The organism is Onishia taeanensis (genome assembly GCF_900100755.1).
Lineage (GTDB): Bacteria > Pseudomonadota > Gammaproteobacteria > Pseudomonadales > Halomonadaceae > Onishia > Onishia taeanensis.
On the sequence record NZ_FNCI01000014.1, the window covers coordinates 1 to 101745 of the forward strand.

General features: G+C 64.5%; 89 protein-coding genes and 1 pseudogene. 54 read left to right on the forward strand and 36 right to left on the reverse strand.

The window, feature by feature from the left end:
* Positions 1-683: 683 nt before the first annotated feature.
* Complete coding sequence (locus BLR71_RS14285) at positions 684-3584, reverse strand: FAD-binding and (Fe-S)-binding domain-containing protein (protein WP_092527867.1); 2901 nt, start codon at positions 3582-3584, stop codon at positions 684-686.
* A complete protein-coding gene (gene lldD / locus BLR71_RS14290; RefSeq protein ID WP_092527871.1) occupies positions 3585-4739 on the reverse strand; it encodes an FMN-dependent L-lactate dehydrogenase LldD in 1155 nt (384 codons plus the stop codon).
* 439 nt (positions 4740-5178) lie between these two features.
* Here lldD and BLR71_RS14295 point away from each other — a divergent pair, with 439 nt between their 5' ends.
* Genes BLR71_RS14295 through BLR71_RS14305 form a run of 3 tightly spaced genes read left to right on the forward strand, consistent with a single transcriptional unit; the run spans position 5179 to position 9267 of the window.
* Positions 5179-5952 (forward strand): GntR family transcriptional regulator, encoded by a 774-nt coding sequence (locus BLR71_RS14295; protein ID WP_092527874.1) that lies wholly within the window; start codon positions 5179-5181, stop codon positions 5950-5952.
* A complete protein-coding gene (locus BLR71_RS14300; RefSeq protein ID WP_092527877.1) occupies positions 5949-7895 on the forward strand; it encodes a sensor histidine kinase in 1947 nt (648 codons plus the stop codon). The genes BLR71_RS14295 and BLR71_RS14300 overlap by 4 nt, the downstream gene beginning before the upstream one ends.
* Complete coding sequence (locus BLR71_RS14305) at positions 7888-9267, forward strand: sigma-54-dependent transcriptional regulator (protein WP_092527880.1); 1380 nt, start codon at positions 7888-7890, stop codon at positions 9265-9267. Before BLR71_RS14300 ends, BLR71_RS14305 begins: the two co-directional genes overlap by 8 nt.
* Before the next feature lie 58 nt (positions 9268-9325).
* Here BLR71_RS14305 and BLR71_RS14310 read toward each other — a convergent pair whose 3' ends face one another.
* The 3 genes from BLR71_RS14310 to BLR71_RS14320 form a co-directional block, all read right to left on the reverse strand.
* Complete coding sequence (locus BLR71_RS14310; RefSeq protein ID WP_092527883.1) at positions 9326-9997, reverse strand: metal-dependent hydrolase; 672 nt, start codon at positions 9995-9997, stop codon at positions 9326-9328.
* Between the two features lie 98 nt (positions 9998-10095).
* Positions 10096-10641, reverse strand: coding sequence for a gamma carbonic anhydrase family protein (locus BLR71_RS14315; protein ID WP_092527886.1), 546 nt, complete (start codon positions 10639-10641; stop codon positions 10096-10098).
* A 79-nt stretch (positions 10642-10720) separates the two neighbouring features.
* Positions 10721-12061 (reverse strand): sodium-dependent transporter, encoded by a 1341-nt coding sequence (locus BLR71_RS14320; RefSeq protein ID WP_092527889.1) that lies wholly within the window; start codon positions 12059-12061, stop codon positions 10721-10723.
* A 235-nt stretch (positions 12062-12296) separates the two neighbouring features.
* Between BLR71_RS14320 and prlC the strand changes: the two genes are divergently transcribed.
* Both prlC and BLR71_RS14330 read left to right on the forward strand, forming a co-directional pair.
* Positions 12297-14375 carry an oligopeptidase A gene (gene prlC, locus BLR71_RS14325; RefSeq protein WP_092527892.1) on the forward strand — a complete coding sequence of 693 codons (2079 nt, stop codon included), beginning with the start codon at positions 12297-12299 and terminating at the stop codon, positions 14373-14375.
* A gap of 185 nt (positions 14376-14560) precedes the next feature.
* Positions 14561-14803 (forward strand): YheV family putative zinc ribbon protein, encoded by a 243-nt coding sequence (locus BLR71_RS14330; protein ID WP_092527895.1) that lies wholly within the window; start codon positions 14561-14563, stop codon positions 14801-14803.
* Positions 14804-15005: 202 nt separating this feature from the next.
* Here the strand turns inward: BLR71_RS14330 and BLR71_RS14335 are convergent, their stop codons facing one another.
* Complete coding sequence (locus tag BLR71_RS14335; RefSeq protein ID WP_092527898.1) at positions 15006-16070, reverse strand: substrate-binding domain-containing protein; 1065 nt, start codon at positions 16068-16070, stop codon at positions 15006-15008.
* Between the two features lie 130 nt (positions 16071-16200).
* Here BLR71_RS14335 and BLR71_RS14340 point away from each other — a divergent pair, with 130 nt between their 5' ends.
* From BLR71_RS14340 to BLR71_RS14370, 7 genes are all read left to right on the forward strand, one after another.
* Positions 16201-16695: a formate dehydrogenase subunit gamma gene (locus tag BLR71_RS14340; protein WP_092527901.1), complete on the forward strand. Its 495-nt coding sequence runs from the start codon at positions 16201-16203 to the stop codon at positions 16693-16695.
* A complete protein-coding gene (locus tag BLR71_RS14345) occupies positions 16692-18248 on the forward strand; it encodes a formate dehydrogenase beta subunit (RefSeq protein WP_092527904.1) in 1557 nt (518 codons plus the stop codon). Before BLR71_RS14340 ends, BLR71_RS14345 begins: the two co-directional genes overlap by 4 nt.
* Positions 18245-21124, forward strand: coding sequence for a formate dehydrogenase subunit alpha (fdhF, locus tag BLR71_RS14350; protein ID WP_092527907.1), 2880 nt, complete (start codon positions 18245-18247; stop codon positions 21122-21124). Before BLR71_RS14345 ends, fdhF begins: the two co-directional genes overlap by 4 nt.
* On the forward strand, positions 21121-21963 hold the full coding sequence (gene fdhD / locus BLR71_RS14355) for a formate dehydrogenase accessory sulfurtransferase FdhD (protein ID WP_092527910.1): 843 nt from the start codon (positions 21121-21123) through the stop codon (positions 21961-21963). The genes fdhF and fdhD overlap by 4 nt, the downstream gene beginning before the upstream one ends.
* A 10-nt stretch (positions 21964-21973) precedes the next feature.
* Complete coding sequence (locus BLR71_RS14360; protein WP_092527913.1) at positions 21974-22216, forward strand: formate dehydrogenase subunit delta; 243 nt, start codon at positions 21974-21976, stop codon at positions 22214-22216.
* 235 nt (positions 22217-22451) lie between these two features.
* Entirely contained in the window at positions 22452-23471 is a 1020-nt protein-coding gene (locus BLR71_RS14365; RefSeq protein ID WP_092527935.1) for a TAXI family TRAP transporter solute-binding subunit, read from the forward strand.
* Between the two features lie 82 nt (positions 23472-23553).
* Positions 23554-25749 (forward strand): TRAP transporter permease, encoded by a 2196-nt coding sequence (locus tag BLR71_RS14370; protein ID WP_092527938.1) that lies wholly within the window; start codon positions 23554-23556, stop codon positions 25747-25749.
* A 174-nt stretch (positions 25750-25923) separates the two neighbouring features.
* On the opposite strand, the gene metF is transcribed toward BLR71_RS14370, so the two are convergent.
* Both metF and yddG read right to left on the reverse strand, forming a co-directional pair.
* The gene (gene metF, locus BLR71_RS14375) at positions 25924-26772 is read right to left on the reverse strand and encodes a methylenetetrahydrofolate reductase [NAD(P)H] (protein ID WP_092527941.1); all 849 of its coding nucleotides are present in this window, start codon (positions 26770-26772) and stop codon (positions 25924-25926) included.
* A gap of 239 nt (positions 26773-27011) precedes the next feature.
* Positions 27012-27923 carry an aromatic amino acid exporter YddG gene (gene yddG, locus BLR71_RS14380; protein WP_092527944.1) on the reverse strand — a complete coding sequence of 304 codons (912 nt, stop codon included), beginning with the start codon at positions 27921-27923 and terminating at the stop codon, positions 27012-27014.
* Between the two features lie 224 nt (positions 27924-28147).
* Here yddG and BLR71_RS14385 point away from each other — a divergent pair, with 224 nt between their 5' ends.
* Positions 28148-29089, forward strand: coding sequence for an AEC family transporter (locus BLR71_RS14385; RefSeq protein ID WP_092527947.1), 942 nt, complete (start codon positions 28148-28150; stop codon positions 29087-29089).
* Here the strand turns inward: BLR71_RS14385 and BLR71_RS14390 are convergent.
* From BLR71_RS14390 to metK, 6 genes are all read right to left on the reverse strand, one after another.
* Positions 29050-29808, reverse strand: coding sequence for a helix-turn-helix transcriptional regulator (locus BLR71_RS14390; protein WP_092527950.1), 759 nt, complete (start codon positions 29806-29808; stop codon positions 29050-29052). The two genes, BLR71_RS14385 and BLR71_RS14390, sit on opposite strands and share 40 nt — an antisense overlap.
* A gap of 121 nt (positions 29809-29929) precedes the next feature.
* Positions 29930-30748 (reverse strand): UDP-2,3-diacylglucosamine diphosphatase, encoded by an 819-nt coding sequence (locus BLR71_RS14395; protein ID WP_092527953.1) that lies wholly within the window; start codon positions 30746-30748, stop codon positions 29930-29932.
* Between the two features lie 144 nt (positions 30749-30892).
* The gene (locus BLR71_RS14400) at positions 30893-31555 is read right to left on the reverse strand and encodes a glutathione S-transferase family protein (RefSeq protein WP_092527956.1); all 663 of its coding nucleotides are present in this window, start codon (positions 31553-31555) and stop codon (positions 30893-30895) included.
* Between the two features lie 84 nt (positions 31556-31639).
* Entirely contained in the window at positions 31640-33049 is a 1410-nt protein-coding gene (ahcY, locus tag BLR71_RS14405) for an adenosylhomocysteinase (RefSeq protein ID WP_217629340.1), read from the reverse strand.
* A gap of 267 nt (positions 33050-33316) precedes the next feature.
* A complete protein-coding gene (locus BLR71_RS14410; RefSeq protein ID WP_092527959.1) occupies positions 33317-34564 on the reverse strand; it encodes a cation:proton antiporter in 1248 nt (415 codons plus the stop codon).
* A 157-nt stretch (positions 34565-34721) separates the two neighbouring features.
* The gene (gene metK / locus BLR71_RS14415) at positions 34722-35942 is read right to left on the reverse strand and encodes a methionine adenosyltransferase (RefSeq protein ID WP_092527962.1); all 1221 of its coding nucleotides are present in this window, start codon (positions 35940-35942) and stop codon (positions 34722-34724) included.
* A gap of 342 nt (positions 35943-36284) precedes the next feature.
* Between metK and tkt the strand changes: the two genes are divergently transcribed.
* The 3 genes from tkt to BLR71_RS14425 all read left to right on the forward strand — a co-directional run bounded on the left by tkt (position 36285) and on the right by BLR71_RS14425 (position 39642).
* Positions 36285-38288: a transketolase gene (gene tkt / locus BLR71_RS14420; RefSeq protein WP_092527966.1), complete on the forward strand. Its 2004-nt coding sequence runs from the start codon at positions 36285-36287 to the stop codon at positions 38286-38288.
* 245 nt (positions 38289-38533) lie between these two features.
* Positions 38534-38677 (forward strand): hypothetical protein, encoded by a 144-nt coding sequence (locus BLR71_RS17665; RefSeq protein ID WP_175491689.1) that lies wholly within the window; start codon positions 38534-38536, stop codon positions 38675-38677.
* Positions 38674-39642, forward strand: coding sequence for a sensor domain-containing diguanylate cyclase (locus tag BLR71_RS14425; protein WP_175491690.1), 969 nt, complete (start codon positions 38674-38676; stop codon positions 39640-39642). The genes BLR71_RS17665 and BLR71_RS14425 overlap by 4 nt, the downstream gene beginning before the upstream one ends.
* A gap of 67 nt (positions 39643-39709) precedes the next feature.
* Here BLR71_RS14425 and BLR71_RS14430 read toward each other — a convergent pair whose 3' ends face one another.
* Positions 39710-40762 carry a class I fructose-bisphosphate aldolase gene (locus BLR71_RS14430; protein ID WP_092527972.1) on the reverse strand — a complete coding sequence of 351 codons (1053 nt, stop codon included), beginning with the start codon at positions 40760-40762 and terminating at the stop codon, positions 39710-39712.
* Positions 40763-40988: 226 nt separating this feature from the next.
* Between BLR71_RS14430 and BLR71_RS14435 the strand changes: the two genes are divergently transcribed.
* The 6 genes from BLR71_RS14435 (at position 40989) to BLR71_RS14460 (ending at position 46127) form a co-directional block, all read left to right on the forward strand.
* Positions 40989-41366, forward strand: coding sequence for a CidA/LrgA family protein (locus BLR71_RS14435; RefSeq protein ID WP_175491693.1), 378 nt, complete (start codon positions 40989-40991; stop codon positions 41364-41366).
* A complete protein-coding gene (locus BLR71_RS14440) occupies positions 41363-42085 on the forward strand; it encodes an LrgB family protein (RefSeq protein ID WP_092527979.1) in 723 nt (240 codons plus the stop codon). The genes BLR71_RS14435 and BLR71_RS14440 overlap by 4 nt, the downstream gene beginning before the upstream one ends.
* Positions 42086-42253: 168 nt before the next feature.
* Positions 42254-43324, forward strand: a complete 1071-nt coding sequence (locus tag BLR71_RS14445; protein WP_092527982.1) for a type I glyceraldehyde-3-phosphate dehydrogenase — start codon at positions 42254-42256, stop codon at positions 43322-43324.
* An 86-nt stretch (positions 43325-43410) separates the two neighbouring features.
* Positions 43411-44583 carry a phosphoglycerate kinase gene (locus tag BLR71_RS14450; RefSeq protein ID WP_092527985.1) on the forward strand — a complete coding sequence of 391 codons (1173 nt, stop codon included), beginning with the start codon at positions 43411-43413 and terminating at the stop codon, positions 44581-44583.
* 105 nt (positions 44584-44688) lie between these two features.
* Positions 44689-45753: a class II fructose-bisphosphate aldolase gene (gene fba / locus BLR71_RS14455; protein ID WP_092527988.1), complete on the forward strand. Its 1065-nt coding sequence runs from the start codon at positions 44689-44691 to the stop codon at positions 45751-45753.
* A 65-nt stretch (positions 45754-45818) separates the two neighbouring features.
* Complete coding sequence (locus BLR71_RS14460; protein ID WP_092527991.1) at positions 45819-46127, forward strand: hypothetical protein; 309 nt, start codon at positions 45819-45821, stop codon at positions 46125-46127.
* Positions 46128-46140: 13 nt separating this feature from the next.
* On the opposite strand, the gene BLR71_RS14465 is transcribed toward BLR71_RS14460, so the two are convergent.
* Both BLR71_RS14465 and BLR71_RS14470 read right to left on the reverse strand, forming a co-directional pair.
* Positions 46141-46734: a histidine phosphatase family protein gene (locus BLR71_RS14465; RefSeq protein WP_245696489.1), complete on the reverse strand. Its 594-nt coding sequence runs from the start codon at positions 46732-46734 to the stop codon at positions 46141-46143.
* Positions 46735-46833: 99 nt separating this feature from the next.
* Positions 46834-47658 carry a helix-turn-helix transcriptional regulator gene (locus BLR71_RS14470; RefSeq protein ID WP_092527994.1) on the reverse strand — a complete coding sequence of 275 codons (825 nt, stop codon included), beginning with the start codon at positions 47656-47658 and terminating at the stop codon, positions 46834-46836.
* 189 nt (positions 47659-47847) lie between these two features.
* Here BLR71_RS14470 and BLR71_RS14475 point away from each other — a divergent pair, with 189 nt between their 5' ends.
* The 13 genes from BLR71_RS14475 (at position 47848) to BLR71_RS14535 (ending at position 62814) form a co-directional block, all read left to right on the forward strand.
* Positions 47848-49320: an alanine/glycine:cation symporter family protein gene (locus tag BLR71_RS14475; protein WP_092527997.1), complete on the forward strand. Its 1473-nt coding sequence runs from the start codon at positions 47848-47850 to the stop codon at positions 49318-49320.
* A gap of 167 nt (positions 49321-49487) precedes the next feature.
* Positions 49488-50888: an aspartate ammonia-lyase gene (locus BLR71_RS14480; RefSeq protein WP_092528000.1), complete on the forward strand. Its 1401-nt coding sequence runs from the start codon at positions 49488-49490 to the stop codon at positions 50886-50888.
* 2 nt (positions 50889-50890) lie between these two features.
* Positions 50891-51961, forward strand: coding sequence for an asparaginase domain-containing protein (locus BLR71_RS14485; RefSeq protein ID WP_092528003.1), 1071 nt, complete (start codon positions 50891-50893; stop codon positions 51959-51961).
* A 203-nt stretch (positions 51962-52164) separates the two neighbouring features.
* Entirely contained in the window at positions 52165-53214 is a 1050-nt protein-coding gene (locus BLR71_RS14490) for a LacI family DNA-binding transcriptional regulator (RefSeq protein ID WP_092528006.1), read from the forward strand.
* A gap of 115 nt (positions 53215-53329) precedes the next feature.
* The gene (locus BLR71_RS14495) at positions 53330-54142 is read left to right on the forward strand and encodes a sugar phosphate isomerase/epimerase family protein (protein ID WP_092528125.1); all 813 of its coding nucleotides are present in this window, start codon (positions 53330-53332) and stop codon (positions 54140-54142) included.
* Positions 54143-54214: 72 nt separating this feature from the next.
* Positions 54215-55240, forward strand: coding sequence for a sugar kinase (locus BLR71_RS14500; RefSeq protein ID WP_092528009.1), 1026 nt, complete (start codon positions 54215-54217; stop codon positions 55238-55240).
* An 84-nt stretch (positions 55241-55324) separates the two neighbouring features.
* Entirely contained in the window at positions 55325-56311 is a 987-nt protein-coding gene (locus tag BLR71_RS14505; protein WP_092528012.1) for a 2-hydroxyacid dehydrogenase, read from the forward strand.
* A gap of 196 nt (positions 56312-56507) precedes the next feature.
* Positions 56508-57737, forward strand: coding sequence for a GGDEF domain-containing protein (locus BLR71_RS14510; protein ID WP_175491691.1), 1230 nt, complete (start codon positions 56508-56510; stop codon positions 57735-57737).
* Between the two features lie 172 nt (positions 57738-57909).
* Entirely contained in the window at positions 57910-58998 is a 1089-nt protein-coding gene (locus tag BLR71_RS14515; protein ID WP_092528018.1) for a LacI family DNA-binding transcriptional regulator, read from the forward strand.
* 88 nt (positions 58999-59086) lie between these two features.
* Positions 59087-60097 carry a TRAP transporter substrate-binding protein gene (locus tag BLR71_RS14520; protein WP_092528021.1) on the forward strand — a complete coding sequence of 337 codons (1011 nt, stop codon included), beginning with the start codon at positions 59087-59089 and terminating at the stop codon, positions 60095-60097.
* A gap of 58 nt (positions 60098-60155) precedes the next feature.
* Entirely contained in the window at positions 60156-60767 is a 612-nt protein-coding gene (locus tag BLR71_RS14525; RefSeq protein ID WP_092528024.1) for a TRAP transporter small permease, read from the forward strand.
* Positions 60764-62071 (forward strand): TRAP transporter large permease, encoded by a 1308-nt coding sequence (locus tag BLR71_RS14530; RefSeq protein ID WP_092528026.1) that lies wholly within the window; start codon positions 60764-60766, stop codon positions 62069-62071. The genes BLR71_RS14525 and BLR71_RS14530 overlap by 4 nt, the downstream gene beginning before the upstream one ends.
* Before the next feature lie 65 nt (positions 62072-62136).
* The gene (locus BLR71_RS14535) at positions 62137-62814 is read left to right on the forward strand and encodes an HAD family hydrolase (protein ID WP_092528029.1); all 678 of its coding nucleotides are present in this window, start codon (positions 62137-62139) and stop codon (positions 62812-62814) included.
* Between the two features lie 81 nt (positions 62815-62895).
* On the opposite strand, the gene uxuA is transcribed toward BLR71_RS14535, so the two are convergent.
* From uxuA to BLR71_RS14575, 8 genes are all read right to left on the reverse strand, one after another.
* Positions 62896-64074, reverse strand: coding sequence for a mannonate dehydratase (gene uxuA / locus BLR71_RS14540; RefSeq protein WP_092528033.1), 1179 nt, complete (start codon positions 64072-64074; stop codon positions 62896-62898).
* Positions 64075-64090: 16 nt separating this feature from the next.
* Positions 64091-65563, reverse strand: a complete 1473-nt coding sequence (locus BLR71_RS14545; protein WP_092528036.1) for a mannitol dehydrogenase family protein — start codon at positions 65561-65563, stop codon at positions 64091-64093.
* A gap of 31 nt (positions 65564-65594) precedes the next feature.
* A complete protein-coding gene (locus BLR71_RS14550; RefSeq protein ID WP_092528039.1) occupies positions 65595-66875 on the reverse strand; it encodes a TRAP transporter large permease in 1281 nt (426 codons plus the stop codon).
* On the reverse strand, positions 66875-67447 hold the full coding sequence (locus tag BLR71_RS14555; protein WP_092528042.1) for a TRAP transporter small permease: 573 nt from the start codon (positions 67445-67447) through the stop codon (positions 66875-66877). The genes BLR71_RS14550 and BLR71_RS14555 overlap by 1 nt, the downstream gene beginning before the upstream one ends.
* Before the next feature lie 81 nt (positions 67448-67528).
* Positions 67529-68497 carry a TRAP transporter substrate-binding protein gene (locus BLR71_RS14560; protein WP_092528045.1) on the reverse strand — a complete coding sequence of 323 codons (969 nt, stop codon included), beginning with the start codon at positions 68495-68497 and terminating at the stop codon, positions 67529-67531.
* 57 nt (positions 68498-68554) lie between these two features.
* A complete protein-coding gene (locus BLR71_RS14565) occupies positions 68555-69577 on the reverse strand; it encodes a Zn-dependent oxidoreductase (protein ID WP_092528048.1) in 1023 nt (340 codons plus the stop codon).
* A 12-nt stretch (positions 69578-69589) separates the two neighbouring features.
* Positions 69590-70801 (reverse strand): D-mannonate dehydratase ManD, encoded by a 1212-nt coding sequence (gene manD, locus BLR71_RS14570; RefSeq protein ID WP_092528051.1) that lies wholly within the window; start codon positions 70799-70801, stop codon positions 69590-69592.
* Positions 70798-71535: a GntR family transcriptional regulator gene (locus BLR71_RS14575; RefSeq protein WP_092528054.1), complete on the reverse strand. Its 738-nt coding sequence runs from the start codon at positions 71533-71535 to the stop codon at positions 70798-70800. Before BLR71_RS14575 ends, manD begins: the two co-directional genes overlap by 4 nt.
* Positions 71536-71949: 414 nt before the next feature.
* Here BLR71_RS14575 and BLR71_RS14580 point away from each other — a divergent pair, with 414 nt between their 5' ends.
* Positions 71950-72633 (forward strand): HAD family hydrolase, encoded by a 684-nt coding sequence (locus tag BLR71_RS14580; RefSeq protein WP_092528057.1) that lies wholly within the window; start codon positions 71950-71952, stop codon positions 72631-72633.
* A gap of 213 nt (positions 72634-72846) precedes the next feature.
* Positions 72847-73221: a translation initiation factor Sui1 gene (locus BLR71_RS14585; RefSeq protein ID WP_092528128.1), complete on the forward strand. Its 375-nt coding sequence runs from the start codon at positions 72847-72849 to the stop codon at positions 73219-73221.
* A gap of 42 nt (positions 73222-73263) precedes the next feature.
* Here BLR71_RS14585 and BLR71_RS14590 read toward each other — a convergent pair whose 3' ends face one another.
* Entirely contained in the window at positions 73264-74148 is an 885-nt protein-coding gene (locus BLR71_RS14590) for an NAD-dependent protein deacetylase (protein ID WP_092528060.1), read from the reverse strand.
* 139 nt (positions 74149-74287) lie between these two features.
* On the opposite strand from BLR71_RS14590, the gene BLR71_RS14595 reads away from it, so the two are divergent.
* Positions 74288-75199, forward strand: a complete 912-nt coding sequence (locus tag BLR71_RS14595; RefSeq protein ID WP_092528063.1) for a nuclease-related domain-containing protein — start codon at positions 74288-74290, stop codon at positions 75197-75199.
* A gap of 63 nt (positions 75200-75262) precedes the next feature.
* Here the strand turns inward: BLR71_RS14595 and BLR71_RS14600 are convergent, their stop codons facing one another.
* Positions 75263-76066 (reverse strand): ribonuclease T2 family protein, encoded by an 804-nt coding sequence (locus BLR71_RS14600; RefSeq protein WP_245696490.1) that lies wholly within the window; start codon positions 76064-76066, stop codon positions 75263-75265.
* A gap of 347 nt (positions 76067-76413) precedes the next feature.
* Between BLR71_RS14600 and BLR71_RS14605 the strand changes: the two genes are divergently transcribed.
* Complete coding sequence (locus BLR71_RS14605) at positions 76414-77244, forward strand: ATP-grasp domain-containing protein (protein ID WP_092528066.1); 831 nt, start codon at positions 76414-76416, stop codon at positions 77242-77244.
* Positions 77245-77256: 12 nt separating this feature from the next.
* Here BLR71_RS14605 and BLR71_RS14610 read toward each other — a convergent pair whose 3' ends face one another.
* The 5 genes and pseudogenes from BLR71_RS14610 to BLR71_RS14630 all read right to left on the reverse strand — a co-directional run bounded on the left by BLR71_RS14610 (position 77257) and on the right by BLR71_RS14630 (position 82171).
* A complete protein-coding gene (locus BLR71_RS14610) occupies positions 77257-78594 on the reverse strand; it encodes a deoxyguanosinetriphosphate triphosphohydrolase (protein ID WP_092528069.1) in 1338 nt (445 codons plus the stop codon).
* 64 nt (positions 78595-78658) lie between these two features.
* Positions 78659-78718: pseudogene (locus BLR71_RS18090) on the reverse strand (hypothetical protein); the annotation flags it as partial.
* A 118-nt stretch (positions 78719-78836) separates the two neighbouring features.
* Complete coding sequence (gene glnG / locus BLR71_RS14620) at positions 78837-80246, reverse strand: nitrogen regulation protein NR(I) (protein WP_092528072.1); 1410 nt, start codon at positions 80244-80246, stop codon at positions 78837-78839.
* Between the two features lie 55 nt (positions 80247-80301).
* On the reverse strand, positions 80302-81363 hold the full coding sequence (glnL, locus tag BLR71_RS14625) for a nitrogen regulation protein NR(II) (protein ID WP_092528075.1): 1062 nt from the start codon (positions 81361-81363) through the stop codon (positions 80302-80304).
* A 286-nt stretch (positions 81364-81649) separates the two neighbouring features.
* Positions 81650-82171 carry a DUF4124 domain-containing protein gene (locus BLR71_RS14630; RefSeq protein WP_245696491.1) on the reverse strand — a complete coding sequence of 174 codons (522 nt, stop codon included), beginning with the start codon at positions 82169-82171 and terminating at the stop codon, positions 81650-81652.
* Between the two features lies 1 nt (position 82172).
* Between BLR71_RS14630 and BLR71_RS17955 the strand changes: the two genes are divergently transcribed.
* On the forward strand, positions 82173-82367 hold the full coding sequence (locus tag BLR71_RS17955; RefSeq protein WP_245696492.1) for a hypothetical protein: 195 nt from the start codon (positions 82173-82175) through the stop codon (positions 82365-82367).
* Between the two features lie 137 nt (positions 82368-82504).
* Here the strand turns inward: BLR71_RS17955 and glnA are convergent, their stop codons facing one another.
* Positions 82505-83914, reverse strand: a complete 1410-nt coding sequence (gene glnA / locus BLR71_RS14635) for a glutamate--ammonia ligase (protein ID WP_092528081.1) — start codon at positions 83912-83914, stop codon at positions 82505-82507.
* A gap of 637 nt (positions 83915-84551) precedes the next feature.
* Here glnA and BLR71_RS14640 point away from each other — a divergent pair.
* The 5 genes from BLR71_RS14640 to BLR71_RS14660 all read left to right on the forward strand — a co-directional run bounded on the left by BLR71_RS14640 (position 84552) and on the right by BLR71_RS14660 (position 90154).
* Entirely contained in the window at positions 84552-85091 is a 540-nt protein-coding gene (locus tag BLR71_RS14640) for a glycosyltransferase family protein (protein WP_092528084.1), read from the forward strand.
* Between the two features lie 332 nt (positions 85092-85423).
* Positions 85424-87253: a translational GTPase TypA gene (gene typA, locus BLR71_RS14645; RefSeq protein ID WP_092528087.1), complete on the forward strand. Its 1830-nt coding sequence runs from the start codon at positions 85424-85426 to the stop codon at positions 87251-87253.
* Between the two features lie 352 nt (positions 87254-87605).
* Positions 87606-87917, forward strand: a complete 312-nt coding sequence (locus BLR71_RS14650) for a hypothetical protein (RefSeq protein WP_092528090.1) — start codon at positions 87606-87608, stop codon at positions 87915-87917.
* A 103-nt stretch (positions 87918-88020) separates the two neighbouring features.
* On the forward strand, positions 88021-88752 hold the full coding sequence (locus BLR71_RS14655) for a dienelactone hydrolase family protein (RefSeq protein ID WP_092528093.1): 732 nt from the start codon (positions 88021-88023) through the stop codon (positions 88750-88752).
* Positions 88753-88897: 145 nt separating this feature from the next.
* Positions 88898-90154 (forward strand): dicarboxylate/amino acid:cation symporter, encoded by a 1257-nt coding sequence (locus BLR71_RS14660; RefSeq protein ID WP_092528095.1) that lies wholly within the window; start codon positions 88898-88900, stop codon positions 90152-90154.
* Between the two features lie 242 nt (positions 90155-90396).
* Here the strand turns inward: BLR71_RS14660 and BLR71_RS14665 are convergent, their stop codons facing one another.
* Positions 90397-90645, reverse strand: coding sequence for a hypothetical protein (locus BLR71_RS14665; RefSeq protein WP_092528098.1), 249 nt, complete (start codon positions 90643-90645; stop codon positions 90397-90399).
* 227 nt (positions 90646-90872) lie between these two features.
* Here BLR71_RS14665 and BLR71_RS14670 point away from each other — a divergent pair, with 227 nt between their 5' ends.
* From BLR71_RS14670 to BLR71_RS14705, 9 genes are all read left to right on the forward strand, one after another.
* Positions 90873-91796, forward strand: a complete 924-nt coding sequence (locus BLR71_RS14670) for a glycerophosphodiester phosphodiesterase (protein ID WP_092528101.1) — start codon at positions 90873-90875, stop codon at positions 91794-91796.
* 252 nt (positions 91797-92048) lie between these two features.
* The gene (locus tag BLR71_RS17670) at positions 92049-92189 is read left to right on the forward strand and encodes a hypothetical protein (protein ID WP_175491692.1); all 141 of its coding nucleotides are present in this window, start codon (positions 92049-92051) and stop codon (positions 92187-92189) included.
* The gene (locus tag BLR71_RS14675; RefSeq protein ID WP_092528104.1) at positions 92189-92917 is read left to right on the forward strand and encodes a metal ABC transporter ATP-binding protein; all 729 of its coding nucleotides are present in this window, start codon (positions 92189-92191) and stop codon (positions 92915-92917) included. The genes BLR71_RS17670 and BLR71_RS14675 overlap by 1 nt, the downstream gene beginning before the upstream one ends.
* Complete coding sequence (locus tag BLR71_RS14680) at positions 92910-93800, forward strand: metal ABC transporter permease (RefSeq protein ID WP_092528107.1); 891 nt, start codon at positions 92910-92912, stop codon at positions 93798-93800. Before BLR71_RS14675 ends, BLR71_RS14680 begins: the two co-directional genes overlap by 8 nt.
* Before the next feature lie 36 nt (positions 93801-93836).
* Positions 93837-94964 (forward strand): metal ABC transporter solute-binding protein, Zn/Mn family, encoded by a 1128-nt coding sequence (locus BLR71_RS14685; protein WP_092528110.1) that lies wholly within the window; start codon positions 93837-93839, stop codon positions 94962-94964.
* 104 nt (positions 94965-95068) lie between these two features.
* Entirely contained in the window at positions 95069-95737 is a 669-nt protein-coding gene (locus tag BLR71_RS14690) for an ABC transporter ATP-binding protein (RefSeq protein ID WP_092528113.1), read from the forward strand.
* Positions 95737-98292, forward strand: a complete 2556-nt coding sequence (locus tag BLR71_RS14695) for an FtsX-like permease family protein (RefSeq protein WP_245696494.1) — start codon at positions 95737-95739, stop codon at positions 98290-98292. Before BLR71_RS14690 ends, BLR71_RS14695 begins: the two co-directional genes overlap by 1 nt.
* On the forward strand, positions 98289-99602 hold the full coding sequence (locus BLR71_RS14700; protein ID WP_245696496.1) for a lipocalin-like domain-containing protein: 1314 nt from the start codon (positions 98289-98291) through the stop codon (positions 99600-99602). The genes BLR71_RS14695 and BLR71_RS14700 overlap by 4 nt, the downstream gene beginning before the upstream one ends.
* A 221-nt stretch (positions 99603-99823) precedes the next feature.
* Positions 99824-100186, forward strand: coding sequence for a DUF6482 family protein (locus tag BLR71_RS14705; RefSeq protein ID WP_092528116.1), 363 nt, complete (start codon positions 99824-99826; stop codon positions 100184-100186).
* A 179-nt stretch (positions 100187-100365) separates the two neighbouring features.
* Here BLR71_RS14705 and BLR71_RS14710 read toward each other — a convergent pair whose 3' ends face one another.
* Together BLR71_RS14710 and BLR71_RS14715 are read right to left on the reverse strand one after the other, a co-directional pair.
* The gene (locus tag BLR71_RS14710; RefSeq protein ID WP_245696498.1) at positions 100366-101334 is read right to left on the reverse strand and encodes an ABC transporter substrate-binding protein; all 969 of its coding nucleotides are present in this window, start codon (positions 101332-101334) and stop codon (positions 100366-100368) included.
* A gap of 126 nt (positions 101335-101460) precedes the next feature.
* On the reverse strand, positions 101461-101745 hold a 285-nt coding region (locus tag BLR71_RS14715), incomplete at its 5' end, for an IS3 family transposase (RefSeq protein WP_139172644.1).

Below are 101745 nucleotides of genomic sequence, written 5' to 3' on the forward strand. Positions count from 1 at the left end.
TGATCAAACTCTTCAGTTTAAAATCATACGGTCTTACCTTTCCGAAGAAAGAAGCAGACCAAACTTGGCTCAAGGTTCAAACGTCTCAAAAAATCAGCCGATATGGCTTCTTTTGACGAGTCGCTTGCCTTGAAGTATCGGTGACTGATCACCCCTTCATCGACAAGCGCCCACATGAATTATCTGATCGATTGTTAAAGAGCAGCTCCGAACTCTTAAAGAGTGGAGCATCTCGCATTTGCCTGGCCGTTCGGCCGGCGCCCTGCGAGGAAGGCGTATTCTACTGAATCGGCCGTGAATGTCAACCCTTGCTGTTATCGTTCGCTCTAGATGACCGAGTGAACCAGCGGCGAGTTGAGCGCCGATCGAGTGGAGGAGCATTTTACCGTTTCCGGCTGTTTTGTCAATGCTTATTGATCAAACCTGATCGAAAAACTTTAACGAAAACAAGTGCTTCCAACACCCTTCACCGCTTCCGACGTTTGCCCGTCGGCGGCAGCGGATGCGTACTTTACGGATTATCGGCGGGGCACGCAAGGGCTTTTTGATCCCCTCTCATGAAAAGTGACTAGCGCCCCATACACCGCCGACTCAGGCGCCGGTTCACACTCCTCGGACCGGCCGGCCCGAGGAGACGGGTGCGAGACAGGACGACCAATTCACAAAGGAAGGCGCCAGGAGTCTCAGGGCTTGGCGCGGCTGGCCCGATCGAGCAATGACAGAATGGAACGGTAGGGGATGCCGCCATGCTGACTGAGGCCGATCTCGCAGGTGCGCGAGTTGGAATAGCCGACACGGCATCCGGCCACCTGTTCCGCCAGCCCGCCGAGCGCCGACGCATTGAGTTCAGGCGTGGTAAAGCCCTTGTCGCCGGCGAAGCCGCAACAGGTGATCTCGGCAGGCACCACCACCTCGCGAGCACAGGCCTTGGCCAAGGCCACGAACTTATCGGCAAGCCCCATGCGTGTGCTGGAACAGGTCACGTGAACCGCTACCGATTCGTCGACCGGCGACAGCTCTAGACGCGGCAAGAGGTGGTCGTGAGCGAAGGCGACCGGCTCCTGCAGCGATAACCGAGCATCCAGAGTTTCCTGCATGCGCATGGTGCAGGGGCTGGTATCGCAGAGCACCGGGTAGCGACCGTTCTGGCTTGCCGCCAGCAGCTCGCGATTGAGCTCCCGCGCCTTGTGATCGGCTTCGGCGAACTGCCCCTTGGACTGGAAGGCCATACCGCAGCATAGGTGGCCGGAAATCGCCGGGATGATTACCCCGAATCCGGCCTTGTCGAGAAGTGCCAGCGTCAGCTCCATGTCCGAGCGAGACTCAGGGTCATGGTGGCCAACGCCAAACACGCGAGTCGCACAGGAAGGCAGGTAAACGACCTTGTCGCGACCGGCCTGCTGATGGCTTTCTTTATTCAGCTTCCTACTATTTCTGTTAGCACCCTCTGGGGAAAACGGCTTCAACACCCGCACTGGTGCCGCCTTGGGAGTCGTCGGCGACCATTGGGGCAGCCTACCGCCACTTCCCTGGTGCAGCGCTCGCCCCACCTTTTCGACACCGCTATCGCCCAGTACTGCATGGCCCAGTGTCGCCAGGTTGAGTGCGCCACGCGCCAGTCGCGTGGTGCCAGAGAAATGACGCCCCAAGCGATGCGCCATCGCCGCCTGACCGGTGTTACGCTCATGACGAAGCTCGCGGACCAGGTCGCCGGTGTTGATCCCCACCGGACACTGAGTGGCACAGAGGCCATCGGCGGCGCAGGTCTCGATGCCCTGATAGGCATAGTCCTGCCATAGCCGGTCAAGCCGCTCACGATCTAGCGTATTCGCGTCCTCTCCCGGCTGGTCATCTGTCAGAGCATCGAGACGGGCCAACTCGCGACGCACGACGATGCGCTGCCGCGGGGTCAGGGTCAGACCCTTGGACGGGCACACTGATTCGCAGAAGCCACACTCTATGCACTTATCAATCAGTGGATCGGCAGCGGGCAGCGGCTTCAGGTTCTCGAGATGCAGCGTCTTGTTGCGACTCAGGATCACATCGGGATTGAGCAGGTTGTCAGGATCGAATAGTGCTTTGAGCTGCCACATCAGCGCATAGGCGTCGGCCCCCCACTCGAGTTCCACATAGGGCGCCATGTTGCGTCCGGTGCCATGTTCGGCCTTCAGTGAGCCACCGTACTCGACGCCGACCAGCTGAGCCACGTCATCCATCAGCGCCTGGTAACGCTCGACCTCGCCGTCGCGCTCGAACCCTTGCGGGAAGACGAAGTGCAGATTGCCTTCCAGGGCATGCCCGAACAGGATGACTTCACGATAGCCGTGACGATGGAAGGTTTCCGTCAGCGCCAGCACTCCCTCATCAAGACGCTCGACGGGAAAGGCCACGTCTTCGATGACCACGGTAGTGCCGGCTTCGCGCACGGCGCCCACCGCCGGGAAGAGCCCCTTGCGGATCTTCCAGTAGAGGGCGTACTGATCTGGGTCGTGAGTAAAAGACAGCGGCTCCAGCGAGCGAATGCCCTCCAGGGCCTCATGCACTTGTGCCTCGCGATCCTCGAGCATGGCCGGGTCATCGCCGCACACGTCGATCAAGAGCGCCGCCGCCCCCTCGGGGAGCGACTTCAACACCCCGGGCATGCCCGGCTTATCCTGCACCGAGCGCAGGGCGGCCCGATCCATCAGCTCCACCGCCGATACTGGCGTCTGCTTGAGGGCAATAGTCGCTCGACAGGTCGTCGCCATGTCGGGGAAGAAGGCCAGCGCCGCCGCCTTCACCGGCTCATCGGGCACGGTGTCGTAGGTGATGCTGCTGATGAACCCCAGCGTACCCTCGGAGCCGATCATCAGGTGGGTGAGAATATCCAGGCCATCGCGAAAATCCACCAGGCTGTTGAGAGCATAGCCGGTGGTGTTCTTGAGCCGGTACTTGTGGCGAATGCGCTTGGCCAGCTCCACATCGGTGCGGGTAGTCACCGACAGCCGCTCAAGGCCGTCGAGCAGCGACGCATGGCTATGGCGAAACGCCGCCACGCTTGCCGGGTCGGCGGTGTCGAGCACCGCGCCGTCGGCCAGCACCAGGCGCATATCGCGCAGGGTGCGATAGCTGTTTTGCGCGGTACCACAGCACATGCCCGAGGCGTTGTTGGCGGCGATGCCCCCGATCATGCAGCTATTGATCGAGGCCGGGTCGGGGCCAATCTTGCGGCCATAAGGCGCCAGGAGCTGATTGGCGCGAGCGCCGATCACCCCCGGCTGCAGGCGAATCGCCCGCCCCTCGTCGAGAACCTGGTAATCACGCCAGCCCTGGTTGAGCTGGATCAGCACCGAGTCGGTCACGGCCTGACCCGATAGCGAGGTACCAGCGGCGCGGAAGGTCACCGGCAGGCGCCGCGCATGGCATTCGCGCAACACCGTCACCACTTCCTGCTCATCCCGCGGGCGTACGACCAGCTGCGGTATCAACCGATAGAAGCTGGCGTCGCTGCCGTAGGCCAGCAGGCGCAAGGGGTCATGAATCAGACACTCGGCAGGCAGGGTGTCGCTCAGCGCTTCGAGTAGTTCACAGTAGGGGGCTTTCATTTACTCAACGCCGTGGTTGATGCCCGATACCAGCGAGTCCGGGCCAAGATCAGCAATGCAGCGAGCGCCGGTAAGCGTCATCGCCACCCGCATTTCCTTTTCGAACAACTCAAGGAGGTTCGCCACGCCCGCCTCACCGGCAGCAGCCAGGGCATAAATGTAAGCACGACCCAGCAATACGGAGTCGGCCCCCAGTGCAATCATGCGCACGACATCGAGACCGCTACGAATCCCCGAGTCGGCCAGAATGGCGATATCCCCCTTGACCGCATCGGCAATGGCCGGCAGCGCACGAGCGGTAGACGGAACACCATCGAGCTGACGACCACCGTGGTTGGAAACGACGATACCGTCGGCGCCGAAACGCACCGCCTCACGGGCATCCTCGGGGTCGAGAATCCCCTTGATGATCATCGGGCCATCCCAAAACTCGCGAATCCATTCCAGATCCTTCCAGGAAATAGCGGGATCGAAATTCTGCCCAAGCCAGGCGATGTAATCCTCGAGCTCTGTCGGGTGGCCGCGATAATCCGACACATTGCCCAGGTCATGAGGGCGGCCATGAATACCGACATCCCAGGCCCAGAAGGGATGCATCGCTGCCTGAACCATTCGCCGCGCCGGCCCGAGCTTACCGCTCATACCCGAATGCGCATCGCGATAGCGCGCGCCGGGCACCGGCATATCGACCGTAAAGACCAGCGTCTTGACGCCAGCGGCCTTGGCGCGCTCCAGGGCATGCTTCATGAAGCCCCGATCCTTCAGCACATAAAGCTGAAACCAGATAGGGCGATCAATGGCCGACGCCACCTCGTCGATGGGACACACCGACACCGTCGACAGCGTAAAGGGAATGCCTTTTTGGGAGGCCGCCCGCGCCGCCTGAACTTCGCCTCGGCGGGCGTACATGCCGCCCAACCCCACGGGCGCCAGCGCAATTGGCATCGCCATGGACTCGCCAAACAACTCGGTTTCCAGCGACAGGCTGGACATGTCCTTGAGCACACGCTGGCGCAGGGCGATGCCGGCTAGATCCTCGACGTTATGCTGCAGCGTATGCTCGGTATAGGACCCGCCGTCCGCGTAGTGAAACAAAAAAGGGGGAATACGACGTTTGGCGGCTTGGCGGTAGTCCGTGGGAGCGGAAATAATCATGGCGAGCCCTTTGTATTGGATGCGCTATCTATCGGTGGATAGCGACTGGCATGCAAAGCGATGGGCGCAAACAAGCGCCCTACTAGGCGGCGCACGCCGTCCACATCCGGTTATGATTGGCCAGGTAGCGCTAGCGCAGCATAAAAGCCTCGTACACGAACGCTCCTACCCTTGCGCTCATGCCAAGCACCTGTCCTGCCGAAAAATTGGTAAAACCAATTTACAACTAGAGTGAAGCGAACTCTAGAAGCGCCTTACAGGCGGTGTCAAACCTTAGGCCCGTCATGCCGGTTATACTTTGGTCTTGGCGACCAAAGGCTTTTTTTAACTTATTGAAAAAAGGGCCATTACTGAGCGAAAGGCAAACTTGTCAGGGCCAAGAAAAATGCTCTAATATTGGTCTTACCAATTTTCACCTACCCTAGATGATGGTGCGCCCATGGCCTATCAGACCGTCCGCCAACCTCGCATCGCCGACGTGATCACCGAGCGCCTCGAGGCCATGATCATAGAAGGCAGCCTCAACCCTGGCCAGCGCCTGCCTCCAGAACGCGAACTGGCCGAACGCTTCGGCGTATCGCGGCCCTCGCTGCGCGAAGCGATCCAGAAGCTTGCCGCCCGCGGACTGCTGACCAGCCGCCAGGGCGGCGGCACCTTCGTCACGGAAGAGCTCAACAACCGCTACAAGGACCCACTGCTGGAGATGCTGTCTCGCCACGGCGAGTTCCATCTGGACCTGCTGGAATTCCGCGATGCCATGGAGGGCCTCTCGGCCTACTACGCCGCACTGCGCTCGACCCCCGCCGACAAGGAGCTGCTGGTCCGGCGCTTCGAGGAACTCAAGGCGAGCTTCGAGGGCCGCGACCCGGTGCGGGAGGCCAAGGCAGACGCCGCCTTCCACCTAGCGATTGCCGAATCAGCCCACAACGTGCTGATCCTGCATACCATTCGCGGCGTCTTCGACATGTTGGAGCAGAGCATCGTCGACAACCTGGCGCATCTGTTCGAGAAACCGGACTCGCGACCGCTGCTCATGGAGCAACACCGGGCCCTGCTCGATGCCATCCTCGAAGGCCGCGCCGAGGACGCCAGGCTGCGAGCCCATGAACACCTGGTGTTCGTCGAAGAGGGGCTGCTCGAAGTCGAGCGCGCCGAGACCCGCGCCCAACGCGCCTTACGCCGGGCCCAGGCCGTTCCCGAGCGCTCACCATGAGCCAGCGCCCACCCGCCCGCGCCACCTCGAGCGTCGCACACGCCACTCGCCTCTCGCGCCCCTGGCGCCTGACGCTGCTGGTCGCGATCGTCGCCGGCCTGGTGCTGGTGACCTGGCAAGCCGCCCGGCTGGCCCGGGAGCAGGCGCTATCGAGCCTTACCGACGAAGCCCATAACGAACTGCGCCTGTCCGCCGAGGGCCTGCGCGGCCATCTCTCGCGCCACGACTATCTTGCCGAGATGCTGGCCTCCCGCGAAGTGGTGCATCGTTTCCTTGCCACCCCCGACAAACTGGAGGCGATGCCGGTCAATCGCCTGCTGGACAAGGTGCGCGAAACCGCCGATGTCTCGGACATCTACCTGCTCAACCGCCAGGGCGATACCCTGGCCGCCAGCAACTGGCAGCGCCCCGACACCTTCATCGGCCAGAACTACCGCTTCCGCGACTACTATCAGGACGCCGTGGCCGGACGCCTGGGCCGCTTCCACGGCCTGGGTACCAGCTCGAAAGCGCGGGGCTATTATTTTTCGGCACCGGTCTGGCTGGCCAATCACGAGGCCCAGACCGCTGATGGCGTGGTGGTGGTCAAGCTGCTGCTGGACAGCGTGGAAGACGCCTGGGCATCGCAAAGCGCCGAGCTGATGGTCACCGATGAAGACGGCATCATCTTCATGGCCAGCCGTGAGGAGCTGCGCCTGCATGCCCTGCATCCCCTCTCACAGGCACAGCGCCAAGCGCTGCACGACTCGCGCCGCTACGCCGACGCCCCGCTGCCACCAGCAGGCCTCGAGATCCTCGAGCGGCGCCCGGACGGCGGCCAGATCGTGAGTTTCCGCCAAGGGCCGCTGGCCGGCACCCCTTATCTGCGGCTGCGCCGGAAGATGCCCGAGTTCGACTGGCAGATGCATATCCTCAAGCCGCTGACGCCGGTGCAAACCGCCCAGTGGCAGTCCGCCCTGCTGGCCGGCGGCCTCTACGGCATGATCGCCATGGCCGGTGGCTACGGCTGGCAGCGCCGTCGACTGCGTCGCGAACGCGAGCAGTTTGCCGAGCGTGAGCGGCGCACCCTGGCCAGGGCCCGTGATGAGCTGGAACGCAACGTCGAGCGCCGTACCCGGGATCTGGTCGACTCCAACCGCCGGCTCTCCGACGAGATCGAGGAGCGCCGCCGCGCCGAACAGAGCCTGCGTCAGACCCGCGACGAGTTGGTGCAGGCCGCCAAGCTGGCCGTACTCGGCCAACTGGCCGCCGGCATCAATCATGAGCTCAACCAGCCCTTGGCGGCGGTCCGTGCCTACGCCGAGAACGCCCGCCGCTTCCTCGAGCAGGGACGCGCCGAGACCGCCGATGCCAACCTGGCCCAGATCGTCGAGCTGACCGAACGCATGGCCGAGATCAGCGCCCAGCTCAAGCAATTCTCGCGGCCAAGCGGCGATACCCTGACCGCGGTCTCGGTGCCGGCCTGCTTCGGCTACGCGCTGCGTCTCTATCAGGCCCGCCTCAACGAGTCCGGCGTCGAGGTCGTCTATGCCTGGCCCGAGACGGAGGCCTGGGTACGAGCCGACCTGGTCCGCCTCGAGCAAGTGCTGGTCAACCTGATCGGCAATGCCCTGCAGGCCATGAGCGAAACCCCGTCGCCGCGTCTGACGCTTGCCATCGAACCGGCCCATGACAAGGTGCGCCTGAGCGTCGCCGACAACGGCCCGGGTATCGATGAAGCCAATCTAGCGCGGGTATTCGAGCCCTTCTTCACCACCAAGTCACCGGGCAGCGGGTTGGGCCTGGGGCTATCGATCTCATCGCGAATCATCGACGATCTGGGTGGTCGGCTGACGGCCGGCAACCAACCACAGGGCGGCGCCATCTTCACCGTCACCCTACCCGCCGACACGGCAACCCGACGCGACACTTCCCCCCTCCAGGAGCCTTCCTCTCATGCCTGATACGGCGACCCCGGTGCTGATCATCGACGACGAGGCGCACCTGCGCATCACCGCCGGCCAGACCCTCGAGCTCGCCGGCTATACGCCCAATGCCTTCGCCAGCGCCGAGGAGGCCCTCGACGCCCTGGCGCCAGACTTCCCCGGCGTGGTGGTCAGCGATATCCGCATGCCCGGCATGGACGGCATGGCGTTGTTGCGTGAGGTGCACAAGCGGGATCCTGATCTACCGGTGATCCTGGTCACCGGCCACGGCGATATTTCCACCGCCGTGGAAGCCATGCGCGAAGGGGCCTGGGACTTCCTCGAGAAGCCCTTCGCCGGCGAGCGCCTGGTGGAGATGGTCAGACGCGGCATCGAGAAGCGCCGCCTCAGCCTCGAGAATCGTCAGCTCAAGGCCGAACTGGAGGCCCAGCAGTCTGCCCCCGGGCCGCGGCTGGTCGGGCGCACCCAGGCCATGCAGCACCTGTCCTCCATGGTGCAACGCATCAGCCAGGTCGAAACCGACGTGCTGCTATTCGGCGAGACCGGCGCCGGCAAGGATCTGGTGGCCCGTTCGCTGCACGAGCGCAGCAACCGCGGCGGCCAGCCCTTCGTCGCCATCAACTGCGGCGCGATTCCCGAGAGCATCATCGAATCCGAACTCTTCGGCCACGAGAAGGGCGCCTTTACCGGCGCCATGGAACGGCGTATCGGCAAGTTCGAGCACGCCGACGGCGGCACCGTATTCCTCGACGAGATCGAGTCGATGCCGCTGGCGTTGCAGGTCAAACTCTTGCGGGTGCTGCAGGAAAGAATGGTCGAGCGCCTGGGTGCCAATGAGCCGGTCGCGCTGGACATCCGCGTGATCGCCGCCACCAAGGTCGACCTGAAGGCCGCCGCCGAGGACGGACGCTTCCGCGAGGATCTGTACTACCGGCTCAACGTGGTGACCCTGCCGATCCCCGCCTTGCGCGAGCGTCGCGAGGATATACCGCTGCTGTTCCAGCACTTCGCGGTGGTCGCCGCCAATCGCAGCGGCCTCGAGGCACCGCCGCTCGCCGCCGCCGATATCTCGGTGTTGCTCGCCCACGACTGGCCGGGCAACGTGCGCGAACTCAGGAACCTCGCCGAGCGCTTCGTGCTGCTGGGCGCCGCCTACGACTACCGGCTGGATGCGCTGCTGGAAGGGGCCGAAGCAGGCGCTAGCGACCTGGCGCTGCCCCAGCAGGTGGAGCTGTTCGAAAAGAGCCTGATCAGCCAGTCACTGGCCAGCCATCGCGGCCGCATCAATGACATCTGCGTGCACCTCGGCCTGCCCCGCAAGACGCTCTATGACAAGCTCAAGAAGTACGCCCTGAAACCAGAGGACTATCGCCAGGCCGCCGTCGACTAGTGCCCTGAGCATTCGGCGCTCAGCACAAGAACTTATCTCAAGAGTTTATCTGAAGAACTCAGCGCAAAAACCCAGCGCCGTGATGAAAGATGCCCAGCAGCACCGGCCAGGGCGGCAGCCAGGGCGAGAGGCAGGCGGCCAACAGCAGCATCAGCACCGAGTTGCCGGGCTCGCGCAAATCGCAGAGCTTGAGTGCCGTGCCGAAGGAGCGCTTCAGGCGCCCGCCCATCAGATCAACGCTGTAGAGCTCGTCGAGCAGCAGATGGATCACGCTTCCCAGCCACAGCGCCAGCCCCTGCAGCCAGGCGATCTCGGCATCCTGGGCAAACAGCCGATAGCTCAGCGCCGTGGCAATCAGCGCGCACAGGCCGCTGGCCAGCAGCGAATGCCAGATACCACGATGCACGGTGAAGCGCTTGAAGATCGCCCCGGCCAGGTAGCGCACCCCCACATAGAGTCCGCCGCAGGCCACTACCAACTGCCCAGGCGTGAGGCGCGTCTGCAGCATCAAGGCGCCGGCGATCACTGCAAAGACTGCGAAGAGGTTGAAGATCAGGCGGATCGCCTTGGAATGATCGGAGTCGATGTCCGGAAGGATGCCGCCGAAGGACACCAGGGCGGCCAGCGGCAGCGCATCGGCCGCGCTCCACCAGCCGGCCTGCCAGCCGCTGATGGCCGCCAAGCCGCCGCCGGCGGCGGCCACGCCGATGTGAGTTGCGAAATTGGCCATGCCGGGGACTCGAATACTGGATAGAAAACCAGATTATCGCGCGCCCTGGCATGAAAAAACAACGACTTGGATGAGCCTAACCTGGCCAGCGCCTACGCTTAGTCCACTGCTTGGCTCAGATACTGGTCCTTGAGCTTGACGTAGTTGCCGGCGCTGTAGGTAAAGAAGGCGCGCTCACTGTCCTTGAGCGGGCGCAACGCCTTGGCCGGGCTGCCGCCATAGACGTGGCCGCTTTCCAGGCGCTTACCCGGTGTTACCAGGGCGCCGGCGGCGATGATCACCTCGTCTTCGACCACGGCGCCGTCCATGACGGTGGCCCCCATGCCCACCAGCACACGATTGCCCAGCGTGCAGCCATGCAGGATCGCCTTATGGCCGATGGTCACGTCGTCGCCGACGGTCAACGGATAGCCGCCGGGATTGAAGTCACTGGCGTGGGTGATATGCAGCACGCTGCCATCCTGGATGCTGGTGCGGGCGCCAATGCGGATACGGTGCATATCGCCGCGCACCACGGCCATCGGCCACACCGAGCAGTCATCGCCTAGCTCCACGTCGCCCAGCACCACACAGGCAGGATCGATATAGACTCGCTCGCCGAGCCGCGGCGTGAAGCCCTGATGGGTTCGCAGACCGTCTTGCATGCGCCTCTCCTCCTTCGTCGTCTCTCGCTTGGCCGGCGGAGCAGGCCCGCCGGCGACGTATAACAGCGCTTTGTGAGTGTTAGATCAGCCCCGACGCCAGCACCACCACAACCAGCGGAATCGAGACATAACGCACCAGGAACTGCCAGACGCGAAACCCATTGGGTCCGGCATCCAGCGCCCGCAGGGCGGTGTCACGGGACATCACCCAGGCGGCGAAGATCGCGATCAGCAGACCGCCTACCGGCAGGAACAGATCGGTGGGTATCGTGGTGACCAGTTCGAAGAAGTTCATGCCGCCGATCCAATCGACGTCCTTCATGGTCGAGAAGGACAGCACCGACAGCAGGCCCAGCGCCCACACCGATACGCCGACGATGGCCGCAGCCTGACCACGCTTCAGCCCCAGGCCCTGCAGGCCGGCCACCATGGGCTCGGCGAGATTGATCGAGGACGTCCAGGTGGCCAGCAGCAACAGCAGGAAGAAGATCGCCAGCCAGACCGAACCGCCGGGCAGTTCGGCGAAGGCGATCGGCAGGGTCACGAACATCAGCCCTGGCCCCTCGGCCGGGTCCATGCCCTGAGAGAACACCACCGAGAAGATGGCGATGCCAGCCAGGAGCGCCACCAACACATCCAGTGACGCCACGGCAACCGCGGCCCGCGGCAGACTCTGGTGATCGGGCATATAGGCGCCGTAGGCCATCAGCGCACAGGCGCCCACCGCCAAGGTAAAGAAGGCGTGGCCCATGGCGTTGAGCACCACCTCGACGGTGATCGCAGCGGGGTTGGGTGTGAACAGCCAAGCCAGCGCCGGGCCAAAGCCATCGGTGGTGGCCGCATAGCCCGCCAGCACAATCAACAGCAGGTAGAGCATCGGCATCAGCAGGTTATTGAGCTTCTCCAGGCCGTTGGAGACCCCGCCGGCTACCACCGCCATGGTCAGCAACATGAACACCGTATGATTGAAGGTCATGCGCAGCGGGTCGGCGAGGAAGCTATCGAACATGCCGCCGACCTCGGGTGGCGTCAGGGCGACGAAGTCACCGTTGAGCGCCTCGATCAGGTATTCGATCGACCAGCCGGAGACCACCGAGTAGAAAGACAGGATCAGGAACACCGTCAGGGCGCCGAACAGGCCAAGCCAGCGCCAGTGCGGCGAGCGGCCAGCCGACATTGCCAGGTGCGCCAGCGACTGGCTGGGGCTGCGCCGGCCGGCGCGGCCGACCAGGATCTCGGCCATCATCACCGGCAGCCCCAGCAGCAGCACGAAGGCCACGTAGAGCAGCAAGAAAGCCGAGCCGCCGTTCTCGCCGGTCATATAGGGGAAGCGCCAGATATTGCCCAGGCCCACCGCCGCGCCGGTCACGGCGAGAATGAAGGCACGCCGGGTCGTCCAACGGTCCAGTGTCTCGTTCATCTGATCAATTCCTTAAGCTGCGCGCATCGCAAGGGGCAAAGAAGGCGCAAGACTAGCAGGCCCGTCACGGTGGGCCAATCGGGCCAGTCAATCCCGACACCGTGATGACGCCCCGCCGGCGCATTGAAACCCCTGGCGCCCGCCTCCATCTAAGGGAACAATCAAACCAATGACGCCGCGGCGTCACCCGGATTTCACCCGGGCGTTCCAGACGCCCTTGTTCACGAGGCTGCCCATGTCCCGCAACCCGCAGGCCCGCCACCCGCTGCTCGATTCCCATGTTCTGCCGCCCTTTGCCGAGATCGAGCCCGATCAGGTGGTGCCGGCTATCGAGGAACTGCTCGCCGACAACCGCGCCGCCATTGAGGCCCTGGTGGCCGATGCGGAGCGCGAGACGCCCACCTGGGAGAGCCTCGCCGCCCCGCTCGAGGCCCTCAACGACCGGCTTTCCCAGGCTTGGTCGCCGATCTCGCACCTGAACGGCACCATGAACTCGCCGGCCCTGCGCGAGGCCTATCAGGCTTGCCTTGGCATGCTGTCCGAATACAGCACCTGGCTTGGCCAGCACTCGGGCCTGTTCCGCGCCTTCCAAGCGCTCAAGCAGTCGCCGGCGTTCAGCCAACTGGATGAGTCGCAGCAGCGCAGCATCGACAACACCCTGCGCGACTTCCGCCTGGCCGGCGTCGACCTGCCCGAGGCGCAGAAGCGCCGCTATGGTGAGATTCAGGCGCGGCTTTCCGAGCTGGCCAACACCTTCTCGAACCAGCTGCTGGACGCCACTCAGGCCTGGCACAAGGACATTTCCGAGCAGGACGTCACCGAAGCTGACGCCCTGGCCGGCTTGCCCCAGAGCGCACTGGACACCCTCAAGGCCAACGCCGAGACCAAGGGTATCGAGGGCTATCGCATCACCCTGGACTTCCCGAGCTTCTTCCCGGTGATGACCTATGCCGATAACCGCGCCCTGCGCGAGGAAGTCTACACCGCCTTCGTCACCCGGGCGTCCGACGTGGGCCCCCATGCCGGCGAGTTCGACAACGCCCCGGTGATGGAAGAGACCCTGGCCCTGCGTCGCGAGCTGGCCGAGCTATTGGGCTTCGCAACCTATGCCGACTACTCGCTTGCCACCAAGATGGCCGATGGCCCCGGCCAGGTGATTGGCTTCCTCGAGGACCTGGCCACGCGCGCGGTGCCCCAGGCCCGCGAGGAGTATGCCGAACTCGAGGCCTTCGCCCGCGAATCGCTTGCCATGACCGAACTGGCGCCCTGGGACGTGGGCTATGCCAGCGAAAAGCTGCGCGAGGCGCGCTACGCGATCTCCGACGAGCAGCTGCGCCCCTACTTCCCGGCCCCCCAGGTGGTCGAGGGCCTGTTCAAGGTCGTCAAGCGGCTCTACGGCGTCCGCTTCGAGGAAGACGAATCGGCGCCGCGCTACCATCCGGACGTGCGCTACTTCCGTATCCTCGAAGACGATGCGCCCATCGCCGGTTTCTACCTGGACCTCTATGCCCGTGAAGGCAAGCGCGGCGGCGCCTGGATGGACGAGTGCCGGGTACGCCGGCAGACCGAACACGGCGTTCAGCTGCCGGTGGCCTACCTGACCTGCAACTTCACCCGCCCGGTAGGCGACAAGCCCGCATTGCTGACCCACGACGAGGTCACCACCCTGTTCCACGAGTTCGGCCACGGCCTGCACCATATGCTGACCCGCCAGACCGTTGCCGACATTTCCGGCATCAACGGCGTGGCCTGGGACGCGGTGGAGCTGCCCAGCCAGTTCATGGAGAACTTCTGCTGGGAGCGCGAGGGGCTCGACCTGATCGCCGGCCACGTGGATACCGGCGAGCCGCTGCCCGAGGCGCTGTTCGACAAGCTCATCGCCGCCAAGAACTTCCAGTCGGCGATGGGCATGATCCGTCAGATCGAATTCTCACTGTTCGACTTCCGCCTTCATCATGAGCTCGCCTCGCCCAGCGCTGGCGACATCCAGGCGCTGCTCGACGAGGTGCGCGACGCCATCGCGGTCGTGCCAAGGGCCTCCTTCAACCGCTTTCAGAACAGCTTCGGGCACATCTTCGCCGGCGGCTATGCGGCCGGCTACTACAGTTACAAGTGGGCCGAAGTGCTGTCCGCCGATGCCTGGAGTGCCTTCGAGGAAGCCGGTATCTTCGATCCGGCTACTGGCCGGCGCTTCCGCACCGAGATCCTCGAGCGCGGCGGTTCCCGGGATGCGGCGGTGCTGTTCGAAGCCTTCCGTGGCCGCGAGCCCAGCATCGAGCCGCTGCTGCGCCATAGCGGCATCCGGGCGGCCTAAGCGTCGAACGAATGCCTAGGCAGTGTCTGAAAAGTCGACGAGCGAAGGCCAGACAAGGCAAAAATCGGCGAGAGAGCGGAGTTTACGCGGTGTAAATGAGCATCTTGAGCCGATTTTTAACGCCGTATGGACGAGCACAGTACTTTTCAGGCATTGACTAACCCCATTACCAATCAGGAGACCTAATGCCCGTCACCAAACGCTTTATCGCCGGCGTCATCTGCCCCCGCTGCGCGGCCATGGACCGGGTGCGCAGCTGGGAACAGCACGGCATTCGCTACCGTGACTGCGTGAGCTGCGACTTCTTCGAACAGTTGCCCATCGAGGACGAGTCACTCCCCGAGATGGAGACACGGGTCAACCGGGTTCGCGAGGAGCAGCAGCAACAGGACGTGCAGACGGTCAAGATCCTCGACCCCAAGGGGTGAGCCCATGCCCCACTCCCTCCCCGGCCGGCGACCGCCGCGCCGGGTGTTAGTGCTCGGCCTTGCGGCAACCGCTGCGCTGCTGATCTGATGCCAGCGCAGCTATAAGCACCCACTGTAAAAACGCCCGTGACTGCCACCGCCCAGGAGCCGGCAGCCCGGTGACGTAAGGCGGTACGCCGAGCACCGGGCTTACGGCTACGAGCTAGGGGCCGTTGAATAGCACCTCGATCTTTTCCACCTCACCGCAACGGTCCGGCGAATAGCCTGGCAGCGCATCCACTGCCGCCTGAAAGGCCTCGCCGGCCAGCACCTCGCACAGCGACTTCAGCTTCGGCTCCGTCAGGCTGCGCCGATGGCCAACCAGCAGATAGTCCTCCAGCGCCAGCGGCAGAAAATCGAGCCCGAAGCGCCGGGCCGCCGCCTCCACGCCGAAACCGACCTCCGCCATGCCGGCGGCAACATAGGCCGCCACCGCCGAGTGGGTGTATTCCTCGAGCTCATAGCCGCGGATGCGCCGCGTCGCCAGCCCTTCTTCTTCCAGCAGGCCGTCAAGCAGTGCCCGGGTGCCCGAGCCCACCTGGCGATTGATAAAGCGCACCTGGCCCTTGGCCAGATCACTCAAGCCCTCGATGCCCAGTGGATTGCCCGGCGCCACCATCAGCCCCTGGCGTCGGGTGATGAAGCGGATGACCCGGTAGCTGCGCGGCTTGAGCAGGTCGCGATAGTCGCCGATCACCCGCTCGCCGACCTTTCCCCGGGGCAGATGGAAGCCGGCCAGATCGCAGGCGCCGCGATGCAGCGCCGAGAGCGCCTCGCGGGAACTGCAGTATTGAAGGTCCACGCGCAGCTCATCGAGATAGGTGGGCAGTAGCTCGACGGCATAGCCATGGGTGGCGTAGAGCCTCAGCACTGGCTTGACGCCTTCCAGGGTCTGCTGGATGGCCAGGTTGAGCTCAGAGCCCAGGCTCTCCAACTGAGGGCCGAGCCGAGCGATCACCCGCTGTTCGGCCCACAAAAGCTTCTCGCCCAGCGGCGAGAGCTGCGCGCCCTTGCCCCGTTCCAGGTCAACCAGCGCGATACCGAAGAACTCCCCCCACTTGTTGAGCAGATTCCAGGCGTGGCGATAGGAGACGCCGATGTCCTCGGCGGCCCGAGTCAGTTTGCCGTGCCGGTGCACCGCCTCGAGCAGGCCGAACAGCTTGGGATCGAGCTGGTTGCCGGTCTCGTCGCTGAAGTACCAGGCCGGCGTGATGCGGATACGCTTCATGTGAACAAAGTTTCATATTTTGCGATTGAGACACCAATGCTAGCTTCACAAACACTGTGACGCACGCACTCTCCATAATATGAACAAGAGTGCATAACTAGCCAGAACGATAACTAACCGGGGGGACTCGATGAGCGATTCCCGTGAGTGGACGCCCCAGGCGATCCAGGCCGAGATCGACGCCCTGAAGCACAAGCCCGGCGCCTTGCTGCCGATCCTGCACGCCATCCAGGACCGCTTCGGGTTTGTGCCCGAGGGCGCGGTGCCGATCATGGCCGAGTCGTTGGGCCAGACCCGCGCCGAGGTGCACGGCGTGATCAGCTTCTACCACCACTTCCGGACCTCGCCGCCGGGTCGCCACGTGCTGCAGGTCTGTCGGGCCGAGGCCTGCCAGTCGGTGGGCGCTCGCGCCCTGGAAGCCCATGCCAAGAAGCGTCTCGGCGTCGACTACCACCAGACCACCGCGGATCGCGATATCACCCTCGAGGCGGTCTACTGCCTGGGTAACTGCGCCTGCGGCCCCTCGATCCGCGTCGATGACGAGATCCGAGGCCGAATCACGCCGGAGGCCTTCGACGACCTGGTCGACGAACTACGCACCCAGCCCCTGGAGGTGATCGGATGAGCGTCCGCGTCTTCGTTCCCCGCGACACCACCGCCCTCTCCTTGGGCGCCGACGCCGTGGCCAGGCGCCTGGAGCGCGAGGCCCAGCAACGCGGCCTCGAGCTGACCCTGGTGCGCAACGGCTCCCGCGGCCTGGCCTGGCTCGAGCCGCTGGTCGAGGTCGAAACCCCGGCAGGCCGCGTCGCCTATGGCCCAGTGGCGCCCAGCGACGTACCGGCGCTGCTCGATACCGGTCTGCTCGAGGGCAGTGATAACCACCCGCTGGCGCAGGGCCTGACCGAAGCGATTCCGTATCTCGCCCGCCAGCAGCGCCTGACCTTCGCCCGCATCGGCGTCACCGACCCGCTGTCGATCGTCGATTATTTGGCCCACGACGGCTTCCGCGGCCTGGAAGCGGCCCTCACCCGCGAGCCCCAGGACATCGTCGAGGAAGTCAAAGCCTCCGGCCTGCGTGGTCGCGGCGGCGCCGCCTTCCCCACCGGCATCAAGTGGCAGACCGTGCTCGACACGCCCGCCGACCAGAAATATATCGTCTGCAACGCCGACGAGGGCGATTCCGGCACCTTCGCCGACCGCCTGGCGATGGAGTGCGATCCCTACATGCTGATCGAAGGCATGGCCATCGCCGGCCTCGCCGTCGGTGCCACCCAGGGCTACATCTACCTGCGCTCCGAGTATCCGCTTGCCAAGCAGGTCCTCGATGCCGCCATCGCCCGCGCCGAAGCCGCCGGCTATCTCGGCGACGATCTTCGCGGCAGCGGCCGCACCTTCCACCTGGAAGTACGCCTGGGCGCCGGGGCCTATATCTGCGGTGAAGAAACTTCGTTACTCGAAAGCCTCGAAGGCAAGCGCGGCCTGGTACGTTTCAAGCCGCCGCTGCCCGCCATCGAGGGGCTGTTTGGCCGCCCTACCGTGGTCAATAACGTGCTCTCACTGGCCGCCGTACCGTTCATTCTGGCCGAAGGCGCCGAGGCCTACGCCAATCACGGCATGGGCCGCTCGCGGGGCACCCTGGCACTGCAGTTGGCCGGCAACGTCAAGCGTGGCGGCCTGATCGAGCTGGCCTTCGGCACCACCCTGCGCACCCTGATGGAAGACTTCGGCGGCGGCACTGCCAGCGGTCGAGCGCTACGCGCCGTACAGGTCGGCGGCCCGCTGTGCGCCTACCTGCCGGAGAGCCAGTGGGACATGCCGCTGGACTACGAGACCTTCGCCGAGGTCGGCGCGGGCGTCGGCCACGGCGGCGTGGTGATGTTCGACGACAGCGTCGACATGGCCGAGCAGGCACGCTTCTCGATGGAGTTCTGCAAGGTCGAATCCTGCGGCAAGTGCACCCCCTGTCGTATCGGCTCGACCCGCGGCGTGGAGGTTATCGATCGTATTCGCGCCAACCAGAACCGCGATGCCAACCTCGCGCTGCTCGGCGAGCTCTGCGAGACCATGGAAGACGGTTCGCTGTGCGCCATGGGCGGAATGACGCCCTTCCCGGTGCAGAGCGCCCTGAAACACTTCCCCGACGACTTCCAGCGTGCGCCGGAAGGAGACCGCTCATGATTCAGCACTTCGATCCCAGCCAGCACGACAAGGCGTTTTCCAAGGACCTCGGCACCCCGCCGCCGGCCGCCGACGCGGCCCCGGTCAGCGTCGAGATCGACGGCGTGGCGATCACCGTGCCCGAGGGCACCTCGGTGCTGCGCGCCGCGGCGTTGGCCGACATCAACATTCCCAAGCTATGCGCCACCGACAGCCTGGAAGCCTTCGGCTCCTGCCGGCTGTGCGCCGTCCAGGTCGAGGGCAAGCGCGGCACGCCGGCGGCCTGCACCACCCCGGTCGCCGAGGGCATGAAGGTCACCACCCAGAATGAGCGCCTGGCCCGGCTGCGCCGCAACGTCATGGAGCTCTACATCTCCGACCACCCGCTGGACTGCCTGACCTGCCCCGCCAACGGCGACTGCGAGTTGCAGGACATGGCCGGCGCGGTGGGCCTGCGCGAAGTGCGCTACGGCTTTACGGGCGAGAACCACCTGGAGGCAGAGAAGGACCACTCCAACCCCTACTTCAGCTTCGATCCCAGCAAGTGCATCGTCTGCTCGCGCTGCGTGCGGGCCTGCGAGGAAGTACAGGGCACCTTCGCGCTGACCATCGACGGTCGCGGCTTCGATTCCAAGGTGGCGGCCGGTCAGGACGAGGCCTTCATGGGCTCCGAGTGCGTTTCTTGCGGCGCCTGTGTCCAGGCCTGCCCGACCTCGACCCTGATGGAGAAGAGCGTCATCGACTCGGGCCAGCCCGAGCACAGCGTGATCACTACCTGCGCCTACTGCGGCGTGGGCTGCTCCTTCGAGGCCCAGATGAAGGGCGATAAGCTGATACGTATGGTGCCCTACAAGGGCGGCGATGCGAACCACGGCCACTCTTGCGTCAAAGGCCGTTTCGCATTCGGCTACGCCACCCACAAGGATCGCATCACCACGCCGATGATCCGCGACGCCATCGACCAGCCCTGGCGTCCGGTCGACTGGGACGAGGCCATCACCTTCGCCGCCAAACGCCTCAGGGCCATCCAATCCGAGCACGGCCGCGAGAGCATCGGCGGCATCACCTCCTCGCGCTGCACCAACGAGGAAACCTACCTGGTGCAGAAGCTGATCCGCGCGGCCTTCGGCAACAACAACACCGACACCTGTGCGCGGGTCTGCCACTCGCCCACCGGCTATGGCCTCAAGACCACCCTGGGCGAGTCCGCCGGCACCCAGACCTTCGACTCGGTGATGCAGGCCGACACCATCATCGTGATCGGCGCCAACCCCACCGACGCCCACCCGGTGTTCGGCTCGCTGATGCGCAAGCGCCTGCGCCAGGGCGCCTCGCTGATCGTCGCCGACCCGCGGCGCATCGACCTGCTCAAGACCCCGCACCTCGAGGACGCCCAGCACCTGCCGCTGCGCCCCGGCACCAATGTGGCGCTAATCAACGCCCTGGCGCATGTCGTCATCGCGGAGGGGCTGGAAGACCAGGACTTTATCGCCAGCCGCTGCGACACCGAGGCGTATCGGGCCTGGCGCGACTTCATTGCGGAAGAGCGTCACTCCCCGGAGGCCTCCGAAGCGGTCACCGGCGTGGCCGCCGACGCCGTGCGTCGCGCCGCCCGCACCTACGCCACCGCCGGTAACGGCGCCATCTATTACGGCCTGGGCGTCACCGAACACAGCCAGGGCTCGACCATGGTGATGGGCATCGCCAACCTGGCGCTGGCCACCGGCAACATCGGCCGAGAAGGCGTGGGCGTGAACCCGCTGCGCGGCCAGAACAACGTCCAGGGCTCCTGCGATATGGGCTCCTTCCCCCATGAGCTGCCGGGCTACCAGCACGTCGCCGACGTCACCGCCCGTGGCCGCTTCGAGGCCGCCTGGGGTGTCGAGCTCGACGACGAGCCCGGACTGCGCATCCCCAACATGTTCGACGCCGCCATCGAGGGCAGTTTCAAGGCGCTCTATGTGCAGGGCGAGGACATCGCCCAGTCCGACCCCAACACCCAGCACGTGGAGGCGGCGCTATCGGCGCTGGACTGCCTGATCGTTCAGGACATCTTCCTCAACGAGACCGCCAAGTATGCCCACGTGCTGCTGCCGGGCTCGAGCTTCCTGGAGAAGGACGGCACCTTCACCAACGCCGAGCGTCGCATCAACCGGGTGCGCAAGGTGATGCCGCCGCTGGCCGGCAAGGCCGACTGGGAGGTCACCGTCGACCTGGCCCGCGCCCTGGGCTATCCGATGGAATACACCCATCCGTCCGAGATCATGGACGAGATCGCCACGCTCACGCCGAGCTTCGCCGGGGTCAGCTACCAAAAGCTCGACGAGCGCGGCAGCCTGCAGTGGCCCTGCAATGCCGAGCACCCCATCGGCACCCCGACCATGCACGAGGTCGACTTCCCGATCGGCCGTGGCCGCTTCGCGATCACCGAGTACGTGGCCACCGAGGAGCGCAGCAACCGCCGCTTCCCGCTGTTGCTGACCACCGGGCGGATCCTGTCGCAATACAACGTTGGCGCCCAGACCCGGCGCACCGACAACCAGGTGTGGCACGACGAGGACGTGCTCGAGGTGCATCCGTCCGACGCCGAGGTACGCGGCATCAAGGACGGCGACTGGCTGGGCATCACCAGCCGGGCGGGCCAGACGGTACTGCGCGCGCGGCTAAGCGAGCGCATGCAGCCCGGCGTGGTCTATACCACCTTCCACCACCCGGGCAGCGGCGCCAACGTGATCACCACCGACAGCTCCGACTGGGCCACCAACTGCCCCGAGTACAAGGTCACCGCAGTGCAGGTGGAGAAGGTCAGCCGGCCATCCGAATGGCAGCGCCGCTTCGATGAAGTCGACCGGGCGCAGCGCGAACACCTGGCCACGGCCCGGGAGGCGGCATCATGACGACTCGCCCGCAGACGGACGCGGCTCTGCCCCTGTCGCATCATCGCGTCGAGGAGCACCGCGGCGCCTCGGGCTGGTATCGGGACGACGCCGAGGACGCCCTGGCCCTCGAGGTGCCGGTGGCGCTGGTCTACAACGGCATCTCGCATGCGGTGATGATGGCAAGCCCCGCCGACCTCGTGGACTTCGCGCTGGGCTTCAGCCTCACTGAGGGCATCATCGCGCACCCCCACGAGTGCTACGACCTGGAGGTGCAGGAAGACACGCGGGGGCTGACGGTGCACCTGACCATCGCCAGCCAGCGTCAGGCGGAGCTCAAGGAGCGCCGCCGTAGCCTCGCCGGTCGCACCGGCTGCGGCCTGTGCGGCACCGAAGCACTGGATCAGGCGATTCGTCCGATTCCGAAGGTCCAGGCCCCGGCGCTGACCGATGCCGCCATCCAGCACGCCCTGGGGTCGCTGGCCGACCACCAGGCGTTGCAGGCGGCTACCGGCGCCAGCCACGGCGCCGCCTGGTGCGACGCCAGCGGCCGTATCCGCCTGGTGCGTGAGGACGTGGGCCGCCACAACGCCCTGGACAAGCTGATCGGCGCCCTGGCCCGCGATGGGGGGCCGAGCGAAGGCGGCTTCGCGCTGGTCTCGAGCCGGGCCAGCTACGAGATGGTGCACAAGAGCGCCAGCGCCGGCATCGGTGCCCTGGTGGCCGTCTCGGCGGCCACTTCGCTGGCGGTGGAGCAGGCCGAGCAGGCCGGGCTGATGCTGGTCGGTTTCGCCCGTCCCGGCCGGCACCTGGTCTATCATCGCCCGGCCGGCATGGCGCCGGTGCGGGCTCACGGTTAAGGAGTCGAGAATGTCACACGATCAAGGCCAGACGCTGGTCAATATGGTGAACCAGATCGCCGCCAATCTAAGCGGTGGGCGGGAAACCGCCGACACCGTGGAGGGTGTCTGCAGCCACCTGGAGAAATTCTGGGCCAGGGCCATGAAGCAGCGCATCGTCGCCTGCCTGGACGAGCCGGACTGCGGCCTGGAGCCGCTGGCTCGCCAGGCCGTGGCGCGCTTGGCCGAGCGCCGAGGCGCCCCGGCCGCCTGATGCCCTAAGGGGCAACCGGGGGCCAGCCCTGGAGTGTGCGACAATCCGCACACCTTGGCGCCGGGGTTCGTGTGGACTCCCGGACATTCGTCGCTCGAGCGTTATCGACCTTGGTCGAAAACGTTTTTCTCAATCAACTGATATAAAAGAGAACTTTAAATACATGGCATGCAGGTTGCCCTATGTAGGGCGCCAATACGATCACTCCCAAGGCAACAATAAAAGAGGACGTCGCATGTCAGCTACCAAGCACACTTCCAAAGCTGCTACCACGCTCACCACTCGCCGCCTGGCCCTGGCCTCCGGCGTGATGCTCGGCGGCCTGATGATGGCCACCGCCGCCCAGGCCGACCGCAGTGAATGGCCGGAAAGCTTCACCGTGGGCACCGCCAGTCAGGGCGGCACCTACTTCGTCTATGGCTCCGGCTGGGCCAACCTGATCGCCGATGAACTCGGCCTGTCTGGCGGCGGCGAAATCACCGGCGGCCCGACCCAGAACCTGGCGCTGGTCCACAGTGGCGATATCGCCTTCGGCCTGACCACCATGGGCCCGGCTGCGGACGCAGTAAACGGCAAGAGCCCGCTGGCACCTGGGCTGAAGATGGACAACGTCTGCGCCATGTTCCCGATGTACGAGACGCCGTTCTCCATCGCCGCGCTGTCGAGCTCCGGCATTACCTCCATCGACGAGATCCCGGACGGCGCCACCATCGGCTTCGGCCCGGCCGGCTCTACCTCGGACACCTACTTCCCGCAGATTCTCGAAGAGCTGGGCGTGAACTTCGAGCGCCGCAATGGCGGCTGGAATGACCTGGGCGGCCAGCTGCAGGATGGCCTGGTCGACGTCATCGCCTTCGCCGCCGGCATTCCGATTCCGGCCGTCAGCCAGCTCGAGGTGCAGACCGACGTCAACATCATCGAGTTCACCGAAGAAGAGCAGGCCAAGGCCGCTGAAGCCTTCCCGGTCGCGCCCTTCACCATCCCGGCCAGCACCTACTCCACGCTGGACGAAGATGCCAACGCGGTCTCCATGTGGAACTTCGCCATCGCCGGCTGCGACCTGCCGGAAGATCTGGTCTACGAAGCGACCAAGATCACCATGGAGAACAACGACAAGATGATGTCCGTGCACCGCAGCGCCGCGACCACCATCCCGGAAAACGTCGACAAGAACCAGGTATTGCCGTTCCATCCGGGCGCCGCGCGCTGGTACGAAGAAAACGGCTACGAGATCGACCCGTCGCTGATCAAGTGATCCGCTGACACGCACCATCCTCCCGGCTCTGGTTCCGTTGCCAGGGCCGGGACTCCTTCTTCCACTCAAGGGTGAACCTCCCATGAGCAAGTCATCACCTAAGGGCCCGGCATCCGAGGCGAACGCGTCCTCTGCCTCCTCGCCCGAGGCCCTCGCCCAAGGCGTCGACGAGGATGTCATCGAGGCCAACCGTCGCCTGTTCACCGGCTGGCAATGGTGGCTATTCGGTATCGCAGCCGTTCTCTACTCCACCTTTCACCTGGTCTCGCTGAACGTCTATCCGCTCGAGACTTGGTCGTTCCGCATCGTGCACATCTGCGGCGCCCTGGTGCTCGGCTATGGTCTTTACGCGGGCACTCGTTTCGCCGATGACAACATCCCAGCCAGCAGCCGTGGCCTCAGGCTCTTCGGTTACCTGCTGCTGCTGCCGGCCCTCTATGCGCTGCTCCAGGTCGTGCTGATGCAGCAAACCATGGCCGGCGGTGCTATGCGTATCGACCCCAGTGTCGAAGCCTGGCACTTCGGTCTGCCGCTGATTGCGGCCACCGGTATCGCCATCCTGCTATCCTGGGCCACCCGTCATGCCCGTAACGGCCTTAGCGCACCGGATCTGGTGCTGATGGTCTGCGCCCTGGCCAGCGCCGGCTATTTGCTGGTCATGTACAACTCGCCGCTGCGCATGTCGACCGGCACCCCCTTCGCCCCAATGGGCATTTCTTATGCGGCCATCGCCGGCTCGCTGCTGATTCTCGAGCTGACCCGCCGCGTCGCCGGCCTGGCGCTGGTCATCATTGCCGCGGTCTTCCTCACCTATGTGTTCGCTGGCCCCTATCTACCCGGCTTCCTTGGCTATCCTGGGCTCTCGGTAGGCCGCTTCTTCAGCCAGGTCTATACCGATGCCGGTATCCTTGGCCCGACCACGGCGGTGTCCTCGACTTACATTATTCTGTTCATCATCTTCGCCGCCTTCCTGCAGGCCTCTAAAGTCGGCGACTACTTCGTCAACTTCGCCTTCGCCTGCGCCGGGCGTGCCCGTGGCGGCCCGGCCAAGGTGGCGATCTTCGCCTCCGGCCTGATGGGCATGATCAACGGCACCAGCGCCGGTAACGTGGTATCCACCGGCTCGCTGACCATCCCGCTGATGAAGAAGGTCGGCTACCCCGCGCGCAGTGCCGGCGCCATTGAGGCCGCAGCCTCGACCGGTGGCCAGATCATGCCGCCGATCATGGGCGCCGGTGCCTTCATCATGGCCGAGATCACCGGTATCCCGTATACCGAGATCGCCATTGCCGCGATCATCCCCTCGATCCTGTACTTCGCCTCCGTCTACTTCATGGTCGACTTCGAGGCGGCCCAGAAGGGCATGCGCGGCATGCGCAAGGACGAGATTCCGCTGTTCTCGAAGCTCATCAAGCAGGTCTACCTGTTCGCCCCGATCATCATCCTGATCGTCGCGCTGTTCATGGGCTATTCGGTGATCCGCGCCGGTACCCTAGCGACCGCCTCGGCCGCCGTGGTGAGCTGGATTTCGCCTAACAAGATGGGCATCCGCGCCATTCTCAAGGCGATGGAACTGGCCAGCACCATGGCCATCCAGATCATCGCCGTCTGCGCCTGTGCCGGCATCATCGTCGGCGTGATTTCGCTGACCGGCGTTGGCGCGCGCTTCTCCTCGCTGCTGCTCGGCCTGGCCGGTGTCAGCCAGCTGCTGGCGCTGTTCTTCGCCATGTGTATCTCGATCCTGCTGGGCATGGGCATGCCGACCACGGCGGCCTACGCGGTGGCGGCATCGGTAGTGGCGCCTGGCCTGATCGATATCGGCATCCAGCCGCTGATCGCCCACTTCTTCGTGTTCTACTTCGCGGTGGTGTCGGCGATTACCCCGCCAGTGGCCCTGGCCTCCTACGCGGCCTCGGGTATCTCGGGCGCCAATGCCATGCAGACCTCGGTGACCTCGTTCAAGATCGGCCTGGCCGCCTACATCGTGCCCTTCATGTTCTTCTACAGCCCGGGCATCCTGATGGAAGGCTCCTGGATTCAGATCCTGCGGGTCGGCGTTACCGCGACGCTCGGTATCGTGCTGCTGGCGGCCTCGGTACAGGCATGGTTCTTCGGCCACATCAACGGCCTGATCCGTCTGGTGCTGTTGGCAGGTGCCATCTGCATGATCTACGGCGGCATGATCAGCGACCTGGCCGGTATCGCCATCGGCGGCGCCATCTTCCTGATGCAGCGCAGCAAGGGAGCCGGCGGCAACGGCGCCACGGCAAGTTCCTGAGCAAGCCCCTGATACCGCCCCGCTCCCCGTCAGGGTAGCGGGGCCGGTTCAGGCTTCTCTCTCTGCGCCCCACATCTTCGCTAGGCTCTACAACGTAACGGGGCCCCGCCAATGGCGGGGCCCCGTTACGTTGTGCCTCTGACCGCTAACCCTTCTCCCTGATCAACAAGTGATTCAGGCGCGAAGGTTGTCCAACACCTTCAGCGAGGCCTGGGCCTGGTTGAGGGTATAGAAGTGCAAGCCCGGTGCGCCGCCGTCGAGCAGCCGCTCGCACAGGCGGGTGACCACTTCTTCGCCGAAGGCCTGAATGCTCGCGCTGTCGTCGCCGTAGGCCTCGAGCTGCTTGCGGACCCAGCGCGGAATATCCGCCCCGCAGGCATCCGAGAAGCGCGCCAGCTTGGTGTAGTTGGTGATCGGCATGATGCCGGGGATGATCGGCACCTCGACACCCAGCTTGCGTGCCCGTTCGACGAAGTGGAAATAGGCGTCCGGGTTGAAGAAGTACTGGGTGATGGCGAGGTTGGCGCCGGCCTTGACCTTTCGCGCGAAGTTTTCAAGATCGCGCTCGAAGTTCTGCGCTTGGGGGTGGCTTTCCGGGTAGGCGGCGACGGCGATCTCGAAGTGATTGCCGGTCTCCTCACGGATGAATTCGACCAGCTCGTTGGCGTAGCGCAGCTCACCAATACCGCCTCCGCCCATGCCTGAAGGCAGGTCGCCGCGCAGCGCCACCAGGCTATTGATGTCATCCTCGCGGTACTGGGCCAGGAGTTCACGTATCGCGCCCTTGTCGCTGCCGATGCAGGACAGGTGCGGCGCCGTGTTGATGCCGGACTCGCGCACCGATTTGACGGTCTGGGTGGTGCGAGCCTGGGTCGAGCCGCCGGCGCCGTAGGTCACCGAGAAGAAGCGCGGGTCGCGGGCGGCCAGAGCATCGCGCACTCCCAGCAGTTTTTCCTTGCCCGCCTCGGTATTGGGCGGAAAGAACTCGAAACTGATGCCTAGCGGATGCTCGTGTGCGCTCATGGATTCAACCCTCGTCGGTCACCTGTACGGCGACTCTCGCTGTGTATTCTTGATAGTCTCGCCTCCATCCGCTGTCCCGCTTGGCTACGCAGGGCAACGGATGAGGGCAGAGCAGGCCGGCAAGGCCTAGTGAGATAGGCTCATTGTGACGCCCCCCTTGCGCCCCGACTAATGAAAGTTTCACCGCTCCTGTATCGATTTCATTCATATAAAAACCCGAGCAAGCATAACCGTCAGGTCTAACGCTTATGCGAGACACCCGGCGAGCCGCCACGCCGCAACGGCCGGCGCAGCCAGCCGCTGCCGATCAACATGCCAAGGGTGATCAGCCCGGCTGCCAGGGCCAGTGAGCCGGTCGGCTCGGCATAGCCGCAGGCGATCAGCACCAGGGTCGAGAGCAGCGGCGTAAAGTAGGACAGCAGCCCCAGCAGGCGCAGATCGCCATGTTTGACGCCCCGGTCCCAGGTGAAGAAGGCGCTGCCAACTGGGCCCAGGCCGAGCCCCAGCACGCCCAGCCACCCCAGCCCCTCGGGCCAGCGCGACGGTTCGAACAGCAGGTGGCCCAGTGCGGCCAGCACCGCGGTGACCAGGCAGAAACCGCCCACGGCCGCGGTCGGCACTTGGCGCACGGCCCGAGACAGCACCGAATAGCCGCTCCACAGGAAGGCACAGGCGACCGCCGCCCCGTAACCAAGCACCGAGCCCTCCCCGGAGACATCGCCGCCGATCAGCAGGGCCGCACCGGCGAAGCCAAGCAGGGCGCCGATCACATGCACGGCCTTCAAGCGCTCCCCGGGCAACAGCGCCACGAACAGCACGATCAGAAGCGGCCACAGGTAGCTGATCAGGCCAGCATTGGCCGCCGGGGCGTTCTGCTGGGCCACGAAGTAGAGGGCGTGATAGCCGAACAGCCCGCCAACCCCCAGCGCCCAAACCGTCGGCGGTAGTCGCATCGCCACGGTGAGCGACTCGCCGCGCAGGGTCAGCCAGACGGCAAAACAGACGAAGGCGACCGCGAAGGCCAAGGACGTGAGCAGAAATGGCGGAACCGGGCCGGCCAGTTGGGTCAGGGCCGCCAGCAGCGCCCAGTTGAGCACGGTCGTCGCCCCGATGGCGGTGGCGCGTGAGTCGGGGGGCGTGGCATCGGTCATGGTATGGCTCCTGAAGGCGAGTTGACGCAGGGTGACAATCAGCCCCCTAGCCTTACAGAAGCCCGCGCCGAGAACTTGTCGAATCCTGACCCTCGCCGGTCGAATCGTCCGCGGATGATGTTAATGACAGATAAGCCACATGAAAGGTAGGGCGTCAGACATTTAATATCCTGACAGGCGGACAGCTGGCAGGCATGATGTGATTTTTATATCAGGAGATACCGATGGCGGAGCTCGACCTTGGCGCCACCCTGATGGCGCCGCTGTGGATGCTGCTGGCCTTCGTTGGCCTGGGGGTGATCTGTGCCCGGCAGCTATCCCTCGACCCACGCCCGATTGCCAGCCTGCTGATCTACGTAATCGCCCCGGTCACGGTCTTTCGCGGCCTGGTATTGGGCGGCCCTACCCCGGCCTATCTGCTGCTGACGCTGGGGGTGTTCGTCATCGCCAGCCTGATGTGTCTGCTGGTCGGCCGACTCGCCCGCCCCTTCTTCGCCGCCGAGGAAGCCTCACTGCTGGCCTTCTCCGCCGGCACCGCCAACACCGGCTACTTCGGGCTACCGGTGGCCATGGTGCTGCTGTCACCCGAGGGCGTAACCCAGTACCTGTTTTGCCTACTGGGCATGAACCTCTATGAATTCACGCTGGGCTTCTATGTGAGCGCCCGAGGCCGCTTCTCGGTGCGAGAGAGCCTGCACAAGATCCTGCGCCTGCCACTGATTTATGCCTTTCTCATCGCCCTGGTGGTCAGCGGTCTGTCGCTGCCACTGCCGGACGCACTGATGGAAGGGGCCGAGGTCTTCCCGCCCACCTACACCCTGCTTGGCATGATGATCATCGGCATGACCCTTGGGCGAGTCCGCTTCAGCGAGCTTGATCCGCGCTTTATCGGTGCCTCGCTGGCGGTGCGTTTCGGGCTCTGGCCGCTGGTCAGCCTGGGGGCCGTCCTGGCCCTGCAGGCGACGATCGGCATCGATGATGAACTGGCGCTAGCGCTGCTGCTGGTCGGGGTCGTACCGCTGGCCGCCAACCTGGTGGTGGTAGCCATGGAGCTCGGTAGCCGGGCCGAGAAGGCCGCCGTGGCCGTACTGATCAGCACCCTGATCGCCCCGCTGGTGATGCCGTTCTATCTGGAAGGGTTGCTGGCGCTGGTGGCGCCAGGCTGAGCCTGCCGCCAGGCCCGCGGCGAGAGGCCCTGACGGTCACGGAAAGTACGCGAGAAATGGGCGGTATCGCCAAAGCCGCAGGCCAGGGCGATCTCGGTGATGCTTGCTGAGGTCTCGGCCAGCAGCGTCATGGCCTTGGCCAAGCGCCGCTCGACCAGCCAGGCATGCGGCGAGCGGCCGGTCAGGGCATGAAACTGACGAGCAAAGGCCGCCTCGGCCAGGTGACAGCGGGCCGCCCAGTCGCGAACTCGCCAGCGCTGCGCCAGGTCGGCTTCGATCTCGGGCAGCAGACGCAGTAAGCGCAGCCGCGGCTCACCGGCCCTGTGCGCCGGCATCCTCAACGCACCAGCGACCCAGGCGGCCAGCGCCGCCGAATCGCCTTCCTCGAGTTGTCGCGCCCCTGCCATCAGCGCAGGCGATATACGTCTAACCTGCGCCGTCAGACCATCGTCCAGAGCCAGGGTCTCGCACCAGGCCTCCGGCAGGTCGAGCACCAGGGTACGGTTATCCTGCGGGGCCAGATAATGATGGGTATCGCCCGAGGGAATCGGCACCAGTAGGCCGGGCTCGACGCGCCGGCCACGGCCGGCCACTTCCAGCTCCACCGCGCCCTCGAGCCCGAGCAGCAGCTGGTGATAGCCATGGCGGTCGCTGAGCACGCGGTCCGGATAGGAGCGTACGGCGATAAGGGGAGACGCTGGGGAATCGGTAACGGTCATGACAACCTCCTGCCTCATTGAAGCATACCCCCAGCGACGCACAAGGCCGTTCAATGAGCAGGAGCAAGAGGGGCCGATGAGCGGCCCCGGAAAGCAGCCGCCTGGAAAAGCGCCCAGACGATCAGGCCCGGGCCAGCGACGGTTCCACCATGGGACGCGGCTCGACCGCCGGTTCCTTGTCGATTACCCGCCCCTGCCAGTCGATCAGGCTGAGCCGACCCTCGCCGTCTTCCATCAGCGCCGTGCAGTGCTCGACCCAGTCACCGTCGTTGCAGTACAGCACGCCAGGCCTCGTGGCGAAGCCGGCCTTGTGGATATGCCCACCGATATAGCCATCGAGACCTTCTCGAGCGGCCTGATGCAGAGCCGCCTGTTCGAACTGCTCGACGTAGCGACGCGCCGCCCCCACCTGGTTTTTCAAAGCAGCGGCAAGCGACCAGTAGGGCATTCCCAACAGGCGGCGGCCATGGTTGCACCAGCGGTTCAGCGACAGCACGAACTGGTGCATGCCATCACCAAGCGCCATCATCCAGGGGGCCATGCGCACATGAGTGTCGAACTCGTCGCCGTGGCTGACCAGCAGGCGCCGGTTGTCGGCCGTGACGTGGATCATGCGCCGTTCGATTCGCACGTTGTAGAGTTTGAGACCACACAGCTTGCGCAGGGCGGCATCGTGGTTGCCGGGAATGTAGATGACCTCGCAGCCACCGCGGGCCAGGCGCAGCACCCGCGCCACCAGACGCTGCTGGGCGCTGGGCAGCACCGCACGTTTGCGCATGGCGATCAGGTCGATGATGTCGCCGACCAGATAGAGCCGCTTGGGGCGCACCCGGCGCAGCAGGCTATCGAGCAGGGCGGCCTGGCAGTCCGGCGTCCCCATGTGCAGGTCAGAAATGAACAGGGTACGAGAGTCGGGCAAGGCAATGGGCGAGTCAGTCATGGGGCGGCCTCCTTCGAACGCCCCTTAACCATGAAGCCCTGCCATGACGCCCCTATGGCGTGGCGGTGACGATACCGTGACAATTCGCTACGGCCTGGATTCGCCAGGCACCGCCAGCCACCCGCATCGCCTTGCGCGGGCCGGCTAAGTTCTGGCTCCTAAATCCGGCGCCACCAGCACCTTGGCCACCGCAGGCCGAGCCCGTAGCCGCTCGATATAGGCCATCAGGCGCGGCGTCTCGGCCAGGATGTCCTTGGCGGCGGGCATACCGGCCAGATAGTCGAGCATCGGCGCGGCAATGGCATCGGCGATCGTGAAGTCATCACCCACCAGATAGTCACCCTCGGCCAGCTGCTGCTCCAGCAGGTTGATATTGCGCACCACCTCCGGCTGCGCCGCCGCCACGGCATCCAGGCGAACGGTTCCGCCTTCTCCTTTGGGAAACACGAACTCCAGCAGGTAGCGGCGCACCAAAGCCTGATCGACGTAGAGGGCGAGCAGCCCGCTCCATTGGTCGACCTGCGCCCGCTGCCAGGTCGCTTCCGGCTGCAGGGCGGGCCCCTCGAAGGCCGCGTCCAGATAGCGGCAGATGCTGGCTGTCTCGACCAAGCGTCGCTCACCGTGCAGCAGGATGGGCACCTTGCCGAAAGGGTGCAGCGCATAGTGCTCGGCTGAGTGCAGCGCCATGGGGTGGCCTGCGATCTCGGCGCCCAGGCTGTAGGGAATGCCCTTCTCCTCGCAACACAGCTGAACGCTGCGCACGAAATTACTGAACTGGGGGCCGACGATATGGACCGACTCGGTCATCTGGACTGCTCCTTGGCTGGGAATCAATGCCCGCCTGCCGGGGGCTGGCCATGGCCGACGACGCCGACGCCCCCTCAAGCGTGGCTAGTAGCGATAGCTATCCGGTTTGAAGGGGCCCTCTGGGGCGAGGCCCAGATAGTCTGCCTGCGCCTCGGTCATGCGCGTGACCACCCCGCCGAAACCTCCGACCATGTAACGTGCGACCTCCTCGTCGAGATGGCGAGGCAGCACGGACAGCGTCAGGGCAGCCGCGCGTTCGTCCGGTGGCAGGTCGGCGAAACGGCCGGCGAACAGGTGAATCTGCGCCAGCACCTGGTTGGCGAAGGAGCCGTCCATGATCCGCGACGGATGGCCGGTGGCGTTGCCCAGGTTGACCAGCCGACCCTCGGCGAGCAGCAGCAGGTAATCGTCGCTTTCGGGATCGAAGTCGCCCGGCGCGCTGTCACGATAGACCTTGTGAACCTGCGGCTTGACCTCTTCCCAGTGCCACTGGCGGCGCATATAGGCGGTATCGATTTCGCTGTCGAAGTGGCCGATGTTGCACACCACGGCCCCTTTCTTGAGGGCCTCGAGCATCGACGCATCGCAGGCGTCGATATTGCCGGTGGCGGTGACCACCAGGTCGATCTTGCCGAGCAGGGCCCGGTCGATACTGGACGCGCCGCCGTTATGGCCCTCGAGATAGGGGGACACCACCTCGTAGCCGTCCATGCAGGCCTGCATGGCGCAGATCGGGTCGATCTCCGAGACCTTGACGATCATGCCTTCCTGGCGCAGCGAGGCCGCCGAGCCCTTGCCGACATCGCCATAACCCACCACCAGCGCCTGCTTGCCGGCCAGCAGATGGTCGAGGCCGCGCTTGATGGCATCCGACAGGGAATGGCGGCAGCCGTACTTGTTGTCGTTCTTCGACTTGGTGACCGCATCGTTTACGTTGATGGCCGGCACCTTGAGCCGGCCATCGCGCAGCATCTCGTGGAGGCGATGCACGCCGGTGGTGGTCTCCTCCGAGATGCCGTGAATCCGCTCCAGCAGCTCGGGGCGTTGCTCGTGCAGCAGCGCCGTGAGGTCGCCGCCGTCGTCGAGTACCAGATTGGGCCGCCAGCCATCGGGGCCCTCGACGGTCTGCTCGATGCACCACCAGAATTCTTCCTCGGTCTCGCCCTTCCAGGCGAACACCGGAATGCCCGCCGCGGCGATCGCGGCGGCGGCATGATCCTGGGTGGAGAAGATATTGCAGGACGACCAGCGCACGCTGGCCCCCAGCGCGACCAGGGTCTCGATCAGCACCGCGGTCTGAATGGTCATGTGGATGCAGCCGCTGATCCGCGCACCGGCCAGCGGCTGGGCGCCACGGTATTTCTCGCGGATCTTCATCAGCGCCGGCATTTCCGTCTCGGCGATACGAATCTCGCGGCGGCCCCAATCGGCCAGGGAGGGGTCGGCAACCTTGTGATCACCGACGGGTACAGCGGACATGGCGGCTTGATTCATGCGGCACCTCGGTCAACGAAGCGAGAGGGGACGAATACCTGACAGCAGTACTGCCACCTAATATAGGAGGCTTACCCGACTCTCACCACGCCGACCGAGCGGCTTGGGAGCCCAACCAAAGTCCCTAGGGTTTGTGCGAAACGTTAGCGAGCGAAGGCAAGACTAGGCAAAAATTGGCGAAAAAGCGGAGTTTACGAGGTGTAAATGAGCATTTTGAACCAATTTTTAACACCGTATTGCCGAGCGCAGGTAGTTGTCGCACAGACCCTAGCGCGGCGCCTTCAATACATGCCGAACCAGCCGGCCGATCGTCAGCCCCTGAACGAGGATCGAGAACAGCACGATCACGTAGGTGGTGACCACCAGGGTGTTGCGGATCTCGCCGTCGGGCAGCGACAGCGCCAAGGCCACCGAGATACCGCCACGCAGCCCACCCCAGGTCAGCACGCGGGTCGTGCCGGCACGAAAGTGACGGCGCCCCGACAGTAGCCTGAGCGGCACGCCGATGATCAAAAAGCGCGACACCAGAATCACCACCACCAGCGCCAGCGCAATGCCGACCACCTCGATGCTCAGCGGCATCAGCACCAGTTCGAGGCCAATCAGCACGAACAGCACGGCGTTGAGAATCTCATCGATCAGTTCCCAGAAGGCATCGAGATAGCGGCGCGTGCTCTCCGACATGGCGCCGATGCGGGCCATGTTGCCGATGATGAGACCCGCCACCACCATGGCGATCGGCCCCGAGATATGCAGGGCTTGAGCCAGCGCATAGCCGCCGACCACCAGGGCCAGGCTCAGCATCACCTCGACCTGATACTGGTTGATGCTGTTCATCAACCGATGGACCAGGCCCCCGAGGGCCAGGCCGAGCAGGATGCCGCCACCGGCCTCCTCGATGAACAAGAGCCCCAGATGCCCGATGTCGATGCCCTCGCCGCCGGACGCGGTGGCCACGCCCAGCAGGGCGGTGAATACCACCACCGCCACGCCGTCATTGAACAGCGACTCGCCAACGATGCGAATTTCCATATCGACCGGGGCACCGGCGTTGCGCATGATGCCGAGCACCGCGATGGGGTCGGTCGGCGAGATCAGCGCGCCGAACACCAGGCAGAAGGCATAAGGCACCCCCATCCCGACCTGCTGAAACAGCCACCAGGCCGCAGTACCGATCACCCCCGTGGAGACCAGCACCCCAAGCGTCGCCAGCAAACCGATCGAGACCCGGTAGTGATGAAGCTTCGAGAGATCGACGTGCAGGGCGCCAGCGAACAGCAACAGCGACAGCATGCCGTCCATCAGCAGCACGTTGAAGTCGATGCGCGCGAGCCAAGCCTCGGCGGTCTGGGCGAATACCGTGGTCACCGTCACATGATCGAGGGCGATGACCATCACCGACAGGGCCAGGGCGATCGCCATTACCCCGATGGTGGGCGGCAGGCGCAGCACCCGCTGGTTGAACCACATGCACAGCGCGGTGAGTGTGATGAAGAGGGCAGCGAGATTGAGCATTCAGGCGCGTCCTTGGCGAATGGCAACAGACTAGCGGGCGTGACGAGGGGATGGCAGTGACCTTTCGCCACAGGAAGGGAATCACATAGACCTACACATATACCTACGAAAGGACCCGCCGAAGCGGGTCCCCATCGAGCCGGCCTAGAGCACTGGCTTAAATACCGGCGGAGCGCTTGAGGGCCTCGACCTTGTCGGTCTTCTCCCAGGGGAAGGCCGTGAAGGTCTCGGTCTGTACTTCGCCGTTGACGTCGGTCCACTGGTAGCTGGTCTCGAACGGCTCGCGACCGAAGTGACCGTAGGCCGCGGTCAGCTGATACATCGGATGCAGCAGATCGAGCATGCGCGTGATGGCATTGGGGCGCAGGTCGAAATGCTCGCGCACCAGCTCGATGAGCTTGGCATCGCTGATCTTGCCGGTGCCGAAGGTGTTGACCGACACCGAGGTCGGCTCGGCTACGCCGATGGCGTAGGAGACCTGTATCTCGCATTTGTCGGCAAGCCCGGCAGCGACCAGGTTCTTGGCCACGTAGCGGCCGGCATAGGCGGCGCTGCGGTCGACCTTGGACGGGTCCTTGCCGGAGAAGGCGCCGCCGCCGTGGCGGGCCATGCCGCCGTAGGTGTCGACGATGATCTTGCGACCGGTCAGGCCGCAGTCACCCACCGGGCCACCGATCACGAACTTGCCGGTCGGGTTGATATGGTACTGAGTACTGTCGGTCAGCCACTCGGCGGGCAGGACCTGCTCGATGATCTCGCGCTTGACCATCTTGCGCAGGTCGCTCTGATCAATGTCCGGGTCATGCTGAGTCGACAGCACCACCGCGTCGACGGCCACCGGCTTGCCGTCGTCACCGTAGCGGAAGGTGACCTGGCTCTTGGCGTCCGGACGCAGCCAGGGCAGCATGCCGCTCTTGCGCAGCTCCGCCTGACGCTCGACCAGCCGATGCGAGTAGTGGATCGGCGCCGGCATGAAGGAGTCGGTCTCGTTGGTGGCGTAGCCAAACATCAGCCCCTGGTCGCCGGCTCCCTGATCTTCAGGCTTGCTGCGATCGACGCCCTGGGCGATATCGACGCTCTGCTTGCCGATCAGGTTGAGCACGCCACAGGTCTCGCCGTCGAAGCCGACGTCGGAGGAGGTATAGCCGATATCCAGGATCACCTGGCGTACCAGCTCCTCGAGATCGACCCAGGCCGAAGTGGAAATTTCACCGGCAACGATCGCCACGCCGGTCTTCACCAGGGTCTCGCAGGCCACGCGCGCCTGTTTGTCGCGGGCGATGATGGCATCCAGCACCGCGTCGGAAATCTGGTCGGCGATCTTGTCCGGATGCCCTTCGGACACGGACTCGGAAGTAAACAGGGAGTATTCGCTCATGGCGTCCTCGACCCTCTATCAATAACGGCCTGTTAATAACGGCGTGGGGGCACAGCACGGCGGCTGAAGCTGCATCGCCGACTGCCTTCCTGCGGGGCAGACGCGACACGCGACGGGCCAAAGGGCCTCAGGGCGGCGATTCTACACCAGAGCGGACACCGGTTCCTAGAAGCCCCGCGAGGCGCGGCAATTGATGGTTGCGCTCTTCTCGGCGACAATATGCCCCCTGAATCCAGCGTGCCGCATGCCGCGGTGCCCTTCCGCAACCTTGCTCGAGTCGCCCGCCCTGCCGCGCGGAGCCGCCCGGGCATTGCCTAATTGCCGCAGGCGAGGAGCTTGTCAATGCCGTCCCGTTTCGAACTGGCCAATGCCATTCGCGCGCTGTCCATGGACGCCGTGCAGAAGGCCAAGTCTGGCCACCCCGGCGCCCCCATGGGCATGGCCGATATCGCCGAAGTCCTCTGGAACGACTTCATGAGCCATAACCCGGCCAACCCGCACTGGGCCAATCGCGACCGCTTCGTGATGTCCAACGGCCACGGTTCCATGCTGGTCTACTCGCTGCTGCACCTGACCGGGTATGAGCTGTCCCTCGAAGACCTGCAGCACTTCCGTCAGCTGCACTCCAAGACCCCGGGCCACCCCGAGTTCGGCTACACGCCGGGCGTCGAGACCACGACCGGCCCGCTGGGCCAGGGCTTCGCCAATGCCGTGGGCATGGCGCTGGCCGAGCGCACCCTGGCGGCCCAGTTCAACCGCGACGGCCACCATATCGTCGACCACCACACCTACTGCTTCGTCGGCGACGGCTGCCTGATGGAAGGCGTCTCCCACGAGGTCGCTTCGCTTGCCGGCACTCAGGGGCTGGGCAAACTGATCACCTTCTATGACGACAACGGCATCTCCATCGATGGCGAAGTCGAAGGCTGGTTCACCGACGACACCGCCAAGCGCTTCGAGAGCTACGGCTGGCACGTGGTGCCCAACGTCGACGGCCACAAGCCCGAAGAGATCAAGGCCGCCGTCGAACTCGCCAAGAGCCACGACGACCGCCCGAGCCTGATCATCTGCAAGACCATCATCGGCTTCGGCGCCCCCAACAAGCAGGGCAAGGAAGAATGTCACGGTGCGGCGCTGGGCGACGACGAAGTGGCCGCCGCCCGGGTTCAGCTCGACTGGCCCCACGCGCCCTTCCACGTGCCGGAAGACATCTACAAGGGCTGGGACGCCACCCAGGCCGGCGAGGCCCGCGAGGCCGAGTGGAACGCGCGCTTCCAGCGCTATGCCGAGGCCTTCCCGGCCGAGGCCCGCGAGTTCACCCGCCGCATCAAGGGCGAGTTGCCCCGCGACCTGACCAGCGAAGCGCTGATCGAGCAGGCTCAGGAGCAGGGCGAGAGCGTCGCCTCGCGCAAGGCTTCGCTGGGCGTGCTCAATGAGCTGGGCCCGCAGCTTCCCGAGCTGCTGGGCGGCAGCGCCGACCTGGCGCCGTCCAACCTGACCTTCTGGAAGGGTGCCAAGGCCATCAGCCAGACCGAGCCCGGCGGCAACTACCTGCATTACGGCGTGCGCGAGTTCGGTATGGCCGCGATCATCAACGGCGTTGCCCTGCACGGCGGCTTCGTGCCCTATGGCGCGACCTTCCTGATCTTCTCGGAATACATGCGCAACGCCCTGCGCATGGCGGCGCTGATGGGCCAGCGCGCCATTCATGTCTTCACCCATGACTCCATTGGCCTGGGCGAAGATGGCCCGACCCACCAGCCGATCGAGCAGCTGACCACCCTGCGCTCGACACCTAACCTGTCGACCTGGCGTCCCGCCGATGCCGTGGAGACCGCTGCCGCCTGGCACGCCGGCCTCAAGCGTCATTCCGGCCCCAGCGCGCTGGTACTGTCCCGTCAGGGCCTGCCGCATCAGGCCCGCGACAAGCACCAGCTGAGCAACATTCAGCGTGGCGGCTACATCCTCAAGGACTGTGAAGGCACCCCGGAGCTGATCCTGATCGCCACCGGCTCCGAAGTTGGCCTGGCCATGGACGCCGCCGCACAGCTTGGCGAGCAGGGCCGCGCCGTGCGCGTGGTGTCGATGCCGTCCACCGACGTCTTCGACGCCCAGGATGCCGCCTACCGTCAGAAAGTACTGCCGCTGGAAGTCGGTGCGCGCATCGCCATCGAAGCCGGCCATCGCGACTTCTGGTTCAAGTACGTGGGCCTCGAAGGTCGCATCATCGGCATGGACAGCTTCGGCGAGTCCGCCCCGGCCGGCGAGCTCTTCAAGGAGTTCGGCTTCACCGTCGAGAACCTGGTGAGCGAAGCCGAACAGCTGCTGGAAGACGCCGCCGAGTAAACCGCCGAGCCAGTTTCTCAGCGCACAGCATGTCTCTTCGCCCGAGCCCCTAGTGGGCTCGGGCTTTTTGTGGCTGCTTCTCGCCCGACACCCTGCTCAGATCCTCAACTTCTCCCCTCGTCAGACGATAACTGTTCTAGAGGCTGGCGCCGGAAAAGCATGTCTTGGCGCTACGCATGATAGATACCTGAAGGACTTCTTCTGCCCCAACGCCTTCAGGACATCAGGGCCAAGAGCGGAACGGCATGACACAGCAACTCGGACTCCACGACCTTCGCCCCCACGCCGCATCGATGGTGCTTGGGCACGGCTACGGCACGGCCTGCCCCCTTCGCAGCGCCAGCCACGCCAGGCGGCTGCTCTCATTTCGCCGGCAGTGCCTGTCGTGAATGAAGAGGACCTCTACAAGAAGCGCCTGGAGGTTGCCCTGGAAGCCAGCGGTCTCGACCTGTGGGAGAACGACCTGTCGACGGGCGAGGTCGTCTTCGGCCTGACGAAGGTGTTCGCCGATCTCGGCTACGCAAGCCACGAGACGGCCGCCTACGTCGATGACATCTTCAAGCTCATGCATCCCGACGACGTGCCCTCGATCAACCAGGCGATCGACGACCACCTCAACGGCCTCACCGAGCGCTACTACAGCGAATTCCGCATTCGCGCCAAGAACGGCGCTTGGGTGTGGTATGCCAACTACGGCAAGATCGTCGAAAACGACGGCTCCACGACCCGTTTCACCGGCGTCTGTTTCAACCTCAATGAAAAGAAATGCCAGGAGCAGGAACTTCAGGCGCTCAACGAACAGCTGACCGAAAAGAACATGCTGCTGGAACGGATGAACGCCGAGCTTCACACCCTGGCCACCCGAGACTCGATGACCGGCCTGTATAATCGTCGCCACCTGCTCGAGGCCGGCGAACGAGAAATGCACCGTGCCCAACGCTTCGAGCACCCCTTGGCGCTAATGATCATCGACATCGATTTCTTCAAGCGCGTCAACGACACCTGGGGCCATATCGCCGGCGATCAGGTCATTCGCGCCGTCGCCGACTGCTGCCTCGAGCAGACCCGCGAAAAGGTCGACATCGTGGGACGCATCGGCGGTGAAGAGTTCGCCTTCGTGCTACCCGAGACCACGCTTCACAACACCCTGGCCCTCGCCGAAAGGCTGCGTGAGTGCATTGCCGCCAAGGAGATTCCGCTTAACGACGGGACCACCCTCTCGGTCACGGTCAGCGTCGGCGTCGCAGCACTCAAGCCCCCGCTGACATCCCTGAACGAGCTCATGGTGTGCGCCGACCGCGCCCTGTATCGCGCCAAGCGGGCCGGGCGTAACCAGGTCCATTGGCAGGAGTGAGGCCGCCCCTGGCCCGCTCTTGGCCTAACACGGGGGCTGGCACAGAACAGGGGCGGGCCGGCAAGAATCAGGCGATGGTTACCTGCGGGTCCAGATAGACGTCCTGGATGGCGTTGAGCAGTTGAACGCCTTCGGCCATCGGCTTCTGGAAGGCCTTGCGCCCGGAGATCAAGCCCATGCCGCCGCCGCGCTTGTTGATCACCGCGGTGCGCACCGCCTGCGCCAGATCGCTTTCGCCACCCGAGGCACCGCCGGAGTTGATCAGCCCGGCGCGGCCCATGTAGCAGCTCGCCACCTGATAGCGCGCCAGGTCGATGGGGTGTTCGCTGGTCAGCTCGCTGTAGACCTTGTAGTGGGTGTGGCCGAAGCCGATCGTCCGATAGCCGTCATTGGTCTCGGCGAGCTTCTGCTTGACGATATCGGCCTTGAGGGTCGCCGCCAGATGAATCGCCTGGCCGGTCAGGTCGGCGGCGACATGGTAGTCGGTGCCGTCCTGCTTGAAGGCCGGGTTGCGCAGGTAGGCCCATAGCACCGTGACCATGCCAAGCTCATGGGCACGCTCGAAGGCCGCGCTGATTTCCTCGATCTGACGGCGACACTCCGGCGAGCCGAAGTAGATGGTCGCGCCTACCGCCGCACAGCCCATGTCATGAGCCTGTTCGACGCTGGCGAACAGCGTCTGGTCATGCATCGTCGGGTAGGTCAGCGTCTCGTTGTGATTCAGCTTCAGGAGCATCGGAATCTTGTGGGCATATCGCCTGGCCACCGAGGACAAGCCCCCGAGGGTGGAGGCCACGGCGTTACAGCCGCCTTCGATCGCCAGCTCGACGATGTTGGCCGGGTCGAAGTAGAGCGGGTTGGGCGCGAAGGAGGCGCCAGCGGAATGCTCGATGCCCTGGTCGACCGGCAGGATGCTCAGATAGCCGGTGCCCCCCAACCGACCGTGGTTGTAAAGCGCCTGCATATTGCGCAGCACCTGAGGGCTACGGTCATTGTCGATCATCACGCGGTCGATGAAGTCCGGCCCCGGCAGGTGCAGCTGCTCGCGGGGAATCGCGCTGCAGCGGTGCTCCAGCAGGTAGTTTGCTTCATCGCCCAGCATCTTGGCGGTATCGCTCATGGTGTGCGCTCCTTGCGGTGAGAGTGGATGCCTCTTCATGTTAGCCAGCAGCACTGCGACCACAAGCGTCCGCGGCATTCTTGTCTGCCTTGCATGCCATTTTCCTCCCCCTCCACGCGCCTCGCTTATGCCAACCAAGGGCACCCATCGCGCAGGGCAGAGAGATTTTTCCTGACACTCAAGGCATTATATCGGCCGGAAGGTCGGCACTAAGGAGGGGACGGTGATCGCATTACTGCGCGGTTTTCTATGGCTGACGGGCTTCTGGCTCCTTGGCGAGACACTGGTCGTGCTGCTCGGCCTGCCCGTTTCGGCGGGGGTGGTCGGCATGCTGTTGATGACCGCCATGCTAATGCTGCGCGTCGGGCGGCTCGAGGACATCGCCGCCGCCAGCCAGCCGTTGATCGGCCTACTGGCGATGCTGATCATGCCAGGCGTGGTGGGCGTCTTCTTCGTCGCCGATGACTTCGCCGGCCAATGGCTTGCCGTGGCGGTGGCCCTGGTCGGCGGCACCTTGGCCAGCGTCCTGACCACCCTACTGCTGATGCGCCGCTTCATGCCGCCCGAGCCCAGCGCCGCCGCGACAGAAGAGGCATCGCCATGAGTGCTTCGCTGATCGAGCTGCGCGAGGCCCTGCTGGTCACACCGCTGTCCGCCATCGCCCTGACGCTTGCCGCCTATCTTGCCGCGCTGTGGGTCGTCGAGCGCATCGGGCGCCCTAGCTGGTGCCCGGCGGTCCTGTTGGCAGCGCTGCTGGTCGCCGCCAGCCTGTGGGGGCTGTCGATCGACGTCGCCGACTATCAGCGTGGCTCCGACTGGCTGATGCTGCTGCTGGGCCCGGCGACGGTGGCGCTCGGCGTGCCGCTCTACCAGCAGTTGCACCATATCCGCGCGCTGTGGAAACCACTGGCGCTCTCCCTGCCCCCGGCGGCGGCGCTGGCCTCCTGCTACTCGCTGGCGCTGGCCTGGGCGCTGGGCGCCAGCCCCGAAGTGCTCGCCTCACTGGCGCCCAAGTCGGTGACGGCGCCGATTGCGCTGGGCATCATCGATGAGCTGGGCGGCTCGGTGCCGCTGCTGATGGGCGGGCTTCTGATCACCGGCGTGATGGCGACCCTGGCGGTCAGCCTGCTGGCCGCGCCGCTGGGCATTCGCGACCATCGCATCCTCGGCTTCGCGCTGGGCATCAACGGCCACGCCATCGGTACCGTGCGGGCTTTCGAGATGAGCGCCACCGCCGGCGCCTTCGCCTCGCTGGGCATGAGCCTGACCGGCATCTTCACGGCCCTGTGCCTGCCGTTGGCCTGGCGGCTACTGGGGCTCTAGCAGCGGCGAGCATGCGCCACGCACGACCTGCAAGGCCGGCGCTTTTGCGCTAGAATCGTCGCCCTGTCGTCGCCGAGCGCCTGCACCGGGCGCGCGCTTACGTTCTCGTGTGATTTTCGTGTCCTTTGTGTGAGTGGAATCGACATCGTGGAAGCTGAGCCTCGTCCCATGGCCTATCGGATCGCCATCAACGGCTATGGCCGCATCGGCCAATGCGTGCTGCGCGCGCTGACCGAGCGCCAGACGAAGGCCACCGGCGAAGCGCCAGGCGACGCCGCCCCCCTGCTCGAGGTGGTGGCGATCAACGAGCTCTCCGATCTCGATACCATCACTTACCTGACCCGCTACGACACCACCCACGGGCGCTTTCCCGGCCAGGTCGAGGGCCGCGATGGCCATCTCTTCATCAATGACCGGCCGATTCGCGTGCTCAGCGAGCAAGACCCGGACCGCCTGCCCTGGCGGGAACTGGGCATCGACCTGGTGATCGAGTGCTCGGGCAGCTTCAAGGACCGCGCCACGGCCAGCCGCCATCTCGACGCCGGCGCCAAGCGCCTGCTGTTTTCCCAGCCCGCCGAGAGCGACGTCGACGCCACCATCGTCACCGGCATCAACGACGCCGACCTGACGCCCGATTGCCGCATCGTCTCCGCCGCGTCCTGCACCACCAACTGCCTGGTGCCGGTGCTGACCATGCTCGACGAGGCGCTGGGGGTCGAGCACGGCGTGACCACCACCATTCACTCGGCGATGAACGACCAGCCGGTGATCGACGCCTACCACCAGACCGACCTGCGCCTGACCCGTTCAGCGATGCAGTCGATCGTGCCCGTCGACACCGGGCTGGCCCGAGGCATCAACCGGCTGATGCCCCACCTCACGGATCGCTTCGAGTGCCTGCACGTGCGGGTGCCCACCATCAACGTGTCGGCCATGGATCTCGCCATCTGCGTGCGCCGCGACACCTCCGCCGAGGCCGTCAACGCGCTGCTCAAGACCGCCTGCCACGAGCGCCTGTCGGGCCTGGTGGGCTATACCGAAGAGCCCATGGCCTCGGTCGACTTCAACCACGACCCGCGCTCCGGTATCGTGGACGCCACCCAAACCCGTGTCGCCGGCGGCCGGCTGATCAAGATGCTGTGCTGGTTCGACAACGAATGGGGCTTCGCCAACCGCATGCTCGACGTCACCGAACGACTGGCAAGATTAGGCGTTGTTCCCACGCTCGACGAGCGATGACCCGGCAAGGAAATGCCTGAAGGCCCCGGTACGAGCGCCGCTTCCGTCTCTCTCACCTGGCTTGCAACCCAGAGGACACTGCCCCGATGAATGTTCGCAAGATGACCGACCTGGACCTCGCCGGTCAGCGCGTGCTGATCCGCGAAGATCTCAACGTGCCGCTCAAGAATGGCCGCGTTACCAGCGATGCACGGCTGCGCGCCTGCCTGCCCACCATCCTGGCGGCCCGGGATTCAGGCGCCAAGGTGCTGCTGATGAGCCACCTGGGGCGTCCCACCGAAGGCGAGCCGGCCGAGGAATTCTCCCTGGCACCGGTCGCCGAACGTCTCGGCGAGCTGCTCGAGCGCCCGGTGCGCGTGGTCAAGGACTACCTGGGTGCCAACGTCGACGTGTCCGATGGCGAGGTCGTGCTGCTCGAGAACGTGCGCTTCAACGAAGGCGAGAAGAAAGACGAAGAGACGCTGTCCAAGCAGTACGCTGAACTCTGCGACATCTTCGTGATGGATGCCTTCGGCACCGCCCACCGCGCCCAGGCCTCGACCCACGGCGTGGCACGTTTCGCGCCGACCGCCTGCGCCGGACCGCTGCTCGCCGCCGAGCTCGAAGCCCTGGAAAAGGCGCTGGCCAAGCCGGCACGCCCGATGGTGGCCATCGTTGGTGGCTCCAAGGTGTCCACCAAGCTCGACGTGCTGACCGCGCTCTCCGAGAAGTGCGACCAGTTGATCGTCGGCGGCGGCATCGCCAACACCTTCATCGCCGCGGCCGGCTATAACGTCGGCAAGTCGCTGCATGAAGCCGACCTGGTCGACCAGGCCAAGGCGCTGATGGCCAAGGTCGAGATTCCGCTGCCCACCGACGTGGTCGTGGCCACCGAGTTCTCGGAGTCCGCGGAAGCGGTGACCAAGCCGGTCGACCAGGTGGCGGACGACGAGATGATCCTCGATATCGGCCCCGACACCGCCTCACGCCTGGGTGGCCTGCTCAAGGATGCCGGCACCATTCTGTGGAACGGCCCGGTCGGCGTGTTCGAGATCGACCAGTTCGGCCACGGCACCGAAGCGCTGTCGAAGGCCATCGCCGAGAGCAACGGCTTCTCCATCGCCGGCGGCGGCGACACCCTGGCGGCCATCGACAAGTACGATATCGCCGAAAAGGTGTCCTACATCTCCACCGGCGGCGGCGCCTTCCTCGAGTACGTGGAAGGCAAGACCCTGCCGGCCGTCACGGCGCTTCGCGATGCCTTCGAGGCCGCGAAGTAAGCAGGCGTCGCGGCGACAGTCGCGCAGGCAGTAACCCGTACCGACATCCCTTGATCTACACGGCGTGGCCCAGCCACGCCGTCCTCATGTAAAACAGGTGAGTTCATGGCACTTATCAGCATGCGCCAAATGCTGGATCACGCCGCCGAGTATGGCTACGGCGTCCCGGCCTTCAACGTCAACAACCTCGAGCAGATGCGCGCCATCCTCGAAGCGGCGGACAAGACCGACTCCCCGGTCATCGTTCAGGCCTCCGCCGGTGCCCGCAAGTACGCAGGCGCACCCTTCCTGCGCCACCTGATCCTCGCCGCCATCGAGGAATTCCCGCATATTCCCATCGCCATGCACCAGGACCACGGCACCAGCCCGTCGGTCTGCCAGCGCTCCATCCAGCTTGGCTTCTCCTCGGTGATGATGGACGGCTCTCTGGGCGAAGACGGCAAGACGCCGGCAAGCTACGACTACAACGTCGACGTGACCCGTCGCACCGTCGAGATGGCGCATGCCTGCGGCGTCTCCGTGGAAGGCGAGCTGGGTTGTCTGGGCAGCCTGGAAACCGGCATGGCCGGCGAGGAAGACGGCATCGGCGCGGAAGGCAAGCTCGATCACGACCAGCTGCTCACCGACCCGGAAGAGGCCGCCGACTTCGTCAAGGCGACCCACGTCGACGCCCTGGCCATTGCCATCGGCACCAGTCACGGCGCCTACAAGTTCACCCAGCCGCCCACCGGCGACACCCTCTCGATCCAGCGCATCAAGGAAATCCATGCTCGCATCCCCAACACCCACCTGGTGATGCACGGCTCTTCCTCGGTGCCGCAGGAATGGCTCGAGGTCATCAACGAGTACGGCGGCGCCATCCCCGAGACCTACGGCGTGCCGGTCTCCGAAATCGTCGAAGGCATCAAGCACGGCGTGCGCAAGGTCAACATCGACACCGACCTGCGTCTGGCCTCCACCGGCGCCGTGCGTCGCTTCCTGGCCAACAACCCGGCCGAGTTCGACCCGCGCAAGTTCATGAAGGAAACCGTCAGCGCCATGCGCGATGTCTGCATCGCCCGCTACGAAGCCTTCGGCACCGCCGGTAACGCCTCGAAGATCAAGCCGGTCAGCCTGGAAGAGATGTTCAAGCGCTACGAGCGCGGCGAGCTGGACCCCAAGGTCAAGTAAGCCCCTATCGCCCACCGGCCTTGCGCCGGTGGGCGCCCTTTGAGGCTCTCCTTTGAGGACCCGCCATGCATAACCTATGGATTCCCGTCGTCGCCATCCTTGCCGTTGCCGGCATGATCTTCGGTGGCCAGGCCTATTCCGAGGCAAAGCGCGATGCCCATATCGCCGAGCTGATCAGCGAACGCCTCGACAGCCAGGCGCCGGCCGAGATTTCCCATCTGGCGCGGGTCAACAAGGGCTATGGCGTGTGCGGCGACTATGCGCTGTCAGGCGACGAGAGCGGCCGCTTCTACTACAACACCGCCACCGAAAGCCTGGCGCTGGGCACCGATGCCCCGCAGTATCGCGACAACTGCCATAACCTGCCTGAATGACGTCTTGGGCGTCTTAGTTCCCAAGCCGCCCCACCAGCTCAAGCGCGCCATCCTCGGGCGCCAGCACCAGAATCTCGCCGGAACGCGGATAGACGCCGGTGAGTGCGGTGATATTGACCTGATGGGTGACCAGCACCAACGCTCCCTCGCCGCTCCAGGCCTCGATAAGCTCGCCTAGTTCGCGGGTCTGCCGGTCGGCGGCGCCGCGGTCGCGAAAGAAGGAGTCGAGTGCCGGAGTGGGTATTACCTCGCCAAGCCCGAGCAGCTCGGCGGTGTCGAGGCAGCGACACCAGCGGCTCGCGCGCACCTCGTTCACCGCGATGCCCCGTTCACGAAACCGCTCGCCGATGGCGCGGGCCTGGGCTCGGCCTTGTGTGGAAAGGTTGCGCTGGGTGGCGCAGTCATCCCGCGAAAAGCCCGCCGGATCGCCGGTACCGGGCGCCAGGGCGTGACGCATTAGGGCAACGTGCCCACCGCTAGCAAGCGCGGCCCAAGCGGCGTTGTCCTCTTGCGCCTCGACGTCACGAGGCGCGATCAGGCCTGTGGCGATCAGCAGTGCCAGCATCGAAAAGGCGTGCAGCGATAGCGTCGGGCAGCGTCGAATCATCTGGATCTCGCGGGTGAAGAGCGGGTGGCCATTCATGCCGTCGTAGCGGCAGGAGTAGCGTCGTGCCTTCAGACTAGCCCATACCGCCTGGGGCCTCGTTTAGAACCGTGCGCGGAAATGCCATTCATCAGCGCCGACGTCGTTGCGAATGGCCGCGACCAGTGAAGGGTCGAGCTCGGGGTCGTCGAGCTCAAAGAGGCCGCAGCGCGCCAGGGCACGGCGCGGATTGACCGGCTCGCTCAGCCGCTCATAGACCACCCGCACGCAGCAGGGCATGCGCTCGCTGCTATCGGCTACGCCAAGCTTGAGCCCGGTAAGGCGCGAGACATGGCTGCGAAAGCTGGGAAAGAGGATGGTCTGGGTGACCTCGTGGCCGTTGAGCGATTCGTAATCGACCATGAAGATGCGGTCGGTCAGGAACAGCGCCGCGCCGCGATAGCGGTTGTGGTAGGGCCGCTGGTCGGTTGCAGAGGTCATTCGCTCGGTGCGCTGATAGATGGTGCTGCCCTCCCGCGACTCCAGGCAGACCAGGGTGCGCAGCACCTTGCCGGGCTGCGACATGGAGAGATAGTGCTCGTAGTAGCAGCCCACGTAGCGCGACATGCCGCGGCTGCCCTGGCTGAGCAGCGCATCGGGCAGGCTCAGCGAGCCATGGGGTTCGTCGGGCTCTTCAACCGACTCCTCGGCGGGCCGGGGGCGCTGCCTGATCAGCGGCATGAAGTCGTCATGGGGCAGCAGGATCTCGTGAACCTCGACCCCGAAGAAGTCGCAAATGCGCCGCATGATGCTGTCGCTGGGCCGGTAACGGCCGCTCAGGTAGCGGTTGAACTGCGGCCGGTTGATATCGAGCCGCCGGCACACCTCGGCGATGGAGCGGTAATAGCTGCACAGCAGGCGAAGGTTGGCCGCAAAATCATCATGCATGTCGAGTCCTCATCCATGCCGTGATCCGACATGGCGCAGTTTGGCGCACTTGGTGCGCATGATACTGCGCCAGGGCGCAACAGAGCGTCAAATCCCATTGTACTGGGCGGGCTGGTTAAATCGCGTGGACGACTCGCAAGAACAACACGCAACAACTGCTCACAACAACACAATAGCGGAGACATCTTCATGTTGGATTTCCTCAACGACTTGCTCTGGGGCAAGGTGCTTCTGGTGCTGCTGATCACGGTCGGCGTCGGCTTCACGGTGGCCTCGCGCTTCGTGCAGTTTCGCTACTTCGGTCGCATGTTCCAGATTCTCGGCGCCAGCCAGGCCTTCAAGCGCGACAAGCATGGCCATCTGAGTTCCTTCCAGGCGCTGGTGCTGTCGGTAGCCGGGCGCGTCGGCGGCGGCAACATCGCCGGTGTCGCGGTGGCAATCACCCTGGGCGGCCCGGGTGCGGTGTTCTGGATGTGGATGGTCGGCCTGATGGGCATGGCGACCAGCTTCCTCGAGTGCACACTGGCGCAGACCTACAAGCAGGCAAGTGGCGACGGCACCTATCGCGGTGGGCCGGCCTATTACATCGTCAAGGGGCTGGGCAGCCGCTGGACCTGGCTGGCGGGGCTCTATTCCGTGCTGCTGCTGGTGACCTTCGGCTTCGGCTTTACCGCCCTGCAGTCCTATGCGGTGGCCACCTCCTTCGGTGATGCCTTCGGCGTGCCGGTGCTCTATAGCGGCCTTGGGCTGGCGATGGTGGTCGGCCTGATCATCTTCGGTGGCATCAAGCGCATCGCGCGTATTTCCGAGGTGCTGGTGCCCTTCATGGCCGGCGGCTACATCCTCATCGCGCTGCTGGTGCTGGGCATCAACATCGACAAGATCCCGGACGTATTCATGCTGATCGTGAAGAGCGCCTTCGGCCTCGAACCGGCGATCGGTGGCGGCATCGGCGCGGCGATCATGATGGGCGTGAAGCGCGGCCTGTTCTCCAACGAGGCGGGGCTTGGGAGCGCACCGAACGTGGCGGCGGTGGCCTATGTGCCGCACCCGGCCAATCAGGGCATCGTGCAGGCCTTCTCGGTGTTCATCGATACCGTGATCATCTGCTCGGCCACGGCCTTCATGATCCTGCTCAGCGGCGTTTACGACCCGGCCTCCACCAATGAAGTGGCGGGCATTGCCCTGACCCAGGCCGCAATGGCCGACCACGTCGGCGAATGGGGTCGTACCTTCGTCAGCCTGGCGCTGCTGCTGTTTGCCTTCAGCACCATCCTCTACAACTACTACCTGGGCGAAAACAGCCTCAACTTCTTCAGCCGCGATAACCAGACGCTGTTCAACGCCTTCCGTGTCGCCATCGTGCTGCTGGTCTGCTGGGGCGCGACCACCGATCTGGGCACCGTGTTCGGCTTCGCTGACGTGACCATGGGCCTTCTGGCGGTGGCCAACCTGATCGCGCTGATCATGCTGTTCAAGCCGGGCCTGCGCATCCTCAAGGACTTCGACGGCCAGATTCGCGGCGGCCTCAAGCAGCCGATCTTCGATGCCAAGCAGCATCCCGATATGAACCTGGACCCCAAGGCCTGGGAAATCGAGCCGGAAGACCTGGCACGCATGCATGACGTGCTCGGCAACACCCCGGCCAGCGCCAAGGACTGAGCCCTGCCCCACCCGGCTTACCGGCCGGATGCGCGCCAAGGCTCAAGCGGCCCCGCCCGACCGGGTGGGGCCGCGTCATTTTCCCCCTAGGCAATGCCTGAAAAGTACGGCGCTCGTCGACTTTTCAGACACCGCTTCGACACTTCGCCTGCTGAGTGAACGACACCATGACAACACGCATAGAACACGACCTGCTCGGCGACATGACGCTGCCCAGCGAGACCTGGTACGGCATCCAGACCCAGCGCGCGGTGGACAACTTCCAGATCACCGGCGTGCCGATCAGCCACTTCCCGGAGCTGGTTCGCGCCCTGGCGATGGTCAAGTCGGCGGCGGCCAAGGCCAACGCCGACGTCGGCGTGCTGGAGCCGCGCAAGGCCGAGGCCATTCAGTCGGCCTGCGCCGAGATCATCGACGGCGCCCTGCACGAGCACTTCGTGGTCGACCTGATCCAGGGGGGCGCCGGCACCTCGACCAACATGAACGCCAACGAGGTGATCGCTAATCTGGCACTCACCCGGCTCGGTTTCGAAAAGGGCGACTACGCCAAGCTGCACCCCAACGACGACGTCAACCGCTCCCAGTCAACCAATGACGCCTACCCCACCGCAGCCTGCCTGAGCCTGCAGTTCGCCGCCGAACCGCTGACCCAGGCGATTGCCGACCTGAAGACGGCGCTGGAGCACAAGGGTGCGGAATTCGCCGACGTGGTGAAGATGGGTCGCACCCAGCTTCAGGATGCGGTGCCGATGACGCTGGGTCAGGAATTCGAGGGCTTCGCCGTGACCCTGGGCGAGGACATCGAGCGCATTGCCGAGGCCTGCCGCCTGCTCTGCGAGGTCAACCTGGGCGGTACCGCCATCGGCACCGGCATCAACACCCACCCGCAGTACCAGGCGCTGGCCGTCCGCCATCTGGCCACCCTCTCGGGCAAGCCCATCGTGCCCGCCTCGAATCTGGTCGAGGCCAGCTCCGACATGGGCGCCTTCGTGTTCCTGTCGGGGATGCTCAAGCGCTTCGCCATCAAGCTTGGCAAGATCTGCAACGACCTGCGCCTGCTCTCCAGCGGCCCGCGTACCGGCCTTGGCGAGATCGCCCTGCCGGCCATGCAGCCGGGCTCCTCGATCATGCCGGGCAAGGTGAACCCGGTGATCCCTGAAGCGGTCAACCAGACCGTCTACCAGGTGATCGCCAACGATCTCGCCGTGAGCCTGGCCGCCGAAGCCGGCCAGCTCCAGCTCAACGCCATGGAGCCCATGATCGTTTACAACCTGCTCAATTCGATGCGCATGCTGTGCTCGGCCTGCACCATGCTGCAGACCCGCTGCATCGAGGGCATCGAGGCCAATCGCGAGCAGTGCGCCCGGCACGTCGATAACAGCATCGGCATCATCACCGCGCTAGTCCCCCACATCGGCTACTCGAACGCCTCGCGCATCGCCACCAAGGCCCTGACCAGCGGCGCCACCGTGCGCGAACTGGTGATCGGAGAGGGGCTCCTCGACGAGGCCCAACTGGACCGGCTGTTAAGCCCCCAGGCCATGCTCGCCCCGTTCCAAGAGACCTGACCATGTCGCGACTGCTGATCCTGCACACTGGCGGCACCATCGGCATGCGGCCCTCGCCGACGGGCTATGTGCCGGCCGAAGGCTTCCCCGACCGCCTGGCCCATCACCTTTCCGGTAGCCTGGGCACCCAGCTTGGCGACCCTGGCAGAGCCAGGCTGCCCGATTATCACCTGATCGAACTTGCGCCGCTGATCGACAGCGCCGATTTGGCCCCTGTCGACTGGAACCGTATCGTCGCGGCCCTGGCCGAGCACTGGCACGGCTATGACGGTTTCATCGTGCTGCACGGCACCGACACCCTGGCCTACACGGCGTCTGCGCTGTCGTTCATGCTCGGCGCCCTCGACAAGCCGGTGGTGCTCACCGGCGCCCAGATACCGCTCGGCGAGCCGCGAAGCGACGCCATCAACAACCTGACCACCGCACTATTGATGGCCGCCGACCCCGCCGCACCGCGAGAAGTCTGCATCGCCTTTCATGACCGGCTGCTGCGTGGCAACCGAGCGCGCAAGGTGCGAAGCCAGGGATTCGATGCCTTCGATTCCCCCGACGCGCCCTGGCTCGGCGAAGCCGGCATCGCTTTATCCTTCAGGCCCGGCCTGGCGCTGGCGCCGGGCCGGCCCGAGGGCGACTCCGCCACTGCGTTCACGCCGGACGTCACGCCACGTCAGTTTGCACCCGGCGCGGTGACCATGCTGCCGGTGCACCCCGGCCTGTCAGCGGCCATGCTGGATGCCGTGCTCGGCGACCCGGCCCTCAAGGGACTGGTGCTGCAGACCTACGGGGTGGGCAATCCCCCTAGCCTCGATGGTGTGCTGATCGAGCGCCTGGCACGAGCAAGCCAGGCCGGCATCGCGATCCTCAACGTCAGCCAGTGTCAGCAGGGCCTGGTCGTTCAGGGCGCCTATGCCAGCGGCGGTACACTGAATGCCGCCGGCGTGATTCCCGGTGCCGACCTGACCCCCGAGGCCGCGCTGACCAAGCTGCAGGTGCTGATCGCCGATGGCCTCGAGGGCGAGGCACTGCGGGCCGCGCTGGCCACCCCGCTGCGCGGTGAGATGAGCCCCGGCTGACAGGGGAGCCTTGTTGTTCTTCGAGGCGCCGCTTTCGAGCACGCCTTCTTAGCCCCCTTCCCAACTGCGTTTTCCGAACGCTGAACGCCAAACGACCATGAGCTCGGGGCCTGGAGGCCTCGACCATGGTCTACCTCATCTCGACAGCCGCGATCAGGGGGTACAGACTACAATGGGAACGGTTCCATTGAGTAGGTAACAGTATGTCGTCAGCCAGGGCCGCGTCACGTCGCGCCACCATCCTCGAGGTCGCTCATCAAGCCGGGGTTTCCAAGACCAGCGTATCCCGCTACTTCAGCGGCGAACGCGACCGCCTGTCGGAAACCATGCAGACGCGCATCGCTAGCGCCGCCAAACGCTTGAATTATCGCCCCAACCAAATGGCTCGCGGCCTAAAGGGCGGCCATTCACGCCTGATCGGCATGCTCATCGCGGATATTCTCAACCCCTTCTCGGTGGCGGTAATGCATGGCGTCGAGCAAGCCTGCCGGGCCAAGGGTTTCTCATTGGTGGTGTGCAACACCGACAACGACCCGGCGCAGGAGCGCGACCACCTCGCCCTGCTCGCGGCCTACCGGATAGAAGGCCTGGTGATCAATGCCGCCGGTCAGCCCAGCCGCGAGCTCAAGCAGCTCGCCGAGCAGGGAACGCCGCTGGTCCTGCTGGACCGCTCGCTGGGTGAACTCGAGGCCGACGAAGTGGGCCTCGATAACGCCCGAACCATCGACATGGCGCTGGATCATCTCTCCTCAAAGGGCTATGGCGATCTGCTCTACCTGAGCGAACCCACCTCACAGGCAAGCTCTCGCCAGATTCGCCTGGAGCGCTTTGAACAGCAGCGTGAGCTGCGCGGGCTGACGGGGCGGGCGTTAAGCCTATCGCTGGACAAAGAGGCCTCATCACTCGAGCAGGCCATTTCGGACTTTCTGGCATCGCCTTCCCAGCGCCCCAAGGCGCTGCTCTGCGGCAATGGCAATGTCACGCTAGCCGTCACCCGGGCATTGCAGGCCAAGGGCGTGGTACTGGGAGCCATCGGCCTGATGGGCATCGACGAACTCGACTGGTGCCAGTTGGTGACGCCCGGCATCACCACGCTGGCCCAGCCCACCAAGGACATCGGTCGTGCCGCCACAGAGGCCCTGCTGCAGCGCCTGGAGCCCAATGGCAAGGCGGCGCCGCCACGGCGCATCCATTACCAGCCCAAGCTGTTGGCCCGCGGCTCGACCCAAGATCCACCCACCAGCACCGCTTGAGCCTCGCTAAACCAACGCATATGCCTCGCTGAACCAACGCTTAGGCCTCGCTAAACCAACGCTTATGGCATCACAGGAGACCATGATGGCCACTCACCAGGATTCACGCACCACGATGGTAACGTTCCCATCGCATTCCAGCGCCGCCTCAGGCCCACCTTCGGTGCTGGTCGCCGCCTCGGCATTCGGTCACGCGCTGATCGCCGAGCACGGCCAGGCGGCAATTCTGCCCTGGTTGAAAGCCGCCGGTGCCAATGGTGTGGAGGTTCGTCGCGAACTGCTGCCCGAAGGCTTCGACGACTTCGAAGCCCTAGGTGAGGCCTGCGCAGAGCAGTCACTGGGCCTGATCTACTCGGCAGCAGACGCACTCTGGCACGGCGACAGCCTCGCCCCGGGGCTCATGACTCGCCTGGAAGAAAGCCGGCGCCTGGGTGCGGCAGCCGTGAAATTCTCACTGGGGCAGTACGCGTCTGATGCTTCGCCCTCACCTCGCGCAGACGCCTGGCAGCGCCTGAACCAACAGCTAGAGCAGCCCAAGACACCGTTGCTGCTGGTCGAGAACGATCAGACACAGGACGGCGGCACCATCGCACCGCTCGCGGCAACCCTTGCCGACGCTGAAGCCGCCGGCTGTCCGCTCTACATGACCTTCGACATCGGCAACTGGCACTGGGTCGGCGCCGATCCGCTGGCAGCCGCCGAGCGCCTGGGGCCCTATGTGCGCTACCTGCACTGCAAGGGCGTGGTATTCGGCCAGGGGCGCCCCCACGCCAGCGTGCCCGACGCTGAAGAGCTCAAGGGCTGGCAGGGACTGATGGCGCACTTTCCCCAGGGCGTGACTCGGGCCATCGAATATCCCTTGCAGTCGCCACAGCTCCAGGACTTTACCCGCGGACAGCTCAACCGGCTGCGAGCGCTACATGCCTGAATTCAGGCCCTGGCGCGCCGCTCGCCATCACCAACGAATAACCATCCGCAGACGATAAGAACAGGAATCTGTATGCCATCATCCGACAAGGTGCCAGACAATTCGCCATACCCTTCACCAGGCGCCTCACCAGAAGTGCTGGCCTTCGGTGAGGCCATGACCATGTTCGTCGCCAAACATTCAGGAGCGTTGTCTGACGTCGAGCATTTCCAGCGCCGCATCGCCGGGGCAGACACCAATGTGGCCATCGGCCTGGCACGCCTGGGCCGGCACGTCGGCTGGCTGAGTCGCGTCGGTGATGACGGTTTCGGGTGCTATATCCGTCGCACCCTGGAAGCCGAAGGCCTGGACTGCCGATACCTGATCGATGATCGGGAGCATCCGACAGGGCTGGTGTTCAAGGAGCGCGCCGCCAATGGCGCCGACCCGCACGTCGAGTACTTTCGTCGCGGCAGCGCCGCCAGCCACCTCTCGCCACATGATGCGGCAGCGGTGGACTTCACCGCCCTGCGCCATCTGCATGCCACCGGTATCCCGCCGGCTTTGTCGTCTAGCTGCCGAGAGCTCTCCTGGTACATGCTCGACAAGGCGCGGGAGGCCGGCGCCAGCATCTCATTCGACCCCAACCTGCGACCCAGCCTGTGGAGCAGCGACGCCGAGATGGCGACGACCCTCAATGCCATGGCCGCCAAGTCAGACTGGGTGCTGCCAGGGCTGGCCGAGGGGCAACGCCTGACGGGGCTGTCGTCCCATCAGGATATCGCTGACTTCTACCTCGAGCGCGGTGCCAAGGCGGTCATCATCAAGTTGGGGCCCGAAGGCAGCTACTATCGCGGCGTGATTGGCGGTCAAGAGCAAAGCTTCATGATGCCCGGCCTGGCGGTCTCTGAAGTGGTCGACACCGTCGGTGCCGGCGACGGTTTCGCCGTGGGCGTGATCAGCGCTCTGCTCGACGGCCGCTCACCCCAGGAGGCCCTGCATCGCGGCAACCTGATTGGCGCCGAGGCGGTTCAGGTCAGAGGCGACATGGAGGGCTTGCCCCAGCGCGCCCGCCTGGCGCAGCTCGAGACCCGCTTCGGCTTGCCAAAAGGGCAATGAGCCGACGCTAGTGAATGGCAAGTAGTCACCCAATGAACGTGAACGGACGCCTAGGATCCCTGGCCTCCCCACAAGGAGTTTGAGATGAAAAAGCGCATCGTGGCGTTTCGTCGCCTGAACGACGACCAGCTTGATCAGCTGCGCGGCGACTTCCACGTCGATTATTTCGATAACCTGGAATCCGCCGACGACCCGGCCTTCCTCGCCGCCTTGGCCAAAGCCCACGGGCTGGTCGGCGCCAGCCTCAAGATCACTCCGGCGCTGCTCGACAAGGCGCCGCACCTTGAAGCCATCGCCAGCATCTCGGTGGGATATGACAACTACCCGGTGGAAGAGCTCACCCGGCGCGGCATCCTGCTGTGCAACACGCCGGATGTGCTGACGGAAACCACCGCCGATACCGGCTTCCTGCTGATCATGGCCACGGCCCGGCGTGCCGTGGAACTCGCCGACTTCGTCAAGCGCGGCGACTGGCAGTCAAGCATCGGCGAGGCGCAATTCGGCTCTGACGTACACGGCAAGACGTTGGGCATGGTCGGCCTCGGCCGCATTGGCGCGGCCATCGCCCGACGCGGCGCACTCGGCTTCGGCATGCCGATCCTGTATTCCAACGCCTCGCCCAAGCCGGCCCTGGAGAAGGAGCTGGGGGCGCGGCGCTGCGAGCTCGACGAACTGCTCGAAGCGGCCGACTTCGTCTGCGTCACGGTGCCCCTTAGCGCCCAGACCGAGCGACTGATCGGTGCCAGGGAATTCGCGCTGATGCGCCAGTCGGCGATCTTCATCAACATCTCCCGCGGCAAGGTCGTCGATGAAGCCGCCCTGATCGCGGCACTCGAGCAGGGCGAGTTTCGCGCCGCCGGGCTCGATGTCTTCGAGCAGGAACCGCTGCCCAAGGACTCGCCGCTACCGCAGATGGCCAAGGTGGTAGCGCTGCCCCATATCGGTTCCGCGACGGTGGAAACTCGTACCGCCATGGCCCAGCGAGCCGTCGATAACATCACCCTGGCGCTGGGTGGCCAGCGCCCCATCAGCCCGGTCAACACCGATGCCTGGGCAACTCTCAGCGACTGATTGCCCGTATGGGCCGTTTGCCAAGCCATGCCCCGGCGAACGGCCCGAGTTGACGTCTCACCCGATAGCCACCGCCCACCCACGCCGATAGCTTCCTCGCTCGCCGATATTCCCGTATGTTGTAAAGTGAAAATCGACAGGCTCCACGAGCCGAAATAAGAAGCGATCAATGCCTACAAGCGATGCAGGGTCGGGCATGAGCAGACAAGGCAAGCACGGCCCGGAGAGGCCGCAGGACAATCACACCGAGCTTTGGCAGCTGTGGCGAGAGTTCGCCATAACCCTGCGCACGCCGGACTATCGCCTCGCCAAGGCGCAGGACTTCGGTGTCTTCACCACTGGCGCCTTACTGATCACCGCCGTCTTCGTGCTACTCAACATCGCCTGGGACTATGCGATCGATCCGGTAAACGCTCACCAGGCGATTGGCCACCGGCTATTCCAGAGCGCGGCCGTGCTGGTGTGGGCAATCGCCACCTGGTGCCACGTTCACTCCTGGCCGGCCCGGCTGGCAACGATACTGGTACCTCTGATGGTGCAAGTGAGCTTCATCGAGGTCCTGTCGCTGCTCGACAACGGCAACGCCTTTGGCATTGGCGGCTTCCTGTATTTCTTTATCTTCGTGCCCTTCCTGCTGCTTGCTCAATCGCTGCGCCTCTCGCTGCTGGTGCTGGCGCTCATCACCGTCTTCCCACTGTTCGCGCCTACGTTTGGGGTCTCGGCGGATCTCGACCGCGAGATCTATCTGGCCTATATGCTGATCAGCTTTCCGCCAGTGGTGGCGCTGCGGATTTTCTTCGAGTACCTGTACTGGGGCCTCTATCGCTACCGGCGCCAGATAGAGCACCATGCCAACACCGACGGCATGACGCGCTTGCTCAATCGCCGCCGCTTTCTCCTCGAAGGCACGAAATTGCTGGCAGACGCCCGCCACCGCAACCAAACAGCAAGCCTGGTGTTCATCGATATAGACCACTTCAAGACCATCAATGACACCTACGGACATCACATCGGCGATATCGCCATCGACCACCTGGCCGAGATAATGCGTCAATGCGCCCGCAGCGGTGACCTGGTTGCCCGCTACGGTGGCGAAGAGTTCATGGTGCTGCTGCCCTCAACCGAGTTGGGGCTGGCCAAAGAGGTTGCCCAACGCCTGCGCAGAACGGTCGCCAGCACACCTCTGAATGTGCCGGAAACCGATGTTCCCGACCTCGAGTTGACCATCAGCGCCGGGGTCGCCAGCAACAACCCGCAGGATGGTAAACCGCACGACATCGATGTACTGATCCACAATGCTGATCTCGCCGTCTACGCCGCCAAGCGTGGCGGTCGCAACCGCGTCGTACGCTTCGAACGCGATATGAATACACAGGATCAGCACGACTCTCGCGCCGATGGCACCCCTTCCTCCGCCGGTAACTGACCCAACGGCCTGCACCGCAGCGCGCTTTACCAGCCGTATCACTAGCCGCATCTCCGCCACTGATGACGCCTGCCACGACTAAAGGTTAATTGGTGATCGGCTGAGGCTCTTCTAGATTTGGATCAATCCAAAAATACCTGTTCCACCTATCCCCGCGCCGATGGAGCACCGCATGACTCAAGACACCGCCCCCGCCTCGAGCCGTCGCGAATCCGGCAGCGTTACGCTGCAGGACATCGCCGCACATGCCGGGGTGTCGCGCTCGACGGTGTCGCTGGTACTGCGCGAAAGCCCACTGGTCGCCGACCGCACCCGCATCAAAGTCCAAGCCGCCATCAAGGAACTGGGATATGTCTACAACCGCGGTGCTGCCGCCCTGCGCGGCAGCCATACCGCAACGCTCGGCGTGGTGGTCTACGACATCGCCACCCCCTTCTTCGGCGCCATGGTGGCAGGCATCGATGCAGCCCTGAATCGCGAGGGCTACGTCTCTTTTCTGGCCAATAGTGAAGACTCCCCCGAACGCCAGCAGCGCTTCCTGGAGCGCATGCGCGAGCATCGCGTCGACGGCATCCTGCTGTGCCCGGCCGAAGGCACGCCCGCTTCGCTGATCGATACCCTGGCCAGTTGGTCGCTGCCCTGTGTACAGGTGCTGCGCCACATCGGGGAGCCGCCCTTCGACTATGCCAGCAGTGATTTCGCCCGCGGGGTCCATCAGGCCGTCGGCCATCTGGTCAAGCTGGGCCATCGCCGCATCGCCTTTCTCGGCGGCCATGCCCAACACTCGGCGACCCAGGAGCGCTGGCAGGGCTATTCGGATGCCCTCGCCCATCACGACCTGGGTTATCAGCGCCTGGTGCGCGGACAGGTGACGCGCCGTGCTGGACTGGAGCTGATCGAAACGCTGATGCAGGAAACACCACGCCCCACGGCGGTGATCTGCCACAACGACTTGATGGCTTTCGGCGCCATGCTTGGCCTCAAGCGAATGGGCCTGACTCCCGGCGTTGACTGCGCGGTGATCGGCACCGATGACGTCGAGGAAGCCGCGCTCAGCGACCCGGCCTTGACCAGCGTCGCCACACACCCCTATGCCATCGGCGAAGAAGCCGCACGCCTGGCGCTGCGTCGCATCGCCGACCCCAACGGAGCCCGCGAGCAGGTCGTGCTGGCCCCGCGACTTCAGATACGCGAATCCTGCGGCAGCGCATCGCAAGCAACGCTTCCCGCATCGCCGATCACGTCTGACTCGACCACCTGAGCAGCCCCAGCCGCTGGTTGTGATGACTGCCGGTGGCATTTAACCAAGACCCGCAATGACAACAACGAACTCTCGGAGAGGTAGCAACATGAGCCAAAAATGGATCGATCCAAAAACACAGCATTCCATGAAACGCGGCCTGGTGACCGGTGTCTTGCTCGCGGCGGCCATGGGCATGGCGAGCGCCGCTCAGGCATTCGACCTGCGCTTTGGACACGGCGGCACCGAAGACACCGCCTATCAGCTAGGGGCCGAGAAATTCCAGGAACTGGTCAGTGAGAACAGTGATGGCGAGATCGGGGTGCAGATCCTCGGCAACTCCGTGCTTGGCCATGAAACCGAGATGTTCGAACAGCAGATGGCGGGCGCCCTGGACATGTCGATCATCAACCCTGGGTTGATCACCGACTTTTCGCCCACCGCCAATGTCTTCTCGATTCCCTTCATGTATCGCGACGTCGACCACTGGCGGACGGTGCTCGACGGCCCGGTGGGTCGCGAGATCGCCGACAAAATCGAGGACGAAACTGGCGTCAAGGTGCTGGCCTTCTTCGGCGGCGGCAAACGCCAGATCGTCAGCACCCGGCCGCTTGAGAGTCTCGATGACCTGGAAGGCATGAAGCTGCGCACCAACCCCACCAAGCCGCTGATCGCCGCCTGGTCCGCCCTGGGCGCCGAGCCCACGGTAATGGCCTGGAAAGAGATCTACACCGGCCTTCAGCTGGGCGCCATTGACGGGCTGCTCAATGAAGCCGAGTGGATCCAGCGCATGCGCTTTCATGAGGTGGCGCCCCATATCGGGCTCTCGCAGCACGATATCACCGTGCGCCTGCTGACCATGTCGGAAATGACCTGGGACCGCCTCGACGCCGATGAACAACAGGCCGTCATGGCGGCCGCGCAGGAAGCCGCCATCTACGCCCGTGGGGTACAGCTCAAGCAGGACGCCGAGGCTCTGGACCAGTTGGTTGAAGAGGGGGCGACGCTCCACGAACTGGACCGCGAGCGCATGCAGGAAATCGTCAAGGCGCCGCTGGCCGAGGTGATTGACGACATGGGGCTAAGCGAGCTCCACCAGAAGATCATCAACGCCGGTTAACCCCCGTGCCGGGGCCAAGCCCCGGCATCTTCGTCACTTTCCAACCGAGGACAGCGTCATGCCGACACTGCTTCACGGCCTGTCTCGCCTCAACCGACTCCTGGAGCGCGGTTTATACCTGATATTGCTGGCCCTGCTGACCGGCTTCATCGCCTTGATCATCTACCAGATCATCAGCCGCAACCTGCCGCTATTGCCACGGCTTTACTGGACCGAGGAGTTCAGCCGTTTTGCCTTCCAATGGATGATCATGCTGGGCACTGCGGTAGGCGTACTGCACGCAGACCACTTCGTGCTGGAGGCCTTCCCTCGTGGTTCGCGGGCCGATCTGGTCACCCGCTGGATCCGGGATCTGGCCTGCCTGTCAGTAGGGGTCATTTTCATCGTCTACGGCAAGGATTTCGCCCTGTCCGGCCTCAGGCGCCACGCCACCGCCTCGGGGCTATCGATGGTCTATGTCTATTCGGTCTTCCTGATCAGCGGCATTTTCATTTCCCTGTTCAGCGTCCAGCGGCTGCTGCATGCCCTTTATGAAGGCATGGATAGCATGGAGGCGGCCCTAAACACGCCCAGCGAAATCGAGTCGATTTCCGAGTCCGCCGACCCGCACAGTGCCGAGCTCGGCGAGCTTGCCCCCGCCCTTAACGACCATGACAGGAGCGCTTCATGATCCCCATGGACTGGATCTTCGTGCTGCCGTGGCTACTCTTCGGGCTACTCGGCGTCTTGATCATCGCCGGTGTACCGATCGCCATGGCCCTGGTACTGACCGCCGTCGGTATCATCACCCTCGACCCGCGGCTGACCTACTGGGTGATGTTCCAGCGCATGTACAACGGCATGGACTCCTTCGTGCTGCTGGCCGTTCCACTGTTTCTGCTGGCCGGCAACCTGATGAACGCGGCCCGCATCACCGACCGCCTGATCACCCTCTGCATGCGCCTGGTGGGTCACCTAAAGGGCGCTCTAGCCCACGTCAACGTCCTGGTCAGCATGCTGTTCGCCGGCGTGTCCGGCTCATCCACTGCCGATAGTGCCGGTGTCGGCACCGTGTTGATTCCGGCCATGAAGCGCGAAGGCTATCCGGTCAACTTCGCCGTCGCGGTCACCGCTGCCTCGTCCGTGATGGGCATCATCATCCCACCGTCGATCAACATGATCGTCTGGGGCGCGCTCACCAACACCTCGATCGCCGGACTGTTTCTTGGCGGCATCCTGCCCGGCGTGATGATCGGCGTCACCCAGCTCGCGCTTAACATGGGCTATGTGCGCCGCTATCAGGTGCCGGTGAGAAAGCGCGTCTCGCTTGCTGAGCTGATGAGCTCCGGCAAGGACGGCCTGCTGGCGGCGGGCATTCCCGTGGTGATCATCGGCGGCATCACGCTTGGGCTGGTCACTCCGACCGAGGCGGCCGTCATCGCCGTACTGTATGCCTTGGCGCTGGGCTTCGTGGTCTATCGCGAGCTGAGCCTGCGCCAGGTGCTTAACGCCTCCACCGACACCGTGCGGCTGTGCTCACTATCCCTGTTCAGCCTGGTCGGTGCGGCGATCTTCGGCTATCTGATCAGCTTCTACCAGATTCCTCCCAAGCTGATGGCCGGCGTCAGCATCAGCGATCCGGTCGTGCTACTGCTGATCATGACCGCGGTCATGCTGGTGATCGGCACCTTCATGGATTCGCTGCCGGCCATGGCGATCATGGCGCCCATCTTTCAGCCGCTGGCCATGCAGGCCGGGGTACATCCCGTACAATTCGGGGTGATTGGCGTCATGGCGCTAGGCCTTGGGTTGATCACTCCACCCTACGGCCTGTGCCTGATGATCTCGGCCAAGATCGGTGGCATTCCGTTGCTGAAAGCCCTGGCCACCACGATGCTCTACCTAGCCGTGATGCTGGCCGTCATCGTGCTGTTGATCGTTTATCCCGATTTGGTGTTGGCGATTCCGCGCCTGATCGCGCCTGACTTCGTGTGATCTAGTCCTACTGAGCCCTAGGGCCCTCGCGAAGGGCCCATTCATGTTTCTACCGAGAGGTTCCCATGCCCAACCGCCTATGCCTGCTCTTCGATTCCGACGGCACTCTGGTCGATAGCGAGATCCTGCTCGCCGAGGTCATGGCCGAAGTTCTCACTTCTTTCGGCCTGCCCTTTAGCGCCCGCCAGTACATGGACGAGTTTCGCGGCGTGCGCTTCCTGACCATCGTCCGGGAGCTAGAAACGCGCTTCGGTACACTCGGCGAAACGCAACTGGCGGCGATGGAAGCCGCCATGCGAGAGCGTATGGCAACGCGCATGCAAAACGAGCTGCTGGCGATCGACGGCATGCCGAGTGCGCTGGAGGCGCTGGCCGCGCACCCCAAGGCCGTCGTCTCCAACGGCCCCGAGGCCAAGATTCGCTGCGCCATGCAAAGCACCGCGCTGGCACGCCACTTCGACAACAACTTGTTCAGCGCCTATACCCTTGGCGTCTGGAAGCCCGACCCGGCGCTCTACCTCAAGGCCGCCGAGGCCATGGGCTATCCACCCGAGCGCTGCGTGGTCATCGATGACGCGTCGGTGGGCGTTGAAGCCGGGCTCGCCGCCGGCATGCAGGTGGTACACCTCAACCATTTTGCCGATCAGGAAAGCACGCCAGCAGGCGCCCACGCGATTCACCATGCCCGCGAGTTGCCGGTCTTGATCGCCAAGCTGGCTGCCAGATTGCCGCAGCCGATCTGAGCCGGCCGCGCCTTCCGCCAGACGAAGATGCTCCCGCCGGTAGCACCGGCGGTAGACTGGCGCCTCAAGCGTGCCTTCTGTTCAGACGGTCAGCGAGCGTACTGCCAACTCCACGCCGCGCAGCTCGGCCAACCCCTTGAGGCGGCCATAGAGCGGGTAGCCCGGAGCGGTATCGCGGAGCTGATCATCGAGGATATGGTGGCCGTGATCGGGGCGCAGCGGTAGCCGTGGGCCACCCTCGCGCTCGCGACGACGCTCCTCGGCCACGAGTGCCCGGACCACGCCAACCATGTCCATGTCGCCGTCGAGGTGGTGGGCCTCGTGGAAGGAGCGCGAATCCGGCGCCTCGCGTTGCGTCGCGCGCAGGTGGGCGAAGTAGATGCGCGGAGCGAAACGCTCCGCCATCGCCACCAGGTCGATCTCAGCGCTGACGCCATAGGAGCCCGTGCACAGGGTCAGGCCATTGGCCGGGCTAGGCTCGGCATCGAGCAGCCACTGCGCGTCCTCTGGCCCGGAGACCACTCGCGGCAGGCCGAGCATAGGCCTGGGCGGGTCGTCGGGGTGAATCGCCATACGGATACCCGCCTCCTCGGCTACCGGGATGATCGCCGCCAGGAAATATCCCAGGTGCTCACGTAATCGCTCGGCGTCGATTTCGGCATAGTCTGCCAGCACGCCGCGGAACCGCTCGAGGGTATAGTGCTCCTCGGCGCCCGGCAGCCCCGCAATGATGGTGTTCACCAGCCGCTCGCGGCCGGCCGCATCGAGATCGTCGAGATAGGCTTGGGCCTCGGCCTGTTCGGCGTCGCTGTAATCGGCATCGGCACCGGGACGCGCCAGCAGATAGAGGTCGAAGGCGGCGAAGGCGGTCTGGTCAAAACGCAGCGCCAGGCCGCCGTCAGGCAGGCGCCAAGCCAGATCGGTACGCGTCCAGTCGAGGACCGGCATGAAATTGTAGCAGACAGTGTCGATGCCACAGGCTGCCAGGTTGCGCAGCGTCTGCTGATAGGCGGCGATATGGGCATCCCGACCGGGCAGGCCCTGCTTGATGGCCTCGTGCACTGGCACGCTCTCCACCACCGACCAGGTGAGGCCGGCCGCCTCGATCATCTGCTTACGTTCGGCGATGGCCTCGAGCGGCCAGGCCTCGCCGTTGGGTACTTCGTGCAGGGCGGTGACGATACCGGTAGCCCCGGTCTGGCGAATCTCGTCGAGGCCGATGGGGTCGGTGGGGCCGAACCAGCGCCAGGTATGTTCCATGGAAATATCCTCTCGGTCAGGCCCGCGGGAGGGCGGCCAGCGCCTCGGCAAGCCCCTGTTGCGTCAGAGTGATATAAGCAGCAGCGACCGCCTCGGCGAAGCGCGGCTCGGCCGCCAGCGCCGGCGGGAAAACATCCTCCATGGCCAGAAAGGCCGCCACCAAGGCCTCAACATCGTCACTATGGCGCGCGTGCAAGATCGCAAGGCGGCTGGCCAGGGGATCGTCCACTGGATGAGATAGGCCAGTCAGGTCATCTCCGGCCGTGTAGCGGATCCAGGCGGCCACGCCGAGCGCCGTGCAGGGCACATCACTGCCGGCCGCTAGGCGAGCCTGGGCGCCGTGCAGCCAGCGCTGGGGCAGCTTCTGGGAGCCGTCCATGGCGATCTGCTGCAGGCGGTGGCGCAGGCTGTCGTTGGCGAAGCGAACGAGCAGCTGCTCGGCGTAGGCGCTGAGATCGGTGCCCTCGGGCATGGCCAGCGTCGGCGCGGCCTCGTCGAGCATGTAATAGCGCAGCAGGGACACCAGGTCGTCGCGGCTCACGGCATCAAACACCGTCTCGATACCGTCCAAGGCGCCCAGGTAGGCGAGTAGCGAGTGGCTGCCGTTGAGCATGCGCAGTTTCATGGTCTCGAAGGGCGCCACGTCGCCGACCATCTCCACGCCATCCGCTTCCCAGGCCGGCCGCCCCTGGGGGAAGTCGTCTTCGACCACCCACTGACTGAAGGCCTCGCCGACCACGGCATTGGGATCCTCGATGCCGAGTTCGGCCAGGCGCGCGAAATCCACTTCGGTCATGGCGGGCACGATGCGATCGACCATGCTGCAAGGAAAGGCCGCCTCGCGTTCGATCCACTCGGCCAGAGCGGAGTCGCGTCGTTCGGCCAACTGGAGCACGGCATTGCGGGTACGCTTGCCATTGTCCGGCATGTTGTCGCAACTGAGCACCGTGAACGGCGCCATCCCCGCTGCGCGCCGCTGCGACAGCGCCTCCACCAGCAGGCCTGGGGCCGTGCACGGGGACTCGGGATTGGCGATGTCCGCGGCGATCAAAGGGTCGTCGGCGAGCAGGCGGCCGCTGGTCGGGCTCAGGAAGTAGCCCTTCTCGGTCACCGTCAGGGTGACCAGGCGCGTCTGGGGCGAAACCAGCTGCGCCAACAGCGTCTCACGGTCGCGGCCCCACTGGCCTTGCTCGTCGCGGCCGGAGAAAAGGGTCTCCTCGATCACGCCGATCTCGCGGACGGTGACATGCTCGCGATCGGCATATTCGGCCACGTGGTAGCGATGGCCGGCCTCGCGAAGGGCATCCACCAGACCCACGCTGGCGCGCAGGTTAGCGCTGCTCACCCCCCAGGCAGTATCACCGCTGCGCTGTCGGTAGCGCTCGAGATAGACTGCCTGATGAGCGCGATGGAAGGCCCCCAGGCCCAAGTGAACAATACCAGTGTGTCCGCTGCCGGCGCTGGCCGGCAGCCTTATGACATCCTGCATCACGATCTCCATGTCAGAGAGTATCCCCGTCTCACTGTCCCAGTATCAGGTTGGGCAGCCACAGCGAGATGGACGGCACATAGGACACCATCAATAGCACCGCCAGATTGCAGGCCAGAAACGGCAGGATGGCCCGGGCCACGGTCAGCATCTGCAAGTTGCCAATGCCCGCGACGACGAACAGGCATACCCCTACCGGCGGTGTGGTCAGGCCGATCATCAGGTTGAGTACCGCCATCACCGCGAAGTGGACCGGGTCCATGCCCACCCCGGTGGCCACGCCCAGCAGCGCCGGGAAGAGGATGATCAGCGCCGCGATGGTTTCCATGAAGGCGCCGACGAACAGCATGATCAGGTTGAGGATCAGGATCACTACCAGCGGGCTCTCGCTGATTGACAGGATGCCGGCGGCCACCATCTGCGGGATCTGCTGGCTCGTCAGGATCCAGCCGAACAGGTTGGCCAGGCCCACCAGTAACAGCAAGGCCGAGGAGGTCAGCACAGTGTCGGTGAGGATGGCCGGTAGCTTGCGCCAGGAGAGGCCCTTGTAGACATACATGCCGACCACCAGGGCATAGAGGCTGGCGATGATTGAGGCCTCGGTGGGTGTGAAGAAACCGCCGATGATGCCGTAGAGAATGATGGCGGTCATCAGCAGCGCCCAGAAGGCGGTACGCCCCTCGCGCACCAGCTGCAGCAGGGATACCCGCTTCTCCTTGGGATAGCCGCGGCGAATGGCCAGCAGGTAGACGGTGACCATCATCGCCAGGCCCAGCAAAAGGCCGGGAATGGCACCGGCCAGGAACATGCGCCCCACCGAGACCCCGGTCAGCGAGCCAGCGATGATCATCGGCACGCTGGGCGGAATGATCGGCCCGATGGTCGAGGAGGCCGCAGTGACGGCGGCCGAGAACGGCTTGTCGTAGCCGGCCTTCGACATGCCGGGAATCATCACCGAGCCGATGCTGGCGGCATCCGCCACGGCCGTGCCGGAGATGCCACCAAATATCATCGAGCCACCGACATTAGCCAGACCCAACCCGCCGCGGATATGACCGACCAGGGCGTTGGAGAAGCGCACGATGTGCTCGGTGATGTTGCCGACGTTCATCAGGTTGCCGGCCAGCACGAAGCCCGGAATGCACAGCAGTACGAAGGTATCGACCCCAGCGTAGAGCCGCTGGGGCACGATGGTCAGCGGAATCCCCGCCAGCAGCAGGTAGCTTAGCGAGGCAATGCCCAGCGAGAAGGCGATCGGGACTCCGACTAGCAACAGCACCAGGAAGACGGCAAATAGCGCGATCACTTCCATCACAAGGTCTCCGTATCGACTTGGGAGGGTTGACGGCACATAGCCATCAGGCCCTCAACGACACCGATGGCGCTATACAGCAGGACTAGCCCGAACAGCACCACGGTGGAGAAGAAAATGTAGAGCATGGGCACCCTCAGGGTCGGCGAGGTCTGCCAGGTGCCATTGGCGGCGTACTGCCAGGCGTAGGGCAGCACGATCAGGGCGAAGCCCCCCACCAGCAGGCATACCAGCACCTGGTAGATCGCCCGCCCGCGCGGCCCCATCCAGTGATGAAAGAGCTCCACGTTGACGTTGCGATTCTGGCGGATCACCACCCCCGCCGAGAGCGCGACCATATAGATGAACAGGTAACGCGACAGTTCTTCGGTCCAGGCCGGCGAGGAAGGCAGCGCCAGACGCCCGACGACCTGCAGCAGCACGGTGGCGGCGATGCCCACCAGTGCCAGTGTCGCGAGGAAGGTGAACAGGGTATCGAGCCAGCCGATCACACGACCGGCCAGGCCCGGCAGGCGTGGCACCGCCGACAGGGCGTCGAGCTCCTCGACGGCCCGCTGCTCGGAAGCATCCATGGGTACACCTCTCGGGGGTGATCGGCCACCCCGATGGCAACAGGAAGGAAGTGGCGGGCACCGAAGTGCCCGCCCCGTACTTTAGAGGTCCTGAATCGCGTCGTAGAGCGCACGCTGCTCGTCGTTCAGCGCCTCGAGCACCGCCGGGCGCGCCTTCTCGGCGAAGGCCTCGGTGTCGACCTCGACGAATTCCATGCCGCGCTCTTCGAGGGACTGACGCAAGCGCTTTTGATCCGCCGCGAACAGGTCGGCTTCGTAGGCCTGCATCTCCTGGGCGGCATCACGCACGACCTGCTGCAAGTCGTCGGGCATCGCCTCGAGCTGATTCCTGCCGATCACCACGTAGATCCAGCTGCGCACGTGGCCAGTGAGGTTCACGTAGTCCTGCACCTCATCGAAGCTGGCGCTCTCGATCAGGCTCAGCGGGTTCTCCTGGGCCTGTATGGTGCTCTGCTGCAGCGCGGTGAAGACCTCGCTGAAGGCCATCGGCGTCGGTCGCGCACCCAGCGCTTCCCAAGTGTCGACGAAAAGCGGCACATTGGGCACGCGCAGGCGAAGGCCATCCAGATCCTCGGGCGAGGTGATCGGACGGTTGCTGGTCAGCTCGCGCGGGCCCCGCTCGAACCAGGCCAGCGGCACCAGGTTGGCGCGTTCGGTGATCTGAGCCTCGATCTGGTCGCCGATATCCCCTTCCACGGCCTGCCTGAGGTGCTCGGAGTCGCGGAAGGCATAGGGCACGGCCATCATCGCCGCCTTGGGCGCCCAGTTCTGCAGGCTCTCGCCGGTGATGGTCATGTCAGCAGTGCCCAACTGGATGCTGTTGATGACATCCATCTCGGCGCCGAGCTGCTCGTTGGGATAGACCTGCACCTCGATCTGCCCCTCGGAGTTTTCCTCGACCAGCTCCTTGAACTTGAGGGCCGCCTGGTTCCAGATGTGCTGCTCGTTGGCCAGATGGCCGAACTTCAGCGTGTAGTCGGCAGCCAGGCAGGCCTGGCTGCCAAGGATGGCGGCGCCCAGAACGGCGCTGGTGATGAGTCGTTTGATCATGGCGAATCTCCTAGCACTTGCTTTTGTGTATTGTTGTCTTGCTTAGGTGCGTAGCCGTCAGGCACCGATCTCGATCAGTACCTTGCGGGCACTTTCGGGATGATGATCGATCATCTCGATGGCGCCGGGCATGTCGTCGAAGGGTAGGCGATGGCTGACCAACGCCAACGGATCGAGCCGCCCGGATGCCATCAACTCGATCACCTCCGGAAACTTGCGATTGTTGAGCCGCGAGCCGACCAGGGTCAGCTCCTTCTTGATCACCTCCAGCTGCACCAGGTCACTGGGGGTCGGGTTGAAGCCGAGCAGGCCGATGCGTCCCGCCGGCGACGCCATGCGAAGCATCTGAGGCAGCAGGGCCGGCACGCAGGCCGCATCGGCGATCAACGGCATGCCCTCCCCGCCGGTCAGCGCCGCGACCTCGGCCTCGACGTCCTGCTCGGCGCCGTTAAGGGTTCGGGTGGCGCCCAGCTCGCGAGCGGTCTCCAGGCGAGCGTCGATGACGTCGCTGACGGTGATGTCCTCGATGCCCTGCGCGCGCGCCACCTGCAGAATGGTCAGGCCGATCACGCCGGCCCCGAGAATCAGCAGGCGATCGCCCGGATGCGGCTGCATGCGACTCAGCACGTTGGCGGCGATGGTGTAGGGCTCGACCAGCGCCGCGGCATCCAGCCCGAGCCCCTCGGGCAGGCGATGGACGTTGCCGGCCGGCACGTTGACCCGCTCCTCGAAGCCGCCGTTGCGATGCACGCCGATCACTTCCAGCGCGGTGCAGACATTGGGACGGCCGATGCGGCAGGGATAGCACTCGCCGCAGCTGATCACCGGATCGATACACACCCGGTCGCCGACGGCCACGCCCTCGACACCCTCGCCCACCGCCTCGACCAGCCCGGCGAACTCGTGGCCGGTGATCCGCGGGAAACGCACGAAGGCGTTGTCACCGTGGATGATGTGCATATCGGAGCCGCAGATCCCGGCAAAGGCGACACTCACCAGCACTTCGCCGGGAGAAGCTGCGGGCGCCGCTGTGTCGACCAGGCGATAATCTTGGGGCGCGCTTACTTGAAAGGCTTTCATCGTTTCACCTCATTACCAGTGCCATAGGGTGCCGTCCTCGAGCCGGTTGACCGGCAGACTGGCACGACGGTAGGGATATTTAGCGGCGGCGGCTTCGTCAATGTCGACGCCGTGTCCGGGCGTCTCACCGACCAGGAAGTGGCCATCTTCGAAGCGGTAGTCGTGGGGAAACACCTCGTCGGTGACGGCTTCGTGCGGCATGTATTCCTGGATGCCGAAGTTGGGCACCCAGGTATCGAAGTGGATCGCCGCCCCTAGACACGCCGGCGACAGGTCAGTGGGACCATGGAAGCCGGTACGCACATGGTAGAGCCCAGCCAGGTCGGCCAGACGCCGCATGTGGGTAATACCGCCAGCGTGCGTCAGGGTCGCGCGGATATAATCAATCCACTGATTTTCGATCAGTGCCTTGGCGTCATAGAGGCTATTGAAGACCTCGCCCACCGCTAGCGGCGTGGTGGTGTGCTGGCGGATCAGGCGGAAGCTCTCCTGATTCTCCGCGGGCACGCAGTCCTCTAGCCAGAACAAATGGTAAGGCTCGACTTCCTTGCCTAACCGAGCCGCCTCGATGGGCGTTAGCCGGTGATGGACGTCGTGCAACACATGTAGGTCGTCACCGAAACGCTCGCGCACCGCGGCGAACAACTTGGGCGCATAGTTAAGGTACTTGGCAGTGTTCCACACGTGCTCTGCCGGCAGCTCGGCATCGGCGGGTTCGTAGCGCTCGCCGGGCTTCTTGGCCACACCGTAAATACTGGCGATGCCCGGCACCCCAGCCTGCACCCTTACCGCGCGATAACCTTCCTCGACATGCCGGGCGACCTCGTCGAGACAGGCCTCGATGTCCTTGCCGGTGGCATGACCGTAGACCATCACTCGCTCGCGACTCTTGCCACCCAGCAACTGGTACAGCGGCATGCCGGCGACCTTGCCCTTGATGTCCCACAACGCCATATCGACGGCAGCGATGGCACTCATGGTCACCGGCCCCCGCCGCCAATAGGCACCGCGATAGAGGTAATGCCAGATATCCTCGATGCGCTGCGGATCACGACCGATCAAGGCGGGAATTACATGCTCCTCAAGGTAAGCGACCACCGCCTGCTCGCGACCGTTGAGGGTGGCATCGCCGATGCCATAAATCCCTTCGTCGGTGACGATCTTGAGGGTGACGAAGTTGCGTCCCGGGGCGGTGACGATGGTATAGGCCCGTTGGATCTTCATGCCTGGATCTCCTCGGCGAGCGATGGGGTCGGGACAGACTGGAACATCTCAGGAAAGCGGTGCACCAGATCAGGCAGCGACTGCAGAATCTCACACTGATGGATGCTCATGGCCTCCGCCGCTGCCTCAACGTCGCGACTCTCGATGGCGTCGATGATGGACACGTGCTGTTCGATCAGCTTGTCGATGGGGGTGCTGGCGGGGATGCTCAGGTAGCGTACGCGGTCAAGCTGCGCCTTGACCTCCTCGGTCACCTTCCAGGCGGCCTGCTGGCCGACTCCTAGCGAGAGGGTGCGGTGAAAGGCCTCATCGAGCAGGAAGAAGCGGTCGTGGTTGGCCGGTTCGAGACAGCGCCGCTGGCGCTCGATTAACTCTCGCAACTCGGCGAGGACGTGACGATCCAGCCCACGGCTCGCAGCCTCTCGGGCCACCGCCACCTCTACCGCCTCACGCACGAAACGCGCCTCGAGCACCGCTTGCTGGGAGATCTTGACCACGTAGGTGCCGCGTTGCGGACGCACCTCGACTAGCCCCGCTTCAGACAGCCGTATGAAAGCTTCGCGGACTGGCTGGCGGCTCACCGAGAAGGTATCGGCGAGCTCCTTTTCCGATACTGCCTGCCCCGGCGCCAGTACCATGCGAATGATCGACTGGCGCAGCACCCAATAGAGCCGCTGGCGCACCGAGTCGCCTTCGCGGGTTTCCTGCCATAGCGCTTGCAGTGTCGTGTTCATGCATTTCATCCCGGATATGACAGCGTTGGCTGAGGCCGATGCCTATCTGATATGACTAGTATGGTAGTATGGAAAAAGAACCGAAAGAGCTCTTCCCTTAGACCTTGGTATGGCGATTGCTGTCAGCTGATGTCCGAGCAGCCCCCACTTCTATCGATGCCGACGGGTTTCGGTCCTCATCAACTTCGCGACGTAACGACAATTCATGCTGTCACTCATTGACTTCCATGGCCGTCAGCACATCGACGCGACACCTTGAATTGCAATCATGACACCACGAATTAAAGAACACTGTTCATGAATTGACTATACTGGCAACATGGCCCGCCACGCCGCCATTCAATCTCTGGCGAGACGTGCCGATAGTTGTAACATTGGTATGATGTCCCCCTGTCTTGCCTCAGAGGATCGGCGATGACAATTCCGCGATGCCTGCTGTTCGATTGCGATGGCACCCTGGTCGATAGCGAACCCTTGCTGGCCGCCGAGATGGCCTCCAGCTTGACGGCGCTGGGCCTGCCCTTCGCCGCCAGTGACTACATGGGCGAGTTCCGCGGCGCCCGCTTCATGAATATCGTCGCCGAGCTGCAGCGCCGCCACGGCGCCATCGACTCCGACGCTCTGCGCCTTGGGGAAAGCAACATGCGCGCGCGTCTGGCCGAGAGGCTAGCCAGCGAGCTTGCTCCCTTGCCCGGCGTTCGCGAGGCCTTGGAGGCGCTCGCCGATTATCCACGGGCGGTGGTATCCAACGGGCCGGAGTCGAAGATTCGCACCGGCCTCACGACCACCGGCCTGGGCGATTACTTTGGCGACCGATTGATCAGCGGCTATACCGTCCAATGCTGGAAACCGGACCCCTGCCTGTATCTGCATGCCGCCTCCCTGATGGGCTACGAACCCGGCGAATGCATCGCCATAGACGATGCCATCGTCGGGGTCAAGGCCGCATTGGCCGCCGGCATGCAGGTGATTCACCTGAACCGCTTCCCCGACGTGGAAACCACACCGCAAGGCGCAATCCAGATCAGCAACATGCACCAGTTACCCACCGTGATCGGCCATCTGGCGCATGAAGCGGTCGCCAGCCTGTCACTCTGACGGCGTCGCCCCGTGACGCCGTCAGATGTTATCCAGAGTTCATCGCCCGATACGCGCGCCTTGGGCTTTTTTAGCGGCTCTGGTTAGGTGGCGTTGGATAACGGGCTGTGGGTAAGTGCGGCGGCAGAGAGGGTGTGGATAAATCCACGCCATGAGTCGCGTGCGATGCTGCGCTATCATGGCGCATACATCCTTCACCGTCCGGAGCGCGACATGGCGTCCCTGCATGATCAACTGCGCGGCCTCGTCTATTCCACCGAACATGGCGAGACCTGCCCCGACTGCCGACAGCCGATCAACGACTGCGAATGCCAGGCATTGGCCGAGCGCGAGCGCCTGGCCGGCCTGGATGGCATCGTACGCATCCGCCGCGAAACCAGCGGCCGCAAGGGCAAGGGCGTGACCACCATCGACGGCGTGCCGCTGCCCGAAGCCGAGCTGAAAGCCCTGGCCAAGACCCTGAAGAAGCGCTGCGGCACCGGTGGCGCCGTCAAGGACGGGGTCATCGAGATCCAGGGCGACCAGCGTGAAGCCTTGAAGGATGCCCTGGAGGCCAAGGGCTACAAGGTCAAACTGGCCGGCGGCTAGTGATGCCGGAAAGATCGCGGCCCGAGACGGCTAAGGCCGCGCCTATACTCGAGACGCCTCGAGCGCCGCGACCAGAGCGGTCAGGGTGGTGCCGATCGGCCGTTCGAGCTTGAGGGCATAAAGCTCATCCGCACGGGTACGCCCCAGATTGAGACAGGCGATGGGCGTATTACCCTGAGCCGCCGCCCGCGCAAAGCGATAGCCCGAATACACCATCAGCGACGAGCCGACCACCAGCAGCCCATCGGCATCATTCACGGCAGCCAGAGCCGTCTCGACGCGGGAAGCCGGCACGCTGTCGCCGAAGAACACCACATCCGGCTTGAGCACGCCCTGCCCGCAGCGGCCGCAGGACGGCACCCGAAAATCCGAGAAGTCGACCTCCAGGTCCGCATCGCCATCCGGGGCCGCCGTGGCGTCTAGTTCAAGCCAGTGCGGGTTATTGGCCTCGAGTTCGGCATGCAGGTCGTAGCGCATGCGCAGCGCCTGGCAGCTCATGCAGCGCACCACCTCGGCCCGGCCGTGCAGGTCAATGACCCGCCGGTTGCCGGCGCGCTGATGCAGGCCATCGACGTTCTGGGTGATCAGGGTATGCACGTGGCCCAAGGCCTCGAGACGAGCCAAGGCCCGATGCGCCGGCCCCGGACGCGCATCGCTGAGCGCCCGGAAGCCGACCAGGGCCCGCGCCCAGTAACGCTGGCGTGCGGCATGGCTCTGCATGAAGCGCTGATGCTGCATGGGCGGGGGGCGCTTCCAGTCGCCGGCGGCATCACGGTAGTCGGGAATGCCGCTCTCGGTGCTGACGCCGGCGCCAGTCAGCACCACTAGCCGCGGGTGGGCACGCACGAAGGCCGCTAGCGCCGCGACATGCCCCGGATCGGCGATGGCATCATGGCCCGTTGAGTCGGCAGGAGATGACGTAAGCATGGTCTCTCTCTAGGGTTGATGGGTCGCGTATTAGAGTGATCGCCACGATTGAGGGGCTATCGAAGGCCGGGGCCATAGTCTCGGCTGCCGCGGCCCTCTAGAATGAATCCCTCGCATCCTTTCGGGCAAGGAGGCCTCGATGGCCTGGCTGGAATACCTGCTACCGCTGATTTTCCTGTTCCCGCTCGCGGCCATGGCAGTGATCGTGGTGGCGCTGCGCAACCTGCATGACGCCCGCGTCAGCTCGCCCTTCGATGCGCATCCGCTGCGCGGCCCCGGCCAGGCGCTGCGCGACCGACTCGACCACGCCTTCGCGGCCCTGTTTCTGGACGGCGCCCTGGGCCCCCTCGTGGTGCTCGCGCCGATGGTCTACGGCATGGGGCGAATGCTCTTCGCCGACCGCCAGTACTGGCTCGAATGGTCGCTTTACGGTGGGCTCAGCACGGCCCTGGTGCTGATCTGCTGCCTGCGCCTGATCCGTGACTTCCAGCGCATTCGCCGCCTCAAGCTAGGGCTCGCCTGCGAACTGGCCGTCGGGCAGGAACTGCAACGCCTGATTCGCCCCGAAACCCACCCTTTCTTTATCTTCCACGATATTCCCGCCGATACCTATAGCATCGACCACGTGGCGGTCACGCCCCATGGCGTCTTCGTGATCGAGACGCGCGCCCGCACCCAGCCCTTGAATGCACGCGGCGTACCCCAGAAGCAGGTCGCGGTAGAGGGCACGCGGCTGCGCTTCCCTGGCTGGAGCGAACGCCAGCCGCTACGCAAGACCCGCCAGGCCACGGCCTGGCTGCGCCATTGGCTGAGCCGTGAGTGCGGCACCGAGGTGCCGGTAGCCGGCATCCTCGCCCTGCCAGGCTGGGACATCGACAGCAGCGACGCCCCATCGGACATTCAGGTCGTCGACGGCGAACGGCTCGCGGCCCTGATCACCGAGACCCAGCTCGCGCCGCTGCCCGACGAGCTGCATGAGCGCATCAACCAGGCCCTGATGCATCGCAGCGCTCATCTGCTGCCCGCCCATCTTGCCGGCCCCTCGCTCTAGGCTGTTGCTCTTGCTTGCTCACCATAGCGCGTGCCACCGTCCCTGCCAGCACGCTCGAGGCCGCTAGGGGGCGACTGCCATCACGCGCAGCCGGGTCGCACACCGCCCGCGCCCCAGCGCCACCAGGCTGGACGCAGCGGGAAAGGCCGCCAGGCGTTCGGCAGCGATGCCGATGCGCACCTCCTTGAGCACCCGGTTGCCGCGCCCGCCGCACTCGAGCCGCAGTGCCCGCCCGGTACCCTCGCCAAAAGCGGCCTCGAAGGCCGTGATCAGCGCATTGCGCGGGACCTCACCGCCACGATGCCGATTGACGAAGTCGCCGAAGGCACTGGCATTGACCGCCTCACGCAAGGCCACGGCGGCAGCGAAATAGTCATCGGCCGGCAGCGCCAGGCAAGCCGCGTGCTTGGCATATTCATAGCGATCCAGACAGCTCGCCCGCCCCGGCATGGCGCGGTCCAGCGATTGATCCAGCGCCTTGGGCAGATGGAACGGGGGATGGGCACGGCAGAAACTGCCGCTTGCTCGCGGCGATTCGATGAAACATCCCTGGCGCCACCACGCCTGGCGCACCACACCGTCCTTGGCAAAGCGCGCCGGCAGCGAGGGCCACAGGCCGTGCAGCACGAAGCCATCCGCCGCGCCCCGGGAAAGCGAGGCGTCACGGCACTCTCTGGGCGGCTGGCGGTGGGTGCTGCAGAAACCAGGATGCCAGGTCAGCGCCAGGGTGTAGTGGGCAAAGTCGGCGCCGTCGGCGCTATCGGAAAGCGCCGCAAGAGAGCTAAGGGAAGCAAGCGCGGACGACTCGCGGGCCATCGCCGGGCCGCTCACCACCAACGCCATCACTAGCCCGAGCGACAGGCCCAATCGACTGCTCGACCGCCGGCTCCGCCAGCTTTTCAACAACCGTCCAGGCATCGCGGAAAGTATCCAGCCGCTACGCCGAAAGGGCCAACTCGGACATCCAGGCATGTTCGCTCCTCTCTAAAAGTCACTGGCTCAAAAGTCACTGGTCCAAGGATCACTGGCTCAGAGATCACTCTTCCAGAATAACGGGGATGGCGCTCGCCAGATCCAAGCATACCGAGGGCAAGCGTCGGCGGGATTAACGGGCGCATCAAGGGGTTATCAAACAATGATCGATAATGCTTGCCAGACCCAGATGGCTCGGATAATAATCCGCGCCTTTCATGGGAGTTCTCAAAACTTAGCTAATGAAGATAATCACGTTCGACGTCTTTCGCACCTTGGGGCTGGCCGGCGTTCGCTATATCAAACCCGAGCGCATGTACGATCATCTCGACGAGATCCAGGCCGCCGACTGGCTGCTGTTCCCGGCCTATTGGCAGGTGCATACCCTGGTCTACGGGCTCAAGGCGCGCATCTTCCCGAGCCTGGCCAGCTATCACCTGGGGCACAACAAGGTCGAACAGACGCGTGCCTTCATGGCAGTTTGCCCAGAGCATGTGCCGCCTACCGAGATTCTCGGCACGTCGCGCGCATCGCTTGACCTTGTCGAATCGCGTTTCGGCTATCCCTTCATCGCCAAGCGCATCAAGAGCTCGATGGGCGACGGCGTCAGCCTGATCGACTGCCGCGAGGCGCTCGAGGCGCATATCGAGGACGAGCCGGTGCTCTACGCCCAGCAGCGGCTGCCGGTCGACCGTGACCTACGCATCGTCGTGGTCGGTGGCGAAGTGCTCACCGCCTACTGGCGGGTCACGCCGCTTGGGGGCTACCGGGCCAACGTCAGCCAGGGCGGGCGCGTCGAGCATGATGACATCCCCGAAGCGGCCACCGCGCTGGCGCTGCGCCTGGCCCGGGAACTCGATATCGACCATGCCGGCTTCGATATCGCCATGGTCGACGGCCATCCCTATGTATTCGAGTTCAACCGCCTGTTCGGCAATCAAGGCATCGCCGACAGCAGCAAGCGCATCGGCCACGCCATCAAGCGCGTGCTGGGCATTGGCACTGACATCGACCCGGACCTGGATCCGGAGCGCGACCCGGACGGTGAACCGCCGCTCAAGATGACCGCCTGAGCCAAGCCGATATCAGTCGGCTTTCAAACGACCGCCCATTTCCTGCGCCAGATCCACCGCGTAGTGGTCGGTCATGCCGCCGATGAAATCCAGCATGCGCCGATAGCTGTCGTAGAGGCTCCAGGACGGCCGCGGGGTATTCTCGCCGATTAGCGCCAGCACCCGCTGGTGCTTGAAGGTCGAGCGCCCGGTGGTATGCAGCTCATGGGCGGCGCCGATAAAGGCCTCGAGCAGAATGCCGAGGGTTGTGTAGGCGCCGATCTCCAGCTTGGCCTTGCGCTCGTTCTGGAAGATGCGTTCCCGGGCCAGCTGCTTGGCGGCACTGACGCCCCAGCCAAGATCCGGATGGCAGAGCTCCAGCAGGTCATCGCTTAGGGTGCCGGCCAGCATTTCCTGCTCATGCTGGACGAAAACCGTGCCGACATCATTCACCGCCCGCTCCATGGCGGCGCCTCGCAGCGCGGCAATGCGGCGACGCTGGGACACGCCCTGCTCGCTCATGGCGTGGTAGTCCTCCGGTTCACCGCCGGCGATCTGCACCAGGATTTCGGCGACCTCATCGAAGCGCAGAATCCCCATCTCGAGGCCATCCTCGAGATCCAGCAGCGCGTAGCAGATGTCGTCGGCGGCCTCGACCAAGTAGGCCAGCGGATGTCGGCACCAGGCCCAGTCGTCGCGCCGCTTGAGGCCGAGCCGCTGGGCGACGTCGGCGAGCTGTTCGCGCTCGGACTGATAGCAGCCGAACTTGCCGGCCCCGCCGCCGTGCTCCACGGTCCAGGGATACTTGAGCAGGGTGCCGAGCGTCGCCCCGGTCAGGCGCATGCCGCCGTTGAACTGGTTGTATTCGATCTGGGTGACGATGCGAAACCCCTGGGCGTTGCCCTCGTAGGTCAGCAGGTCGCGGCGCTCGAGGGGCGATAGCTCCTCGAGATAGCCAAGGCCGTCGGCCTCGGCACGCTTGAACCAGTCGCGTATCGCATATTCACCGGCATGGCCGAAGGGCGGGTTGCCGATGTCGTGCCCAAGGCAGGCCGCCTGCACGATCACGCCCAGGTCGGCGGGCGTAATCCATTCCGGTAGCCGCTCGCGCAGCCCCTCGCCAACGATCATGCCCAGGCTACGGCCCACGCAGCCGACCTCCATCGAGTGGGTCAGCCGGGTGTGGATATGGTCGTTGTCGGTCAGCGGATGCACCTGGGTCTTGCGGCCCAGGCGCCGAAAGGAACCGGCGAAGACGATCCGGTCATGGTCTTTGTGGAACGGGCTACGGCCCAGTTCCTCGCGGGACGCGCGAGGCTTGTCGTTGAGCCGGTGGGGGTCCAGCAGGCGTTCCCAGTGCATCAGCGTCATGACGCCTCCTAAGGTCAGGGCCTCCATTCTGGCACCCCCCTCGCCACCGAGCCAGTGCCGCCCCTCAGTCGTCGGCCAGCGCCGGCAGCAGCACCTTCAGCTTACGGGTCAGGGTATTGCGCCCCCAGCCGAGTAGCTCGGCGGCTTCGCCGGTCTTGTGGAGAGCGCCCGCCGGGTCGCTTGAGCGCCGTTTCGATTAGGATGCCCTCGGGAACTCCGGCAAGCGGCACGGCCTTGAGCCTTCAGTCGTCGGCCAGCGCCGGCAGCAGCACCTTCAGCTTACGGGTCAGAGTATTGCGCCCCCAGCCGAGTAGCTCTGCGGCTTCCCCTTTACGCCCACCGGTATGCTTGAGCGCGGTCTCGATCAGGATGCGCTCAAAGTCCGGTACGGCCTCCTCGAGCAGGTGCGTCTGCCCGGCGGCCAGCGCACGATCGGCCCATTCGCGAAAGGCGCTGCGCCAATCGCCGGCGGCCACTTCGGTGCCTTCAGTCGAGCGAAGCTCCGGCGGCAGATCGTCGATCAGTACCTCGCGACCGGAGGCCATCACCGTCAACCAGCGGCAGGTGTTCTCGAGCTGGCGCACGTTACCTGGCCAGGGCAGTCGCGCCAGATGTGCTTCGGCCTCGGGGGTCAGCACCTTGGCCTCGGTGGAAAGCTCCTTGGCGGCTTCGGCAAGAAAGTGCTGGGTCAGGCGCGGAATGTCCTCGCGGCGCTCGGCGAGGGTCGGCAGATGCACGCGAATCACGTTGAGGCGGTGGAACAAGTCCTCGCGAAAGCGTCCGTCGCTGACCAGGGTCTCGAGATTCTGGTGGGTGGCGGCAATGATGCGCACATCGGCCTTCACCGAGACATGGCCACCGACCCGGTAGAACTCGCCGTCGGCCAGCACCCGCAGCAGCCGGGTCTGGGTATCCGGCGGCATGTCACCGATCTCGTCGAGGAACAGGGTGCCGCCGTCGGCCTGCTCGAAGCGGCCCCGGCGTTGAGCGGCGGCACCGGTGAAGGCGCCCTTTTCGTGGCCGAACAGCTCGGACTCCATCAGGTCCTTGGGAATGGCCGCCATGTTCAGAGCGATAAAGGGCTTGCCGGCCCGCGGGCTGTGCTGGTGCAGCGCCTGGGCGACCCGTTCCTTGCCGGTACCGGACTCGCCGTTGATCAGCACCGTGATGTGCGAATGCGAGAGTCGGCCGATGGCGCGAAACACCTCCTGCATCGCCGGCGCCTCGCCGATGATCTCGGCGCTCAGGCCCTCAGGCGTCTCGGCCGGGCGCTGGCGCTCGCGGGCGTGCGCCACGGCACGGCGCACCAGCGCCAGCGCTTCGTCGACATCGAACGGCTTGGGCAGGTACTCGAAGGCTCCGCCTTGGTAAGACGCCACCGCACTATCGAGATCCGAGTGGGCGGTCATCACGATGACCGGCATATCCGGATGTCGCTCGCGGACCCGCGCCATCAGCTCGAGACCATCGAGCCCCGGCATGCGGATGTCGGTAACCAACACATCGGGCGGCGATTCTTCCAGGCTGGCTAGCGCCGCATCGGCGCGCTCAAAGCTTTCGACCGTAAGGTCCGGCTGCGCCAGGGAGCGCTCCAGCACCCAACGGATGGCACGGTCGTCGTCGACGATAACGATACGCGCAGGTTCGGTCATGAGGCCTCCAGCAGGGTCAGGGCGTAAGCAATGAAAAAGACGTTAGAGCCCTTCATTATTGGGCTTCCTTGCGTTGTGACGACGCATCCAAGGGCACCAGCAACCGGAATTCGGTGGCACCCGGCTCGCTATCGCATTCGATCAGCCCCTGGTGCTTGTGCAGGATGGATTGGGCGATCGACAGTCCCAGACCGCTGCCCTCGGCGCGACCGGACACCATCGGAAAGAACAGGGTCTCGTTCAGCGACTCGGGAATCCCTGGGCCGTTATCGATGATCGCCACCTCGCAGACCAGCCGATGGCGCTCGGACCCCAGCGTGAACTGGCGACGCGCGCGGGTGCGCAGCGTCAGCACCGGGTCCTGGGTGCCGGCATCCCCCATGGCCTCGACCGCATTGCGGGCAATGTTGAGCACCGCCTGGATCATGCGTGCCTCGTCGCCCTGCAGCTCCGGCAGGCTGGGGTCGTAGTCCCGCACCAGCCGCACCTGCGGGCGCTCGGCGGAGATCAGCGAGCGCACCCGTTCCAGTACCTTGTGAATATTGAAGAGCGCATCATGGGCCGGCTGGTTGGGGCCCAGCATGCGATCGACCAAGTCACGCAGCCGATCCGCCTCCTCGACGATGACCCGCGTGAACTCCTTGAGCGACGGATCCGGCAGGTCGCGCTCCAGCAGTTGCGCCGCGCCGCGTATCCCGCCCAGCGGGTTCTTGATCTCGTGGGCCAGACCGCGAGTCAGGGTCTTGATGGTCTGCTGACGGGCAATCAGCGCCTCTTCGCGGGAAATTCGCATCAGGCGGTCGCGGGGCTCGATCTCGAGCAGCAGCTCCTCTTTCGACAGCGGCGTCACCGTGAAGTCAGCGGTGACCACCTCGCCGGAGCCAGTGGTCAGTACCGCCTCACGCTGGGTAAACGGGTGCAGCTCATCGCGGGCCTTGCACAGCACCTCGGAAATGGCGCCGTCCATGCCTTCCAGAGGTTCGAGACAGGTGCCGCGAACCCGCTTGAGGCTGACGGCCAGCAGAGCCTCAGCGGCCGGGTTCATCCAGCGCACCCGCAGGCCGCCGTCCAACAACAGGACGGCCGCACTCAGATGCTCCAGCAGACGTTGATACATGGTGCACTTCGCTCGGTCGGCATTCCCTATAGCTGTGCAAGAACCGCGCCAGCCTGCACGAGACCGTGATTACGGCTATAGGGAAACAGGGATGATCATTTCATGCACCATAATAGTGCAAAATCCTGCTCGCTGTCGCCGCAGGGCTCACCATAAGCGACAACCGCCGTGAAGAGGCCTGCGAAAGATGCTGCGCTAGAGCGCATATCGCGGAGAGGTTATCGCGTGGGGGACTCGCCAAGGCGTCACATCAAGCAAGGGGCAGCGCTCAGGGCGCCGCACGATGTTAGCCGCCGGAATTGCCGGGGTTATTCGGATTGCGGGGCAGGTTGACGCTGGCGCGCTGCACGAAGAGCGTCACCGGTTCACTACGATGGCGCACCCGACCATTGGCATCCAGCAGCTCGGCGACCAATTGGTGCTCGCCGCGATTGAGGCCGGTCACCATGAACACCGTGGTGTGCATCGCCGATTGGCTGACCTGGCCATCCACCAGCAGGCGCACCCGGTGATCGTTGCGCAGCGCGGGCTCGATCGACAGTTCGACCTGAACATTCCCGGCATAGCCCGTCGGCAGGGTTTGCTCATTGTTGGGAGACGCGATGCGAAAGGTCGTATAGGGCAGGAAGGGAGACGACGCCGACTGGCTGCCGGCATTGCTAGGCTGCGGGCGACTGTTGAGTGAGGAGGACGAAGAGGCATCGGGAGTGGCCGGCACCACGGTCAGCGGCGAAAGCGTCACCGCTTCGCCCTGGTCCGGCCGGTCGGAGTAGCTGACGTTGCCCTGCTCATCGACATGACGATACACGGTGGCCGCCGATGCCAAGACGGGCGCCAGGGCGAGCGACAACGCCACCACCGCCGGCCATATGACCTTCGACCGCGCCGCGGTGAGCGGTGGCCTCCTCAACGGCCATTTCTGCGACAACATCGCCGACTTGGCGGCGGTGGCGACTCTCCTGACGCTTAGCATCGCTTGCTCTCCCTGGCTGCCGGCCGTGTAGACGACTGGCTGATCGCTACTGGATACGCCGAGTGTAACCAAAAAAGGGGACCGCGTGAGCGGTCCCCTTTGGCGACTAACCAACGCACGGCCCTCGAGCCGGCGTCGGCAATCAATAGCCGTTCTTAGCAGCTGTTCTTAGCAGCTATAGTACATGTCGAACTCGACCGGGTGCGTGGTCATACGCAGACGCTCGACGTCTTCTTCCTTGAGCTCGATGTAGGCATCGATCATGTCGTCGGTGAACACGCCACCTTCGGTCAGGAAGGTACGGTCGGCGTCCAGCGCGTCCAGGGCCTGGTCCAGGCTCTCGGCGACGGTCGGGATGGCCTTACCCTCTTCCGGCGGCAGGTCATACAGGTTCTTGTCCATGGCATCGCCAGGATGGATCTTGTTCTTGATGCCATCGAGGCCGGCCATCAGCATCGCCGCGAAGCACAGGTAGGGGTTAGCGGTCGGGTCCGGGAAGCGGGCCTCGATGCGCTTGCCTTTCGGGCTGGCGGTGTAAGGAATGCGGATGGACGCGGAGCGGTTACGCGCCGAGTAGGCCAGCATTACCGGTGCTTCGAAGCCCGGCACCAGACGCTTGTAGGAGTTGGTGGAGGCGTTGGTGAAGGCGTTCAGGGCACGCGCATGCTTGATGATGCCGCCGATGTAGTACAGCGCCATTTCGGACAGGCCCGCGTACTCGTCACCGGCAAACTGGTTGGCGCCGTCTTTCCAGAAAGACTGGTGGACGTGCATGCCGGAACCGTTGTCGCCGACCAGCGGCTTGGGCATGAAGGTGGCCGTCTTGCCATAGGCATGCGCCACATTGTGGATCACATACTTCATGGACTGCACTTCGTCGGCTTTCTTGACCAGGGTGTTGAACTTGACCCCTATCTCGTTCTGGCCGGCGTTGGACACCTCGTGGTGGTGCACTTCGACGCTCTGGCCGATGGCTTCCAGGGTGTTACACATGGCGCTACGCATGTCGTGGAAGCTATCTACCGGCGGAACCGGGAAGTAGCCGCCCTTGACGCGCGGACGGTGGCCCAGGTTGCCGCCTTCCACGGTGGTGGAGTCGGTCGCCCAGGCGCCTTCTTCGGAAGTGATCTTGTACATGGAGCCCTGGATGTCGGACTTCCAGTGCACTTCGTCGAAGATGAAGAATTCAGGCTCCGGGCCGAAGAAGGCGGTGTCGCCCAGGCCGGTAGACTGCAGGTAAGCCTCGGCGCGCTTGGCGATGGAGCGCGGATCACGCTCGTAGCCCTGCATGGTGGCCGGCTCGATGATGTCGCAGCGCAGCACCAGGGTGGCGTCTTCGGTGAACGGGTCCAGATAGGCGCTGCCGTCTTCCGGGCGCAGGATCATGTCGGACTCGTTGATGCCCTTCCAGCCAGAGATGGAAGAACCATCGAACATCTGGCCGTTCTCGAAGAACTCCTCATCCACGGAGCCGGCCGGAATGGTGACGTGCTGCTCTTTACCGATGGTATCGGTGAAGCGCAGGTCTACCCACTTGATGTCGTGTTCTTCGATCAGTGCGAGGGTCTTCTCAGACATGGTGTCCTCCAGAGGATGAGCGATGGCTCTTTTGGTTGGCGTGCGTGCCCGGCGAGGTCGTTACGTTCCTCGAGCCCGCTGCTTAAGAAAACGGGACCGAATCGTTTGTACCATGCCAAAGGCGTCAGGCCCATGGTTGCCGGCGCAGGACATGAAAGGCGTCATATCACTGCAAAATGTTAGTGCAAAGTACAATGCAGGGGACGTGCCAAAATGGCGCACAAGGGCAGGGGAAAAAGAATAACGAACTGATTAAAAAAGTTTTTTTGCTGAACACGACCAACCAAAAGCCGCGCCGATCGTCGTGTCGGGAGCCCTCCTCCTCCCGTTGGCCGCACTCACTGCACCAAAACTGAACAAAGCTGACCGCCCGTGCACCAAAACATCACATCTACGGTGACGCCTGCCACGTTGAGCCGTGCCAACAGTTTGGATGAGCCGAACCCAGCGCTCAGCCCCGGCCATATCAGCAAAATATAGTATTGCTACCTCAAGAAACTCAAAGCTACACTTCATTACATAACAGGGAGGCTCCCCGCCGCCCCGTTGTGTCATACGCCTTCAAACGGTGGACGTTCCACACCGCGACACCTTTCATGAGCGCGTTGCACAAGAACACGCAGGAGCGTCACCGCCGATGAGGGCCTATAGCATAATCGTCGATTCCAGGCTGATGGGCGCTCGGCTGCCACGCTGCCTGGCAACACTCCACGAAGCCGTGCGACGATATCCGGCCAAGGTCGACATTCAGGTTATCGGCACCGCCGAAAATGCGCGCCTGGCGACGCTGAGCCGACGCTTCGGCGGCCGTTTCATCGTCTGCGATTACCCCACCTTCGGCGCCCGCAGCAACGCCATCGCCCGCCTCACCTCTGCCGACATCCTGGTCTTTCTCTCCCCCCACGGACGGCTGCGCAGCAATTGGCTGGCCGAGGTCGACAAGCTACTAGAGCATCAGAAGTGGGATGTCATGACCTTCCAGCCCAACCACCCCCCGCTGATGGCAAGCCTGCGTCGACTGTGGCATGTCGCCACACCACCCGGTACCCTGTGCATCGCCCGCCAATGGTTCGAGCGCATCGGAGGCTTTGATACCGGCCTCGACGACACCGCTCATGAAGACCTGGTGGAGCGTCTGCGCGCTTGTCATGCGCATATCATGAAAGTATCGCTATAATTCCGCGTTACTCCATTGAGCAACGCAACGAGTTAAGGACGCGTTTAAATAACGCGTAACAGTAGAGTATTCCCCGGATCACCCTCGCACCCGCTCTGATCCCCGCTTGGCTCCTACTCCAGGTGTCAATCACGTTCTGCGTGTCGCGCGGCCAACGCCGAGCGAGTCCGCCTCGCTAGATGTCGCCCTTTTTCAAGGCATCCAGGACCAGGATTGAAGCGCTGGGGATCAAGGACTTGGTGCTGACCGCGGTGAGAATTCGCGTACAGCGCTGGTAGGGGCACCGGCCCGGATACTATAATGTCGCCCAATTTTCGCAGCAGGATCCCTTCGTGATCGAGAATCTTCGCAACATCGCCATTATCGCCCACGTTGACCACGGCAAGACGACCCTGGTCGACAAGCTCCTCAGTCAGTCCGGCACCCTGGACCGCAAGGCCGAAGGCCAAGAGCGGATCATGGACTCCAATGACCAGGAGAAAGAGCGCGGCATCACCATCCTGGCCAAGAACACCGCGATCCGCTGGCACGACACCACCGCCGACACCGACTACCACATCAACATCGTCGACACGCCGGGACACGCCGACTTCGGTGGTGAGGTGGAGCGCGTGATGTCGATGGTCGATTCCGTGCTGCTGATGGTCGATGCGGTCGATGGTCCGATGCCGCAGACTCGCTTCGTGACCCAGAAAGCCTTCGACCAGGGCCTCAAGCCGATCGTCGTGGTCAACAAGATCGACCGTCCCGGCGCACGCCCGGACTGGGTCATCGACCAGATCTTCGATCTGTTCGACAACCTGGGCGCCAGCGACGAGCAGCTCGACTTCCCGATCATCTACTGCTCTGCCCTGAACGGCATCGCCGGTGAAGAGCCGGACGCCCTCGCCGACGACATGACGCCGATGTTCCGCGCCATCGTCGACATCGTCGAGCCGCCCAAGGTCGAGCTCGACGGCCCGCTGCAGATGCAGGTCTCGGCGCTGGACTACAACAGCTATGTTGGCGTCATTGGCCTTGGCCGCATCAAGCGCGGCGCCATCAGCCCCGGCCAGCAGGTCAGCGTCATCACCAAGGAAGGCAACACCCGCAAGGGCAAGATCGGCCAGGTGATGACCCACATGGGCCTCGAGCGCGTGCAGACCGAAAAGGCCACCGCCGGCGATATCGTCTGCATCACCGGCATCGACGCCCTGGCGATCTCCGACACCATCTGTGATCCGGCCAACGTCGAGGCGCTGCCGGCGCTGTCCGTCGACGAGCCGACCGTGTCCATGACCTTCCAGGTCAACGACTCGCCGATGGCCGGCCGCGACGGCAAGTACGTCACCAGCCGTAACATCAAGGACCGTCTCGACCAGGAGCTGATCCACAACGTGGCGCTGCGCGTCGAGCAGGGCGAGACGCCCGAGAAGTTCAAGGTGTCCGGCCGCGGCGAGCTGCACCTGTCGGTGCTGATCGAGAGCATGCGTCGTGAAGGCTTCGAGCTGGCCGTGGGCCGCCCCGAGGTAATCATCCGCGAGATCGACGGCGTCAAGCAGGAGCCGTACGAAGAGGTCATCATCGACTGTGAAGAGGAGCATCAGGGCTCCATCATGGAAGAGCTCGGCTACCGCAAGGGCGAGCTGACCAACATGAACCCGGACGGCAAGGGCCGTGTGCGCCTGGACTTCATCATCCCGGCGCGTGGCCTGATCGGCTTCCGCGGTCAGTTCCTGACCCTGACCTCCGGTACCGGCATCCTGACCAGCCGCTTCGATCACTACGGCGAGCTCAAGCCCGATGCCTCCATCGAGCGTCGCAACGGCGTGCTGGTCTCCATGGTGCCCGGCAAGGCCCTGGCCTACGCCCTCTTCGCCCTGCAGGATCGCGGCAAACTGATCGTCGAGCACGGCACCGAGGTCTACGAAGGCATGCTGATCGGCATCAACAACCGCGCCGACGACATGGTGGTCAACCCAACCAAGGCCAAGAAACTCGACAACATGCGCGCCTCGGGCAACGACGAGAACCTCGTGCTGACGCCGCCCGTGCGCTTCACCCTCGAGCAGGCCATCGAGTTCCTCGACAGCGACGAACTGGTCGAAATTACCCCGAACCACATTCGTCTGCGCAAGAAGCACCTCAAGGAAAACGAGCGCAAGCGCGCCAAGAAGGGCTAATTAAGCCCCGGCGCTCGCCTGAGCGCCGCTATCCTTGACGATCACGTCGCCCCGCGCCGTGATCCAAAAAGCCCACCCAAGCGGTGGGCTTTTTCGTGGGTCGCAAAAATGACGCATCCCGCACGCAACGACAGACTAAACTACAGATTAAACTTCGGACTAAACTGCATACTAATCTATGGGTTAAGCTGAATCGTAAGCCAAGTGCCATGTGAGCTAAGCACTATGTAAGCAGCGTAAACTAAGTGCTATGTAAACAGAGTACTATGTAAGGCGAGCGCCCAATCAGGCGAAGCATCCATACGCCAGAGGCGCGTTGCAGCACATTCATTGCCCGAAAAGGAGTGCCAAGATGCACAAGCACGTGGAATGGGATGACCCCGGCAAGTACAGCGTGCTCGCCTTCTACGCCAACACCCAAGATGAGTACGTTGAGCCGCACCCCGGCAGCATCATCACCGGCCACTATCAGGGCATTACCGTCCGCGTGCGTGTCGAAGCCTTCGTCGATGGCAACACCAGCATCGGCGAGGTAGTGGCCCTGATCAGCCCTCGCACCGGCGAGCGTAAGCAGGCCCACGGCAACCTCACCATCGGCGACATGGTGCGACTGCCCGACGAGATGCGCGCCATCGAGGCAACGCTGCCCGATGACGACGACTAGCTTGGCTTGCTGAAACCCGGCTTGCTCGAGCAGGCTCGTCATGACTCAGCGCGTGATGAATAACCTGTGCAGTAGTAGTGTCGCTTCTTCCCGGAGGTTCGCCATGAAAGCCCTGTTTTCTCTGCTGTTGAGTCTGGCCGCCACCCCCGCACTGGCGGGGCAGGCCGTCAATTACGAGATCGACGGCCAGCCCTATCAGGGCTACCGTGCCGCCGCCCAGGGCGAGCCCAAGGGCGGCGTGCTGATCATTCACGACTGGGACGGGCTGACCGACTACGAGATGCGCCGCGCCGATATGCTGGCGGCGCAGGGCTATGACGTCTTCGCCGCCGACCTCTATGGCGCCGGCAACCGCCCGGTGGATACCGACGCCAAGAAGGCCGAGACCGCCAAGCTCTACGAAGACCGCGAGGCCATGCGCGAGCGAACCCTGGCGGCCCTTGCCCAGGCGCAGCGATTGGGCGCCAGCGACACAGTGGTGATGGGCTACTGCTTCGGCGGCGCGGTGGTGCTCGAGCTGGCTCGCTCCGGCCTTGCCGAGCACGTCAAGGGCTACGCCACCTTCCATGGCGGCCTTTCCACCCCGGAAGGCCAAGCCTATCCCACCGACATGCCACCGCTGCTGGTGGCACATGGCGGCGCCGATCAATCCATCGGCATGGACCAGGTCGCCGCCCTAGCCCAGGAGCTGGAAGCCGCCAACGCCACCTACGAAATTCAGATCTACTCCGGCGCCCCGCATGCCTTCACCGTACTCGGCAGCGACCGCTACGATGCCCGCGCCGACCAGCACTCCTGGGCCGCCTTCAAGGCCCTGCTCGAGGAAGTGCTGTGACCGCTGACGTGGTGGCGTCGCGCATGTCGCATCGACAAAAGAATCCATCGCCTATCGGCGAATAAACCTCCCATCCTTTCTGTAGTATGGTCGGCCCGCAGCAACATGCACCACCGTACAACCACAACACAGAAAGGAGTCTGACGTGTCGAATCAAGCGACTGAGTCCGGCAAGAATGCCTGGCAGCGCATCCCGCTTTGGCAAAAAATCCTCGCCGGCCTGGTACTGGGTATTCTCGCCGGCGCCCTGATGGGCGAGAACGCCAGCATCTTCAAACCGCTTGGCGATATCTTCATCAATGCCATCAAGATGCTGATCGTACCGCTGGTGTTCTCCACCCTGGTGGTTGGCATCACCGCCATGCGCGACCCTCAGAAGATGGGGCGCATCGGCGCCCGCACCATTGCCCTGTATCTTCTAACCACGGCCTTCGCCATCGCCATCGGGCTGCTCGCCTCCTGGGTATTTCAGCCCGGCGTGGGGCTTGAGATGAGCTTCGAGTCCGGCGTCGAGTCCAAGGAAGCGCCGAGCCTGGTCGAGATCCTGGTGGGTCTCGTGCCCCAGAACCCCATCGACGCCCTGGCCAGCGGCAATATCCTGCAGATCATCGTCTTCGCCATCGGCCTTGGCATCTCGCTTACGCTGATCGGCGAAAAAGGCGAGCCCACCGTGCGCGTTTTCGAGAGCTTTGCAGAGGCCATGGTCAAGCTCACCAACATCGTCATGGCCTTTGCGCCCTTCGGCGTGTTCGGCCTGATCGCCCATGTGGCCGGCAACTATGGCCTCGACGTGCTGCTGCCGCTGGCCAAGGTCATCGGCGTGGCCTACCTGGCAAGCGTGCTGCACGTGCTGCTGGTCTACTCGGGCCTGCTGGCCCTGCTCGGTCGCCTGAACCCGCTGCGCTATCTGCAGGGCATTCTCGACGCCCTGGTGGTCGCGTTTTCTTCCGCATCATCGTCCGGCACCCTGCCGGTCTCGCTGCGCTGCGCCAAGAATAACCTGGGGGTTTCCGAAGGCGTGGCGGGCTTCGTGCTGCCGGTGGGCGCCACCATCAACATGGACGGCACCGCCATCTATCAAGGCGTGGTGGCGGTGTTCATCGCCCAGCTGCTGGGGGTCGACCTGAGCATGGCCGACTACGGCATGATCATCGTCACCGGCACCCTGGCCTCCATCGGCACCGCCGGCGTACCCGGAGCGGGGCTGGTCATGCTGTCGATCGTCATGGCCCAGATCGGCCTGCCGCTGGAAGCCATCGCCGTGATTGCCGGCATCGACCGCATCCTCGACATGGCACGCACCAGCGTCAACGTCGCCGGCGACCTGATGGTCACCACCCTGGTCGGCAAGAGCGAAGGCGAACTCGACGAAAGCGTCTATAACGCCCGCCACAAAAGCTGATTAGCGCCTAGGCTGTGTCTAGAAAGTCGACGAGCGATGGCCAGACCGGGGCGCGTAGCTAAGGCAAAAATCGGCGAAAGAGCTGACCGGGCTGGCGTACCAGTTTACGGGGTGTAAATGAGCATCTTGACCGGGCTGGCGCTCCAGCCTATTTTTAACGCCGTATGGGCGAGCGCAGTACTTTTCAGACATTGCCGAGTCGCCGCGCCCACACAATGGGCGCGGCGCACTCGCTAGGCCGCTCACATCCGCGTACCTTCACCATCGCCGGCTTCACCCTTCAGATACTGCTCGGTGGTCAGCAGAAACAGGCGGCGGAACAGCTCATGAATCGCCTCCTCGCGCTTGAGCGCCAGCAATTCCTCATCTTCACCCTCCGACGCCGCCTGGCGCGGATATTCCCAGGCCAAACGCACAGAGCCAGAGCTTGAATCACGAATCTGCAGGCTGGGATTGGCCCCCTTGAGACGGGTATCGATCTGGTAGGGCATGACGCTCTCCTTGATAGGGCTGGCAAATGATAACGATTGTCATTTGCAATTTAGGCACCCCCAGACCATCTGTCAACGTCATCCGTCTCCTATTTGCCCTTCTTTCGCCCCCACCCCCATCTCAGCGGCGCTCGGCGCATCGACCCTCCTCGCTGGCCAGCCCCGACTTTGCCATTGGGACGTAGGCACGCTAGGTTATTGCACACACATTCAATAAAAGGCGCCTTATGAAACACCACGCTCGTCTACCGCTCGCCGCCGTTTTCGCGCTTGGCATCGCCCCGCTCGCCGCCCAGGCCGACGCCCTCGAACAACAGCTCGACGACCTTCAGGGCTTTCAGATCATCGCCCATCGCGGGGCCAGCGGTTACGCCCCGGAGCACACCTGGTTCGCCTACGACAAAGCCCGCGACATGGGGGCCGACTACCTCGAGCTGGACCTGCACATGAGCGCCGACAACCAACTGGTGGCGATTCATGACGACACCCTGGAGCGCACCACCAACGGCGAAGGCAACGTAAAGGATCACACCCTTGAAGCACTCAAGGCGCTAGACGCCGGCTCCTGGTTCAACCAGGCCCACCCCGAGTACGCCAACGACGACTACGCCGGCGCCAAGCTGCTGACCCTCGACGAAGTGATCGACCGCTACGGCGACAGCGTGCGCTACTACATCGAGACCAAGTCCCCCGACCGCTACCCCGAACTGCAGCGCGCCCTGGTCGAGACGCTTGAAGCCGAAGGCCTGGTGGATGCCGGCGCCGTGGTCATCCAGTCGTTCAGCCAGGACAGCCTGAAGCAGATCCACGAGCTCAATGCCGACATCCCGCTGGTGCAACTGGTGTGGTATTCCACCGCAGAAGACGGCGATGGCCTCGTTGAATGGACCGGCGTGACCCCGGCCCCCAGCGAAATCACCGACGCCGACTTTCAGGCCATCGCCGACTATGCCGTCGGCATCGGCCCCAACGTCACCTATGAAGGCCAGGACGTTATCGACGCCGGCTTCGTCGACCAGGCCCACGCCAACGGCCTGCTGGTGCATGCCTATACCATCAACGAACCAGACGCCATGCAGCGGCTGCTCGACTGGGGCGTCGACGGCATGTTCACCAACTTCCCCGACCGCCTGAACTCCATCGCGGAGTGAAACCACGCCTGATCTAGCATTCACGCGCAAAAGGCCGGCCCGGGAGCGTCTCTCGGGCCGGCCTTTTATGGATAGCTAAGAAGCTGCCTGGGTGGTTCAGCCCCGCGGCTGCGGTACCAGCTATTTCCCACCAACCGCTCTGCTGCCATTCCCCCTCTAGCCTCAAGACCAATTGTTATGTTATAACCTTCGCCTCGTTTCAAGACGCAGCTTCACAACCCAGTTTCAGACCACATCCCAAGAGACCGCACCATGGCACACCGCCACCGGCCGGAAGGCCCCTGTCATTTTTCACTGATGTCGTTGTCCTGGGGGCGGCGCTTGCTGCTGGCCGCGGCACCGCTGGCGGTCCTGTGGCTCGCGGTGTCCTGGGCCGCAGGATGGTGGTCCTAATGGCGCGCCTGGCACTGCACGATTTAAGCCTCGCCCAGGGCGGCCGTACCGTGCTCGAACACGTCGAGGGGCAGTTCCCGGATGGCGCCATCACGGCGCTGATCGGCCCCAACGGGGCCGGCAAGAGCACGCTGATCCAGGGCATCATGGGCCTGCTCAAGCCTTCCCAGGGTCGTATTGAGTGCGCGGTACCTAGGGAGCGCCGCGCCTGGCTGCCCCAGCAGTTGGCGCTGGATCTGTCCTTTCCGATGAGCGTGGAAGAGCTGGTCATGACCGGCACCTGGCCAAGCCATGGGGCGCTCAAGGGCTACTGCGGCCCCCACTATCGCAAGGCACGCGAGGTGATGGCGCGGCTTGGCATCTCGCATCTGGCCCACCGCCCGCTGGGCGAGCTCTCCGGCGGCCAGCGCCAGCGTGCCCTGTTCGGCCGCACGCTGATGCAGGAAGCCGAGCTGCTGCTGCTCGACGAACCCTTCGCCAATGTCGATATCGAGACCGTCGAGGTGCTGACCGGGGTGCTGCGCGACATGGCAGACCAGGGCACCACCATCATCGTGGTGCTCCACGACCTGGACCAGTTGACCCGGCTCGCCGACGAGGTGCTGCTGCTGGACAACGGCCATGCGCGCTGGACAACGCCTCAGGCCGTTATCGACCAGCCAACCCGCGGCACCCGCCGGGTCTCGCCGTTTATGCCGACCCAAGACGCGGATACGCCCCATGCTTGAACTCTTGAATAGCCTTTTCATCGCGCCCTTCGACTACGGCTTCATGCAGCGGGCGCTGGTCGCGGGGCTGGCGCTGTCGCTGGCCGCTCCGGCGCTGGGGGTCTTTTTGATGCTGCGCGGCATGAGCCTGATCGGCGATGCCATGGCGCACGCCATCCTGCCCGGAGTGGCACTGGGCTTTCTGATGGCGGGCTTCTCGCTGCCGGCAATGAGCCTGGGCGGCATTCTCTCGGGGCTGCTGGTCGCCGGGCTCGCCGGTAGCGTTTCGCACATGAGCGGCCACCGGGAGGACTCGGCCATGGCCAGCTTCTTCCTGATCTCGCTGGCCGCAGGGGTCATGCTGGTGTCGCTGGGCGGCAGCAGCGTGGACCTGACCCATGTGCTGTTCGGTTCGATCCTCGCCGTGGATTCCACTGCCCTGATACTGATCGCGGCCATCAGCACCATGATCGTGGTGGTGCTGGCCATCGTGTTTCGTGCCCTGGTGGTCGAATGCCTGGACCCGCTGTTCCTGCGCGGCCAGGGCATGGCCGGTGGCCTGGTGCATGGCATTTTCTTGGGCCTTGTCGTGCTCAACCTGACCGCCGGCTTCCAAACGCTGGGCACCCTGATGGCGGTGGGCCTGATGATGCTGCCGGCCACCACCGCCCGTTTCTGGTCGAAGCGCCTCGAGGGGCTGATCGGCCTGGGCATTCTGCTGGCCATGTTCGCCACCAGCGGCGGGCTGCTGCTCTCTTATCACCTGGAGCTACCCTCGGGGCCGAGCATTATCCTGCTCGCCGGGGCCTGCTATGTGTTTTCGGCACTGCTGGGGCGCTACAACAGCCTGCTGGCAAAACTGCGCCGCCGTGATGCACCACTGGAGCCTCGCGCCGCTGAGTAGGCCGAGCCATCCCCCATCCCCATAGGAGCTCAAGCTATGCGCCATTCCCTTTCACTGGGGTTTGCCCTCGCCGCCACGGTGACGACCACCACGCCCCTCTATGCCGATGAGCCTATCGACGTCGTGGCGAGCTTCAGCGTGCTTGCCGACATGGTCGAGCAAGTCGGCGGCGATCACGTCTCGGTCACGGCACTGGTCGGCCCCGACAGCGATCCGCACATGTTCTCACCGAGCCCCACCGAGGCCCGCGCGGTCGCCCAGGCCGACCTGGTGGTCTTCAACGGCCTGAACTACGAGGGCTGGATGGAGCGGCTGATCGACTCCAGCGACTATGAAGGCGCCATGGTGACCGCCACCGACGGCATCACGCCGCTGACCTTCCAGGGCCACGGTCACGATCACCATGAACACGACGACCATGGCGACCACGACCACCACGAGCATGACCACGATGATCATGGCCATGGCGATCACGATCATGGCGACCACGAGCATGGCCACGCCGGACATCACCATGAGGCGGGCAGCCCCGACCCTCACGCCTGGCAGGATCTCGGCAACGCAGTTACCTATGTCGCCAATATCCGCGACGGCCTGATTGCCGCCGACCCGGCCCATGCCGACGCCTATCGCGCTAACGCCAGCCGCTACAGCGATGCCATCACCGCGCTGGATGATGAAATTCACACCCTGCTCGCCGAAGTACCGGCCAACAGCAGCGTGATCACCGGCCATGAAGCCTTCGACTACTTCGCCAACGCCTATGGCATCAGCTTCCTGTCGCCGACCGGGCTTTCCACCTCGGCCGAGCCCTCGGCGGCCGACCTGGCCCGGCTGATCGACGTGATCCGTGACGAAGGCGTCAACGCGCTGTTCAACGAGAGCATGACCAGCACCGCGACCCTCGAGCAGCTTTCCGAGGAAACCGGCCTGCCGATCGCCGGCACCCTGTATTCCGGCTCTCTTTCCGCCGAAGGCGAGGCCTCGACCTACCTGGGCATGATGCGCCACAACGCCGAGGTGCTGCATGACGCGCTCGGCGTAGCCGGCCATCAGGCCGATCCTGCGTCTGGCCATCAGCACCAGCATGACGAAGACCACGACCATGACCACGATCATGACCATGAGCACGATCACGACCACGCGCATGAGCATGAACACTGAGCATTAACGCTCTGTAAGATCGGCTTCCTTTGGCGCTCCCTGCGGGGGGCGCCTTTTTTATGGGATGCTGTCAGAAAGAGGATTACCGCTCGCCAGGAGGCGCCATGCTCGAGATGCGCGATATCCGCAAGGCCTACGCTACCCCGCAGGGGCCGCTGCCGGTGCTCGACGGGGTCGACCTGAGCCTTGCCGCCGGGGCGAGCCTGGCGCTGATGGGCGAATCCGGCAGCGGCAAGTCGACCCTGCTGCACCTGGCCGCCGGCCTCGATACCGCCGATAGCGGCGAGATCACCCTCGACGGCCAGCGACTCTCGACTGCCAGCGAACCGGCACGAGCCGCCCTGCGCCGCACGCGCCTGGGGCTGGTGTTCCAGCAGTTCCACCTGGTGCCGAGCCTGTCGGTGGCCGATAACCTGACCCTGCAGGCGCGCCTGGCGGGACGCGAGACGCCGGACTGGAGCCAGGAGCTGCTGACGCGACTGGGGCTTGCCGAGATGGCCGACCGCTACCCCGAGCAGCTCTCCGGTGGCCAGCAGCAGCGCCTCGCCATCGGCCGTGCCCTGGCCGGGCGTCCGGCGCTGCTGCTGGCCGACGAACCCACCGGCAACCTGGATGAGGCCAGCGCCGAAACGGTGCTGACGCTGCTGCTTGAACTGGTTCGCGACAGCGGCTGTGCGCTGTTGATGGTGACCCATAGCGCGCGGGTAGCGAGCCGCCTGGAGCGTCGCCTGACGCTTTCCCATGGCCGGCTGCTGGCCGAGGAGGCCAGGTGATGACCGAGCGTGGCGCTCCTCGCCTGGTTCCTCATTTGGCCATGGCGCGCACCGCGCTGGTCACGCTGCTCTCTCACTACCGCCGGCATCCTGGGCAACTGGCCATGCTGCTGGTCGGCCTGTGGGTCGCCAGCGCCCTATGGAGCGGCGTGCAGGCGATCAACGCCTCGGCCCGCGACAGCTACGCCCGCGCCGAGGCGCTGCTCTCGCCCAGCCTCGAACGGCGTGACGGTGCGCCTCTTAGCTATGCCGATTTCACCACCCTGCGCCGCGCCGGCCTGGCGGTATCGCCGCTGGTCGAAGGCACCATCGAGCTTAACGACGGCCAGCGTCTGAACGTGCTGGGCATCGAGCCGCTAAGCCTGCCGGCAGGCGGCATCGGTGAGGATCGCAGCGCCGGCAATGACGGTGAGGATGGCGCTAATCCTCTCGGCCTGCTGCAACCGCCAGGCCAGACTCGCCTCGCCCCTGAGACCCTGGCCACGCTCAATGCGTCCCCGGGTGAGCGCCTTGTCGGCGCAGGCGGCGAACGTCTGCCACCGCTGGTCATAGACGCCCAGTTACCGCCGGGCACGCTGATGATGGACATCACCCGCGCCGCCGACCTGCTCGAGCGTGGCCCCCGCATCGATACCCTGCTGTTGGCAGCGGGCTCCCAGACAGCGCTGCCCGCTGCCTACCGACCAACACCCGCCGCCCAGGGGCTGTCGCCCGGCCAGCTCACCGAGAGCTTTCATCTCAACCTGACCGCCATGGGCCTGCTGGCGCTGGTGGTGGGGCTGTTGATCGTGCATGCCGCCCTGGGCCTTGCCCTGGAGCAGCGCCTGGGGCTGCTGCGTACCCTGCGTGCGCTGGGGGTGCCGGGGCGGACCCTGGTCGGCCTGCTGGCTATCGAGCTCGTCTTGCTGGGGCTGGCCGGCACCCTGCCCGGCATTCTTGCCGGGCTGTGGCTGGCAAGCGTGCTGTTGCCGGACGTCGCGGCAAGCCTAGAGGCGCTCTTCTCGGCGTCGGTCGGGGCCAGTCTGTCGCTGCCCTGGCATTTCTGGGCCGGTAGCCTTGCCATCACCCTGGGCGGCTTGGCCACCGCCGGCCTCGGCATGCTGTGGCGCACGGCGCGGTTGGATATTCTCGCCCTCGGTCACGCCCAGCCTTCCCGCGCGGACGGTCGCCGCCGGTACCGGCGCCAGGCGGGGCTCGCCGCCCTGACCTGGCTTGCTGCGCTCGGGCTGTGGCTATGGCCGACGCCCGCCGGCACGCCCAGCTTGATCGCCGGCTTCGCCATGGTCGCGCTGGCACTGGCCGGCAGCGCGTTGGGCCTATCGGTGCTGCTGGGTGCGGTCCTGGAAGGCTTAAAACGCGGCCTGCCTGGCAACTCGCCGCGCACCGCCCTGATCCGCTGGGCGCTGGCCGACCTGCAACTGCAACTGCCCCGGTTGCAGCTTGCGATGATGGCGCTGCTGCTGGCGCTTGCCACCAATCTCGGTGTGGCCGGTATGGTGGGTGGCTTTCGCCTGACCTTCCTCGACTGGCTCGACCAGCGCCTGGTCGCCGACCTTTACCTGCGCCCGCCGCCGGCGGCCTATGACAGCTGGCGCGACTGGCTCGAAACCCGGCCCGAGATCGCCACCCTGCTCGAACGCCGCGAGACCGATACCCGCCTGATCCGCGCAGAGGGCGAGCGCCCGGTGGCCCTGCAGGGCATCAGCCCCGACCCGGCGCTGACCGCAAGCTGGCCGCTGCTGGCGACCCTGAATGCTGACCGAGCGGCGGCCTGGCAGTCGCTGCGCGAAGGGGCGGCGCTGATCAACGAGCAGCTGGCGATTGCCACCGGCCTGGCCCCGGGGGATATGCTGACGCTTGCAAGCCCCACCGGCCCTTTCACCACGCAGGTGGCTGGCATTTACCCGGACTACGGCAATCCTCGCGGCGAGGTGACCCTGACGGTGGAGCGGCTGAGCCAACGCTTCGCGGCCAAGCCGGGCTCAATGGGGCTGGTGCTCACGCCAGGGCTGGCGGCGGCCGATGAAGCCGCCCTGCGCCAGAGGCTAACCCGACCGCTGCCGGAAGCGGGCGAGGCGCCGGCACCGTCGCTGATCGACCAGCGCAGCCTGCATCGTCAGGCCCGCCAGGTCTTCGAGCGTACCTTCGCCGTGACCCGCGCGCTGACGGGGCTGACGCTTGGCGTCGCCGCGCTGGCGCTGTTCACCGGCCTGCTGGCCCAGGCCCGCGAGCGCCGTGCCCGGCTGGCGCCGCTATGGGCGCTGGGCCTTGGCCGCACCACCCTGCTCGGAGTGACACTGGCTCAGCTCGGTGGCCTGGCACTGGCCACGGCGCTGTTGGCGCTGCCGCTGGGGGTCGCGTTGAACTGGGCCCTGGTCGCCGAGATCAATGTTGCCGCCTTCGGCTGGCGGCTGCCGCTGCACGTCTTCCCCGCCGCCTGGGTGCAGGCGCTAGGGCTCGCCGTACTGGTGGCCCTGCTGGCCGCCGCGCTGCCGGCCTGGCGGCTATGGCGCGCGCCGCCCCGCCAGCTGCTCGAGGAGTTCTCCGCCTCATGAACCGTCGCTCGACGATACGTCGTCTTTTTACCCGCCTTCCACGCTGGAAGCGCATGCTGCTGGCGGGACTTATGCTGGCACTCGTGCTGGGGCTTGCACTGGGGCTGGTACCTAGCCTCGCGCTGCTGACGGGGCCGACAGGCGACTCGACGCCACCTACGGCCCAGGCGCCGAGCGGCGGCTTCGCGGGCCTTGGCCGCGCGGCCGATGGTTTCACGCAGGCAAGGCCCGGTCAGGCGCTGCGCTTTCCCGAGGATCACGGCGCCCACCCCGGCTTTCGTACCGAATGGTGGTACCTCACCGCCAACCTTCACGATGAGCAGGGCCGGCCGCTGGGCGTGCAGTGGACGCTGTTCCGCCAGGCGCTGGCGCCGCCGGCCGCTCAGCAGGACGCTAAGGATGCAGTAGGCACGACCAACCCCTGGGCCTCGAATCAGCTCTGGATGGCCCACGCCGCCGTCTCCCGGGACGAGGCGCATGTGGTCGCCGAGCGCCTGTCACGGGGCAGCCCGAAGGGCCTTGCCGGCCCGGCAGGGGTGCGCGCGATGCCCTTCGCCGCCTGGATCGACGACTGGCAGCTAACCGGGGCTCTCTCAGAAACGCTCTCAAAAGCTCTACCAAACACTCTCGCAAGCCCCCTCTCAAGTTCGACCGATGCCCTGAGCCAGCTGAGCGTTAGCGCCACCCTGGATGAGACCACCCGCTACCGGCTGACGCTGACCGCCGAGGGGCCGCTCGTCGCTCATGGCGAGGCCGGCTTCAGCCAGAAGGCCGCCGACGGCCAGGGTTCCTTCTATTACAGCCAGCCCTTCTATCGGGCCGAGGGTGAGGTAACCCTCAACGGTGAGACCCATCGCGTCAGCGGCCGGGCATGGCTCGACCGGGAATGGAGCAGCCAACTGCTAAGCGAGGCTCAACAGGGCTGGGACTGGCTGTCGCTGCACCTTGCCGATGGCACCAAGCTGATGGCCTTTCGCCTGCGCGGCGGCGCGGCAGGTGGAGGAGAAACGCAAGGCGATACCGGTGACTATCTGTCCGGCAGCCTGATCAGCGCCGATGGCACCCTCACCCCCCTCGGCCCCACCGAGCTCTCGCTGACGCCAATCGCCGAGCGCTCGGTGGCCGGCCGGCGTCTCCCCACCCGCTGGCGACTCGAAGTGCCCGGCCAGGGGCTCGACCTGACAATCTCCGCACGCCACCCTAACCGCTGGATGACCACGCAAGTGCCCTACTGGGAGGGCGCGGTGACGGTTGAGGGCTCCGACGGCCGGCCGCGGGGGGAGGGTTATCTAGAAATGACCGGCTACTAGGCGCTCAGACTCGAGCGCCCCCGAGCCGTCAGCCTTGGGCCAGCCAGCAGGGGATCAATCGAGGACAAAACTTGTACAGATTTGACGGTCGTGGCGCGCGATAGGCGCTCTGGTAATCATCAGCAGGCGTTAATGTTGGCATCACAGGCTCACATCGCATTGGACACCTAGCCAATAAGCTCTACATTAATTGTACGATCTTTCTATTGGAGCCTACCGTCATGACGGCCGACGACACCTACACCGACGACTATCCCGTGCCCGAGACGCAGTTCACTATCACCAGCCTCTCCCACGCCCTGCAACAGGGCATGTCACCGATTGTCGAGGTCAAATCCATGGATGGCATCTATTCGGTGCGCTTCCATCATGCTAACGGGATATCGAGTCTGGTCGACGAGTCAGGCAGCGTCTGCACCTTCAAGGGCACAGGTGCAATCCGCGACCTGATGGGCTCGCTGGGCCTGACCCATGGGGTGCTGACCTGGGCCGACCAGTGCGGTGACGAGATGATCGGCGTGCCCAGCCAACCGATCACCGCCGAGGAAATGCTGACCTACGGTACCCGCATCGCCTTTCGCTAGGCGCGGTGACCTTCGCTACACAACGAATCAGGCCTGAAAAACAGGTCCCTGCTTGACCGCCCTGCGAGCTTCGCCTTTGTGAACAAGCCCTGACGAATAAGCACTGATACACAAAAAAGACCGCCCGAAGGCGGTCTTTGTCGTTGCGCGTCTGCCCTTGGATCAGGGCAAGCGAGCGATCAGGACTCGAAGTCGAAGGCTTGCTGCAGGGCAGGCCAGGCCGGCTTGCCGTCGATGGTGGTCACGCCATCGACAAAGGCTTCGATGCGGTCAGGATGCTGGTTGATCCATTCGACCGCGACCTCGTCCGGGTCACGCTCTTCAAAGCTGAACTCGTAGATCATCGCGCTCTGATCGTCGGCGCTGAAGGTCATCTGATCGAGCAGGCGGGTCGCATTGGGGTGCGACTCGGAGTAGGGCTTGTTGAGCAGCGTGCGCACATCGCTGCCGCCGCCGTCCGGCCCCCACATGTCCTCGGTGTCTTCGAGATAGACCACATCGTATTCGATGTTCATCCAGTGCGGCGTCCAGCCGGCGAAGACGATCCACTCATCGTTGTTGATGGCGTTCTTGACGGCACTGAGCATGCCCGGCGTAGACGTTTCCACCGGCTCCCAGTCACCCAGACCATAGGTATCGTTATCGATGGCCTCATTGAGGGTGTCGCTCATGCCGGAGCCGACTTCGATGGAGAAGATTTCACGACCGAACTTGTCGGCAAACTCCGGCTTGTCCAGGTCACCGACCTGCTTCACACCGGCCTCGGCTACGTAGCGCGGCACGGCGAAGCCGATCAGGGCGCCATCGACGTTGTTGCCCAGGTCGACCAGGGTGTCCTTTTCCATCGAGGCGTCATACATCGGCTGCTGAGCGGGCAGCCAAGCCGCCATGAAGGCGTCGACTTCATTCAGGTTCAGTGCCTCGTAGGCAATCGTCGCGCCAATTTCCTGCTGGCTGGGCTCATAGCCAAGTGCCTCCAGCAGCTCGGCGGCGAGCTGGGTCTTGACCGTGACGCCCGGCCAGGACGGCGTGGCGAAACGGATCTCGGCAGTTTCATCGGCGGAGGCAATAGCCGGCAGGAGGGCCAGGGGAGTGGCGACGAGGCCGCTGGCGAGGATGCGAATAATAGGACGGTTGGGATTGTTCAAGGGATGAATCCTTGGCAGATCATGCCATGAATGGGTTCGGCGCAACGCTACTCCTATCTACCGTTGGGCGCAAAAACGCCCCGCCTAAGTTTGAACTGACCCCCAGTAGTTGGACGGTTAGTCACCTCAACCGGCGGCCATGGCCTGAGTCCTGTATTCCACGGGGCTCAGACCTTTTAGTTTCATCTTGATGCGCTCGTGATTGTAGTAATGGATGTACCGGTCGAGGCCTTGCTGCAACTGCTCAACGTTGTCGAACTGAGTTAGGTGGAAGTACTCGGCTTTCAGAGTGCCGAAAAAACTTTCCATGGCAGCATTGTCCAGGCAATTCCCTTTCCGCGACATACTGCGCAGTATTCGCTTATCCACCACTAGGCGGCGATAGCTGGGATGTCGATAATGCCAGCCCTG

Coding starts and splice junctions, on each gene's coding strand:
- yddG (WP_092527944.1), bottom strand. CDS start 27,923: ATGACCGATGCCACGCCCCCCGACTCACGCGCCACCGCCATCGGGGCG.
- BLR71_RS14690 (WP_092528113.1), top strand. CDS start 95,069: ATGCTCGAGATGCGCGATATCCGCAAGGCCTACGCTACCCCGCAGGGG.
- BLR71_RS14530 (WP_092528026.1), top strand. CDS start 60,764: ATGATCCCCATGGACTGGATCTTCGTGCTGCCGTGGCTACTCTTCGGG.
- BLR71_RS14705 (WP_092528116.1), top strand. CDS start 99,824: ATGACGGCCGACGACACCTACACCGACGACTATCCCGTGCCCGAGACG.
- BLR71_RS14480 (WP_092528000.1), top strand. CDS start 49,488: ATGACAACACGCATAGAACACGACCTGCTCGGCGACATGACGCTGCCC.
- BLR71_RS14510 (WP_175491691.1), top strand. CDS start 56,508: ATGAGCAGACAAGGCAAGCACGGCCCGGAGAGGCCGCAGGACAATCAC.
- BLR71_RS14485 (WP_092528003.1), top strand. CDS start 50,891: ATGTCGCGACTGCTGATCCTGCACACTGGCGGCACCATCGGCATGCGG.
- BLR71_RS14320 (WP_092527889.1), bottom strand. CDS start 12,061: ATGAACGAGACACTGGACCGTTGGACGACCCGGCGTGCCTTCATTCTC.
- BLR71_RS14680 (WP_092528107.1), top strand. CDS start 92,910: ATGCTTGAACTCTTGAATAGCCTTTTCATCGCGCCCTTCGACTACGGC.
- BLR71_RS14675 (WP_092528104.1), top strand. CDS start 92,189: ATGGCGCGCCTGGCACTGCACGATTTAAGCCTCGCCCAGGGCGGCCGT.
- BLR71_RS14525 (WP_092528024.1), top strand. CDS start 60,156: ATGCCGACACTGCTTCACGGCCTGTCTCGCCTCAACCGACTCCTGGAG.
- BLR71_RS14360 (WP_092527913.1), top strand. CDS start 21,974: ATGTCACACGATCAAGGCCAGACGCTGGTCAATATGGTGAACCAGATC.
- prlC (WP_092527892.1), top strand. CDS start 12,297: ATGTCCCGCAACCCGCAGGCCCGCCACCCGCTGCTCGATTCCCATGTT.
- BLR71_RS14345 (WP_092527904.1), top strand. CDS start 16,692: ATGAGCGTCCGCGTCTTCGTTCCCCGCGACACCACCGCCCTCTCCTTG.
- BLR71_RS14575 (WP_092528054.1), bottom strand. CDS start 71,535: ATGAACACGACACTGCAAGCGCTATGGCAGGAAACCCGCGAAGGCGAC.
- BLR71_RS14470 (WP_092527994.1), bottom strand. CDS start 47,658: ATGCATGATGATTTTGCGGCCAACCTTCGCCTGCTGTGCAGCTATTAC.
- BLR71_RS14585 (WP_092528128.1), top strand. CDS start 72,847: ATGGCGTCCCTGCATGATCAACTGCGCGGCCTCGTCTATTCCACCGAA.
- BLR71_RS17670 (WP_175491692.1), top strand. CDS start 92,049: ATGGCACACCGCCACCGGCCGGAAGGCCCCTGTCATTTTTCACTGATG.
- BLR71_RS14390 (WP_092527950.1), bottom strand. CDS start 29,808: ATGACCGTTACCGATTCCCCAGCGTCTCCCCTTATCGCCGTACGCTCC.
- BLR71_RS14605 (WP_092528066.1), top strand. CDS start 76,414: ATGAAGATAATCACGTTCGACGTCTTTCGCACCTTGGGGCTGGCCGGC.
- BLR71_RS17665 (WP_175491689.1), top strand. CDS start 38,534: ATGACACAGCAACTCGGACTCCACGACCTTCGCCCCCACGCCGCATCG.
- BLR71_RS14385 (WP_092527947.1), top strand. CDS start 28,148: ATGGCGGAGCTCGACCTTGGCGCCACCCTGATGGCGCCGCTGTGGATG.
- BLR71_RS14465 (WP_245696489.1), bottom strand. CDS start 46,734: ATGATTCGACGCTGCCCGACGCTATCGCTGCACGCCTTTTCGATGCTG.
- BLR71_RS14565 (WP_092528048.1), bottom strand. CDS start 69,577: ATGAAAGCCTTTCAAGTAAGCGCGCCCCAAGATTATCGCCTGGTCGAC.
- BLR71_RS14315 (WP_092527886.1), bottom strand. CDS start 10,641: ATGCAAGACGGTCTGCGAACCCATCAGGGCTTCACGCCGCGGCTCGGC.
- BLR71_RS14285 (WP_092527867.1), bottom strand. CDS start 3,584: ATGAAAGCCCCCTACTGTGAACTACTCGAAGCGCTGAGCGACACCCTG.
- BLR71_RS14545 (WP_092528036.1), bottom strand. CDS start 65,563: ATGCAGGATGTCATAAGGCTGCCGGCCAGCGCCGGCAGCGGACACACT.
- glnL (WP_092528075.1), bottom strand. CDS start 81,363: ATGTATCAACGTCTGCTGGAGCATCTGAGTGCGGCCGTCCTGTTGTTG.
- BLR71_RS14365 (WP_092527935.1), top strand. CDS start 22,452: ATGTCAGCTACCAAGCACACTTCCAAAGCTGCTACCACGCTCACCACT.
- lldD (WP_092527871.1), bottom strand. CDS start 4,739: ATGATTATTTCCGCTCCCACGGACTACCGCCAAGCCGCCAAACGTCGT.
- BLR71_RS14665 (WP_092528098.1), bottom strand. CDS start 90,645: ATGCCCTACCAGATCGATACCCGTCTCAAGGGGGCCAATCCCAGCCTG.
- glnA (WP_092528081.1), bottom strand. CDS start 83,914: ATGTCTGAGAAGACCCTCGCACTGATCGAAGAACACGACATCAAGTGG.
- metK (WP_092527962.1), bottom strand. CDS start 35,942: ATGAGCGAATACTCCCTGTTTACTTCCGAGTCCGTGTCCGAAGGGCAT.
- BLR71_RS14700 (WP_245696496.1), top strand. CDS start 98,289: ATGAACCGTCGCTCGACGATACGTCGTCTTTTTACCCGCCTTCCACGC.
- BLR71_RS14340 (WP_092527901.1), top strand. CDS start 16,201: ATGAGCGATTCCCGTGAGTGGACGCCCCAGGCGATCCAGGCCGAGATC.
- BLR71_RS14295 (WP_092527874.1), top strand. CDS start 5,179: ATGGCCTATCAGACCGTCCGCCAACCTCGCATCGCCGACGTGATCACC.
- fdhD (WP_092527910.1), top strand. CDS start 21,121: ATGACGACTCGCCCGCAGACGGACGCGGCTCTGCCCCTGTCGCATCAT.
- BLR71_RS14445 (WP_092527982.1), top strand. CDS start 42,254: ATGGCCTATCGGATCGCCATCAACGGCTATGGCCGCATCGGCCAATGC.
- BLR71_RS14515 (WP_092528018.1), top strand. CDS start 57,910: ATGACTCAAGACACCGCCCCCGCCTCGAGCCGTCGCGAATCCGGCAGC.
- BLR71_RS14370 (WP_092527938.1), top strand. CDS start 23,554: ATGAGCAAGTCATCACCTAAGGGCCCGGCATCCGAGGCGAACGCGTCC.
- BLR71_RS14330 (WP_092527895.1), top strand. CDS start 14,561: ATGCCCGTCACCAAACGCTTTATCGCCGGCGTCATCTGCCCCCGCTGC.
- ahcY (WP_217629340.1), bottom strand. CDS start 33,049: ATGAATCAAGCCGCCATGTCCGCTGTACCCGTCGGTGATCACAAGGTT.
- metF (WP_092527941.1), bottom strand. CDS start 26,772: ATGAGCGCACACGAGCATCCGCTAGGCATCAGTTTCGAGTTCTTTCCG.
- BLR71_RS14670 (WP_092528101.1), top strand. CDS start 90,873: ATGAAACACCACGCTCGTCTACCGCTCGCCGCCGTTTTCGCGCTTGGC.
- BLR71_RS14310 (WP_092527883.1), bottom strand. CDS start 9,997: ATGGCCAATTTCGCAACTCACATCGGCGTGGCCGCCGCCGGCGGCGGC.
- glnG (WP_092528072.1), bottom strand. CDS start 80,246: ATGACCGAACCTGCGCGTATCGTTATCGTCGACGACGACCGTGCCATC.
- BLR71_RS14535 (WP_092528029.1), top strand. CDS start 62,137: ATGCCCAACCGCCTATGCCTGCTCTTCGATTCCGACGGCACTCTGGTC.
- BLR71_RS14560 (WP_092528045.1), bottom strand. CDS start 68,497: ATGATCAAACGACTCATCACCAGCGCCGTTCTGGGCGCCGCCATCCTT.
- BLR71_RS14595 (WP_092528063.1), top strand. CDS start 74,288: ATGGCCTGGCTGGAATACCTGCTACCGCTGATTTTCCTGTTCCCGCTC.
- BLR71_RS14490 (WP_092528006.1), top strand. CDS start 52,165: ATGTCGTCAGCCAGGGCCGCGTCACGTCGCGCCACCATCCTCGAGGTC.
- BLR71_RS14460 (WP_092527991.1), top strand. CDS start 45,819: ATGCATAACCTATGGATTCCCGTCGTCGCCATCCTTGCCGTTGCCGGC.
- BLR71_RS14640 (WP_092528084.1), top strand. CDS start 84,552: ATGAGGGCCTATAGCATAATCGTCGATTCCAGGCTGATGGGCGCTCGG.
- BLR71_RS14695 (WP_245696494.1), top strand. CDS start 95,737: ATGACCGAGCGTGGCGCTCCTCGCCTGGTTCCTCATTTGGCCATGGCG.
- BLR71_RS14650 (WP_092528090.1), top strand. CDS start 87,606: ATGCACAAGCACGTGGAATGGGATGACCCCGGCAAGTACAGCGTGCTC.
- BLR71_RS14410 (WP_092527959.1), bottom strand. CDS start 34,564: ATGCTCAATCTCGCTGCCCTCTTCATCACACTCACCGCGCTGTGCATG.
- BLR71_RS14335 (WP_092527898.1), bottom strand. CDS start 16,070: ATGAAGCGTATCCGCATCACGCCGGCCTGGTACTTCAGCGACGAGACC.
- BLR71_RS14395 (WP_092527953.1), bottom strand. CDS start 30,748: ATGACTGACTCGCCCATTGCCTTGCCCGACTCTCGTACCCTGTTCATT.
- BLR71_RS14440 (WP_092527979.1), top strand. CDS start 41,363: ATGAGTGCTTCGCTGATCGAGCTGCGCGAGGCCCTGCTGGTCACACCG.
- BLR71_RS14450 (WP_092527985.1), top strand. CDS start 43,411: ATGAATGTTCGCAAGATGACCGACCTGGACCTCGCCGGTCAGCGCGTG.
- BLR71_RS14655 (WP_092528093.1), top strand. CDS start 88,021: ATGAAAGCCCTGTTTTCTCTGCTGTTGAGTCTGGCCGCCACCCCCGCA.
- BLR71_RS14400 (WP_092527956.1), bottom strand. CDS start 31,555: ATGACCGAGTCGGTCCATATCGTCGGCCCCCAGTTCAGTAATTTCGTG.
- BLR71_RS14685 (WP_092528110.1), top strand. CDS start 93,837: ATGCGCCATTCCCTTTCACTGGGGTTTGCCCTCGCCGCCACGGTGACG.
- BLR71_RS14505 (WP_092528012.1), top strand. CDS start 55,325: ATGAAAAAGCGCATCGTGGCGTTTCGTCGCCTGAACGACGACCAGCTT.
- uxuA (WP_092528033.1), bottom strand. CDS start 64,074: ATGGAACATACCTGGCGCTGGTTCGGCCCCACCGACCCCATCGGCCTC.
- BLR71_RS14495 (WP_092528125.1), top strand. CDS start 53,330: ATGGTAACGTTCCCATCGCATTCCAGCGCCGCCTCAGGCCCACCTTCG.
- fba (WP_092527988.1), top strand. CDS start 44,689: ATGGCACTTATCAGCATGCGCCAAATGCTGGATCACGCCGCCGAGTAT.
- BLR71_RS14300 (WP_092527877.1), top strand. CDS start 5,949: ATGAGCCAGCGCCCACCCGCCCGCGCCACCTCGAGCGTCGCACACGCC.
- BLR71_RS14555 (WP_092528042.1), bottom strand. CDS start 67,447: ATGGATGCTTCCGAGCAGCGGGCCGTCGAGGAGCTCGACGCCCTGTCG.
- BLR71_RS14580 (WP_092528057.1), top strand. CDS start 71,950: ATGACAATTCCGCGATGCCTGCTGTTCGATTGCGATGGCACCCTGGTC.
- BLR71_RS14610 (WP_092528069.1), bottom strand. CDS start 78,594: ATGACGCTGATGCACTGGGAACGCCTGCTGGACCCCCACCGGCTCAAC.
- BLR71_RS14500 (WP_092528009.1), top strand. CDS start 54,215: ATGCCATCATCCGACAAGGTGCCAGACAATTCGCCATACCCTTCACCA.
- BLR71_RS14475 (WP_092527997.1), top strand. CDS start 47,848: ATGTTGGATTTCCTCAACGACTTGCTCTGGGGCAAGGTGCTTCTGGTG.
- BLR71_RS14550 (WP_092528039.1), bottom strand. CDS start 66,875: ATGGAAGTGATCGCGCTATTTGCCGTCTTCCTGGTGCTGTTGCTAGTC.
- BLR71_RS14305 (WP_092527880.1), top strand. CDS start 7,888: ATGCCTGATACGGCGACCCCGGTGCTGATCATCGACGACGAGGCGCAC.
- tkt (WP_092527966.1), top strand. CDS start 36,285: ATGCCGTCCCGTTTCGAACTGGCCAATGCCATTCGCGCGCTGTCCATG.
- manD (WP_092528051.1), bottom strand. CDS start 70,801: ATGAAGATCCAACGGGCCTATACCATCGTCACCGCCCCGGGACGCAAC.
- fdhF (WP_092527907.1), top strand. CDS start 18,245: ATGATTCAGCACTTCGATCCCAGCCAGCACGACAAGGCGTTTTCCAAG.
- BLR71_RS14520 (WP_092528021.1), top strand. CDS start 59,087: ATGAGCCAAAAATGGATCGATCCAAAAACACAGCATTCCATGAAACGC.
- BLR71_RS14430 (WP_092527972.1), bottom strand. CDS start 40,762: ATGAGCGATACCGCCAAGATGCTGGGCGATGAAGCAAACTACCTGCTG.
- BLR71_RS14590 (WP_092528060.1), bottom strand. CDS start 74,148: ATGCTTACGTCATCTCCTGCCGACTCAACGGGCCATGATGCCATCGCC.